The sequence below is a fragment of the Halorientalis pallida genome (genome assembly GCF_004118325.1).
Taxonomy (GTDB): Archaea; Halobacteriota; Halobacteria; order Halobacteriales; family Haloarculaceae; genus Halorientalis; species Halorientalis pallida.
This window is the reverse complement of the sequence record NZ_RDFA01000004.1, coordinates 277,380-392,722: the sequence shown is the minus strand read 5'-3', so window position 1 is coordinate 392,722 and position 115,343 is coordinate 277,380. Positions and strand designations below refer to the sequence as shown.

Genomic DNA, 115,343 nt, shown 5'->3' with positions numbered 1-115,343 from the left:
TCCAGTTCGGGTGCGAACGCGAACGCCGCTATGTCGCCCTCGATGGCCCGTGTGTGCTGGTCGAGCAGAGAGGCGAGCCGGGCCTGGGCGTCCTCGTCCTCGATGGCCGCCCGGACCGACCAGAAGCCGGTCCCGCCGCTGCGGTCGGGCCGTCCGGTGACGTCGAAGTAGTCGGCGATACCGAGCGCGTCGACGACGGCCGTGACGCTGGCGACCGCCGCGTCGACCGCCGTCTGGTCCAGCGACTCCAGCGCTGGCTCGTCGCCCTCGCTCACGAGTTTCGCCACCGCGTCGATCGTCGACTGGGGCGGGGTTCCGTCTTCGCCGCCGCCGGTCTTCCCGTTCAGATCCCGGAGCGTCGTCAGTTCGGCGCGGATCGCGCCCCAGTCGGTCTCGTCGGCGACTGCGGCGTCGAGGTCGGCCGTTGCACCGTCACCGAAGGGGTCGAACGCGTCGGCCCGGGCGTCGATCCACAGCAGGGCCGAGAGCAAGTTGCTGTCTTCGACGACCCCCGCCGGGTCGGCCCGGACCGAGGCCAGTCCCTCGTAGACCGTCGTCCCGCCGTCGGTCGCCTCGACCGCGAACAGGGTCCAGGGCGCGTGCCCGCTGGCGTCGACGGTGACCGAGAACCGGCCGACTGCGTCGGTATCGACCTGCGTGGTCGCCAGCGGTGACGACGCGCCGACTTCGGTGACGCTCACGTCGAGCGTAGTCGCCCCGTTCACGTCGGCCTCGCCGGGGACGATCATCCCGGGCGCAGCGTCGACCTCCGTCGCGTCTTCGGGGACAAGGACCGCGCCCTCCACGACGCGCTCGACGCTCGTCCCGTCGTCGAGGACGGCGACGAATCCGGTGCCGGGCCTGACGCCCGAGAAGTCCAGCGTCGTGGTGAACTCGCCGTCCCCGTCGGTCCCCACCTGCGTCGACCGCGTGAACCACTCGGCGTTCGAGGTACTCCAGACCGACAGCGAGAGCGTGGTGTTCGGTGGCAGTCCCTCGCCAGCGACCTCCTGGCCTGGGGCGGGTGCGACGTCCAGGTCGGGATCACGGGCCTCGCGGTCGGTCGATCCGGCCGGGAGGTGACTTCTGAGGTCTTCCAGCGCCGTCACCAGCGCGCCGGAATCGGACTCGAGCGACTCTGTAATAGCGTTCGACGCCGACACGAGCCCGTCGAAGGGAACCTCGCGGGTGAACGTCCGGACGCTGTCGTGCAGGGCGTCGACCTGTTCGGTGATCGAGCGTGCGCCCGCCACGGCGGGGTCGAGCAGGCCGATTCGATCGTCGAGGACGCGCCGGACGGCCGCCAGCCGCGCCTGTGCCGTGTCGGCCCGGCCCCGCAACTCCGTGATCGAGTAGTCGGTGTAGCCCGCGTCGTCGGTCTCACTGGGGTGGCCCAGATCCTCGCCGGTCATCGGTCGCCCCTCCTGGATCACCTCGCGGAGGCCAGCGACGACTTCGAGGAAGGCACCCACAGAGAGCGGGTCGTCGCCGCTCGCCTCGGGGGCCGTCGCGTCGAACTCCAGGGTCACAGTGGCCGTGTCGGGCACCGGCGGGTTGTGACTCGGTGGATTCCGGGCGAGATGGTAGCCCATCCGGGTCTCCAGCTGTGACGCGCCCGCTTTCTGGTTCTGCTGGGTGAGGTAGGTCGCGTCTAGCGGCGACAGGTTCAGCTCCGAGAGGGTGACGCCGGTCTCGGCGACGTGAGTCACCGACGCGGGCTCCTCCGGCCAGGCCCGCCAGGCGATCACCTGGTCCCCGTCGGTCACCGTCGGGAACGTCATCGTGAAGCCCGTCTCGGAGAGTCCCGTCACGCGAACTGTGTCGGCGTCGGCGACGGTTCCATCGGCCGCGAGATCCGGGAACTCGATGACGTCACCACCCGTTTCGGCACCGACGCCGACCGGCCCGTCGCCGTCGGCCCGGACCACGTGGCCGACCACCTGCTGGTCGCCAACGCCTGTGGCGACGCCCGTCGCGAGGCCACCGACCGTCACCGGGCCGTCACTGTTGACGCTGGCGGCGTCGGGGAGCGCGACGAGTTCGATCTGCCCGGGCCGGAATCCGGTCCGGATCGTCGCCGTGTCGCCCGCCGTTCGGGTCCCGTCGAGGGTCCCGACTGCCGGCGTCGGCGCGTCGTCGCTCCCGAGTGCCACGTAGGTCACGACGCGGCTGGCGTCGCTCGCCGCGCCCGCGTGTGTCGAGGTATAGTTCAGGTCCAGCGACTCGCCCAGCCCCGTCACCGCGACGCTGGTCGTCCCGGCGACCGAGCCGCCGGCCGCGAACGGGAGGTGGAGCGTCCGGTCGTCGCGGGCGCCCGCGACGTGACCGCCGCTCGACGGGTCGACACTGGTGCCGACCGCGTGCTGGGTCACGCCGTCCCGGGCGACGGCCATCCCCTCCGAGAAGCCGGCCGCGCCGGTCGTGGTGACCGTTCCGCCCGTCTTGGTCGCCAGCGTGGTCCCGAACAGGCGCACCTGGTCGGCGTCCACTTCCAGCGAGATCGAGTCGCTCCCGGTCCCGGCGTCGGTCGTGAACGTACCGACCTCGACGTTGTCGGCGTTCTCCAGCGCGAACGCGCGGTAGGTGACGACCAGCCCCTCCGCGGCGGGCCCACGCGTCGCCACGTCGTCGAAGGCCACGTCGAACCCGTCGTCGGTGAAGCGGACGGAACCGCGGAGCAGCCCGTGATCGCCGTCGTCTTCGTGGAGGTGGGCGTGGAGCGCGTGGTCCTCGTCGACGACCCCGCCCGCGTCCGAGCCCGTCAGATCGGTCGCCACGCTGGTCGAACACTGGTCGGCCCCCGTCTCCGTCCGCACGGCGACGCCGCTGGTGACGCCGTAGTGGCTCGCCGGCCCCGCCGCGCCGCCCTTCGGGACGCCGTGGGCGAGTCCCAGGACGACGAGGTCCGGCTGGAAGTCCAGATCCCCGATGGAGACGACCCCTTCGCTGGTCGGCGTCACGACGGTCCCGCTGGCGGCCGCCCTGGTCTCGTCCCACTCCAGAGCCGCCCGGCAGGAGACCCGGTCGGGCGCGGGCAACAGGTCGTCGAGCCAGTCGTTCAGGTTCGGCTCCGCCTCGGGACGGGTCTGCAACGTCAGCGACACGTCAGGGCCCGTGGCTTCGTCGCCCGCTCCCGGCAGTCCGTTGGGATCGAGGACGCCCGAGTCGGCCGTCCACGTCGTCGCCACGCCCACGTTCGCCGGATCGCCGAAGGCGACGCCCAGTCGATGGGTGACGCCCACGTCGTCCCGTGGCGTCTGGGCCACTTCCGGATCGGCTACCGGCTTCCCCTTCACGAGGTCGTCGATGCCCCCGCCGGCCCGCGCGAAGTTCCCCTTCCCCAGCTGGTGGACGTTCTCCGCGATCAGCAGGTCCGCGGTGGCGTCGACGATGGCTGCGATCTCTTCGAGGATCCCCTCTAGCGCCGACTGTTCGGCGCTCGTCGTCGCCGCCGCGAGCGTCGATGCATTCTCGCCTTCGTAGGGAATATTCTGGAAGAACCGGTCTTTCTCGCCGTCGTCGTACTCCTGCCACTTCGTGAACAGCCGGTAGCCGTCGAGCACGTCGCTGGCGGCGGCCGCGGTCCCGACCTCGATCTGCTCGTCGCCGTCCTCACCATCCCCGTGGTCGAGTTGGCCCTCGACGCCGGGGAACGCCCGCCGGAGCGTGAACTTGTACCGCGGGAGCGCGATGGTCCCGGCGTTGTCCTCGTTGTACGACTTGCTGCGCTCCAGCAGGCGGCGCTCGAACCGGTAGCCCAGCAGGTCGCCGAGCATCTGTCCCTGCCGGATGCCGTCGAGCACCTGCCGGGCCGCCCGGACGCGCCCCGGCGAGAGGTCGATGTCGAGCAGTTCGGCCAACTCGCCGTCCCCGGACTCGTCGGTGTGGTTCGTCCGGCCGCTCCGCAGGACCGCCGCCGTCGTCGCGTGCTGTGGCGACGGGGCGTGAATGTACTCCGAGTGCTCCGGTTCGAGCCCGTCCGCCAGCGCGTCCGACCGCAGGTCCTCGACGTAGCCGTACGCACCGACGTAGGTGACCGGCGAGTCCGTCGCCGGCTCGTTCCTCTCTCCGCCGGCCCGCTCGAACGTCTCCCCGCCGTCGGTCTCCGCGTCGTCACCGTCCTCGCCACTCGTGCCGGACTCGCCCGTGGTGCCCCCGAACGAGAACGACCCAAACTGCTTCGAGACCGACTGCATGTTCTCGACGGCCCCGAACCGGGTCTTGCCGCCGACGCCGAACCGCGTCCCGGTGCTGGATTGCGCTCCGTCTCCGGTGTCGGATTCGGACTCTGGTTCCGGTTCGGGCAGCGCCTCGGTGTCCTCGCCGCGCTCGAACTGATCGCCGACGAACGCGAACTCCGCGCCGTCGCAGAAGTCTGTCTCCCGTGTCTCGCGGTGCTCGAACAGGCGACGCGTCGCCAGCGAGGTCCACCACGCGTCGAGGCGGTGACTCGCCAGGTCCAGCGTCTCGGTGAACAGCCGTCCCAGATCATCGGTGTCGCGGCTTTCGAGGTACGCCGCGGCGTCCAGAATCTCCTGCAGTCGGGGATCGAGTGACGGGTCGTCGTACCGGGGCGAACAGCTCTGGAAGAGCTCGTTCGCGTACGAACCGCCGTAGTCGTCGTCGTATCGGTCGAGCCGTTCGGCCGGCACCGACTCCTCCAGGAACTCCCAGACGGTCTTCGTGTCACCGTCGACCACCGACGGGTCCGGCACCGGTTGCTGGGTGTAGTCGGGGGCGACGACGTTCTCCTCCCCGGTCTCTGCTTCGATCTCTTCGATCTCGTCGGCCGACCGGGCGTTCGGGTTGCGGTCGGGCGAGAGGAAGGCGTTGTCGCTGGGCAGGTCCAGGTCGCCCCACTTCAGCCCGAGACGGATCCGGCCGCCGACGTAGCCCTGCAGGACCGAAAAGCGGGTGAGCTGCTTGAACAGCGTGTTCTGCAGGCTCGCACCCCCCGTCCGGTAGAGGTTGTACCGCTTGTCGCGGTAGACGTTGGCTTCCTCGCTGGACGCCTCGTATGTGATCGGTGTATCGCCCGCGTAGGCGGCGATCGCGCTGAACTTCCCGTGTTCCGGGTTCGTCAGCCAGACGTGCATGAACAGCTGGCGGTCGCTCAGCGAGTCGATCTCGTCGCCCCAGCCCGTGATCTCCTTGACCCGCTCTCGGTCGAGCGAGATGGCGTCCAGCCCGACCGGGAGTCCCATGTTCCGGAGGAAGCCGAATGGCTCGTGGTAGAGGTAGCGCAGGTAGTCCGACTCGCGACCGTCGGTCACGTCCGACACCGGCCGGTCGCCGGACAACTGTAACTGCTCGCCGCGGGTGTCCTCGCCGAACAGCGACCGGACCGGCGGATGCATCCACGCGATCCGCGGATCGAGCGACTGCACGTCGTTGTCGATCAGCATCTGCCGGACCCGCTCCCTGGTCTCCTCGGTCAGGCTCTCGGCTCTCGCCTCGTCGATGTCCGGGTCCGTCAGGAGCGCGTCGTACCCCTCCAGCACCTCCCGCACGAAGTCGTCGGCGTTGGCCTCCCGGCCGAGGATGCGCTCGACCACGTCCGATCCGGTCGAGGGACCGCCGACCCGCTCGACGTTCTCCGCGCCGTCGTCCCAGGCGTCGGTCAGCCTGCCGAGCCAGCTCGCCAGCCGCCCCGGGAACTCCTCGTCGGTCCTGAAGGCTCGCTGGCGCGTCCGCGTCGCGACGCCCGACCCGCCGTCGGGGAGCCTGAAGCCAGTCGAGACCGACTGCATCGTCTTCGCCCGTCTCGGCGTCGCCGGGTCGAAACTCGACCCGTAGAGGTCCTGGTCGATCTGCGTCGTACTCTCGGGCACCGTCACCGAGTAGCCCGACGCACTCACCTCGCCGACCGACGGGCCCGTGGTCGCTCCCGTCTCGCCGGTGTCGGTCGTCGCTTCTTCGGCGGCCGTCTCGGTCGTGTCGGTGGTCGTGCTGGTCTCGTCGGCGGCCGTCTCCACCGATTCCTCGGGGGCCGGCGCGCCCGTATCGACCGACTCCCCGGTGCCGGTGGGGTCGACGGCCCCGCCCCCCTTCGCTGGTCCGGACGACTCGCCCGTCACCGACGCCGAGAGCTGGACCTTGCTCGTATCGAGTCGGAACTGCCCCTCGGGCGTCCGGACCTGATCGTCGACTGGCTCGAACTGTTCGCGCCGGCCGATCTTGTCGGCCAACTTCCCGTTCCTCGCCGGGGACCCCCCGCCCGGTTCGTCGGGCAGCGTCCGCGCCGGGAGGATCCCATATGGAACGGTCCCAACACGGAGCGGCGGGAAGGGGCCGCCCGCGCGGACGTACCTGACGAAGTGTCGCCGCCAGGCGTCGACCTCTTTGAGCGTCTCCCCGAGTTCCGTCGCCGGGTTCCGGTGGGGGAACGACTTCGCTGTCCCCTGCTCCGGGCCGGACCGACCCTCCCAGATGCTGTCGCGGTTGGTCCACCGGTTGTCGACGAGCAGGTTCCGCAGCGAGTAGCCGATGGTACCCGACCACAGCAGCGAGTTCATGTGGCGAGCGTCGGCCTGCGAGCGCCCGTCCGCGCCCTCGACGTGGGCGAAGACGTGATCCATCCCCTCGCCGGAGGCGGCGATGCCGAGCGCGCGGGCGAGCAGGTCGCCGTCACTGAAGTCACCGAACTCCGAGAGCAGGGGGCCACACTCTTCGGCGACGGACTCCGACGGCTCGTCTTTCGGCGTGTAGCCGGCGTCGCCCGCCTCGCTGTTGTTCGAGGGCGTCCCCCGCTCCAGCAGTTCCAGCCCGTCGGTGTAGTGGTGGGCCTCGAACAGCGATTCGAGCGCGTCGGTGGCGGCGTCACCGGACTGGGACGCCCGGACGCCGACGACGATCAGTTCCTCGAAGACCGCTTCGCCGGGGTTGGTCCCGTTCAGGTCCTCGCTGGTGATGGTCAGCCCCATGCCGGCCCCCTTCGCGGCCGGCCAGTCGGCCATCCACTCCATCCCCGGCGGCGCGTCGCCGGGCGTCTCTTCGAGAGCCTCGCTGCCGACCCGTTCGGGACTGGGCCCGACCGGGAGCGGGTGCTGGATGGCGTCGCCGGTCACCCTGACAGTCCGGGTGTCACCGTCCCCCTCGTCCACACCGCGCCAGCGTCCGACTGCGATCCAGCGGTCGGGGAGCAGACTCGCAACGGGCGGCTGTGACCACGAACCGGGGCGGAGGTCGACCCCGGGGAATTCGAGTGCCGGGACTCTGTCGTCCGAACCGGTGTCGTCGGTCCCGATGCCGTCGTCTATCCCGGTGGTCGGCGGGCCCGACACCGTGCCCGCGATGTCGAAGGGGTTCCCGCCCTCGGCGTAGCCGGTCAGCATCGCCTGCGCGTGGGACTTCGGTGCCGTGGCGTGGACGACGTACGCGCCGCGCTCGCGGCCGAACCGCTCGACCACCTGGTTCCAGGCGCGCTCCTTGATGTCGCGGTAGAAGGCGTCGTACTCGGTAGAAAACCGCCCCTGCCAGTTCTCGCTCAGATCGTCGAGCATCGGCCGCAGGTCCGCGGGGATCTTCTCACGAGCGTAGTCGTGGACCGCGGCCTGCGTGGGCTGGCCGTCGACGCTGTGGACGGTCGTGGTCGGGGGCTGGCAGGCGAACCACACCTGCGCCCAGAAGTTCCGTCCCCACTGTTCCTCCTGGACCGTGAGTCCGTCCTCGTGGGTGTCCACGTGGATCTGGTCGGGATAGACCCGCACTCGTAACTCCTGTTCGGCCGGGGCCGTCCGGTTGTGATCGAGCAGGGTCGCCGCCGTCCCCGCCAACTGGTCCGCACGGGGCGAGTCGTCGTTGGGGTAGACGAAGCGCGTCTCCAGTCGTACCGGGAGCAAGGCGACGGGCTCGTCCGCGAACGGCGCGAGGTCGTCGTCCAGCCCGTCCAGCAGGGCCTGAAGTTTCCCGGGCCCGCCGGACTGCCCGTCGGCGTCGGGTCCGTTCAGTCTCGTCTGTCGGTCGTCGCGGTAGCCACGCGCCGCGGCGATGACGTGTTCGAAGAGCGCGACGAGCGCTTCGCAGTCGTCGGCCGTGCCGTCGGTCACCACTCCCTCGAAGTCGTCGATCAACGTCCCGGGGTCGACGGCCCCACCCTCGACGTAGGTCCACAGGTCGCGGACGAACCCGTCGACCGCGCTGGTCGTCGGCGAGCGGGGAGCCTTCAGCGCCGAACTGTGTCCGCCCTCCGTCTCGACGTAGCTACCGGTCAGGTACGCGAGCGTATCGGGCCGGTCCTCGCCGCGCAGGTAGCGACCGAACGCGGTCGTGACCCGTTCGGCGTCTCCGGCGTCGCTCCCGCGGCGAACCCCGTCCGCACGAGTCTCCAGCAGAGTGAGGACCGCCGCCGCGCGCGTGATCTCGGCCTGCGCCCGCCCGAGTTCCGTCCGGAGTCGTTCGACCGTCTCGCGGGGTCCCTCACTCATCGAGCGTCACCTCCGGCAGGTCGGCGGCGATCCTGTAGCGACCGCTGCCCCCTGACATTTCGGGGAGGATGTCGTCCCCGTGGATGCAGATCCGAACCGGTAGTTGCCAGGCGATGCGTGCCATGTGCGCCGAGTTTTTCCCCCACTCGGCCGCGTCGTCGTGGTGCCATTCGTCGTCGTTCACCTCGTTCCACTCCGTGCCCTCGGTGACCGCCCAGGCCGGGTCGCTCCCACCCGCCGGCGCGTCTTCGGTCACGCGCACGTACTTCTTGCCTTCGAGGGCTTCTTCGCTCTCGACGAGGTGGCCCCAGGAGAGCCCGTTCCAGCCCTTCTCGGCGCCCTCGCCGTGTGCGTCCTCGCCCATCGTGTTCGTCGAGCGGTTGCCCTCGGGGCCGTAATCGATGCCGTACGGTTTCGACCCGTAGTCACCGCGACTCGCCACGTCGTAGCCGAAGCGGGTCTCCCCGACCCGCTCTTCGAGGACGAAGAACCACCCCAGGTCCTCGTCGTCTGTGCCTTCCGCGATGGTGCCGCCCTCGGCTTCCGTCGTCGTCAGGTCGAACCCGAAGAAGGTGATATCGGGGTCGAGTTTGCCGCTGAACACCGGTTCCTTGGGGTCCCAGGCCGACTGGTTCAGTTCCGTCTTCGAGTACTCCCCCAGGATGCGTTCGTCCTCGGAGACGTCGTCGTCCTCGATCTCCGCGACCGCCTGTGCCCGAAGCGAAGGGAGCAGGGGTACCCGGTCCCACTCGGTGTCGTCGCCCTCGTCTTTGTCTTCTTTGACGGCCTTCACGGCGTAGATGCGGGTGTTCGGGTATGCCCGCAGGAGGTCGCCGCGGATCAGCAGGACCACCCGGTCGTCCTCGACCCCCGCCGCGCGGTTCTCCCCGAGCGCCGAGTCGCCCCAGGTGTGGAGCTTCGTGACGTCTTTCTGATCGCTCCCGAGGTACTTCCAGAACTGGCGGAAGTAGGTGCCCCGCCGGTCGGTCGGGTACCGTCGCCACTGGAGTTCGCGGGCCATCTCGTGGTTCAGCCCGCACATGAACGACTCGACGAACGCCGAGTTGGTCTGGAGCGCCCCGACGGTGTCTTTCGGAATCTTCCCGACGCCCGGCAGGAGGTACTGCTGGTCGAGCGCCTTCAGCCACCTGTACATCGGTTGCTCGAACTCCGGCGCGGCCAGGATCGGCCCGAGTTCCACCTCCCGGTCCGTCATCGACGGGTGGACGTCCCACGCCGCGCGCTGTTTCGCCCAGGACCCGGCGTCCAGCAGCCCCGGATACTGGCTGGTCCCCGAGAGCAGGGTCTCTTTCTGGACCGTCGTGAACTCCTCCAGTACCCCCTGCTGGTCGACTGCCGCACTCGTCTCCGCCAGTGGTATCGGCTGGCTCGCCACCTGCTCGGTCGTGGCCGCCGCGTCCGCCACCGCCGACGTGTCGGCTGCCGTCGTCGCCGTCCGCGTCGCGCCCGCCGGAATTCCGCTGTCGACCGCTCCCGCGAGGGCGTCCAGCCCGTCCTCGATGTCGGCGATGGCCGCCAGCGCCGCGTCGATCTTTCCGCGAACGGTCGCCAGTTCGTCCGACTGCGACGTGATGGCGTCGGTGACGTGCTCCGCGGCGGCGGCGAGTCGGCCGTGGGCCTCGCGGATGCCCTCCAGCTCGGTCGTCTTCGACTCCGTCGTGAACTCCGGCGAGAGCGCCGCCGGGTCGGCCGCCAGCAGTTTCCGGAACTGCCGGTCCAGCGTGTCGAACGTGTTGCGCTTGATCGCGTCACAGTGGTCCTCGACGGTCGGCCGCTCGGTCACCGCTGCGACCGCGTCCGTCGTGAACTCCCCTTCGTTCTCCGCCAGCGCCGAGTCGAGGTCGTCGAGTCGCTGGCGGGCCGTGGTGCAGTGTTCCCGCGCGCTCTCGACGGCTAGCAGTGCCTTGGGAACCGTCGCGGCCTTCCCGTCGAGTTCGTCGACGGCTTCCGACAGCGACAGCACCTGCCCCTGCGATCCGAGCCGCCAGTCGGTCGACTCGCCGTCCGTCGACGCCGGTTTCGCGTTCTCGGTATCGGCCGACTCGGCCGCCTCCGTCGCTGTCTGGGCACTCGACTCGCTCGATGCCTCCCGCTCGGGGAGTTCGTCGCTCACCCGCGCGAACCGACCCCCGAGTTTCCGCTCCGTGTCGAAACTGAACGACTCGCCCATCCGCTCGGTGAAGGTCGCCTTCTTCGCGTCCGTCGATACACCCCTGTCGAGTTTCCCCTTCGACCGAGTGAGCCGCCGGAAGGTCGGCGAGGCGAGTTTCGCGGCCCGGTTCAACGCTCTGGGATCCGCGAGTGTGCCCCCGGCCGCACCGAGTGCGCCCGCGCCGTCGCCACGCATCGGCCCGCCGCTCGCGCCCAATCGCAGTTCGTTCAGTTTTCGCTTGCCCTGTGTCGACGTGATCGACTTCGTCTCCTCGCTCACGGCGAGTTTCCCCTGGCGCGTGAGTGTGTCCGCGAACTGTCGCTCGCCGAGTTTCGCCCGGACGTCGTCGCCCTGTTCGACCACCTCTCCGACGGCCGGGTCCGGGTCGTGACCGCCCAGCGCGCCCTCGTCGCGGAGGCGGCCGGCGGCGACGATCTCGCGGTGGAGTTGTTCGATGTCCCGGACTCGACTGCTGACCCCGACGAGGTGATCGCCTGCCCGCTCGAACCGGTCGCGGACGTTCGAGCCGGCGAGGTCGCCGAGCTGACTCCGCCCGGTCCGTTCGTTGGCCAGTTCCAGGTCGCCGAACTTCTCCCAGGCGGCCTCCATCAGTCGCTCCTGGTTCTCCTGAATCACCTCCGTCCCGTAGCCGGCGGGGATTCGCCAGCGCGGATCGACGTTGAGTTCGCGGAGCCAGGCGTCGACGTAGGGGCCGCTCGTCGGCACGTCCGGCGGCGTCGGCCGCCCGTCGTCCACCCCCCAGCCCGCGTCACCGGGAAGGTACCACTGGCCGTAGATCGACGGGCCAATCACGGGGAGGTCGGCCTGTGGGTCGCTCTCTGCCTCCGACTGTCCGTCGCTACTGGTCGCTTCCGACCGCCCGGTCCCGTCGGTGTCGGTGCTGTCGGGATCGTTCAGCAGTCGCCGCATCGCCTCGCGTTTCGTCGTCGCGAGGGGTTGCTGGTCGAGGCCCGGCGACATCAACGCGCCGCCGACCTCGAAGGTGCTGTCTCTGTCTTCGAGCTGTGGCGGGCCGGGATCGCTCAGGTCCACCTCGCGTTTGCCGACGCCGGCCTCCGAGAGCTGGCGCGGTTCCAGCTTCCGGGCCAGCGACTCGAAGTCGCCCTCGTTGGCGGTCGCGAACTCCCACTGGTGGTAGATCGGAAGTGTCGTCGTCGACTCCTTGCTCGCGTCCCAGGCGGGCTCGACCGTGGGTTGCTCGGCGTCGCTCTCGTAGGGCTGTTTGCCGAGACCGACGCGTCGACCCGGCTCGAAGGTGGGGACGACGGCGGCGACGTACCGCGTGTTCGGATCGAGGTTGCGCGGACAGAGCAGTCGCGCGACGGCCTGATCCGACGTGCCGGTGAACACTCGCTTCAGTTCCCCGTCGGTGAGCGTGCCCGTCACCTGGACGTGGGCCCACGCCCAGACCTCCGTGACGGGCGGGAGTTCGTTCTGGGGCACCGACAGCGCGGGGAGTGGCTTGCGGCCGTCGGCCTCGACGCTGACGGCCTCGTTCGTCTTCTCGACGACGACCAGGGCCAGCCACGGCCGGACCTTCGCGTCGTCGTCCGGGTTGGCCCGCTCGGGGCTGAACAGCCACGGCAGGTCCGCCCGGTCGAACTCGACGAGCGGGAAGTAGTTCGGCGGCATCGTCGACGTGTCCGGTTCGGGTTCGACCCGGACCACCTGTCGCTCGTCGATGCCGGCCACGTCCCCCGGGCCGTACAGCCGGATGTCAGTCGAGGGTTGGTCCTCGGCTTCCTCCCAGTCGCCGCCCTTCTGTTTGCCCTCCACAGTGAGGTCGACGCCGAAGGCCGGCCGCTGCAGTGGTTCCGTGCCGTACCGCTGGCTCGGTCGATACCCCGCCCGAACGCTCGGGAAGAATTCGTAGTGTGTACCCAGTCCTGACTGATCCTTGCCGCTCATCGAGATCCTCCGATGTTGATGACGCCGGCTCCCTGTTCACGCAACAGTTCACCCTGTTCGGCCACGGCGCTCTCGCCGAGGACGACCTGCTCGTCGATCGCTTTCCCGCCGACGGCATCGACACCCGACTCGCCGTCGAAGACCGTGCCGTCCCGTCCGCCACCCGCCACGGTGCCATCTCCACCGCTACCGCCGACCGTCTCCGCCGGCTGAACCTCCTCGACCGTCCCCGCTGGCAGGGTCCGGTCGGCCCGCTCGCCGATGACCTTGCCACCCGGGAGACCGTACACGTCGGCCTCGGGCGTAGTGAACTCCTGCCGGAGGTCGCTCCGGGCCAGCGCCGTCTCGTTCAGCAATTTCGTCACCTCGACCAGCGGAATCCCGAAGCGGGCCCGCTCGGGGCGCACGTCCGCGAACCGCCCCAGCGACGACAGCGGTGCCGCGTGTTTCTCCTCTCGTTCGTCGACGACCGACGTTTCGTACTCCAGTTTCGTCGTCCGCCGGAGTTCCGCCGCCCGACCGCTCGTCGCCTCGTCGGCCCCGGCGAAGTAACACGCGTCGCTGCCGGCGGCGCGCCCGGCCTCGCGCTCGACGAACGAGGGGCTGTTCAGCTTCTCGCTGTCTTTCATTTTCTTGTACTTCGCGGGCGCGAACCGCTCGCGTTTCGCGTCCGTCGCCAGCGACGTGCCGTCGACCTGCAGGTCCGCGATGCGGAACTGCTCGTAGTCCCGTGGCACCATGTTCCCGAACTTCTCGATGCGGGACTGCAACGGGACGACCGTCTGCCGCACGTCGATGCCGCCAAGCGGGTGGGCCAGCACCTCGGCGCTGTCGCCCCCGCTGTCACCCTCCCCCTGACTCTGTCCGCCACTCTCGCTCTCGGAGTCAGCTTTCAGTCCGTCACGGATCGTGACCAGCGAGTCGGCGCTGTCGGGGACCTGTGCCGCCCAGTTCGCGGACTTGCCGAGTTCGGTCGTCAGCTTCGGCATCACTTTGGCCCGCGGCAGTTCCTCCGTCTCGCCGCCCGACCCCAGTTTCACGTCCACCTTCGTGGTGACCGAGATGAACAGAATCTCGATCTCGACGGTCCCTTTGATCCGCATCGGGCCGGGCCCCATCATCGTCCCGTCGACCTCGATGTTGAGGCCGTGGCCCTTGATCTGGATCTTCAGCTTCGCCAGGAAGTCGATGACGAACCCGAACGGATCGAACTCGAACAGCGCGTCGAACGCCAGCGCGCCGTCGACCGTCGCCGGGCCAGCCTCCGCGTGGAGGTAGACCCCAGCGCCGACCTGGAAGGTGTTGGGCGTCGTCGCGAGGTAGCCCTTGAACTCGATTCGTGGATTGCCGCTCGGCGCGCCCAGACTCGCCTTCACCCGATCGAGTTCCGGGAAGCCCTTCGGCGGTTCGTACCGGGGGTGGAAGCCCCCGACCGACAGCATGAACTTCGCGTCGTCGCCCCACCGGAGCCGCATCGCCATGTCGCCGGAGACGGTCCACATGACGATCCGGGAGTCGTAGAGACTCGCCGTGACGGCCAGCCGCTGGTCCGGCGGGTCCAGCACCCCCAGCACCGCGAGATTGATCGTGATCAGCGGCGCGTCCTCGTCGGGCAGGTTCAGGTGGAAGGCACCGACGATGGCGATCTCGAACGTCGGGAGTTCGAGGATCACGCCGACCTCCATCGTCAGCAGGGTGGGCGACCCCCACCCCATCTTGACCATCGGGCCAACGACGTGGACGTCCTTCTTCGGCGGGAAGATCGCCCGCAGGTCCGAGATGATCTGCTGGGCGTTCTCGATCACGTTCTCGGGGAACAGGATGGAATCGACGTTGCCGGTTCGGACCTTCTTGCCCAGCACGTCGGTCTTCATCCCGCGGTGGAGGCCGAACAGGCCGCCGACGCCGTTGAGCGTGAAACCGAAGCCCAGCTGAACCGGCGGGAACTCCGCGGTGATCAACAGGAGGAACGAGTAGCCGTCGCCACCGCCCGGCAGTTTCGTCTTCAGCAGGCCGATGGCCGTCAGCGAGAGCGGGCCGACCGAGAGCTGGAGCGCCCCGGAGTACCGGTGTTGCTCCGGGAAGAATCGGAGCATCCCGCCGCCGCTGACCGGGCCGGCGTCGACCGACAGGGCCAGGCCTTGGGGCGGTTTGAATCCGAGATCCAGATCGGCCGGGCCCAGATTCCCGTCCGTCCCGCCCGGGAACGACAGGTCGGCCTTGATCCCGGTCCGCATGACCTCCGCGGTCAGGAAGCCGATGTCGAGTTTCGGCGTGGAACTGAATACGGTCGGGATGGCTGGCGCGCCCGCGCCACTACCGCCGCCGAGTTCGCCCAGATCTAGCCCGAGGAACGTCTCCTTGATCTGGAGCGGGCCCAGCGGGAGGTTGTCGGCCAGTGAGATCATCAGCGTCCCACCGTTCTGGAGGTAGAAGCCCTGTTTCGTGGACCAGCCCAGCGTCACCTCGAAGTCGTACGCGATGGGTTTCGGGATGACCTTGTCGAGGAAGCCCCCTTTCGGGTCGACGGAGATGATCCCGATCGTCGTGAACTCCGCCACGAACTGGAACTGGTCGTTGGCGTACTCGAACCGCGAGGACACGGCCAGCCCGTCCATGCTAATCTTCCCGACCACCGTCCCCACGATGGGCTTCCGCATCCGGTTGCCCGACCCGCTGGCCGAGGCCTGGGCGCTCTCGCTGCCCCCGACGTATTCGAGGTCGGCGGTGAACACCAGCTGATCCTCGGACTCGCCGCCGGGTGTCCCCGCGCTGCTCCCCTCGGTGTTGACGAAGCTGAAGTTCAGCCCGCTGTCGACGCCGGGGTTGATCGCGACCCCGCGGTTGGCGAGGTGGCCGTCCCCCTCGATGGACGCCGTCCAGTCGTCGCCCAGTGTTCCGGACATCCCCGAATCGAGTTGGCCGTACGTCACCACGGCCACGCCGGGGAGGAACTGGCCGTCCTTCGGTGGGAGGGGAACGAGTTTCAGGCCGGTTTCGAACTGGCCGCCGTCGTAGGACGCGCCGAACAGCGGGAGCAGGAGTTTCTGACCCCAGCCGTCCATCGCGTCGGTGTCCTGCATATCGCCCGGCTGGAGGTTCGCGAGCTCGCTTTTGGACTTCCCCGTCGCACCGGCCAGCGTGTCCTCGCCGGCCTTCGAGAGCTTCGCCGGGACGTGCGTGCCCCAGAACGTCTGGAGCAAGCGCTGGAGCAACAGCGTCGCCAGGAACGGCTCGTTGGATTTCGCCCAGTTGAACAGCTCCTTGGGGATTTCGTTGGGGTCCTCGACCGCCTCGACGACCGCCCCGAGGTCGATGTTCTCCGGTTTCCCGTGATCGCCCGTCCGAGAGGTGATGACGCCGAAAGTCTTCAGGAAGCCGTACAGCTCCCCGTAGTGGGTCTCCAGGTAGTTGACGAGCAGGTAGTCGAACACCTGATCGCCCAGCGTCGCCATCTCGGGGTCCTGGATGTCGATCTCCTGGAGCATCTCGATAGTCCCGTAGATGGCCTTGACGGAACTGACGATGCTCTTGAGACTCTTCAGCAGGTCCTGGGGATCGAGTTCTTCGTAGACTTTCCCCCAGTCCACGTCGTTCAGGTCCTCGATGCCGTCGATGTCCGGGATCGACTGGAGCTGCCCGACGATGCTCGTGATGGCCGTCTCGATCTTGGCCCCGTTGGTCGTCACGTCGCTCTCGACGGTCTCGTAGAGCTTCGCGGCGTCCTGCCCGATCAGCTCCTCGCTGACACCCATGTTGTCGAGCAGCATGGCCATCCCCATCGGCCCGCGCTTGGTCGCGCTGACGACCGGTTCGACGACTTTCAGTACCTCGACGATGGCCTGGGCCTCGGAGTTTTTCTCCGCGCCGTCACCCTCGGAGCCGTTACTCACCGCCTCGTCCCCCTCGAATCTGCCGCTGGTACTGTCGATCAGTTCTCATAGTCCCGTCAACCCCTCGATGAGCGAGTGGATGAAGCCGGGCCCCGTGTCGGGTCGCCGGTAGTGATCCAGTTCCGGGATGTCGTTGCCCGACTGTTGCATCGCCTTCCGGACGGCGGGGTTCCCGAAGTCGATGATATTCTCGCAAGCGGAGGTAATCGTGATCCCGCCGCTGAGTTCGATCTTGGCACCTGTCTCGAGTCCGGCCCCGATGCCGGCGCCGTGCCAGCCCCGGTCCGGGACGTCCCAGGTCAATAGCCCGAACTCGGGTTTCTCGAAGTTCGTCGCGCTGGTGAAGTAGGCCGTCACGTCGAACTGGGCACCCGCACCGAGTGCTGCGGTTCCCTCGACGTCGACGGAGACGACCCCGCCGCCCCAGCTCTTCCGCGAGATGTGTTCCGCGCCGCCCCAGTGGTCGGCGAAGACGACCTGGGCGTCGACGCCCACGCTCCCACCGAGGGTTCCGCCGACGTCCACGCCGACGCTGGTGAACAGGTACCAGTGTGGCGCGTCGTCGATGGGGTGTTTCTCGTCCGGATCCGGTTCGTACTCGGACCAGAGCGGGAAGAGGACCGAGACGCCGGTGGCCGCTTCGCCGCCGATCATCGCGCCGCCCCCGCCCGACACCGAGAATTCGATGGCGATGGCGTCCAGTCCCGACAGCGAGAGGGCGTACCGCATCGTACTCCCGAGCCAACTCTCGTATCCGGTGACCTTGTCTTCCAGGTCGTCCCAGTCCAGTTGCGATCCCTCGACGTATGTTTTGGCCTCGGATTTACTGACGGGATGGATCCCGCCCTGGTTCGTGTCCTCCTGCTCGTCTTCCTCGTCCGCGAACTGACCGAACAGTTCGGGGTCAGCCATCGACGTGCCCCCTCCGCGACCGCTCCCGTCGCGGCGGCGTCACCGTGCCACCTCGCCGACGTGACAGGCCGGCGGCGGCCGCGCCGCGCCACACCTTCTCCTGGCAACTCGTGTCATAGCGTCCCCATCTCGGGACGTGTATAAATATCCCGACTCTAGGTGATTTTACTCTCCCGCGCAGACGTCGTCGTTTCCCGTTTCTGTCCGGTGGTTTTCCGACTCGGCGTTGCCCGGCCCCGGAGACAGGTGTACTTAAAGAACCCCGTCGAGCGGCCGGTCGAAACCCGGCCGCCGCTGGGCCAGTTCTCGGACGTATGCAGTGAATATTTATCTGTCACGGCTGGGATCATTGACTCATCGACTGGTCCGGCCACGGACACGACGACCGCTGCCGGACCGTCCGCAGGAGCGCAGTGTGCTTCTGCCACCCTACACATGCACGGATCCCGATTCAGGACCGGCGACCGCTCGTCCCGCCGCCTCGCGCTGGTGGCGATACTGGCTGTGCTCGCGCTGGCGGGCGTCGGGACCGCCGGGGTGGCGAGCGGTGCCGCCGTCCAGCCGGTCGCGGACACGGGAGCGGTGAACGCGACACTCCAGTCCACTGCACAGCCGACCGCTAGCTGTACGCTCTCGGACACGGAAGCACCGCCGGGCTCCGAGATCACGCTCACCGCCTACGAGTCCGAAGATGCCGACACGTACCGCTGGGACAAGCAGGGCGACGGAACTCTCGATACCGACACGTTCGACCGGGCCTACTTTTCGTTCACCTACGACGAGGCCGGCACCTACGAACCGGCCGTCGAGGTCAGGAACGCCTCCTCGGGCGCGACGGACACGGCCTCCTGTGGGACGCTGACGATCGACCCCAACGAGGATCCGGACCCGCGGCTCTCCTACTTCCCGTCGAGTCCGGCCGTGGGCGAACAGCTGACCTTCGACCCTGGCGAGACGACCGATCCCGACGGCGACGACATCTTCGTCTGGCGGTACGACTTCGACGACGACGGCAGCTACGAGGCGGGCGGGGAGACCGACCGGCAGGTGACCCACACCTACACCAGCCGTGGCACGAAGACGGTCACCCTCTACGTCGAGGACGAACACGGCGGCTCGGCCACGACGACCGTCGACTTCTTCGTCGGCACCCGCGAGCCCTCCGCCGCCTGTACCGTCGAGCGCGAATCGGTCCGGGTCGGCGAGTCGCTCACCGTCGACGCGACCGCCTCGGAGAACGCTTCCGTCGCCGATTTCGACGTTGACGGTGACGGGAGCTACGAGTACACCGGTCGGGAGAATCTGGGACAGAGTCACGTCTACGAGGAAGCCGGCATCTACGAGGTGTCGGTTCGAGTCAGGAACGGCGACCGCACGGACACCGCCTTCTGTGGGACCGTGACGGTCACGAGCAACCAGTCGCCGGACGCCGTTCTCGACGTCCGGCCTTCGAACCCGCGGGCCGGGGAGTCGGTCACGTTCGACGCCTCTGGGTCGTCGGACCCCGACGGGATCATCGAGACCTACGAGTGGGACTTCGACGGGGACAACGTCGACGACCGCACCACGACCTCGCCACAGGTCGAGTACAGCTACGATGCGGCCGGCAACTACGTCCCATCGGTGACGGTCGTCGACGACGACGGGGCCCGGGACGTGACCTCGCGCGACGCGTCCGTCGGCGACAGCCTGCCACCGCCGAGTACGTTCTGCACCGTCGAGGACACCACGATTACGATCGGCGAATCGACGACCGTCGACGCGTCGGGATCAGACGGCCCGACGACCGTCGAATTCGACGTGGACGGCGACGAGCGCTACGAACGAACCGACGAGGACGACTTCGTGATTTCCGTCGCCTACGATTCGGCTGGCGAGTACACCGTCCTCGCGCGCGGCACCAACGAGGGTGGCTCCGAGGTCACCGAGTGCGGGACGATCACGGTCCGGGAGCCAGGCACTGAGACGCCCATCACGGAGCGATTCCCCCGGACCACCGAGCCCGGCGAGTTCGACGAGACGCCCGGCGCGGAGGAGACGCCAGGTGGAGAGGAGACGCCCACGGTGACCACCGACGAGGAAGACCCCGGCGGTTTCGTCCCCGAGATCCCGGACGAGGCGGTCCCCATCGTCGGCGGCCTGCTCGCGCTGGCGGGGCTAGGCGGACTGGGCTACTACCTCTACCCGTCCGGTGGCGGGGGTGGGAGCGGTGGCAAGAGTGCGCCGCCGAAGCCGCCGACCGTGCCGCCGTCCTCGACGGCCGCGCGGTTCGAGACCGGGACCTTCCTCACGCCACCCGAATCGGGGCCGGTGACGGTGTCGGGCCTCGGGTTCGAGCCCGATCTGCTCACCTTCGCCGCGACGACGAACGTGCGCTCGCCCGACGACGGTGAGACGGACCGCTCGGACGGCTGGAGCCACGGCCGCGCGGTGCGGGGCGCGGACGGGTCGATCCCTCAGACCGTCGTCTCGCTGACCGACGACGCGGGGAACCTCGACGCGGCGATGGGCGCGTCCTCGGACGGCCACGCCCTGGAACTCGACGTCCACAACGACGCGCCACCGGAGCGCGTGGCGGGCCAGGTGACGGGAATCACCGACGACGGGTTCGAGATGACCGTCGACGTGGAGGGTCTGCGCGGCGACCGAGCGGGCGACCAGTACGTCGTCCACTACCAGGCCTTCGCCTTCGGCGAGGGGAGCGAGGTCGAGATCGGCCACTTCCGAACACCGGAGTTTCCCGGCTCCCAGTCGATCCCGCTCTCCGTCGACGCCGACCACGTCACGCTCACGGCGACGAACACGCTCGGCACGGTCGACAACCGGCGGATGACCGACCTCCCCATCGGGTTCTCCCACGGCGAGGTCGTCGGCCGGGCGAACCCGGGGCAGCTGGTTCGCAACGTCACCGTCGAACCCTCGGGGCCAGGTGGCACGGCACAGGCCGCCTTCGACGACCGCGCACTCCACCTCCTGTACGCCTACGAAGGCGAGATCCGCGGGCGGACGACCGCGGAAGTGACGAGTCTCGGCGACAGCATCGACCTCGAATACGAGACGGTCTACAGCGGCCCGGCGAAAGTCGGCTCCGTCGAGTCCAAACTGGTCACCTACGTCGCCGTCGACACCGGGGGCCGCCAGCCCACCATCGGATACTTCCAGTTGCCCGAGTCCGGCAGCAACGATCTGCTGTCGGTCGATCTCGGCTTCGAGCCGCGCCTGATCGAGTTCACGACGCTGGGGATCGGTTCCCTGAACACCGACGAACTGTCGCCGGCCTCGCCGCTGGGCTTCGGCTGGTCCCACGGCACCGCCATCGGCGGCCGCGAGGGGAGTTACGGCATCCGCCAGTACGTCCTGAACGACGCCACCGATCCCGAGCGCTCGACGTACGAACCCCACACCGGCCCGCGCCACGACGGCGTGGCCGCCGCGGTCCGCTCGCTGGCCGATGGCGGTCGAATCGTCGGCCGCGACGAACTCACGATCACCGGCTTCACCGACAGCGGCTTCCAGGTGGCCGTGACCGACGTGGGGACCGACACGACCGAAGCCGCCGGTACCCGGCCGTACGTCTTCTACAAGGCCTGGCCCAGTCCCGACGCCGACCGTACGAGCGGCGGCCAGCGCTGACTCAGTTCCGCAGGATGAGAGACACTTGATCCACGACCTTCGCCAGTACCAGCGCGTACACCGTCTGCGCGCCGACGCCGACCGACCCCTGGAAGACGCCACGGCGGACGCCGACCACGACGACGACCGCCGAGGCGGCCAGCAGTGTACCGAGCTTCAGGTAGGTCGTCGGCGCGATCAGGTCGTCGGTCCGCTGCCACAGCGCGAGCGCGCCGACCTTCACGCCCAGCCCGACGCCGACGGTGGCGACCAGTACCTGCAGCGGCGGGGCGAGCGCGCCGAGACCGACGGTGCGGACGAAGTCGTCGACGACCATCTCAGAGGAACTGGGTCACCAGCGCGGGGTCGAAAACCAGTGCGGCAACGATGCCGCCGGCGGCGAAGGCCATGAGCGCGTACCACGGCTCCATTCGGATGGTCTTGAACGCCTTCGACTTGTAGCGCTTGTAACCCAGCGATCCGCCGACGAACACCAGGGCCAGTCCGAAGCCGGCGTCGCGCCGGCCGATGTGGATCAACCAGACCGCGACGAAGCCGACGATCGCCCCCAGCTCCAGCGCGTGGACCTCGTTGGTCGTCACTTCCCTGATGCCCTTCGAGACGGGCAGGAACCCGGGGAGCGTGAACGCCACCGACTGGCCGAACCCGGACTTCCCGTGGCCGTTCGCGCCGCCGCCGGATTCCGACCCGACGGTCGTCGCGCCGGTGTTGACCTGGCTCGCCTCCTGGTTCACCGTCGGTGCCGGGCCCTTGCCCGAGCGCATCCGGCCGACGAGTTTCTTCGCGCCGGCGACGCCGAAGACGCCCCAGGCGGCGTAGAAGAGGACGCCGGCCGGCGTCGTCGGGTTCGGGAGTGCCCCGACGAGTTCGGCGACGTTGCCGGGGAGCTGTCCCGTGATCTGTGTCACTATCGACGACGCGAGTACCGCGACGACCAGCCCGGCGGTCATGCCACCGCCCTCGCCGTGCTCGCCGGTTCGTGTCGCCCGTCCGCTCCGTTTCGTGTGCTTCGAATCATGGTTTCGAGACTCGCGTCGTGTGGCCGCCGCCCGCCGGTAATCGACCGTTCCGTCCGTGGCGAGAACTCTGGTAGTCAGTACTATGAAACTAGCCTCTAGATACGTTGTGTCCCGTCGGAACGGGGGCGTCCGCGGCCGGAACCGTCCGAACCCGGCCCGTCAGTACCGTCGCGCGAACCCGCCGACGATCGGGAACTCGAACCACTCGCCGCTGTAGGCCTGGTACATCGCGAACAGCCACACCCCGAAGCCGGCCAGCCCGATCAGCAGGGAGACGATGGCGAACAGCGCCACGAACAGGCCGCCGATCAGGGGCACGAACGCGAACACGGTCGTGACGACGCCGAGGACGACGTACGCCCCGACGGCTACCACGGTCAGCGCGATGCTCTGGACGGCGTGGAAGCGCACGAACTCGTCGTCTTCGAGCACGAGCACGAGTACGGCCGTGAGCGCGCCCAGCAGGTACGCGATCGCCGCCCCCTGGTTCGGGTCGAGGCCGGTCCCGGTCGCCGCCCTCACCTCGTCCGTCCGGGTCTGTCCGGCGGTGCCGTCGTCCGGCCCGCCGGCCAACTGCCCGCCGGTCGGCTCGTCCGGTTCCCTCGTCGCCATCTCACTCACCCTCCGCGGGCCACCCTGTGCGCCGCTGTGCGGTTGGAGTCTGTCGGTGACTCATAGCTCCCTCTCGCGTCCAGAGGATATGAATACTGCTGCCATCTGTCGGATAGAAAGGCAGTTCGACGGGAGGTTACCGCTCGCGGCGTCGGCGGGCCGCCAGCAACGCGGCGGCGACCAGCGCGAGCGCGGCGGCGAGGGGACCGAATCCGGGACCGGCCCCGGACGACGTGGTGGCGGTCTCGGTCGCGGTGGCCGGCAGCGGGGTAGCCGTCGCCGTGGCGGCCGCTGTGACGACCGAAACTTCGCCCACGTCGGCGTCGGCCACGCGGAGTGCGTAGTCGCCGACCGACTCGAAGGTGGCGTCCAACCGGACCGTCTCGTTCGCGCCCGCGGCGACGGTCACGTTCCGACTGGCAAGCGCTGTCTCTCCTGCGGTGAGTTCGAGGGTCGTCGTCCCCTCGATGGACCCGTCGTTCTCGACGGACACCGTGACCGACGCGGTCTCGCCGACGACGAGTTCGGTGGCGTCGGTGGTCGCTGTGACCACCGACAGGACGGCCCGGTGTTTCGCGCCGATAGCGAACGTCGAGAGCCCCGGCGAGTCGGCCTCGAACTGGTGTGCGCCATCGGTCCGGTCGACCGGCGTCGTCTCCAGCCCGCCCCAGGAGCCGTCGTGGTAGCGGTACAGCACCACGTCCTCGGGGGCGAGGTCGCGCTCGCTCAGCGTGGATGCAGAGACCTCGAACTCGAAGGTCACGCCGTCGATGCCCGCGTCGGACACCGAGTGGTCGACCTGGACGTAGCCCATCGGTTCGGTTCCCACGTCACGGTCGGTCGCCTCGGCGGCGGCGTCATCGGGCTCCCGGTCGTAGGCCGACACGTCGAGGGTGTAGTCGTCGCTGGTCGTCGTGGTGACGGTCAGCCGGTCGACGGTGACGCGCCCGCTCTCGCTGGACCCGCCGACGTCGGCAGTGACGGGCTCGTCGCCCGGATTGGTGACGGTGACCGAGGTCCCGCTCGCCGTTCGCTCGACGGTCGTCTCCGTCGTGGTGGCGGTCGTCGCCGAACCGCTGCTTCCGGAACTGCCGCCGCCACTGCCGCCACCGCCACCACCACCGCCGCCACTGCTGGTGGCGGCTTCGACCGTGATGGTCACGGTATCGGTCGCGGTGTTGTCCGAGCCGTCACTGACCCGGAGGGTCACCGTCTCCGTGCCGGTCGTCGAGTAGGTGTGGGAGACGCTGGCGCCGGTCTTCTCGTAGGTTCCGTCGTCGTTCACGTCCCACTCGTAGCTCGTGATGCCGTTGTTGTCGGTGGATCCGCTCCCGTCCAGCGTCACTGACGCGCCTTCCTCGACGGTCTGGTCGGAGCCGGCGTCGGCGACCGGCTTGTCGGGATTACCCGACAGCGTGACCGTCCCCGAAGAGTAGTGGATGTCCGCAGTGACCTTGATGTTCCCGTCGTCGAGTTCCTCGACGTCGAGGGGTACGTCGGCTCCCTGGTAGTTGCCGGTCAGCTGTTTGGCGTTGATGCTCCAGTCCGAGACGATACCTGACGGAATGATGGCGTTGTAAAACCCCCTGTTGACCGTCGCGCCGTCGTTCTGGAAGTGCGGTGACGCCACGCTGATTTCCAGTTTCCCGGGGTCGCCGTTCGACGGTGCGGTGTACCGCGGCGGGGCGAACGCCTGTGCGTCGGTCGCGACCATCCCGCCCCGGAGCTTCTCGCGGAACTCGTCTTTCACCGACCCTTCGAGCGACACCTGGGTCATATCGACGATGGCGTCGTAGTGGGTGTTGGCGGAGGCGTTCGCCAGCGGCCACTCGTTGGGGTCGGGGTTGCGGATCTGGTCGTGCCAGTACGCATCGGCCGGGGTCACGTAGTAAGTGATCCGGGTGGTGGTGTCGTCTACCGCCGTGGTCGACCAGTTTTTCGCCTCGCCGTTGCCCAGCAGGAACAGGGGATCGAACTTGTCGACTGTCAGGTTCACTGCCAGCATCGTGGAGCTGTCGATGCCGTCGACGCCGTCGATCTCTCTGGTGTCGGGCTGACCGCTGGGGTGGAGGTGCCAGTCGACGCCGTTCATGAACCAGTTCCACTCGGTGGCCACGTCGACGCCGGTGATCTCCTCTCCGGTCGCGGCGTTCTTGACGGAGGTCGAGACGACACTGGGACACGGCGAGCTGGCCTTCCCGATGCAGGTCCGTGCGATCGAGGACTGAACCTGCCGGCTGCGTGAGGTGTCTTTGACGTGAGCGATGACGGTCAGGTTCCGGTTGATCTCGGAGGCCTCCTTGTCGATCGTGATCGTCCCGCTCTGTGCGTTCGGAGTCACGTACTCGGTCCCCCAGCCGGAGTCGATGGTCGTCTCCGCGACCACGATCTTGGCGTTGGCCTTGTCGATGTTGCCGAGGTCGTAGGTCACGTCGAGGCCGGAGTCTGCCTCTTCGGTGAGCGTGGTCCGGCTCACAGAGAGACTGACACCCTCGTAGACGACGATCGTCTTCGAGCTACTGGACAGGGCCGTCGGGCTCTCTCCGCTCGTGTCGACGAGTTCGATCTTCCCGGTGAAGTCGCTGGACCCGACCTTGTCTTTCGGTATTTGCACGGTCGTCAGCCCCTTGGTCGCCTCGACGGTCGTCCGCTTGGCGATGGGCGTCCCCGGGGCGTTGGTGTCGTCGTAGAACCACAATTCGATGTCGTCTTTGCTGGCGACTTCGCCGGTCGCGTTGAACGTGACGAAAAGTGTCGTGAGCGTGTTCGTGTCGATCTCGGTGGTGTGGAAGTCGACCGACGGGGCTGGCGGGTAGTTGATGCCGCCGTCACCGTCACCGCCGCCGTCACCGTCACCGCCGCCGTCGCCGCCGGAACTGTATTCGTAGCCGGCGGTGAGGCCGCTGCCAGCACCGTTCATCCCGCCGTTGTTGCCGGCGGCGTCTCTGACGTCGTCGACGCTCAGCCCGTAGATGCCGTCACCGTCGTCGAACGCCTGCCTGGCCGACAGCGAGTACGTGAACGGACCGGTCCCGCTCTCGACGAACTGCGTGCGGTCGAAGGCGTAGCTCTTGCCGTTGGGACCGGTCACCGTCACGCCGACGTCGCCGCTGTTCGTGCCGAGTTGCTCGTCGGAGTCGAACTGTGCCATCATGTCGCCGCTGGATTCGCCGAACTGGACGTTCGAGATCGACGGCGGCGTCGTGTCCGAGCCGTAGGAGTGGGTGCCGAACAGGTCACTCCCGACCCCGTTCTCCCCGCCGTTCAGCCCGTTCGTGTCCACGGCGTCGTCGACCGTGACCGCGTACGTCCCCTCCCCATCGTCGTAGGACTGGGTCGTCGCCAGCGAGTAAGTGTACAGACCGTCCTGACTCCCCTCGACGAAGTCGCTCCGGGAGAACGTGTACACGTCGGCACCGCTCGTGGGGCCGTCGACGGTCACGGTCACGTCGCCCGCGTTCGTGCTGAGCCGCTCGTCCGACGTGAACGAGAGCGCGAGGTTGTCGCTCCCGTCGTTACCCAGCGTCACCTCGGTGACGACCGGCGGCGTATCGACCGCGAACACCGCGGTGTCCGAGGTGATCATGGCGTCGGTTCCGCCGTTCTTGAGTCGGACCCGAACGGGAATGGAGCCGCTGGCCGGGACGCCCGCGGCACTGCTGTCCGGCACCGTCATCGCGACCACGCCCTCCTTGGACTCGAACCCGGAGGTCTTGGCCGCCAGGAGGTCCCTGCTGGAGTCGTTGTACAGCCGCAGTTCGATGTTGCTCGGGTCCATCGTCGTACTGTACCCGACTTCGACCGTCGAGGACGTGCTGGTCTCGATGGTCGCGTCGTTGACGACCACGTCCGGTGCGTTCCCGACCCCGGTGACCGAGACGTTCCCGCCGCCGAGCGTCTCCGCGCTCACGGCGACCGGACCCACAAGCACGGAGAACACCAGTACCGCCGACAGCACCACCGCCCGGACCTTCCGGCCCGCCGTCATGCGCGGCCTCCTGCGTGTGGCTTCGCCCGTCGCCACCCGACGGACGGTCGGCACTCCAACAAACTCAAAGAAACGTTGGGACTATTTGCCATGTTTTCCCCTCTCGAAACACCGATAAATACGTATCTGCCCGAGAATCATCCCGGATAATTTCGATCTACGTCGGGTATCGAGTCCGATGTCAGGAAGTTACGGTTCTAGAACTGATTAATTGTACAGTCCGGGTCGGATACCGAATCTGATCCCCGTCTCACTCCACCCAGACCTCGCCGAAGGTATCGAAGAAGTCCGCGCCGGTGTCGACGGCGACGTGGCGCGCGCCCAGGCGGTCCCCCACCGCTTCGATCTCGTCGAGGTGGGACTGGAGCCGGTCGTAGTAGCGGCGTTCGACGTTCGCGCCGAAGTACGTCCGCAGTTTCGTGTCGGCTTCCGGGTCGCGGAAGATCGTGTCGCCCCGCGCCGGCGGGTCCCGCTCGTCGGGCGCGAGGACCTGTGCGAGCGTCAGGTCGTTACGCTGGAGGGCAGCCAGCCCCGCCTCGATCTCGGCGGGGTCGTCGAGGAAGTCACTCGCCACGAGGACCAGCGCCTTCGAGTCGACGGTCGCGGCGTAGTCTTCACAGGCCGTCCGGAAGTCCGTCTCCCCGTCGGGGTCGGTCTCGTTCAGCCGTTCGATCAACCGCATGACTTCGCCCTGAGTCGAGCGGTTGCGGTCGATCCGCTCGAAGGTCTCGCCGAGCAGTGAGAACCGGAAATCGTTCCCCTCGGCCGCCGCGAGTGCCGCGAAGCCAAGCCCCAGTTTGGCGGCGTACTCGAACTTGTGTGGGGTCGCCGGCTTCGCCCGATCGCCGCCGAAGTCCATCGACGTGCTGGCGTCGAGCAGGACGTGGACGGTGAGGTTGCGCTCTGCCTCGTACTGTTTGACGTACAGTTCCTCGGTGCGGGCGTACACGCGCCAGTCGACCAGCCGGGTGTCGTCGCCGGGGGTGTACTTGCGGTGGTCGCTGAAGGTCAGCCCCTCCCCGACCTCCGTCGAGCGCTGTTCGCCCTGCTGGACGGCGTCGACCCGTCGCTGGACGGAGGGGTCGAACCGGGCCAGTTCGTCGAGGAAGGTGGGTTCGATCACAGCAGGTCTCCGATCACGATGTCGGCGGTCACGCCGTCCCGCTGGGCCCGGAAGTCCACGACGACGCGGTGTCGCAACACCGGGCGCGCCATCGCCTCTACGTCCTCGCCGGTGACGTGGGCGCGGCCGGCCATGAACGCGCGGGCCTTCGACAGCACGACCAGTCCCATGCTCGCCCGCGGACTCGCGCCGTACTCCAGTCGATCGGCCGTGCGGGTCGCCCGCACCAGTTCGACCACCCGATCCCGGATGTCGTCGGCGATCGGGACCTGGCGGACGAGTTCCTGGGCGCGCAGGAGGTCGGCGGTCGCCAACTGCTGTTCGACCGGAATGGTGTCGTCTAATCGGCCGGTGTACCGGTCGACGATCTCCCGCTCGGACGCCTCGTCGGGGTAGTCGACGAGCACCTTCGCCAGGAAGCGGTCCTTCTGAGCCTCCGGAAGCGGGTAGGTTCCGTCCTGTTCCACCGGATTCTGTGTCGCCAGCACGAAGAACGGATCGGGCAGGTGCCGGGTCTCGCCGCCGGCGGTGACCTGCCGTTCCTGCATCGCCTCCAGCAACGCGGCCTGGGTCTTGGGGGTCGCACGGTTGATCTCGTCTGCCAGCACCACGTTGGCGAAGATGGGGCCGGGCTCGAAGGTGAACTCCCGGCCGTCGTGGGTCTCCCGGATGATCTCGGTGCCAGTGATGTCGCTCGGCATCAGGTCCGGCGTGTTCTGGACCCGCGAGAACGAGCAGTCGGTGACCTCGGCGATGGTCCGGACCAGCATCGTCTTGCCCAGTCCGGGGACGCTCTCTAGCAGTGCGTTCCCGTCGGCGAGCAGGCAAGCGAGTACCTGATCCAGCACCGCTTCCTGGCCGACGAGGCGCTTTCGCACCTCCTCGCGGACTGCCGCGAGTCGTTCCTGAATCCGGTCCACCTCGTCGTCGTCGAGTGTGTCGTCAGTCATCGGTATCACGCTGGACGCGCAGATTGTAGTCCCGCACCAGATCCGCGTCTTCGAGGTTCCGATCGGCGGCGAAGCCGGCCTGGCGGGCCGCCACGGCGTCGCCACCGGCCGACAGCCCGCTGTCTTCGTAGCTGTCGACCTGCTCGCCGGCCCCGCCGCCGCGACTCTGTGAGAAGTTCACGTCGATCTCCTCCCGTCCCTCGGCGGTCTCCTTGCGCTCGCCGAGCACGTCGTCGGGATTCTGGAGTTCGGAGACGCCGTTGTCCGACCCGCCGAACGATCCCGGTCCGCGCCTCTCGTCGGTCGTGTTCGTCGTCGGCGCGAACGTGACGCCCGCCACGGCCGCCTGGACCGTCAGCGCGCTCGCCAGGACGACCACGACGGCGCTGACCGACAGCCAGCGGGTGTGGAGGAAGCCGCCGGCACTGGTCTCGGCAAGCCGCTCCGTGACCTCCCGATAGAGCCGGCGGGCCATCTGCGTCTCGGCTCCGTCGGTCGCGGCGTCCCGGGCGGTCCGGAGCGCGTCCGCGACGACCGGATTGGCCGCCTCGAACCGCTCGACCGTGTAGTAGCGGACCCGGAGGCCGAACTCGACGCCGCCGGCCAGCAGGGCGACGCCGACGGCCGCGACCGTCCCGCCACGGGCCGGGCCGACCGCCGGCAACGGCACCGCGACGACCCGCGTCAGCAGGTTCACGACGAGGAAGACGGCCACGGCGTCGACCACCGCGTGGAGGGCGGCCGCCTTGTACCCCTCGCGCCTGATCGCCCGGACCGCGCGCTCGATCCCGGTGCGTTCCTCGCTGGGTTCGGATTCCAGTTCGTCGCTCATCTCAGTTACACTCCGAATACTGCGCGCTGTTGTTCAGTTGCCCACAGACGACGTCGAGATCGTCCTGCAGCGCTTCGTTGTCCTGCTTCAGGCCGTCGATCCGATCCTCCTGATCGTCGATGGTGCCGTTCAATTCGTCGGTCAGGTCCTGGAGGTTCGTGTTGCGGGCCCGGAGGTCGGTATTCTCCTGGAGCAGTTCGTCGCGCCGCTCTTCGAGTTCGGTCACCCGCCCCCTGAGGTCCGCCCGTTCGTTCAGGAGGTCGTCGACCTCGCGCTGGAGTTCCTGCCGTTCGTTTTCCAGCCGGTCGATCCGGTCGCGGGCGGTAGAGAGGTTGCGCTCCGTGGCCTCCAGTTGGTCGGTGAGGTCCTGCACGTCCGTCTGCCTGGTTTCGAGGCTCTCGTTGATGCTGGCGAGTCGGTCGCGGGTTTCGTTGAGTTCGCCCCGAACGGTCGCGAGTTCCTCTTGGGCGGTCGCTTTCTGTTGGGCGAGTCGTTCTGCGCGGTCGGTCACGTCGCCGACGCTGTACTCGTAGTAGACAGTGACGCCCGCGACGCCGAGGACTGTCAGTCCGACCACGGCGAGCAAGACGACGTTGAGTCTGGTTCCGATCATAGGTGTCTGATGCGAACGAGTCGGCGCGTGCCGACCTCGACGAGGTACAGGAGCAGGGCGGCGACGAGGACGAGCCACGTCCACTCCCTGGTGATCGTCTCCACAGTCCGGGCCTCCTGGCGGACCTGCTCGGCGACGGCCGCGGCCCGGTCCGGCTCGAAGACGCGCCCACCGGTGCGATCCGCGGCGGTCCGGACGGCCCGCGACTGCCCGAAGGCAGCGAACTCCTGGGGGTAGTTCACGGCGTATTCGGCGGCCAGCAACGACTGGTAGCCGGGCGACGCCGGCACGAACGTCGTCTCGTACTGGCCGGTGTCGACCTGGGTGAACCGGTAGCCGTCGGCCGACGGCCGGCTGGCGCCTTCGTAGGTTGCCGTCACGGGACTCCCCACGCGGCCGTCCGAGATGGACGTGAGGCCGGTCGCCAGCCGTTCGGGGTCGCCGATGGCCCAGTTGACGGACTTGGTGATGCCCAGGGAGTCGGGGGCCGAGAGTAGGCCGTCGAGGCCCCCGTTCTCGCCGTAGGCGGTGATCGCGACGGTGCGTCCCAGCCCGTACCGCCAGGCCGTGATCGCCGGCGCACCGTCCGATCCGGCGACCAGCAGGTCCGCCCCTCTGACCGCGGCGACCGAGTGGGTCCGTCCCGGTCGGGCGGCGAACTCGACGCCGCTCGTGATGAAGTGTGTGCGGTCAAGCACCGTGAGGCCGCGCCCCTGGAACTCGCGGGTCTCGCCGCCGAACTCGATCCGGAGCTTGTTGGACTCGTCGGCCCGGAGGAAGACGCCGCCGCCCGCGTCGGCCACTTCCTGGAGGTAGTCGACGGCCACTTCCGAACCGACGCCGACGGGGATCACCTCGATGCCGCGCTCGCTGGCACGGGCCGCCGCGGCCGGGGCGTTCCCGCCCTGTGCGCGCCCGTCGGTGAGCAGGACGATCGTCCCGCTAGAGCCGAGCATCTGGGTCGCCCCCTCGATGCCGGCGCTCACGTCCGTGCTTCCATCGCTCTCCAGCCGACGGATGCGGTCTTCGAGGAAGGTGCGGGAATTCCCCAGCCCGGTGAGGCCGGCGATCCGGTAGACCTGGTTGTTGAACGCGACGACGCCCACGCGGTTCTCGTCGCCCAACTGGTCGAGCACGTCCAGCGCCAGCGCCTGCTGGGCCGACATCGACCCGCTCGTACTGCCGGAGATGTCGACCGCGACGACCACACGCGAGGTCTCGCCGCCCTCCCCGATGGTGACCGGCAGGAGGTCGGTCAGCAGCGACTCGCGGTAGTTCCCCCGCTCGAATGCGTTGGGGCCGCCGACGGTGACAAGCCCCGTCCCGTCGATGACGGCCCGCTGGAGCGCGCTCACGTTGCCCAGATCGCCCGCCGCGACGTTCTGTACCACGACGGCGTAGTACCCCGAGAGGTTCGCCGGGATCGACTCGGCGGTGTCCACGTCGTAAACCTCCCGGAGGAAGCCCTCGAAGGCGTAGTCACCGCGGGAGACGTAGAGGACCTTCGGCGGTTCGACCACTCGTACCGTTTTGCGGAACACGTCGTTGCGGTCGTACACGTCCTCGCCGTCGATCCGGGCGGTCACGCGGTGACTCCCTGTCTCGGAGAAGTTGTACGTGAACGTCAGCCCCCCGTCGCCCTCGACGGTCTCCTCGCGGATCCGCTGGCCGTCGACGCTGACCGACAGCGTCGTGGTGGTGTCCCCGAGCGCGACGCCGGCGACGGTCACGCGGAACTGGTTGGCCACGCCCGTGCTGGTCTTTGCCGGCCCGGTGACGGCGACGGCCCGTTCGGTCCGGTTCGAGTCGAGCGAGACGGCGTGGATGGAGGCGTCGACCTGCTGGGCGACGCCCGCGGCCGCGTCCAGCGAGCGGCCGCCGGTCACGCGGCCGTCCGAGACCAGCAGGACGCTCCCGTTCGGGCCGAGCGCGCCCGTCACCGCGTCGCCGACCGACGAGTCCGTCTCGCTGCCGACGGTCCGGGTCCTGACCGCGACGCCCTCGTTCTCGATGGCGGTCGCGAGTTCGCCGGCCGCGGCGTCGGTCGTCGCCATGCTGGCCGACCGGTCCACGAGCATCGTCACCGTCGGCTGGCCCGCCGAGTCCGTCGTCGCCAGCGTGTAGGGCCCGGCGGCCGCGACGACCAGCAGGGTCACGAGCAGGAGTCGCGACGCCAGGAACAGCGCCCGCGACCGCCCCGTGAACACCGCCCGCTCGCGCCGGCGGAAGGCGACGCCGAGCACTGCGATCGCCACTGGCAACGCGACCAGCACGAGCGGACGCTGGAGGCCGATCCGGAGCCCCGCCAGCGTCGTTTCGACGGGCATCAGATGTCACCTCGTCGGCGGAGATACCCCAACTCGGCCCCGAGCAGGACGAGCAGGCCGAGCAGAACCAGCGGCGTGAGGTCCTGTTGTACCTGCTGGCCCGTCGTGGGGCCGCCATCGCCCGCTCCGTCGCCGCCCGCGTCGACCGGGGCGGCGCTCACGTTGGACTCGGCGGGGGAGAGTAGGCCGGCGCTGGTCCGCTGGTCCGCCGTCCGGTAAGTGCCCACACGGTCCAGCTGGACCGCCGCCGTCGTCCGCTGTCCCGTCGGCGTCTCGACGATCGTCTCGTTGGCCAACTGGAGCGTCGTCCCGGTCCGCCTGTTCAGGTCCGACTGCGACGGGCGGCCGGCCAGCCAGTGGATCGCCCGCTTCCAGAACACGGGGTAGCGGTAGTCGAAGCGGAACGCGGTCTGGTTGGGCAGGTAGCCGTAGTACATCGTTCGGCCGCCCGCCCGTCCGCCGGTGGCCAGCAGCGGCGACCCGTCCGAGAGCGTCACCAGTGCGGTCCCGGTCGCCGTGGCCCCGAGGTGGTAGTCGGGAGCCGGGAAGTCGAAGCCGGTGGTGACGGGGTGGCTGGTGACGTTGTCGATGCCGCCGGACTGTTCGATCTCGCCCGGTGTGACCGGGAGGAGGTCGCCGTACCCGACGTCGCCGACGTTGCGCTGGGCCTGGATCAGGACGCCGCCGCCGTCCTCGACCGTCGACCGGGCAGTCTCGACGGTCGACCCCAGCACGCGCTGGGCGGTCACGTCCGCGAACACCACGGTGTCGTAGTCGCCGGTCGTCGAGACCGGGGGACGCTTCACGGTGACGTTCACCGTCGGGATCACTTCGAGCGCGGTCCGGAGGTTCCGGTTGTCCCCGTTCGTCAACAGCAGTGTGTCCTCTGCCTGCTCGTCGGGGACGGCGACGGGCACGCTGTCGTCGACCGGGAACGCGTCACTGCCGTCGAGTCGGGCGGTCGTCGACGCCGCCGGGAGCGGGAAGACGACAGAGCGCCGGTCGCCCGGCTGGAGCGACACCGTCCGTGACTTGCCGGCGAAGGTCAGGGTGCGCTCGGTCGCCGTCGCGCCCGTGTTGGCAACGCGCAGGACGACCCGCTGGTTCTCGAACGACCGGCCGACGATGCCGACGTTCTCGGTCGTCCCGCCGCCGAACTGTCGGAGCGTGAGTGCCGCGCCACTGGCTCGCACCGCGTCGGCGGCCCGCTTCCAGCCTGCCTCCCCCTCCCCCGATCCGCCCGCGAAGTCGCTGAACACGAGGACGCGGCTCTCGGAGCCGGCGAGTTCGCGGGCGCGCTCGACGGCACCGCGGAGGTCGCCCGGCGCGTGCGTGACACGGAGGCCGTCCAGTGCCGACCGCGCGTCTTCGGGGTCGCCCGCCGTGACGGGCGTCCGGACGGAGCCGCCGGCGACGACGACGGTCGTCGGCGTTCCCACGGCCTCCTTGGCGGCCGCGACGGCCTCGGTGAAGCGGGTTCCGTCGCCGGTTTCGGTGGCCATGCTGGCGGAGGCGTCCACGACCAGCACGGTGGGCTGGGCGCTGACTTCGCGGGTCGTCGTCACGTAGGGGGCGGCCAGCCCGACCGCGAGCAGGAGGATGGCGAGGACCTGCAACAGGAGCAGGAGGTTGCGGCGCAGTCGCTCCAGGACCGGGTTCGAACCGCCCTCGTCCGGGTCGGACTGGAGAAACGCGACCGTGGGCAGGGGGAGTTCCCGCGGATCGGGCTGGATGAGGTACAGCACGAACAGCGGGACGAGGGCGGCGAGCGCGGCCAGGCCGAGCGGGGCGGCGAAGACGTCACCGAGGGCCATGTGTTGGAGGGAACTGCAGTCACGCTCCCCTTGTGCGACGGGTACTATAAGCCTCGTGGAAACTTCAGCCGAAATTTGTGTCTCGGTGCGGACGCCCGGCGAGTCCGTCAGCCGTCTGTCGACACCTCGCGGTCGGCGGCCGGTTCGTAGTGTTCACCCTCGACGCCGACGACGGGGAATCGGACGGTCGCGGTCGTCCCAGTCTCGGTCACGTCGAACGTGACGTCGCCGCCGGCCGCGTCGACGCTCCAGGTGATCAGCCACAGGCCGAGGCCGCTCCCGTGTTCGAGGTCGGTCTCGTCGCCGTCCTCGATGACGGCCAGTTCGTGATCGGGGACGCCCGGCCCGCGGTCGCTGACGGTCACGGTCACCGCGTCGTCGTCGGTCGTCACCGAGACGGTCACGTCCGGGTCCGGTGCGGTGTCCTCACCGCCATCACTCGCCGCGGCGTCCTCGCCGATCCGTCCGTGTTCCAGCGCGTTCTCGACGAGGTTGCGGACGACCACCCGGAGCAGGGCGGGGTTGATCCGGAGCAGGGCGGCGTCGGTGCCCGCGATCTCGACGGTCGCGTCGGAGAACTCCTCGCGGAGTTCCGTCACGACCTCACCGACCACGTCCTGGACGGCGACCAGCGACTCGGTGTCGTCCTCGACGACGCGCTCGAAACTGCGGGCCTTCTCGCTGAGCGAGACCAGCCCCTGGGTCTTCTCGCGGGCAGGGTCGAGCAGTTCGGCCACGTCCGCGTCGGCGCGGTCGGCGGCGGCGTCCAGGTTCATGTCGACGACGGTCAGGTCGTTGCGGAGGTTGTGCCGGAGGACGCGATTCAGGACGGCCAGTCGCTGCTCGCGCCGACGTTCGGCGGTGATGTCCTGGAAGACGAGCGTGTAGCCAAGGTGGGCCCCGGTCCCGTCGTCCAGATCTGTGGAGGTGACTTTGAACGTCCGCCGGCCCGCGTCCGTCCGGATCGTGGCGTCCTGTTCGCGCTCGCTGGGGTCGATCTCGTCGCCCTCGTAGCAGGCGGTGAACGGTTCGGTCAGGACGCCGCGGCCGGTCAGATCGAACGTCGATTCGGCGGCGGGGTTGTAGTTGACGACGCGACGCTGTTCGTCGACGACCACGACCGGATTGCCGAGGTCGGCGATGGCCGCCCGGTTGCCCGCTCGCCGGGTCGCGGGGTGGAAGTCGAACATCCCGCTGCCGACGAACGCGTAGGCGTCGAAGGCGACGTGGGCGAGAAAGAGGACGGGCGCGACGTTGATCCCCGGTGCGGGGACGATGCCGAAGGTCCAGGCGATCAGGCCGATACCCGGCGGGAGCGGGGAGAGCGCGACCGCCAGCGCCTCGCCCCGGTAGACGTCGCCGTAGCTGATGATCGTGTCCACGAGCAGGAGCGTGCCGACGGCGGTGCCGATGCTGGTGACGCCCAGGATCAGGAACGCGCCGCCGTGGCGGGTGAACGACGCCGTCGTCAGTCCCCACGTCGACCGAACCGCGAAGTCCGCCCAGACGAGTTCGTGCAGCGGGTTGGTCACGACCAGCAAGCTCAGCAGGACCGTGAGCCCGGCCAGCAGTCTGAACCACGGTGAGCGGATGACGTGACCCCGACCGGTGTAGGCCAGCGCGAAGGCGATAAACAGCGCGCCGAGACAGATGTAGGCCACCCAGAACAGCACTTCGACGGCCCAGCGGAGCCAGTAGTCGGAGACGAGGTACCCGACCCCGTAGCCGGCCGTCAGGGCGAACTGGACGCCCAGCACCACGAGGAGCCAGGTCGCGCCGGGGCGGTCCCGGACCGACCGGAGGTAGTAGCCCAGCGCGAGCGTGCCGGCGGCCGCGGCGAACGAACCGACCACGGGGTAGATCGTGGTCGGAAACACGTGCGGAGCCACGGCCCCCCGAATCACGTACCTTTCGGTCGGCTCACGTGGCCGACAGCGGGACGTGGGCCCGAGAGTTGAAATACGAACACCGGGCCACAGCGGAGTATGACTGGTCAGGAGTTCGTCGTCGGGCGCGGGCAGGACCTCGATGCGGGGCCGTCGGGCCGGCTGGGTGCCTACCGGGCGCTGGACGGGAGCGAGGGGGCACCGCTGTATCTGGATCTGGACGGCCCACACGCCGTGCTGATCGTCGGCAAGCGCGGGTACGGGAAGTCCTACACGCTGGGGGTCGTCGCGGAGTCGCTGGCGCGGGCCCGCGGCGTCGCGCCCGTCATCGTCGACCCGATGGACGTGTTCACGACGCTCGATCAGCCCACGCGGGGCGACGCGGACCCGGTGCCGGCCGACGTGATCGAGGACCCGGCGGTCACCCCATCGGCGCTGGACTCGCGGTCGTGGTGTGCGTTGCTGGGGCTCCCGCCGGAGAGCGGAGCCGGTGGACTCGTCTGGCAGGCCGCAGGCGAGGCCGACACGCTCGACGGGATGCGTACGGTGATCGACGCCGTGGACGCGTCGAACACGGACAAGCGGGCGGCGATCAACCACGTCGACATGGCCGAGGCGTGGGGCGTGTTCGACGCCGACGGGCTGACGGCCCAGGACCTGGCGGGGCCGGAGATCACGGTCGTCAACGTCGCGGGGATGGACACCGACCCGATGAACGCGGTGGTACGGGGCATCGGTGAGGCACTGTACCAGGCCCGCGAGACCGAGACCGTCGACCGGCTCCCCTGGCTGTTGCTCGACGAGGCGCACACGTTCTTCCAGGGCGTCGCCGGGTCGGCGCTGTCGACGATCCTCACGCGGGGGCGTGCGCCCGGCGTGAGTCTCGTCGTGGCGACCCAGCGCCCGAGCGCGGTGCCGGAGGTGGGCATCTCCCAGTCGGACGTACTGCTCTCCCACCGGCTGACCTCCGAGGCTGACCTCGACGCCCTGCAGGCGGCCCAGCCGACGTACGTGAACTCGTCGCTGGCCGACGAGGACCGGATGCCCACGGACACGGGCGAAGTCGTCATCGTCGACGACTCGACGGAGAGCGTCCACGCCGCCCAGGTCCGACGGCGGGACACGCCCCACGGCGGGGACAGTCCCAGCGCCAGCGACGTGGTGGCCGAGGATTGAGAGGGCGACGGAACGCTGCCCGGCGACACCGGAGTGGGTGATCCCAGGCCCGGGCACGCGATCCGTCTCTCGAATACCGGGCGCCGTTCGCCGGTGCCCGTAGATCCAAGCCGCGCTGGTCGTTCTGTGTGACCGATGTCCGAACCGACCGCGACCAGACGGACGGCACTTGCCACCGGAGTTGCGGCGCTCGCCGCGCTCGCGGGGTGTTCGGGAACCGACGAGGGGACGCCGACGGGAACCGGCACGACGACCAGCACCGGGACGACGGCCGACCGCTCGACCACGACCGACGAGGCGACACCCGACGACGCGACGTCGGAACTGGAGACGGTCGTCTCGATCCCGAGCGAGTCCGTCCCGGAGAACCTGGCCTTTACTGCCGACGGCGACCTGCTGTTCGGCATCACCGCCGGTGAGGTCAGGCGACTCGCGGCCGACCGCGTCACCGAGTCCGGGCTGACCCTCTCGGACACGGAGCAGGTCGCGACGCTCCCGCAGGCCATCGGCGTCGAGACCGCACCCGACGGGACCGTCTACGTCGCCGTCCCGGCCGACGGCGAGCAGTCGGGCGTCTGGGAAGTCCCGCCCGAGGGCGAGGCTCGGCAACTCGTCGGGATCTCGGGCTTTCCCAACGACCTGCTGTTCGACGCCGACCGCGACCGACTGCTGGTCACCGAGTCCTACGGTGGGGCGGTCTACGCCGTCACCGCCGACGGGACACGCTCGACGTGGCTTGACGACGACCGCCTCGACACGGAGAATTTCGGCGCGAACGGACTGGCCCGGGGTGCCGACGGCACCGTCCACGTCGCCGTGAGCAGCACCGCCGACGGGGCCGGACGACTGCTTGAAGTCCCCGTCGCGTCCGACGGCACGGCCGGGACGGCGACGACCTTTCACGAGGGCGAGGACATCGTAGGTGCCGACGGGATCACCGTCCGGGACGACACGGTCTACGTCGCCGCCAACAGTCAGAACCGGATCGTCAGCGTGACGGCCGACGGGTCGGTCGCGACGGTCAGCGACGACGACCGGCTATCTTTCCCCTCGGACGTGTGCTTCGGGACGACCGACGCCACGCGGGACTCGCTGTTCGTCTGTAACTTCGCGAACAGTGCGCCCTCGCAGGCGGCCATCTACCGGACGACGGTCTGACCGCGCCACCGGAAACCGTCCGGCACCGGTTTCCACCGGAAGTCGTACCCGCCCGGTGGGCTTCCCGCAAGGACGCCTATGTTTGCGGCCGGTGTGCTACCAGTCGGCCCCGATGTTCCGGTCATTCCCTCGCACGGACGCAGACGCGAGTCTCCGTACAGGTTCGGTCTCGGGTCGCGTTCGGCGGTCACCCGCTGTCGCCGGCGTGGCCCCGGTGCTGACGGTCGCGTCCGCTCGCCCCGCACTGCTGGTCGGGAGTCTGCTCGTGGTCGTCCTCCTGGGTGGCGTGCTGGCGCTCGCGACGATCCGGGCGCGAACGACCACGGACCCCGCCGAGACCGACGACGAGGACGCGCCGGCACATCCCGACGCCTGGCGCATCCGCCGCCTGCTGGACGAACACGGCGGGCGGCTGCCCCAGTCCGAGATCGTCGAGCGGACCGGCTGGTCGAAATCGAAAGTGAGCCGCGTCCTCTCGGCGATGGCCGAGGACGAACAGGTCCGCAAGATCCGGATCGGGCGGGAGAACCTCGTCACGCGGCCCGGCGACGTGCCGGAACACGCCAGCAGTCCGTTCGACGACGAGACCCCGAAGGGTTAGGTGAGTGGGGTGTCATCGGACGGGTATGTTCGGGCTGGGGAACGATTCCTACGAAGACGTCGAGGATGTGGTGGTCGAGGACGCCGACGATCTGGTCCTCTCGAACCCACAGGACGTGTTCGTCGAGCGCCGCGCCGTCGCCGGCGAGTGCCGCATCGAGTCCGTCGGGGACGTGTACCTGACCGACTCGAACGACGACCTCGCGGACCCGTACCGCGACTGTGTCGTCTCCGGCGGTGACGACACCCGGATCGAGACCTGCGAGGACGTGCTGATCACACGCGGTGCGGTCGACGGCGACCTCGTGATCGAAAAGACCCGCGGCGACGTGTTCACCGCAGTGACCGACGCCGTGACACTGGACGCCGTCGACGACGTCTACCTCCAGGGCGGCATCAGCCACGGGGACTCGGTGCGGGTCGAACGCGCCGAGGACGTTCGTATCGAGTCCGACGCCCGCGTCCCGGCGGTGACCGCCGACGACACGGAGGACGTCCTCGTCGCCGGTCCCTCGGCCGTCGCCGACGGCGTCGACGAACGGGCCTACCACGAGCGCGCGCCCGTCCACCTCGGCGACGTGGAAGACGTGCTCGTCGAGGCCCGCGCCGTCGAGGGGCGACTCGTCGCGGCCGATCCGGGCGACGTCGACGAGGATGCGGTGCTCTGAGCGGACGGGCGACCGGTGTGCCAACGCTTCTGGAAATTCCGGAAGCGACACGCCACCAGTTAAGCCGCTGGCACCACAGGGGGCTGACATGATCGAGGACGCCCGAGTGTTGCGTGCGGAGTTCGTCCCGCACGAACTCGAACACCGGGACGGCGAGGTGACACACCTGTCACAGGTCCTCGAACCGGTGACGCGGGGCGAGCCCGCGGGCCCGGCCATCATCACTGGCCCGTCGGGAGTGGGCAAGACCTGCGTGGCCCGCTACACCGTCGAGCAGTTGCGCGAACAGCACCTCGACGTTGCCTCCCAGTACGTCAACTGCTGGCAGAACTACTCGCGATTTCGCGCGCTCTATCGCGTCCTCGAAGGGCTGGGCAAGACCGTCGACATCCACCGGCAGTCGACGCCCCACGACGAACTCCTCGAACGGCTCCGGCGGTACGACGGGCCGCCCTGTGTCGTCGTGCTGGACGAGGCCGACCAGCTGGAGTCGGCGGACGTGCTCTACGACCTGCACGCGCTGTCTTCCTTCTCGCTCGTGTTGATCGCCAACCGTGAGGCGGACCTGTTCGCCGGGACCGACGACCGACTGCGCAGCCGCCTCCAGGGGAGCGAGCGGATCGGCTTCGACCGGTACGGGATCGACCAGCTCACGTCCATCCTGCAGGCGCGTGCCCGCTGGGGGCTGACGGAGGGGGCCGTGACGACCGACCAGTTGCGCGACATCGCCGACGCCGCCGCGGGTGACGCCCGCGTGGCCATCAGTATCCTCCGGAGCGCCGCCCGGCGCGCCCAGCGGACGACGGCCGCGACGATCACCGACGAAATCGTCGCGGAGGCGGTCCCGGCGGGTCGCTCGGCGGTCCACCGGCGCACCCTCGACACCCTCACGCCCCACCAGCGGGCCGTCTACGACATCGTGGCGGACGCCGGCCGGATCGACCCGTCGACGCTGTACCGGCGCTATCGGGAGGCCGTCGACGACCCCAAGACCGACCGGACGGTCAGAAACTACCTCGGGAAGATGGTCCAGTACGACCTGCTCGCCGCCGAGGGGACCAGCCGGGACCGCCGGTATCGGATCGTCGAACCGACAGCCGAGGAGAGCTGACGACAACGCCACGGACCGGGGTTCCGCCACGAACAGGTTTATTTCGCTCTCGGCCAACTAGAACGTGCTCCGATGAGCGACTCCGAATACGCGTTGCTGGCACGACTCGAAGCGAAAGACGGCAAGGAATCCGAGGTCCAGGAGTTCCTGGAGTCGGCGCTTCCGATGGCCGAGGACGAACCCGACACGACGACCTGGTTCGCCCTCCGGATGGGCGAGTCGACCTTCGGCATCTTCGATACGTTCCCCGACGAGGACGGCAGACAGGCCCATCTCGACGGCGAGATCGCGGCTGCGCTGATGGAACGGGCCGACGACCTGCTCGCCGAAGAACCCCAGATCGAGGAGGTCGACGTTCTCGCAGCCAAACACGCCTGAGCCACCGGCGGCCGTCTCGACTGCGACGGCGACTCGCCACCCTGACAACCATTCTGGAAACCCGCGGAATCCGCCGTTCGGGACCGCGACCGCCTCGCTGGTGCCCGGACTGCGCTTTCCGGAAATTCCGGAAACGACGCGCCAGGGCCCTTTTGCGTGGACTCGTTCGGTTCGGGTATGGATCGCACTCGACTGCCCGAACTCCCGACGCTCGACCCCGGCGTCCAGTTGCTCGCGACCGACGGCCAGCGGGCTGGCGAACCGCTCCGTGCGCTCGTCCTCGACCACGCGCTCGGCGGCGGGCAGGTCCGCTGGGTCGACAGTCGTGGATACGCACGCACCGACCGACTGGCTCGACTGGCCCCGGACCCGCGGGCGCTCGACCGCATTCGGATCGCCCGTGGGTTCACCGCCCACCAGCACGTCGCGCTGGTTCGCCGACTGCCCGACGTGGTGACCGACGACACTGCGCTGGTCGTCCTGCCGGCCATGGACGCCCCCTACCGCGCCGACGACGTGTCCCGGGGTCGTGACTTCCTGCTCCGGAGTCTCGCCACCGTCGCCCGGGTCGCACGCGACCACGCGGTCCCGGTGCTGGTGACCCGGACGGGCCCCGACGGTCTGGGGGACCCGCTCGCGGCGGCCGCCGACCACACGGTAGAGTGCCGGCAGACGGCACAGGGGCCGCGGTTCGTCACCGACGACTTCGAGACGCTGGTCTACCCGCAGGGGGACGGTACCGCCCAGACGACGCTCGCGTTCTGTCGGCGCGTGCTGGCTGCCCGAGCGCCGGCCGCCGGCGACGACCCCGCTCGACACGAAGGCTCCAGTCCCACGGAGGTGACCGTCGATGGGGCGTACTAACCCGACCTTCCGGGACCGGCTGGAGCGACTGCGCGCCGACTGGAGCGACTACCGGCGGGCGCTCCGGCGACGCGACGAGCCACACTTCGACCGACTCTTCGAGCACGCCCGCGCCCACGCCGACGCCTGTGGCTACCTGAACCACGACTCGCCCATCGTCCCCGTCTTGCTGTCGGTGGCGCTGGAACAGCAGGCGGCCATCGCCGCTCTCGAGGAGCGGGTGGCCGCGCTGGAAGCCGCCGAAGACGACAGCGTGCGCGCGGTCGACGCCTGTCAGACCGTGATCGAACGCCCCTGGCCGGGCGCGGCCGACGAATGACCCTGACCGTCGACTTCGACGACAGCGCGGCGCGAACCGCCGCCGGCAGCCGGACGCAGTCCGGCGACGGCGCCCCCGTCGTCTGGGAGTGCACCGACGACGGCGCGACGGCGACCCGGGACACCGACTACGCGCCGGCGGTCTGGGTCACCCGCGAGGACGGTCCCGTCGCGGCCGCCCGCGAGACCGTCGCAGAGATGGTCGACGTGACGGACGCGACCGTCGAGCGCCGCCGTCGCGGGTGGCGCGCCGACCCCGAACCCGCCCTCCGGGTCACCGTCGACCGCGTGGATCGCGTCCGATCCGTGGCGACCAAACTCACCGACCTCGGCCGACCCGGCGAGTACCGCTGTTACGACGTCGACTTCTCACCTGGCTTCCGGTACTGCCTGGACCGGGACCTGTCCCCGGTACCCGACCGCGAGTTGCGAACGCTCGAACTCGGCACGACCGAGGCGGCCCGCAACGGCGAGCCGCTCGATTCGGTGACCGTCGACGGCGATACCTTCGAGGGAAGTTCTGGTGATCTCGTGGCTCGGGTCGCCGACGCCGTGGCAGAGGTCGACCCCGACGTGCTGGTCCTCGACGCGGGTGCGACGATCCAGACGTTGTACGAGGCGGCGGCGACGGCTGGCCGGACCCTGCAACTGGGCCGCCGTCCAGGCTGGGAGCGCCTGGCCGGGGACTCGACTTACGAGAGTTACGGGGAGGTCCACCACTCGCCCGCGCGGTACACGGTGCCCGGGCGGGCGGTCGTCGACCGCTCGAACACCTTCTTCTACCGGCAGGCCGGGCTGGACGGCTGTCTCGATCTGGTCGAGCGATCCCGGAAACCCCTGCAGGAACTCGCCTGGGCCTCCATCGGGAACGTACTGACGGCGATCCAGATCCGCGAGGCCCGCGACCGGGACGTGCTGGTGCCCTGGCGCTCGTACCGCCACGAGCGGTTCAAGTCCGCCCGGACCCTCGCCGACGCGGACCGTGGTGGCCACACCCTCGAACCCGCGGTGGGCGTCCACGAGGACGTGCACGAACTCGACTTCGGGAGCCTCTACCCGTCGATCATGATCGAGTACAACCTGAGTCCGGAGACGGTCCGCTGTGACTGTCACGACCGCGCGGACGTGCCCGGCCTGGGCTACAGCGTCTGTGACGACCGGGGGTACCTCCCGGAGGTCCTCGACCCGCTCGTGACGGATCGGCGGGCGATGAAACGCGAGCGAGCGGCCACCGACGACGCCCAGTGCCGACGGGCACTCGACCGGCGTATCGAGGCGATCAAGTGGATCCTCGTCTCCTGTTTCGGTTATCAGGGGTTCTCGAACGCCAAGTTCGGTCGGATCGAGTGCCACGAGGCGATCAACGCCTACGCTCGCGAGATCCTGCTGGACGCGAAAGCCGAACTCGAAGCCGGTGGCTGGCGCGTGCTGCACGGTATCGTCGACAGCCTCTGGGTGACCGCCGCACCGGACGTACCCGACCGCGAGCGGACGCCGCTCGACGAACTGGCCGAGCGAGTCACTGCGGACGCCAGGGTGCCTCTGGAGTACGAGGCGGCCTACGACTGGATCGCGTTCGTGCCCCGGGCCGACAGCGACGCCGGCGCGCTGACGAAGTACTTCGGGAGCATCGCCGACGCCGATCCGTCAGACGACGGCTACACTTACCGCGGGATCGAGTGTCGGCAGGACAGCACGCCGCCGTTCGTCGCGGACTGCCAGCGCGAGTTGATCCGGACGTTCGACGCGCACCGCGACCCCGAAGCGGTCTGTGATCGGCTGGCTCGCCACCTCCGGGCGCTCCGGGCGGGTGCGGTCGACCCCGCGGATCTGGTCGTCGAGAGACGCGTCTCGAAGGAACGCGAGGCCTACAGCCAGCGGACGCGTTCGGTCGCGGCGCTGGATCGCCTCGCCGACGCGGGGATCGACCGCCACGCCGGCCAGCGCGTGCGCTACGTCGTCACCGACGACGCCCGCGAATCCCGCGAGCGGGTGCGCCTGGTACGCGAGTCCCCCACGGAGTACGACGCCGAGTTCTACGCCGACCGGCTCGTCCGGGCCGCGGAGAGCGTCTGTGCCCCGCTGGGCTGGCGTCGCGGGGACGTCGAGGACTACCTCGCGGATCGGACGGACGCGTCGCTGTCGGCGTTCGGTCGATGACGGAGAACGCGGCGGTCGATCAGTTCTTCGCGATCCCGGGCTGCCAGTCGCGGAGCCAGGTGACGCCAGCGCCGACGAGGCCGGCGGGAATCGCCATGACGATGGAGCCGACGATGTAGTCGCCCAGGCCGCCACCGCCGCCGGCACCGCCACCGCTGCCGCCGAGGATGGAGATGAAGAGGGCCACGATGATGCCCATCACGATGAAGCCCGCGGCGTTACTGGCGAACGCGAGCACGTACGTCTGGTTGTCGACCTCGCCGATCTGGAGGAAGTCCTGGAGCCCGATAACTGCTGCGAGGATGCTCCCGCCGAAGATCGCGACGCCGAACGCCATCAGCGTGATGCCGAAGCTGATGAAACTCGCGGCGCCGGTACCCCCGCCACCGAGGAGGGAGTCGGCGAGCACGCCCGTGAGGCCGATCCCGACGCCTACCACGGCGAAGATGCCGACGACGTACTTGATGACCGACTGGCCGTCCGGCCGGCTCAGTACGTCGGTCGCGCTCGGCCCTGTTTGGACCTGCTGGGGACGTCCCCGCCCGGGCTGGGCCTGCCCTGGCTGCCCACCAGTCTGACCGCCGGCCTGCCCGGGTTGCCCACCAGTCTGACCGCCGGCCTGCCCGGGTTGCCCACCAGTCTGCCCACCCTGACCTGACCGTCCGCCCTGGTTCTGCTCCGTCGGATCGTCTTCCGAACTCATGAGCGTTACATACGACAGACAGATAATAAAGATGAACCTTAGTGCAACCGCGGCGGACGGTCAAAGCAGGAGTTGTCGCGACCGGCACCGTTTAACCGTCGTTGGCCCGACCGGCGGGTATGGCCGGGGACGAACCCGTCGTTCGGCTGGGCGTCGACGTCGGCGGGACTTTCACCGACGTGGTGGTGCTGGTCGGCGGGGAACGGACGACGGCGAAAGTACCGACGACCGACGACCAGAGCCGGGGCGTCCTCGACGGAATCGAGACCGCCTGTGAGGCGGCCGGGGTCGACCCCGACGACGTCGGGCAGTTCCGCCACGCTACGACGGTCGCGGTCAACGCCCTGCTGGAAGGCGCTGGCGCGCCGACGGCGCTGGTGACCACCGCCGGGTTCCGGGACGTGCTGGCCATCGGCCGGCAGGACCGCCCCGCGCTGTACGACCTCGACGCCGAACCGCCGACCCCGCTGGTGCCCCGCGAGCACCGCTTCGAGATCGAGGAACGTGCCACCCTCGAGGGGATCGAGCGACCGGTCGACGACGACCGGGTCCGCGAACTCGCGACCGAGATCGAGGTCAGCGACGCCGAGAGCGTCGCCGTGTCGCTGCTGCACGCCTACGCGTCCCCCGAGAACGAGCGGACGGTCGCGGACATCTTGGAGGCCGAACTCGACTGCCCGGTGTCGGCCTCACACGAGGTTTTGGGGACCTTCCGGGAGTACGAACGCACCGCGACCACGGCCGCAGAGGCGGTCGTCACGCCCACCGTCGACACCTACCTCGGACGGCTCACCGAACGCGTACGCGACCGCGGGCTCCCGGAACCGCGCGTGATGCAGGGCAACGGCGGCATCGCGGACGCCGGGGCCGTCCGCGACCACGCCGCGACGACCATCCTCTCGGGACCGGCCGCGGGCGTCGTCGGCGCGGCCGAATTCGGCGACCGCACCGACACCGCCGGCCTCGTCACTTTCGACATGGGCGGGACATCCAGTGACGTGAGCCTCGTCCGGGACGGCGACGCCGAGCGAACCACCGACGCCGACGTGGGCGGGCACCCCGTCAGGGTCCCGATGGTCGATGTGAACACGGTCGGCGCGGGCGGGGGCTCGGTCGCCTGGGTCGACGCCGGCGGTGCGCTCCGGGTCGGCCCCCGCTCGACCGGTGCCGAACCCGGCCCCGCCTGCTACGGGAAGGGCGGCACCGAACCGACCGTGACCGACGCGAATCTCGTGCTGGGCTACCTGGGCCCCGACACGGAACTCGGCGAGGGGCTCGCACTCGACGCGGCGGCGGCCGAGTCGACCCTCGCCGACCTGGCCGACGAGGCCGGTCTGGAGAGCGCGCAGGCGGCGGCCCGCGGCGTCTATCGCGTCGCGAACGCGACGATGAGCCGAGCGGTCCGGGGCGTGACCGTCGAGCGAGGCCACGACCCCCGCGGGTTCGCGCTGGCGGCGTTCGGCGGTGCCGGACCGATGCACGCGGCCGCACTCGCGGATCGCCTCGGTATCGCCGCGGTCGTCGTCCCACCGGCCGAGGGCGTCCTCTCGGCACTCGGTCTGCTGGCGGCCGACGAGAAGCACGACGCCGCCCGGACCCACCGGACACCCCTCTGCGACGCCGATCCGGGGACCATCGACGCAATCTACGACGATCTGTCCGAGTCGGTCCTCGACGACACCGCCGACTCCGACCGGGCGACCGTCGACCGTGAGGCAGACTGCCGATACGCCGGTCAGAGCTTCGAACTCGGGGTCGACGTGCCCGCGCCGTTCGATCCGGGGACCGTCGCCGAGCGGTTCCACGCGGCCCACGAGCGGGCCCGGGGGTACCGGATGGACGACGAACCCGTCACGCTCGTCACCTGCCGGGCGACCGCGACGGTGCCGGGCGATCCGCCGACCCTGACCCACGACCCCGCGGGCGGACCCCGGACCGGCGAACGCGAGGCGATCTTCCCCGACGGCGAGGACGCACTCGTCCGCGAGACGCCGGTCTACGACCGCGACCGCCTCCCTACCGACGGGACGTACGACGGCCCCGCCATCTTCGAGGGCGGGGAGAGTACCGTCGTCCTGCCGCCGGACTGGACGGCCAGCGTCGCCGGCGACGGATCGCTCCTGCTGGAGGTGGACCGATGAGTCGATCACCGGACCGACTTCCAGCTCGATCACCGGCCCACCCACCGACCGCTCCGGATGGCGCGCGCGCTCACCGCGCCGCGAGACCGCTCGCGGCCCGGGACGACCATCTGCGCGAGGGACGAGCCCGCGAGCGAGGCGCGCAGTCGGCTGGGGAGGGTGTGGCCGACACCCCGTCACTCGCCGCCCTCGGGGTGGACACACAGCGGTCGGGGGCTGTGGGCGTGTCGTCGTCACAGAACGCGACTTCGGGAGAGCGATCGGGGGCTGTGAACGAGCCGTCACAGCGCGAGATTCCGGAGGTGTGAATCCATGAAACACGACCAGATCGACGCCGTCGAACTGGAAATTCTCCGCACCCAGTTAGAGAGCGTCGCCGAGGAGATGGGGCAGGTACTGATTCGCGGGGCCTACTCGCCGAACATCACCGAGCGCAAGGACTGTTCGACGGCGCTGTTCGACCGCGACGGACGGCTGATCGCCCAGGCCGAGCACATCCCGGTCCACCTCGGCGCGATGCCGGCGGCCGTCGCCGCCGTCCGCGAGCAGGACCCGCGACCGGGCGACGTGTTCGCTCTGAACGACCCGTTCACCGGGGGGACGCACCTGCCGGACGTGACCCTCGTGGCACCCATCGCACCGCCCGAGGCCGCCGACGTGACGGACCACGAGATCGTCGGCTACGCCGTCTCGCGCGCCCACCACGCCGACGTGGGTGGGATGGCGCCCGGGAGTATGCCCGCCGGTGCGACCGACATCTACCAGGAGGGCGTCCGGATCCCACCGGTCAGGCTCGTCGCCGGCGGCGAGCGAAACACAGAGGTCGAATCGCTCCTGCTGGCGAACGTCCGCAACCCCGACGAGCGCCGGGCCGACCTCCGGGCACAGATCGCCAGTACCGACCGCGCCGAAGAGCGGATCGGCGACCTCCTTCGGGCACACGGCGAGCGTCTCCCCACCGCCTTCGACGCCGTGATCGACTACTCCCGCGAGCGCGTCCGGTCCGAACTCGAATCGCTCCCCGACGGCACCTACAGCGCCAGCGACGTGCTGGAGGGCGACGGCCAGTCCGACCGCGACGTCCCCATCGACGTCACGGTCACCGTCGACGGCGGCGTGGTCACCGTGGACTTCTCGGGCACGGCCGACCAGGTCCCCGGGAACGTCAACGCCCCCCTCTCGGTCGCGACCAGCGCCGTATACTACGTCATACGATGTATCACAGACCCGGACATCCCGCCGAACCACGGCTGTTACGAGCCGGTGACGGTGACGGCACCCGAAGGGTCGTTGCTGAACCCGACGCCGCCGGCGGCAGTCGTCGGGGGGAACGTCGAGACGAGCCAGCGGGTGACGGACGTGGTGTTCGCCGCGCTGGCAGAGGCCGCACCCGACCGCGTGCCCGCCGGCGGACAGGGGACGATGAACAACCTGCTGGTCGGTGACTCGGCGTTCCAGTACTACGAGACCATCGGCGGCGGGGCCGGCGCACGCCCGGACGGCGACGGGCTCTCGGGCGTGCAGGTCGGGATGACCAACACGCTCAACACGCCCGTCGAGGCGCTGGAGGCGGCATACCCGCTCCGGGTCGAGACGTACGCGCTCCACGAGGGCAGCGGCGGGGCAGGGGCGCATCGGGGCGGCGACGGCCTGATCCGCGAGCTCACAGTGCTGACCGACGCGACCGTTTCCCTGCTCACGGAACGCCGCCGGCACGCACCGCGCGGCCTGGCCGGCGGCGCGGACGGTCAGCCGGGGCGAAACCTGATCGACGGTGAAGCCGTGTCCGCGAAGGTCACCCGGGCGGTCGAGGCCGGCACCACAGTTCGAATCGAGACGCCTGGCGGCGGCGGGCACGGCGAGTCCGAGGACGACGCGTAGAGTCGCGCCGCTTTTGGACGTCGGTCGGCAATGGCGTGTATGGAGAGCCTCGAAGCCGAACTCGACCGGGCGCGCGACCTCGACGTGCCCGACCTCGCCGACGCCATCGTCGAGATCGGGTTCGAGTGCACGCGCTGTGGTGCCTGTTGCAAGGCCGAAACCTGTGAGAACGGAGACAGCGACGACGTCGATCCCGAACCCCACACGGCCACGGTCTTCCCCGACGAGATCCGGCGGGTGCAGGACGCCGGGGACGAGGAGTACGACTTCCGGGACGTGGCCCGCCCGATGCCCTACGGTCTCGAAGACGGGCCCGAGGGACCGGAGGGCGAGACGTTCGAGTGGGCGCTCCAGACCGACGACTGCGGCGACTGCACCTTCTACGAGGAGCGAGAGGCGTCGGAGACGCCTCACGGAGACGGCGAAGCCGTCGAAGACGCCGGGACGGGAGCCTGTACGGTCCACGAGGACCGACCGCTGATCTGTCGGACCTACCCGTTCTCCGTCGCACTCGGCGGGACCAGTCAGCCGATGGGCGAGGCCGTCGACGAACACGGAATGGTCCGGGCCCACGAGTGTGAGGGGCTGGGTCGGGATATCTCGCGGGCCGAGGCCACGGACCTGGCCGCGGCGCTGAAAGAACGAGCGGTCAGGGAGATCGAGGAGGCCATCGCGGTCCGGGACGCGTACGAGCCGGTCGAGACGGGGCCGGGTGAGATAGTCGTCCACGATTCGGAGGGTCAGAAGCGGCCGGACGGGACGGGGCTGGACTGAGCCCGGGAAAAGCGCCCGTCAGGGGCCGAGCCACGGGCAAGTTCTTTACTGTAGGCCTACCACATGCCCATGGAGGTCTAACCTTGGAGATATCTGATAAACTCCTGTGTTTGTTCAGCGCCGAAGTCGAGCGGAGTGAGGACGGGTACGTGATCGAGGTACCACAGCGCGAACTCGATACCGGCTCGGTCGAGGCCGGCGACACCTACCGGGTGGCGCTCATCGAGAGCGAGCGCGAGGAGGTGTCCGAGGGCGAACCCGAGACGCCCTCGTCGGAGCCCCAGCCACCGGTCGAGGCCGGCGAGATTCGCTACGTCGAGATCGAGGACATCGGCAAGCAGGGCGACGGGATCGCTCGCGTCGAACGCGGCTACGTCATCATCGTCCCCGGTGCCGAGATCGGGGAACGCGTGAAAGTCGAGATTACCGAGGTCAAGTCCAACTTCGCGGTCGGCGAGATCATCGAAGAGGACATCTGACTGTTACCCGCCTGTACCAACCGACCCGTCTCGTCTTCGATCCCGGACCGTTCTCTCCCCGTCGCGTCGGGAAAACCGCCCGACTGCGGCCGGTTAACCGTCTGTACCAAACCCGCTAAAGGGAACCTTACCATACAGGTTGGTATGAGCGCGACCGCGACCGCGACGACCCAGACTGGAACCAGCCTCTCCGAAAAGCAGTCCCGCATCCTCGAGTACCTCCGGGAGAACGCCGACACGCAGACCTACTTCAAGTCACGCCTCATCGGCGACGCGCTGGACATGTCCGCCAAGGAAGTCGGTACCAACATGCCCGCCATCCAGAACGGCGACTTCGAGGTCGACGTCGAGAAGTGGGGCTACTCCTCCTCGACGACCTGGAAAGTCACGGCGTAAACTACCCCACCCTACTTCGCTCGGTCTGACGACCTCGCTTCGTTGAGGGTAGAGCTTTCGCGTGGACTCCCGCTCTGACCGGGACCTCCGGCAGGAGGATAATATTCTCCGTTCGCGTTCAACGTCCCGCGATTCAAGCGCACGCCTACCGATGCGCCTCCGTCACCCCCGGTTTGGCTGCGACGGAGATACGGTAATCCGATGTTCTTTGCCGTCGCAAACGCGAAGCGTTTGCTGCCCATCAGACGCAGTCTGATGACCGCGTTGTAGTCCGCGTGGTTCTCGTAGCCGCATTTCAAACAGTCGAAAGCTTCACCGTCACGGTTGTTCTGGTGGGTGAACCCACAGTGTGAGCAACGCCGTGACGTGTTTTCCGGGTCAACCTGTTGTACGTCGACACCGTGAAGTTTGGCTTTGTATTCGACGTACTCGTACAACCGCTCGAAGGCCCACTTGTGTCCCCACGACGCTTCGGGCAGCCGGTTGCGAATCCCGGTCAACTCCTCGAAGGCGATGACTGCACAGCCGTTCTCGGCAGCTTCTTTAATGATGCCGTTGGCGATCCGGTGGAGCATCATCTCGAACCGACCCGACTCTTTCCGTCCGACCGATTTTAGATTCTCGTGGGCGTGGCGCGTACCACACTGCTGGAGCGAGCCACGACGCTTCTCGTACTCGCGCCGCCAGTGATCGAACTCGTGACCGCTCCAGAACGTCCCTGTTGAAGTAACCGCAAGTTGGTTCACACCGAGGTCAACGCCGAGGACCGTCGGGTGCCCGGTCGTCGCCTGTTCCGGCGTGTCGGACTCCATTTCCGCTTTTGTACGGAGATGAAGGAACCACTCGCCATCTCTGTGGTGCAGTTCTGCGCTCGTCACCTCGTAAGCATCGTTATCGAGATACCGGGAGTGAGGTGTGTCGCGGTCGTCGGCAGGTAGAACGTACTCGATTTCGATTCCCAGCCACGGTTGCCAGCGACACGTACTCGTCGTGGAACGTCGCACACCGCTTGTCATACACCATGGTCGGAGTTGAAAAGTGCGGTTTGCCAGCGTACTGGCCCTGCTTCCAGCGGGCGACGACGCCCTGCATGGCGTCGGCGGCCTTGTTGCGAGCGTTCTGGACGAGGTTGGCGTGCAATCGCGTCTGCTCGCGCACATCGTCGTAGGTTTCTTGCTGCAACTGCGCCTTACTCGTGGTCTTGTATTCTCCCTGCCATGCGTGGTCTACGACGTAGTTAGCGGCCCACAGAAACTCGCCGGTTGTCTCCCAGAGAAGTGTGGTGTCATCGCTGTCCGCGTCGAGTTTGACCGGGACACTGCGCCGCACTTCCATACGTCAGACGTGTGGCGGATGGTTTATGACGCTGGGGGAGAACGGGTGGCAACACTCCGTGGTCTGTGGTAGTGTTGTCGGCCTCTGTTCACGGGCCGCGCGAGGCGGTTTCACCGCCTCGGATTCACGGCGCAGAGCGCCGTGCAAGGCCCGTTCGCGCGTCCCGAGGGATCCACGATTCCCCGTTGTCCTCTCGTGCCTACTCGTTTGCTTCGCTTACTCTATTGCTACGGGTGCGAAGTCGTTACAAATGCGCGGAGCGCCTTTCGTAATCACGAGAGGGTACGCTCTCTCGGACGACGCCCGTTCGAACGGTCAGCGTGACCTCCGGTCCCACACGACTTGAGCCGAAGGCTCCGTCTCGAAACTGCTGACCGACCGACACGCGCTTTCTATCCGTCGTACGTGAGTAGCGTGTCGGCCTCGGCCGCGAGCGCCGCGGCGTCGGCGCCGAACGAGTCGGCGTACCGGACGAGCAAGAGCATGATCGTCTCCGGTCGCTCGACGGCGTAGCCGTCCGTCCGCGACAGCAGACCCGCCGTGTCGAGTTCGCTCGCGTACTTGCTGACCGTCGGCGCCGAGACGCCCAGCCGGTCGGCCAGGCCACCAGCGGTCAGCTCCGGGTCGCGCAGTAGCGCGACGAGCATCCCCCGCGGCGTCTCCCGGCGCAGGTAGCCCAGCGCTACCTGTTCGAACCCCGAGAACCGGTCGGCCGGGAAGTACCGGCGGTAGTCGCCGTCCTTCCGGCTCTCGACGACGCCCTCACGGACGAGCCGGCGGAGGTGGTGCTGGGTCTCGCCGGTGCCCAGTTGCAGGTCGTCCCGGAGCTTCGAGAAGTGTGCGCCGGGGGTCGCGGCGACGTAGCCCGCGATGGCGTCGGGCGCGTCGCTGTCGCTGTTCCCGTCGGACTGGAAGCGAGCGAGGGGGCTGGCCGCGCCGATCGCTGCGAACCGGCGCAGCGTCGACCGCTTCGACTCGTCCACCCCCTCCTCAGGCATACGTGTCGATTGGTAAGACGAGGATAAAACGCCTTCGACTACTCTCCCGACCGATTACTTGCTGTCCGATTGCGAGTCGCCGTCGCCGGTGGCTCCGCCACCACCGTCGCCGCCGGCGAACTCGTCGTCCATCTCGTCGATGACCTCGTCGGGATCTTTGATCTCGGCGGGATTGTCGCCGTGTTTGACGGCCTGGGCCTGCTCTTCCATGGCCTCCACGTCGACCTCTGCCTCCTCGTCGATCTGTCCGAGGATCTCCTCGATGTCGTCGAGGCCGAGCATCTCGCGGGTCTCGGCGTCGAAGTCGAGGCTGTCGAGGGTCCCCTCGCCGTTGGTCTGGACGTCGCTGCCGGTGAGGTGCTTGCCGTACCGGCCGACCAGCGAGGACAGCTCCTGGGGCAGGACGAACGTCGTCGACTCGCCCTGGCCGATGTTCTCCAGGGTTTCCATCCCCTTCTCGATGACGGCGCGTTCGCCCATCGATTCGGCGGATTTTGCCCGGAGGACGGTCGAAATCGCGTCACCCTGCGCTTCGAGGATCTGACTCTGCTTTTCACCCTGTGCGCGGATGATGTTGGACTGCTTGTCACCTTCCGCCGTCTCGACGGCGGAGCGGCGTTCACCCTGGGCTTCGAGGATCATCGCGCGGCGGCGGCGCTCGGCGGAGGTCTGCTGTTCCATGGCCTGCTGGACGTCCTGGGAGGGGTTGACCTCGCGGACCTCGACGGACTCGACGCGGATCCCCCACTCGTCGGTGGGTTCGTCGAGTTCCCGGCGGATCTTCGCGTTGATCTCCTGGCGTTTGTTCAGGGTGTCGTCCAGTTCCATGTCGCCCAGCACGGCACGGAGGGTCGTCTGGGCGAGGTTCGAGACGGCGCGTTTGTAGTCGTCGACTTCGAGGAAGGCCTTCTTGGCGTCCATCACCTTGATGTAGACCACGGCGTCGGCGGTCACCGGCGAGTTGTCGCGGGTGATCGCCTCCTGCCGGGGCACGTCCAGCGTCTGGGTCCGCATGTCGAAGGCGTACGTGCGGGAGACGAACGGGGGCACGAAGTTGATCCCCGGTTCGAGGAGTTTCCGGTACTCGCCGAAGACCGTCAGCGCGCGCTTCTCGTAGGCGTTGACGATCTCCACCATCTGGTACACCGTGACCACAGCCAGCAACAACACCAGAATCAGGACGATGCTGATGGTGCCACCACCGAGTTGCAGTACTATCGCGGGGAGCATTGGTTCTACCTTCGGACGAACAACAGAAAAGGGTTCGGTCCCGTGGGGTCCGGTGGTCTCGTCAGTGTTCTGGAACGCGTACGACACCGGACGGGAACGCAAAAGGGTTCGGTACGGTCGAGAAAGTGGTTCCGTAATGGTTGGGTTGGGGGGAGCGAAACCGGAGAGTAGCGAGCCGACGTGGGGGGCTCGCCACGCTCGTGGACAACGGAACCACTGACACCAGTGGTGACCAGCCACGTAGTCGCTGACAGCGCACTGTGTGATGTGACTAGCTTCCCGACCACCTCCCGGTGCCGGTCACGCCGGCAGCCCCTCTCGCCGCACGGGAACTGCCCGAGCGTGCGGCGTATCTCCCGTTCCTGTACGCCCGTCGTCGCCTGAACATTACATCTACACGTATGTCCGGGGAGGGTAATAAAGATTGGGTATAAGGACGATAATACGGGGATACACTACCTAACCGAGTATGTCTGTGCCCAAAATGGTTTAGAAAATCCAATTCTATTGCTGTGTGGTGACGGACGTGGCATCGCGTCGCCGCGAACGAAGCGGAAATCCGTTGCGTGTCAGCTTCGGCCGCTGGTCTCGAACGGTCCATCACCGGCTGTGGGGGTGGACCGGCCGTCGGTTCGGTCACGGAGTGGTCGGGACTGGAACGGTTGCGGCTGCAGTTACTGACGCCGAAACGTGGATAAGTGGTTGCTTCGGTCGGTGAACGACCGGTTCTGTTTATTCCCCTGTCCGACGTAGGTCGGACTCGCTCCCGGAAGGGGGCACCGCGAACCGGAGTGAAACCCAATGTCACAACAGCTACAGCCACAGCAGTCGGCGTCGACCGGATCGTCCCAGCAGTACGGGTCGTCGATTCCGGTCCCACAGAGCGGATCACAGGCCTACGGACAACAGCAGACGTCCCAGCAGGGACAGCAGGGACAGCAGGGCCGTCTCCAGCAGGGCGGCCAGCAGTACCCGTCACAGCAGCAGGGCGGTCAACAGCCATCGACCCAGCAGGGTGGCCAGCAACAGCCCGCGCCGCAACTGCCGGCCCCCAACCAGCAGGGCTTCGGCTGGATGAGTCTCGTCAGCCTGATTCCGACCGTGGTCGATACGGTCGGCAAGATCGCCAACGCCGTCAGAGGCTTCTCCGGCATGGAACCCCACCAGCTCGAGCAGACGGGCGCACAGGGCTGGGGCCTCGACATCGGCCGCACGCTCTCGAACCTCGCACCGAAACTCATCAACCTGGTCGACGGGATCCTCCGGTCGGCCCAACAGGGGTTCGCACCGCAGGGAATGGGCCAGCAGGGAATGAGCCAGCAGGGAACGAACCAGCAGGGGTTCGCCCAGCCGGCCCAGCCGCAGTACTGAGACGCGCCGGACGAACGGTCCCGCCGTGACGGGTCGACGCGGTGACCGTCCGCGGGACCCCGTCCCGCACACGTCGTCGGGGCACTGCTTCTCGAACGCACCGTCGTAACCAATGGTATGAGCCTCTGGGACGTTATCAGAATCCCGTTCGCCGACCTCCGGACGAGCTACTTCCAGCTGCGGAAACACCTGTTTCAGGCGCCGCGACCGAGCGGTCCGTACTACGTCGTCGACGTACCACTCGAGGAGGTCGAATCGGCGCTGGGTCGGGCGTACTTCGCCCCGAACTGGGAGTTTTCCTACTACAAGCGCGGTGAGGTGCTGAACCTGGCCCGCGTCGAGTACGACCGGGAGATCGTCGGCGATCGTCTGTTCGTCTGGTGGCAGACCCACGTCCGGGGCTGGCAGGCCCCCGACGGGTCCGTCGAACTCCAGGCCCACCGGGAACTCGAACCGACAGAAAACGGCAACGAACACATCGACGGCGTCGGCTACTCGCTCGAACGCGGGATGGATACGCTCGGCACCGTCCTGACCGACGCCGGCCTCGACTACCGCGAGACCGACCGTCCGACCGAGATCGTCGTGCCGACGGGCTGAGCCGTCTCAGGCCGTCGGCGTCTCCTCGAGGAGTCGCCGCTCCCGGTCGGTGATGTCCGTGCCCGTGAAGTCGATCGTGTCCGTCCTGACCGGCCGGGCGGGGTACCGCTGTGCGTTCCCGAACCGGTAGGCGTAGCCGTCGGCACAGCACAGCCAGTACCCGTTCCCGTTGGGCGTCACGGCCACGTCGACGACCGGCGTGTACGGCGGGTCCTGTGGTTGCCCCAGATTGACCGCGCCGCCGAACGTGACCACGGTCCCGTCCTCGTACGCGAGAAAGAGCCCGCGCCCGCTGGGGAGCGCCGCCATCGCCGAGAGCGGTGCCGACGGTGCGCCGGTCACGGTGTCGACCGCCGGAGCGGTCCCCGCCGACAGGACCGTCCCGCTCGCGTCCGCCAGCCAGTAGCCGCCACCGTCCGGCGTCGGTTCCATGTCGACGATCGATCCGTCCGCGACTCGGTCCCGGACGGACGGCGGCGACACCGCCTGCCCGTACGCGTGCACGTCACCGTTCTCCGTCGCCAGCCAGTAGCCGCTGTCGTCCGGCGTCGCACCGAACGCGACGACAGCCCCGTCGAACTGGCGGTTCGACTGTGGCGCGAACGCGGTCGCATCACCGAACGGGTAGACGGAGCCGTCGGCACCGGCGAGCCAGTAGCCGTCGTCGGTGTTCGTCCCGGCGATGTCGACGACCGGTGCTGGAAGCTCGTACCCGCCAGCCCAGCCGTGGAAGGCCGCGTCGCCGTGGCGGTAGACGCCACCTGCGTCGTCGACGTACCAGTACCCCGTCCCACTCTCGAGCGGTGCCATCGCCGTGATACCGCTCTCGGTCTCGTAGTGATCGGCCGCGACACCCGACAGCTGTGCCCCGTTCGAGGTGGCCAGCGGCCCCATCCCGAACTTCGCGAAGGCGGCCCACAGCCCGCGCCGGACGGCGTAGGCCACCACCGGCGAGAGTTCGCCCGACGCCGCCAGGTCGTCCAGTGCCGTGACGAACGCGTCCCGCAGGTCCAGCATGCTGGGGTTCTCGGGTGCGATCTTGCAGGCGTCGACGAACAGTTGCATGGCGAGTTCGTGCCCGACGTTCCGGTTGACCTCCAGCAGCGCCGCACACCAGATCTCGCCGATGTTGTGCTCACTCCCCGTCGTGTACCGCCCGGTTCCCAGGTCACCGAAGTCGTCGGGGAACGACTCGTCGTACCGGTACTCGCGCATCCCGTCGGGGTCGTCGAGGACCCAGGATCCGGCGACGACCTCGTCCATGAACGTGCAGGCGACGTAGTCGCTACAGCCCTCGGCGAGACCGCGGCTCTGCGGTGCGTCGAGCGCCCCGATCAGCCGCCGGGTCAGGCCGTGTGCCCACTCGTGGCCCACGACGCTCAGGTCGAGCGCAGTGTGGCGACCGGTCCGGGTCACTTCGCCCAGTTGCATGATCGGCCCGTGTCCGTCGGCCACTTCCGTTCGCATGTTCGCCGTCCCCCAGACACGGCCCGGGAAGATTCGGGTCCGGACGTGATCCCCTGGGACGCCGCGTCCCTCCCGGTTTCGCTGCTGGAAGTTGCCGTCTTCCTCCCGGAACCCGAGCAGGTAAAAGTAGTCGTGCAGGAGATTACACCAGTAGAAGGCGTTCACGGCGAACTGGTCGCTCCCGTCGGCGTCGTCGGGATCGAACGTCAAAACGCCGTCGCGATCGGTCCCGGCGGCGTACTCCCAGCCGCCGTCCACCGTGACCTGTACGTCGACGTTGTTGCCCGCCGTCACGTCGCCGTCGACCCAGTCGACGGGGAATTCGCTTGGGAGGTCGTCCGGTAACACGTCGGTCGGGATGCGCCCGAACTCCTCCGGGAACGGCCGGAGTTCGCGATCCTGGCCGCCGTCTTCCGGGTAGACGTGCCCGCGTGCCCCGACTTCCCAGTGGAGCGGCTTGCAGTACAGTACTCGCTCGTCGGTCGCGTCCACGATGGCCCGATACTGCTCGACCCCGTTGGGCATCGTCACACGGACCTCCCAGGCCAGTCTGAGCTCCCCGTCGAGGTCGAACCACAGCGTCTTGCACTTGAACGGCTCACCGAACGGACCCGCGGCGACGAGTGTGGGACGCGACCGAATCTCGTCGAACGCCCCCAGCACCGACGGTTCGAACGCGTCGAGGTCGATATCCGGCAGGTCCATCGTCTCCCCGAACTCGTCGACCGTCTCGCCCTGCCGCTGGCGGGCCCCGACGACGTGTTGCACCGTCGCCCGGACCGCCGTCTCGACGCTCACCGATGGCGTCTCCGGGATCTCCCCGACCGGCGTCGTCACGAAGCGGCCGGACATGGCCGCGAGCCGTCCCGTCCCGTCGAAGTGGACGGTCTTCGCCGAGTCGAACACCTCCCGATCCTTGTACTCCTGGCGTACCGTCACCAGCGTCCGGTCACCGCTGGTGCGTGTCGGCTGTAACTCGGGCGCGAGTTCGGGCTCCTGGGCCGGGTCTGCCGTCATACCGAGAACGCCGAACTGATCGAGTTCACGGAGGGCATCGACGGCCCGGGCCACGTAGCTCTCCCGCTCCGGCTGGTCGGTCGGTCCGAACCCTGCGCCCGAGACGCCGCCCTCGAAGGTGAGCCGGCTCGGGTTGCCCGTGAGGTTGTCCACGGCGTCGATCAGGACCCGCTGGCCGGAGGGGAGCTGTCTCGACACGTCGGCGGCCCGGTCGGCCAGGAAGTGCATCCGGTCGGTCGGGATCGGTCTGTCGTGGGTTCGGCGGTCGACCTCGAGCGCGAACTCGCTACTCATGATGGCCACCCCACTTCGGGACAGTCAGAACACGGTCGTGGTGTCGGACGGTGGCTACGCTGTCCACCGGTGTGCTGGAATACATGCTTCGACCACGACCCCACTAGCCACGATTCGGGCTGTTAGTATTCTTGCGGAGCGGTCTTCGAATGGCCCGTCGCTGTCCAGTGATTCCGACGTAGTTGCCGACCAGCTGTTCCCCCTCTCGCACCACTCCGTGGCACGGTCCTCACCACCGCCGGCCCGCGCCGATCAGGCCGCGTCCGCGTCCGCGTCGGGTTCCCCGGTCTCGGCGTCGCGTTTGCGGGCCTCCTCCGCGAGTTCGCGGTCGATGTCGTCGGAGATGTCGTCGATTGCCTCGACGGTGACGACGTTCCCACCGCCGGGGTCGATGACGATGACTTCGGTACCCTCGGCGATCTCGCCGTCGACCGACCGGGCCCGGTAGAGCGGGTTGAACCCGCCGTCGTCGAGTTTCACTTCGCCGCCCGTCTCGGTGACGCGCTCGGTGACGCGGCCGGTCTGACCGCGGAGGTCGTCCGAGGAACTCGTCTGCCCCGTGCCTTTCCCGCCGTAGAAGTCGAACTGCCGGTAGCCATAGAGGGTGATTCCGCCGACGACGAGCACCAGCGCCGCTAGGACCAGCGGCGCGAAGATGCCGATACTCGTCGGGAGCAGGAGGCCGGCGATGCCGGCGACCAGGAGGGCGACGCCCAGGACGATGAAGTGGGCACCGGGGGCCAGCGCCTCGGCAATCACCAGCCCTGCCCCCGCGATCACGAGGAGCAAGGCGAGGTCCTGCCCGAGGACCGAGGCCTGTGCGAGCAACCAGGATACCATACCCGCGGGTAGGGCTGCCCAGGGGTTAAGCTTCGGGGTCGGCGGTCAGATCACGCCCAGTACCGCCATGAAGAACAGGACGGTACACAGCGCACCGAGCAGGACGAACACCGTATTCTCCATCGACGGCGACCCCGGTTCGAGCGGCTGGTCGAGGACCATCGACCCGGCGACGTTCCCCTCCTCTGCGTCGCCGTCCTCGCCGTCCTCCTCGTCGAGCCCTGCGGCCTCCTCGCCACCCTCCTCGGGCAGGTCCTCGAGCTCGAACTTCCAGCCGCCCTCGTCGTCCGCTCCGGACATACCACACCGTACTGGCCTCACGACCAAAAGCACACGGTCCGCGTCCGCGGCCGATCCCTCGACCGCCTACTGCACTTTCGAACCCAGCGGCGCGTCGTCGTGAGTCGTCAGCAGGTCGGCCTCGTCGCCGGCCGCCAGGATCATCCCGTCGGACTCGACGCCGAACAGTTCTGCCTGCTCCATGTTCGCCAGCAGGATACACCGCTCGCCGGGCAACTCGTCGAGGTCGTGGAGTTGCTTGATGCCGGCGACGACCTGTCTGGTCTCGACGCCGATGTCGACCTCCAGGCGGGCGAGGTCGTCCGCGCCCTCGATGGGTTCTGCCACCTCGATCCGCCCGACCCGCATGTCGAGGTCACCGAAGTCCTCGAACCCGATCCGATCCTCTGCCAGCGCCTCGGGCTCGAAGTCGGCGGTGTCGCCGTCGGCCTCGTCGTCCTCCGTCGCTTCCTCGACGCGCTCCTGGAGCTTCTCGTTCAACTCGTCGATGCGCTCGTCCTCGATCTTGCCGAACAGTTCGTCGGGCTCGCCGAATTCGGCCGGCGGGGTCGCCAGCGCGTCCTCGAGCGCCGCCTCGTGGACGGAGCCGTCCTCGCCCAGTTGGGTCCAGAGGTCGGCGGCCTTCCCGGGCATGACCGGCTGCATCAACACCGCACAGGCCTTCGTGAGCTGGACGCAGTCCCGGATGACCTGGGCGGCCTGCTCGGGGTCGTCGTCGGTGAGCTTCCAGGGCTCGTTGCGCTGGATGTACTCGTTGCCGAAGTCCGCGAGTTCGACCGCGGCCGCGCCCACGTCACGGATGCGGTAGTCGTTGAGCGCTGCCTCGAACTCGTCGACGGCGGTCTCGATCCGCTCGCGCACGTCGTCGCTCACGTCCACGTCGGGTGTGCCGTCGTAGTTGCGGTGGGCGAAGAGCAGCGACCGGTACGCGAAGTTCCCCAGGTTGCCGACCAGTTCGCCGTTGACCCGCTCGGCGAAGCGGTCCCACGAGAAGTCCACGTCCGTCTCCATCCCGCTCCCGTCGATCATGTAGTAGCGGAACAGGTCGGGATGGAACCCCTCGTCGAGGTACTCGTCGGCCCACACCGCACGGTTGCGCGACGTGGAGAGGGCTTTCCCGTCGATGCCGACGAAGCCAGTCGCCAGGATCGCGCGGGGTTCGTTGTAGCCTGCGCCACGCAGCATGGCGGGCCAGAAGACGGCGTGGTGCTGGATGATGTCTCGGCCGATCACGTGGACGATCTCGCCGCTGTCCGCGCCCGTCAATTCCGCCTCGTCCTCGACCGTCCACACTTCCTCCCAGTCGTATTCGTCCTCGCCGACCCGCTCGGTGTACTGCTTGGTCGAGGAGACGTACTCGATTGGGGCGTCGACCCAGACGTACAGCACGAGGTCCTCGGCCTCCTCCTCGTCACCGGGGTAGTCGATCCCCCAGTCCATGTCGCGGGTGATACAGAGGTCCTGCAGGTCGCCCTCGATCCACTCGCGGGGCTGGTTCTTCGCGTTGTCGGTGCCCTCGACGCGGTCGATGAACGCCTGCAGGTAGTCCTGAAAGTCCGAGAGGCGCAGGAACTTGTGTTCGCGCTCGCGGTACTCGGCGGGGTTGCCCGTCAGCGTCGAGACGGGGTCTTCGACCTCGCCGGGTTCGAGGTGGCGCTGACACCCTTCGTCGCACTCGTCGCCGCGGGCGTGTTCGCCACAGTAGGGACAGGTCCCCTCGACCAGGCGATCCGGGAGCCACTGATCGGCGTCGGGGTCGTAGGCGACCTGGATCTCCTTCTCGAAGACGTGGTCGCCGTCGATCCACGAGCGGACGAACTCCCGGGTCGTCTCGACGTTCGTCTCGTCGTGGGTGTGGCCGTAGTTGTCGAACTCGACGTTGAACTTCGGGAAGGTCTCGGCGTACTCCTCGTGGTACTCCATCGCGAACTCCTCGGGGGAGACGCCCTCCTCGGCAGCGTTGACGGCGATGGGTGTGCCGTGCATGTCCGACCCGCAGACGAAGGCCGTCTGCTGGCCGACGCGGCGGAGTGCGCGGGCGACCGTGTCACCGGTGACGTAGCCCCGGAGGTGGCCGACGTGCAGGTCGCCGTTGGCGTAGGGCAACCCGACGGTCACCACCGCGGGATTGTCGGTGGGAAACTCCTCGTGGCTCATATCCCTACGGTTCCGACAAACGGCCTAAAACCCGCCGGTTCGCGGGCGGGTCGACGCTACCGCTCGGCGACGGCCTACTGCTGGACGGTCCAGCCCCCCTCGTCCTCGCGGCGGACGACAGCGTCGAACAGCGTCGCGATGGTCGCCACAGTTTGATCGTCCTGGGTCACGGGGTCGAGGTGGGCGTGGACGGCGGCGTCGACCGCCAGACACCGGCTGGTGATCGTGTGGAGAAAGCGAAACACCCGGTCGCGGTCGGCGTACTGCAACAGGGACGTCAGCGAGTTCAGACAGACCGTGATGGGCTCGCCGTCCCCGTCCCAGCGGTCCAGATACCGCGAGACGGCGATGCTCGCGCCCGTGAGATCGCTCGTCGGGACGTGAGTGGTGTGGACGCCGGCCGGCGGCTCCCCGTCGACGTGTGACTCCGGGCAGACGATGGCCATCGACGCCGGCAGGGCGTCGTGGGCCGCCTCCCAGTGGTCGACGATCCGCATCGGGCGGCGCGCGTAGGAAAGCGACAGCACGCGCTGGCGCTCGGGGCCGTCACTCGAAAGCAGGTCGACACAGAGGTCGTTCGCCGCTACGTCCGTGCTCGACGCCAATACGAGCGTCCGCTGGCGATTCCCGACCGACTGGGCTGTGGTCCGTGATTCCATCCCCCGATCTAGCTGTCACTTCTACGGGGGCCGTCGAATAGCTTTCGGTCGTTTCGGCGCGAACCAAACTAGACGATCGCGAACGCGGCCGCCCCGAACGAGATGGTCACGAGGAGCCGACCGACACTGCCCGCGAACGTCGCCAGCGCGAACTTGAGGTAGTCCTCCTCGAGCACGGTGAACGCGTAGATCGAGAGCGTGTCGGGGAATCCGGGAACACAGAGGGCCAGCGCGAGCCCCACGTACCCCCACTTCTGGGCGAGCTGGACGGTCTTGCTCTCGGACCACTCGACCACGTCGAACCGCGACCGGCGCAGGAACCGGACCACCGGGCCGGACTGTTTGGCCTCCTGGCCGAGGTGGAAGGCGAAGACGCTCCCGGCCGCCTTCCCGAGGCCGCTGACGAGGACGATGAGCCCGATTTCGGCCGAGTAGGGGAGACCGAGATCCAGCGGCGTCGCGAGGACGACCTCGCTGGGCAGCGGCAGGATGAAGGCGATCAGAAACGAGTAGACAGCGATGATCCCCAGTCCCGCCGGACCCGTCGCTGTCCGGATCGCCTGTTCGACGATCTCGAACTGGAGGAACCACTCGAGGACCGCGAGCGTGGCGGCGGGCACTGGGCGGCACTTCCTGTGCCGTTGGCGTAAGCTTTCATATTTGGACTCCGGAGCACTCGGGAAATTTCGGGACTTCGCACTCGCTTTTCAGAACCAGTCGAGTTCGGCCACGAACGAGCGCAACATCGACCGGGTGACGTGGGGCATACAGACCACCCGCATCTCGCCTGCCCCGGTCTTGGTGACCCGCCAGCCCCGTCGGCGGAGGTCCTCCGTGACCGGCATCGACATGTCGGCGGCCACGATGGGGAGTTCGGGTTCGACCACGTCGTGACCCCGCGCGGCCAGTCGGTCGGCCAGCCACTCGGCGTTGGCCATGGACTCGTGGTACTGCTCGCGGTAGCCGACGGGCCACAGCGCGTCCATCGCGGCGACGGCGCTGGCGACGCCCGCCCCGCTCCGGGTCCCGGTCAGCGTCGCCTGGGATTTCGACTCCAGGTACGGCGTCTCGACGGCGAGTTCGTCGAGTAGCGACTTCGAGTGGGTGACCAGCCCGCCCGAGGGGATGGCGGCCTGCCCCATCTTGTGCGGGTCGATGGTCATCGTGTCGACGTCCGCGTGGCCGAAGTGCCACCGGTGGTCGGTAAAGGGCAGGACGAACCCGCCCCAGGCGGCGTCGACGTGACAGAGCGCGTCGACCTCGTTGGCCAGGTCGGCCAGTTCCGGGATGGGGTCGACGCGGCCGTACTCGGTCGAGCCGGCGACGCCGACCACGACGGCGGTGTCCTCGTCGACGGCCCGGGCGACCGCCTCCGGGTCGGCGCGGTGGTCCTCGTCGGTCGGGGTCGTCCGCAACTCGACGTTGAGGATGTCCGCGGCCTTGTTAAAGGAGAAGTGGGCGCTCTCGGGCGCGACCATGTTCGGCCGGTCGGTGTCGGCCCGGTTGCGGGCGATGCGAACCGCCTGGATGTTGGCTTCCGTTCCGCCGGAGGTGACGTACCCCGCGGGATTCGGGAGGCCGGTGACCGTCCCGAGCATGTCGACGGCCTCCTGCTCCAGTTCCGAGACCGTCTCGTAGGTGCCCGGGTCGCCCGGATTCGTCGTCAGAAACTCCTCGGCGGCCTCGCGAGCCGCTGGATGTGGCTCGGTACACATCGAGGAGAGAACGCGGTTGAAGTCCTGCGGTTCGACCCGCTGCATATTCCACCCAAGTGATGGCACTGGCTTAGGGGTTGCGCTCTGTTCACCACCCGCCACCGCAGTATATACGCTGTTTACCGCGACGGTACGAACGGTTAACAACTGCCCCGCCGTAGCCGGGAGCGATGCTACGGAGTTCACTCGACGGCGACACCGCGGTCGTCACCGGGGCGAGCGCGGGCATCGGCCGCGCGACCGCCCACGCGTTCGCCCGCGAGGGTGCGAACGTCGTCCTCGCCGCCCGGAGCGAGGACCGACTCGACGACCTCGCCGCGACCGTCCGCGAGGAGTACGACACCGCGGCCCTGGTCGTCCCGACCGACGTGACCGACGAGGCCGCGGTCGAGGCCCTGATCGACGCCACGATCGAGGAGTTCGGCGGACTGGACGTGCTGGTCAACAACGCCGGCCTGGCCCGGGGCGGCTCCATCGAGGACATGAGCACGGAACAGTACCGGACGATGATGGACACGAACGTCGACGGGATGTTCTTCGCCGCCCGCGCCGCCATCCCGCACCTCCGGGAGTCGGGCGGGACGCTGGTCTTCCTCGGGAGCTTCGCCGGCGAGTACCCGCGCCCCTCGAACCCCGTCTACGCCGCCAGCAAGTGGTGGACCCGCGGGTTCGCCAAGAGCCTCTCGGCGCAGGTCGGCGACGACTTCGCCGTGACCGTCGTCAACCCCGCGGAGGTCCGCACGGAGTTCGGGTACGAGGAAGGCACGCCGTTCGAAGAGCGGTTCGACGAGGGCGAGGCCAGCGAGCCGGCCGAGATCGCCGAGGCCATCGTCTTCGCGGCGAAACAGTCGCCCTCGATGGCCGCGGAGATCGATCTCTACCGGCGGGACAAGTTCGAGATCTTCTGAAAACCGGGCAAGAAGCGAGTTCGCGGCTGGCTGTCTACCGCACCGAGTCGAGCAGGAGTTTCTGCTCGACGCGTTTGACTTCGTGCTGGACGTCGCGAACGGCGTCGATGTTGGCCGAGATGGACGTGGCACCTTCGTTGACGAGGTGCTGGACCATCCGGGGCTTGGAGCCGGCCTGGCCACAGATCGACGTGCTCACGTCGTGTTCGCGGCAGGTCTCGATGGTCTGACTGATGAGATCGAGGACGGCGGGGTGGAGTTCGTCGAACCGGTCGGCGACGTTGCCGTTGTTGCGGTCGACGGCGAGTGTGTACTGGGTCAGGTCGTTGGTACCGAACGAGGCGAAGTCGATGCCGGCTTCGGCCATCTCCTCGACGCACAGCGCGGCGGCGGGGGTCTCGATCATGACGCCCCAGGAGCGTTTCTCGGGGTCGATCCCGGCCTCCGCCATCAGGTTCCTGGCCCGCAGCACGTCCTCGGCGTCGTTGACGAGGGGGAACATGATCTCGACGTTGTCGTAGCCCATCTCGAACAGTTGCCGGAAGGCTTCGAGTTCGTGTTTGAATACCTCCGGCGTGTCGAGGCTCCGACGGATGCCCCGGTAGCCCAACATCGGGTTGTGTTCCTCGGGCTCGTTCTCGCCGCCCTCCAGCTGGCGGAACTCGTCGGTCGGGGCGTCCAGCGTTCGGACCCGGACCGGACGCGGGTAGAACTCGTCTGCGACCCCGCGGACGCCGTCGACGATCTCTTGGATGTAGGCCCGTTCGCCGTGGTCCTCGATGTAGCGCTCGGGGGTCTTGTTCGTCGAGAGGATCATGTGCTCGATCCGGAGCAGGCCGACGCCGTCGGCACCGGTCGCCGCGGCGCGCTCTGCAGCTTCCGGGATCGAGACGTTGACCTTGACCTCCGTCGCCGTCATGGGCTTGACGGGGGCCTGCGGGCGGACTTCCTCGACGGGCTCGGTCTCGTCCTCGGTCTCGACGCCCTCGCGGATGGTCCCCTTGTCACCGTCCAGGGTGACCAGCTGATCGTCTTCGAGCGTGTCGGTCGCCCCGCCGGTCCCGACGACGGCGGGCGCGCCGAGTTCGCGCGCGACGATGGCGGCGTGGGAGGTCATCCCACCCTCGCTGGTGACGATGCCGGCGGCGCGTTTCATCGCGGGCACCATGTCCGGCGTCGTCATCTCGGTGACGATGATGTCGCCCTCGCCGACCTTGTCGAGCTGGTCGAGCTTGTCGACGATCCGTACTGCGCCCGAGGCGATGCCCGGGCTCGCGCCGAGTCCCTGGAGCAGGACGTCCTCCTCGTCCTGTTGGGCCGCGGTCGCGCCGGAGCCGTCGGCGGTCGCGGCCGACTCCCCGTCCTCCGAGATCGTGGTGATCGGCCGGGACTGCAGCATGTACACTTCGCCCTCGAAGATGGCCCACTCCACGTCCTGTGGGGTGTCGTAGTGGTCCTCGACTTGCTCGCCGAGTTCGACGAGGCGCTCGATCTCGGCCTCGTCGATGACCCGCTCGTTGCGCTTCTCGTCGGGCACGGGTCGTTCGTTCGTCTCGCCGGTCTCGGGGTCCTTTGCGTACATCGTCTTCTTGTCGGCGACCTCCACGTCGGTCACCGCGCCGCTCTCCCGATCGATCACGTAGTTGTCGGGGGTGACCGAGCCGGAGACGACGCCCTCGCCGAGTCCCCAGGCGGCCTCGATGATGACCTTGGGTTCGCCGGTCGAGGGGTGAGACGTGAACATCACACCCGACTTCTCGGCCTCGACCATCTGCTGGACGACGACCGCGATGTCGACCTTGTCGTGGGCGAACCCCTGCTCCTGTCGGTAGTAGGTTGCTCGCTGGGTAAAGAGCGAGGCCCAGCACCGCTTGACCCGGTCGAGCAGGTCCTGCCCGGTGACGTTCAGGAACGTCTCCTGCTGTCCGGCGAAGGACGCGTCGGGCAGGTCCTCGGCGGTCGCCGAGGAGCGCACCGCGACGAACGCCTCGTCGTCACCGATGTCCTCGTAGGACGCGAGGATCTCCTCGCGCAGGTCCTCGGGCATCGCCGTCTCCAGAATGAGTTCCTGTGCGCGGGCCTCGGCTTCGGCCAGCGCCTTCGAGTCCTCCGCGTCCACGTCGACCGCCTCGAACAGTTCTTCGTCGATGCCTGTCTCCTCGATGAATCGTCGGTAGGTCCCCGCTGTGACGACGAACCCCGGGGGAACCGGCAGGCCTGCGGCCGTCAGTTCCCCTAACGAGGCCGCCTTCCCGCCGACCGACTCGAGGTCGTCTGCCCCGATTTCGTCCAGCCAGAGTACAGCCATATCCTCACCTGAGAAGTACAGAACACCAATAAAGAAGGTTCCGAACCGCGGCTTGGGTGCAACGCTTGCCGCCCGCGGCGGATCGGAACCGAATCGAGACGGTCCGAGACGGCCGAATTCAGGCTTCGATGATGTCGTCGTCCTCGGTCTCGGGAACCACCAGATCGCCGTCCATCGCGGTCACCGCCCAGCCGCCGACCTCGATCTCCGCGCCGACCCGAACGTACACTGTCCCCGGCCGGTCGACGAAGTGTCCCTGCTCGAAGACCAGCTCGTCGGGGAGGTCGTCGAACGCGTCGAACTCGCGCAGGTACGCCCCGACCGCACCGCTTGCAGTCCCGGTCACGGGGTCTTCGGGGACGCCGGCTTCCGGCGCGAACATCCGCCCGTGCAGCGTCGACTCCTGTTCGAGCGTGTCGAAGGTGAAGGCGTACACGCCAGCGGTGTCGACCTCGCGGCTCAACCCCGCGATGGCCGCCACGTCCGGGGCGAGGTCGCTCAGGTGTTCGAGGAAGTTCACGGGGATCACGAGGAAGGGCAGGCCCGTCGTGCTGCGCGCCAGCGGGAGGTCCGCGCCCACGTCTTCCAGCGCCGCCACGTCGACGCCGAGCGCGTCGGCCACACGGTCGTAGTCGAGGTCGACCCGCCGGATCTCGGGCTGGTTCTGGGTCATCCAGACGCCGCCGTCCTCGGTGACCTCGACGTCCAGCACGCCGGCCTCGGTTTCGAGGGTGTGGTCGCCGGCGTCGATCTCGTCGCGTTCGTAGAGGTACGCGTGGCTCGCGATGGTCGCGTGTCCGCACATATCGACCTCCGTCTCGGGGGTGAAGTAGCGGACCGCTCGCTCCGCCTCGTCGGAGGACCGCAGGAAGGCGGTTTCGCTCGCGCCCAGCTCCGACGCGATGGCCTGCATCTGTTCGTCGTCGAGGCCGTCGCCGTCGGGCACGACGCCCGCGGGGTTGCCCGCGAGCGGTTCGTCGGTGAACGCGTCGACCAGAAGCGCCTGTCGCGTGTTCATGCCTCCGGGTTCGGAGAGGGGGCGGATTAAGCTACCGTCGGTGTGTGTCCCGTTCTCGCTACTCGCTCCCGGCGTCGCCGGCCACCCCGTCGATCCAGCCCGCCAGGTCCGAAACGACCGTCTCGGCCACGTTGTCCTGCTCGTAGTAGTCGGCCGGGCGCGACGGCCCCTCGCCCGGCATGAACAAGTGGTCCAGGCTCGGGTACTCATCGAACCGGACGGAGTCGCGCCCACCGAGGGCGTCCCGCCAGCGCCCGAAGTCCGCTTCGGGATCGACCTGGTAGTCCCGGCCGCCCTGGAGGAGGAAAGTCGGGAGCGACAGTCCCTCCGCCGTCTCGACCTGGTCGTACGTGGCGAGGCTGTTCCACCAGGAGCGACCCTGGCCGAGCACCGTCTCCTCGGGGCCCATGTCGCCCGACTGTGCGCGCTCCATCTGCTGGCGGAGGTCCTCGAGGTACGCCCGTTCGGCATCGGTTACGGTGCCGTCGAGGTCGGCCAGGTACTCGTTTTGCACGACGACCAGATCCGCCAGGGGACGAGCCGGGGCCGCGAGCATCGCGATACCGGCCAGGGTCCCGCCGCGGGCGGCGATCCGGGGCGCGACCATCCCGCCGAGGCTGTGGCCGACCACGACTACGTCGTCGTCGGCGACGCGGTCCGCGTTCCGAAGGACGTCGACGGCCGCGAGCGCGTCGTCGGTGACCACGCTGTCCAGCGTCGGTTCCGTCACCGAACAGCCGGCGGTCCGCTTGTCGTACCGGAGTACGGCGATTCCGCGACTGGCCAGCCCCCACGACAGATCGCGGAAGGGCTCGTTCGGGCCGATTGTCTCGTCGCGGTCGTGGGGCCCCGACCCGTGGACGAGGACCACGCCCGGAACCGACTCCTCGGCCTCGGGCATCGAGAGCGTCGCACCCAGCGAGCAACTGTCGGTCGCCTGGATCGAGACTTCCTGTTCTGTGAACGTCGACCGGTCGACGTACGCGGGGGCCTGGTACTCGCCCGCCGGCGGCGGCACCTGCAGGCCGGCGACCCGTCCCTCACCGTCGAAGGTGACGACGAACCGCTGTTGGCCCTCGGTGAACTGTCCCGTGAGAACGACTACGCCGTAGCCCTGACTGGTGGTGTACTCCGCGCGCGTGACCGAGACGAACGCGCCCTTGTCGGTCACCAGTTGCTCCCAGAGGTCCCGTAGCTCGTCGACGGTGACGGCCCCGCGCATCCGCTCGGTGAACGGCTCGCGCATCGCCTCGTACTCCCCGTTGGCCCACCGCGTCACCAGCGTCCGCGCCGCTGACTTCGACGCCTCGGGATCGACCTCCTCCGGGTCGACCGGCGTTTCGTCGTCCGTCGTCTCGCTCCCTGCCGACGTGTCCGTTCCGGGTGTCGCACCGGAATCGGTCGTCTCCGGGGCCGTCGTCTCACCGCCGTCGCCGGAACAGCCGGCCAGGGCGAGTGCGCCGGCGGCCGCGAGCAACTCCAGAAGCGTCCGTCTGTCGGGTGTGGAGGGCGGCATCTGCCGCTCCGAACGGATCGCTGAATGATAAAATCCGATGATCTGCCACGTCACATACCGACCAGCCGCTCGCCACCCCCTGCGCGACCGGCCCAGGGGATTACCGGTGTCCGTCGTCGCGGACGTACTGGAGCGCCTGGAGGAACTGCTCGGTGTCGACCCGGCCCTCGGTCTCGGCCAGTCGCTCCTGGAACTTGGTCGGCGTCATGGTCAACGTTACCATACAACACGAAGAATCATAGCTCTTTCGCCGGGCCGCCCGGCAGTGAAAAAAGGTCGCGATCACCGCGTCTCGGTCGCGCCGTACTCCTCCTCGGAGGCGGTCGGGTCGTTACCGTACCAGAGCAGGATCGCGCCCGCGGCCGCCAGGAGCGCGACTGCGCCGGTCACGGCGAGTGACACTGGCCACTCGGCGATACCCCACAGGTCGACGACGTACAACAGACTCAGGATGACGAAGCCCGCGGCCGAGAACCAACCGAACGGGCCGAAATCGTGTTCTGCCATCCCGGTCGGGACTACCACGCCGAGACGGTTAACCACCCGTTCTTGGCGGGCTGAGATGACGAGACCGACGAATAAGGGTCACTGAACGTCCGGCGTGACGACCGGTCGCCGACAGTCGGTCGTCGACTCGCCGTCCCGTCAGGACTGCCCTTGGCCGCGCGATCAGTCCGCGATAGCCTCTTCGGAGCCCTGTGCGGCGTTGGGGTCTTGCACCCACAGGTCGCCGAACAGATCGTCCTGCTGGAGGTAGACCTGCCCGCGGTGGGACAGGAAGAGCAGGCCGAGGAAGGTCTCCACCCGGGAGCCACCCGCGCTCTCGATCTCGGCGTAGAGGACTTCGTCGCGGCCGGCCTCCCACTGTTCGAGGCAGGCCCCGTACACGTCGTCGATGATCGCGTCGATGTCCTCGCCGTGGGCCGTCCCGGTCACGTCCGCAGCCGTCGGCTCGTCGTCCATCCGGAACTCGTCGCCGCTCCGGTAGTCGAGTTCCTGGGTCCCGCGCTGGTAGGTGCCCGGACTGTCGCTCGTGTCGTACTCTCTGGACTCCTTCCACCAGGTGTCCCGTTCGGCCTCCCGGAGATCGCGCACGAGTTCGTCCAGCGTCTGGGGCATCCCCCGCGCCCGTTTCCGGTCGAGTCGGCGGTCCATCTCCTTCTCCAGCGAGGCGAAGGGATCGGCCTCGGGATCGATGGGCGTATCCTCGCCCATCGCCGCCGCCTCCCAGGGTTCGGGTTCGGGTTCCTCGTCCTCGTCGTCGTTGAGCATCGCGTCACTCTTCATCCGCAGGAGGACGCTCGCGTAGAAGAGTGCCCGCCCCGACGTGCGGAGGTCGGCCTCGTCCAGCCGGTCGAGGAACTTGTCGGTCACCGTCACGATGTCGATGTCCCACGGTTCGATCTCGTCGTCCTTGGCGAGCTGGACCAGTACCTCGACGGGCTGGACGTCGTCCTCGTCTTCCTCACCCGGCGGCTTCGGTCTGTCGACGGCAGGGGCGTCGGTTTCCGCGTCGTCGCCGTCCGCGGCCTCGCTTCCATCGTCACCGCCGAGCATCGACGACGCGTCGTCGGGTCGCTCCCGATCTTCGTGCCCGGCGATGTTCAACGGGATGTCGTCGTCCCCGCTGTCTCGCGGGTCGCTCTGCTCCCCGCTCGACGGTCCGGAGGGCTCACTCCGTTCGCCCTCCCTATCAGTCATCCGCGGGCACCTCCTCGTCGCCGTCGCCACCGATCTCGCTCAGGTCGATCCCGGTCACGGCGGAGATGTTGTCCTCCTGCATCGTGACGCCGATGGCTCGTTCCGAGCGCTCCAGCAGTGCCGAGCGGTGGGAGACGACGACGAACTGTGCGTCGCCGGCGAGTTCGTCGACCATCTCGCCGACCATCTCGGCGTTGGCCGCATCGAGGAAGGCGTCCACCTCGTCCAAGGCGTAAAAGGGCGCGGGGTTGTACCGCTGGATGGCGAAGATGAACGCGAGCGCGGTCAGGGACTTCTCCCCGCCGGACATCGCCGCCAGCCGCTGGATCGGCTTGTCCTTGGGCTGGGCCTTCATCGTCAGCCCGCCGTCGAACGGGTCGTCCTCGTCTTCGAGGTGCAGCGTCCCGGTCCCGTTCGAGAGTCGCTGGAAGATGTCCTCGAACTGCTCGTTGATGCCTTCGTAGGCATCCATGAACGTCTCCTTCTTCCGGGCCTCGTAGGTCTCGATCCGGTCGCGGATGCCGTCGGCCTCCTCGACCAGCGTCTCCTTTTTTCCTTCGAGGTCGTCGAGGTCGTCGGCCACCTCGTCGTACTCGTCGATGGCGAGCATGTTGACCGGTTCGAGCTGCTCCATCTCGGTTTCGAGGCGGTCGATCTCGCGTTCGACCTCGTCGTGGTCGGGCACGTTCTCGGGGTCGTAGTCGCCGACTTGCCCTTCGAGTTCGTCGACCTCCCACTCCAGGCGGTCTTCCTCCTCGCGGCAGTCCGCGAGATCGTCCTCGACGCTGGTGACCTTCGACTGCTGTTCGTCACGGACCTGCTTCGCCTCCTTGAGGTCGGCCTTGAGGTCCTCGCGCTCGTCTTTCAGGTCCGCGAGTTCTTCTTCCAGGTCCGCGACCGCTGCCTCCTTCTCTTCGAGCAGTTCCGTCTGTTCGTCGATCTTCGCCTCCAGCTCCTCGATCTTCTCCTCCTGCTCGGCCTTGCGGTTCTGGGCCGCCTCGATGTCGTCGTGGAGTTCCTCGATGGCGTCCTCGGCGTACTGCTTTTCCAGTTGCAGTTCGTTCAGGTCCCCGTCGAGGTCGTCGCGCCGTGCTTCGAGATCGGCGATCTCCTCGCGCACCTCGTCGGCCTGACTCGTCAGCGTCGGCAGTTCCGAGTCTTCGATCTCGCTCTCTAGCTCGGCGATGTCGTCCTCGATGGCCTGGATCTCTGCCGTCCGCTCCTCGATCTCGCCTTCGAGTTCGTCCATCCGGTCGGAGACCTCCTCGCGGTCGTTCTCGATCTCGTCGAGTTCCGCTTCCAGCCGCTCGATCCTCTGCTCGGTCTCGTCGTGTTCGGTCTCGAGCGCCTCGATCTCGCTCTCGATCTCCCGGACCTGCTCCGCCGCGTCGCTCTTTCGGTCGCGGGCGTCGTCCAACCGGTTCTCCACGTCCCGGAGGTCCGACCGGATCGACTTACGCTCGTCTTCGAGGTCGTTGATGCGGGCGGCGACCCGTTCGAGCTGGCCCTGCCCGCCCGAGAAGGAGTACCGGGTCCCCTTCGAGGACCCGCCGGTCATCGCACCGGACTTCTCGACCAAATCACCCTCGAGGGTGACCATCCGGAACTTCCCCATCAGGTCCCGGGCGGTGTCCATGTCCTCGACGATCACAGTGTCGCCCAGCACGTACGAGAAGATGCCCGCGTACTCCTGGTCGAAGTCGACCAGGTTGTAGGCGAAGTCGACCACGCCGTCGTGGTTGGGCAGGCTCGACAGCGACCGCTGTTGCATCTTCGTGATCGGCAGGAACGTCGCCCGCCCGGCGTTGCGCGATTTCAGGTACTCGATGCAGTGTTGCCCGATGCCGTCGTCGTCGACGACGACGTGAGCCAGTCGCCCCCCGGCCGCCGTCTCACACGCAGTCGCGTACTCGGGATCGACGCCACCCAGCTGGCCGACCGTCCCGTGGACGCCGTCGATCCCGCCGTTGAGGATCGTCGTCACCGCCCGGCCGTACGAGGAGTCACCGTCCTGTCCGGCCTTGGCTTCGAGTTCGGCGTACTCCTGCTGTTTGGCCGAGATCTCGTCCTCGACGTCGTCGAGGTCGGACTGCAGTTCGCGTTTCTCCTGTTTGAGGTCCTCGACGACGCCCGAGATGGTCGCGCGGTTCTCCGCCGCCTTCTCCAGCTCGTCCTCCAGATCGGAGATCTCGGCGTCGATATCGGGGAGGCGAGCCTCCGCCTCCTCGATGGCCTCCTCTTTCTCGCGCTGCTGGTTCGAGCGCCGGCGCGCCTCGTCCAGCAGACGGTCCTGCTCGCGCTGGAGGTCGTTTTTCTCGCTTTTCTCCTCTTCGAGCGCGGCCCGTCTCTCGTCGAGTTCGTCTTTGACCTCCTCGAACTCCGCGCCGACCTCTTCGATGCGTTCTTCCAGTCCGGCGAGTTCGTCCTCTTTCTCCTGGATGTCGGCTTTGACGCCGGACTTGGCGACCTTTGTCTCGCGGATGTCGCCTTCGAGGTCGTCGATCTCCTCTTGCTTCCGGTCGATCTGGACGAACGCCTGTCGGCGCTCGTTCTCGGCGTCCTCGATCTTCGCCTCGGCGCTGTCGACGGCGTCTTCCAGCCGGGAGATCTCCCCTTTGACTTCCTCGATCTCGCGTTTGATCCGTAACTGCTCGTCCTCGCCTTTGCGCTCGATCTCGGCGTTCAGGTCCTCCAGATCCTCTTCGAGGCGAACGACCTTCCCCTGGCGCTCGTCGAGTTCGCGCTGGAGGGTCTCCAGTTCGTCTTCGAGGTCGGCGATCTCATCGCGGACCGCGTCGAGTTCCGCACGTTTGTCCTCCAGTTCGGCGGCCTTCCGATAGGACTCGTACTCCTCTTTCTCCTCCCGGAGGTCCTGGTATTCGAGGGCGGTTTCGCGTTCGTCTTCGAGCTGGTCGAGGCGGTCCCGCTTCTCCTCGATCCGGAGCTGGGCCTCCTCGATGCGTTCCTCGACGACTTCCAGTTCCTCGAAGGCGTCTTCCTTCTTGGCGTCGAACTGGGCGACCCCGGCGATCTCGTCGATGATCTCCCTGCGCGCGTGCGGGGTCATGTTGATAATCTCGGTCACGTCGCCCTGCATGACGACGTTGTACCCCTCGGGCGTGACGCCGGCCTGGGCCAGCAGGTCCTGGATGTCCGAGAGGTTGACCGAACGGCCGTTGATGTAGTAATAGGAGTAGTAGTTGTCCTCGGTCTCCTTGACGCGGCGCTTGATGGAAATCTCCGAACAGTCGCCCACGTCTTCCGTGCCGGCGGCGTTGACGACGGTCCCCCGTTCGAGGGTGCCGTCGCCGTTGTCGAGGATGACTTCGACGCTCGCTTCGCGTTCCTCGTCGCCCTCACGCTCGCCGTCCTGGTGACCGGGGTTGTAAATGAGGTCGGTCAGCTTCTCCGCGCGGATGCCCGACGTGCGAGCCAGGCCCAGCGCGAACAGAATCGAGTCGATGATGTTGGATTTGCCCGAGCCGTTCGGGCCGCTCACGGTGGTGAAATCCTCGTAAAACGGGATTCGGGTCTTCCGGCCGAAACTCTTGAAATTGTCGAGGACGAGCTCTTTGATGTGCATGGGGGTGCTCGTGGCCGGAGCCCGTCAGGCGACGATGATGTCGCTTCCCTCGGACTCCGTCTCGTCTTCCGCCTCGGCGGCCTCGGATTTAGGCGCTTCGGCCGGCTCCGCGTCAGCGGTCGGTTCCGGCTCCGGTTCGGGCGTCGCGCCGTCGGCGTCGCGTTCCGCCGGGGGCGTCGACGACCCGACGCCGCTCCCGTCGATGGTGTCCAGTCCGACTTCGGCGTCGACGACGTTCTCCAGCTCGCGAATGCGGACCTTGCACTCGACGAGTTCGTCGGTCAGGCCGTCGACCGTCGCCTCAAGCTCGTTTACGCGCGATTCGAGTTCCTCGACGCGATTGCCGCTCGCCATAGGGATACAGCCCGTCCCTGTCGGCATAAAGTTACGTCAGACATTCACATAGCTTCTGATAGGAACGCGGCTGGTGAAAACGGGGTCGGCGGGGCGGGCAGCGGGTCCCTTACGCGTCGTCGGTCTCGACCGTGATCGGTTCGTCCGGTTCGTCGATCGTCTCGGCTTCGTCACCCTCGCTGGCCCGGTCTTCCAGCAGGAGGCCGACGCCGCCGGCCGCGAGCATCCCGACCCCTGCAGCGCGGACCGAGCGGACGTACCACGGTTTCGGCTCCAGTTCGTCGGCGTTCTCGAAGGCCATTCCCCACAGCTTGGCGTTGAGCTTGATGTTTCGTTTCGGGCTGGCGGCGGCCAGTAGTCCCTGAACGAGTAACCAGCCGTAACTCAGGCGGCGCAGTTTGTCACAGACCATACTGGAACTTGGGCGAGCACGGACAAGAAAGGTGCGTCTGCGGTCGCCCGCGGCGTGGCGACGGCCAGCACTCGCCCGGGTCGTTAGCCTTTAGCCGGCGGCACACGTTTCGCGAGATAATGACTGCACAGGCTGCCGAAACGGGGGATCTCGTCGCCGTCATCGGGCTGGAGGTCCACGTCCAGCTGGAGACGGCAACGAAGATCTTCTGTGGCTGTTCGACCGACGTCGGCGACGACGAGCCGAACACCCACACCTGCCCCGTCTGTCTCGGTCTCCCCGGTGCCCTGCCGGTCCCCAACGAGGGGGCCGTCGAGGCCGCGGTCAAGGTGGGGAAGGCCATCGACGCCGAGATTCCCGAGGAGACGACGTTCCACCGGAAGAACTACTACTACCCCGACCTGCCCAAGAACTTCCAGATCACGCAGTACGACGCGCCGATCTGCCAGGACGGCGAACTGGAGTTCAACGTCGACGGGACCCGCCGGAGCGTCGACATCCGCCGGGCCCACCTCGAAGAGGACCCCGGGAGCATCAAACACGTCCGCGAGGGCACCGAGGGGCTGGAGAGCCGCACCGTCTCCATCGAGCGTGCCGACTACACGCTGATCGACTACAACCGCGCCGGCACGCCGCTGATGGAGATCGTCACGGAACCGGACTTCCGTGAACCGGGCGAGGTTCGGAAGTTCCTCGAAAAACTCGAAGAGGTGCTGGAATATCTCGGCGTGTTCGACCCCGGCCGTGACGGGTCGCTCCGGATCGACGCCAACCTCTCGATGGTGCCCGCCGAGGACGTCGACGACGACGGCGCGATTCCCGAGTCCGTACTGGAAGACGCCAACCGGACGGAGGTCAAGAACATCTCCAGTCACAAGGGTGCGGAGAAGGCCCTGGCCTTCGAGAAGTCCCGGCAGAAGAAACTCGTCGAGTCCGGCCGGGCGGTCGAGCAGGAGACACGTCACTTCAACGAGACCCACGGCAACACGGTCTCGATGCGTTCGAAAGAAGCGGAGAAAGACTACCGCTACTTCCGCGAGGCCGACCTGCCGCCGCTGCAGGTAGCCGACTGGAAAGAGCGGATCGCCATCCCGGAACTGCCCGACGCCCGCCGCGAGCGCTTCGAGGCCGAGTACGGCCTCAGCGACGAGGCCGCCTCGAAACTCACCAGTACGAAGCAGGTCGCGGACTTCTTCGAGGACGTGGCCGAGGAGTTCGACCCCGACCTCGCGGCGACGTGGGTCGCGGACAACCTCCTCGGTGAACTGAACTACCGCGACATGCAGATCACGGACATCGACGACCGGTTCGACGAAGTGATGCGCCTGGTCGAACTCGTCGCCGAGGACGAGATCACGGCCAAGAACGCCCGTGAAACCGTGCTCCGGGCGATGCTCGACGAGGGGAAAACTCCCGACGCCGTCGTCGAGGAAGCGGACCTGGGCAAGACCAGCGGCGACGAGGTGGCCGCCGCGGTCACCGAGGCCGTCGACGAGAACCCCGGTGCCGTCGAGGACTACCACGACGGCGACGACAACGCGATCAACTTCCTCGTCGGGCAGGTGATGCAGAAGACCGGCGGCAGTGCCGATCCGGGCGACGTGAACCAGTTGCTGCGTGAAGAGCTAGAGGGATAGCACCGCGAGCGCTTTTTGACTGGGACTCTCACTCGGCACCGTCGGTCAGCGCCTCGGCCGCAGCGTCCCGCACTCGTTCGTCGGCGTGGCTCTCGCGGGCGTCCCGGAGCGCTGTGCGCGCCGTCTCGTCGTCGACCTGGCCGAGCAGGGCGGCGGCCTGTCCGCTGACCGAGATCGTGTCGTCGAGCGCGGTCACGAGAATGTCCGTCCGATCCGCGTCGAGGGCGGACAGATCTCGCGCCGCCACACCCCGGGCGATCGCCGAGAGCAGGTACTCCCGGGCTAGCGCGTCGTCCTCGGCCCCCGCGTCGCCCGCGTTCGTGGCAGCGAAGGCGTCGAACAGCGCCTCGACCTGTGCCGGCGCGAACTCGTAGGTGACCCGTGAGAGCGCGTGATACAGGCCGACTGCGCCGGCGGCGCGGACGCCGGGGTCGTCGGCGAGTGCGTACGGCAGTACGTCGTCGACGACCGTCGCGTCGGTGGTGACTGTCAGCGCCTCGGCCGCCGCGAGTCGGACCGACCGCTCGGGGTCGTCCAGGCGCTCGACCAGCGGATCGGCGGCGACCAGTTCGTGGTAGACTTCGACCGAGCCCAGCACCTCCGCGGCGGTGGTCCGAACGAGTGGGGACTCGTCGGACAGTCCCGCGAGGACGTCCTGGGTCGCGTCGTGGCCGTGGGCCAGCGGATCGCGCCCGATCTCGCGAATGCGTGCGGCCCGGTCCGCGGGCTCGGCTGGGCGGTCGTCGGCCGATCCGAGCCACGACAGCAGGCGGCGGAGCATCGGTCTACTGTGGCGGCCGCGAACTGATAAGCCTTGAACCTGCGCGCTCGCCGGTGCGTGGACGTATGTCCCCGCGCAGTCCTGCGATTCCTCGGTTCACTGGGACGAAAGCTTCAAAACCTGTCTGCGCTTAGGCCCTGGCGAATGACCACCCACGCACCGGGAGGTGGGCCGCCGTGGAGTTGATCATCACGGAGAAGGACAACGCCGCGCGGCGCATCGCCGAGATCCTCAGCGAGGACAGCGCTCAGGCCGAACGTCAGAACGGCGTCAACGTCTATCGCTGGGGCGACAAGCGCGTCGTCGGCCTGTCGGGCCACGTCGTCGGCGTCGACTTCCCGCCGGAGTACGGCGACTGGCGCGACGTCGAACCCGTCGAGCTGATCGACGCCGAGATCACCAAGTCCGCGACCAAGGAGAACATCGTCCGCACGCTCCGCCAGCTCGCGGGCCGGGCCGACGAGGCCGTCATCGCGACCGACTACGACCGCGAGGGCGAGTTGATCGGCAAGGAGGCCTACGAGATCATCCGCGACGAGACCGAGGTGCCGATCAAGCGGGTCCGATTCTCTTCGATCACCGAACGCGAGGTGAAAGACGCCTTCGGGGACCCCGACGACCTGGACTTCGACCTCGCGGCGGCGGGCGAGGCCCGTCAGATCATCGACCTGATCTGGGGGGCGGCGCTCACCCGATTCCTGTCGCTGTCGGCCCGGCAACTGGGTGACGACTTCATCTCCGTCGGGCGGGTGCAGTCGCCGACGCTGAAGCTCATCGTCGACCGCGAACGGGAGATCGAGGCCTTCGAGCCCGACGACTACTGGGAGCTGTTCGCCGACCTGACCGACGACGGCGACGCCTTCGAGGCCCAGTACTTCTACGACGACGACGGCAAGGAGGCCGAACGCGTCTGGGACGAGGACGCCGCCGACGAGGCCCACGAGCGGTTGCTGGACGCCTCCAGCGCGACCGTCACCGAGGTCCGGCGGCGCACCCGGACCGACGACCCGCCCGCGCCGTTCAACACCACGCAGTTCATCAGCGCCGCGGGCTCTTTGGGTTACTCCGCCCAGCGGGCGATGAGCATCGCCGAGGAACTGTACACCGCCGGCTACGTGACGTACCCGCGCACGGACAACACGGTGTACCCCGAGGACCTCGACCCAGAGGAACTGCTCGCGGCATTCACCGACACGAACACCTTCGGCGCTGACGCCGCCGGCCTGCTCAACCTCGACGAGATCGAACCCACGCGTGGCGACGAGGAGACGACCGACCACCCGCCGATCCACCCGACGGGCGAACTCCCGAACCGGAGCGAACTCGACGACGACGAGTGGGAGGTCTACGAACTGATCGTCCGCCGCTTTTTCGCGACCGTCGCGGAACCCGCGACCTGGGAACACCTGCGCGTCGTCGCGGACGCCAACGGCTGTCAGCTGAAGGCAAACGGCAAGCGTCTGGTGGAACCGGGGTATCACGCGGTCTACCCCTACTCCAGCGCGAGCGAGAACTTCGTCCCCGACGTGGCGGAGGGCGCGGAACTCGCAGTGTCGGACGTGGAACTGGAGGCCAAGCAGACCCAGCCGCCCCGTCGCTACGGCCAGTCGCGGCTGATCGAGCGCATGGAGGACATGGGTATCGGGACGAAGGCGACCCGGCACAACGTGATCGAGAAGCTGTACGACCGCGGGTACATCGAGAACGACCCGCCCCGGCCGACGACGCTGGCCAAGGCCGTCGTCGAGGCCGCCGAGGAGTTCGCCGACCACGTCGTCAGCGAGGAGATGACTGCCGAACTCGAGGCCGACATGGCGGCTATCGCCAGCGGCGAGGCGACGCTCGACGACGTGACCGAGGAGTCACGGGAGATGCTCGAACGCGTGTTCGAGGAACTCCACGACTCCCGCGAGGAGGTCGGCGATCACCTCCAGCAGTCGCTGAAGGCCGACCGCACGCTGGGCCCCTGTCCCGAGAGCGACCACGACCTGCTGATCCGGAAGAGCCGCCACGGCTCCCACTTCGTGGGCTGTGACGGCTTCCCGGACTGTCGGTACACCCTGCCCCTGCCGAGCACGGGCCAGCCCCAGGTGCTGGAGGAAGCGTGTGAGGAGCACGGCCTGCGGCACGTCAAGATGCTCGCGGGGCGGGACACGTTCGTCCACGGCTGTCCCCAGTGTGCGGCCGACGAGGCCGACGAGAGCGAGGACGAGGTGATCGGCGACTGCCCGGACTGTGGGGCCGAGGAGGGGGGTGACCTCGCGATCAAACAGCTCCGGAACGGGTCGCGGCTGGTCGGGTGTACGCGGTACCCAGACTGTGAGTACTCCCTGCCGCTGCCGCGCCGGGGCGAGATCGAGGTGACCGACGAGCGCTGTGACGAGCACGATCTGCCCGAGTTGATCGTCCACAACGGCGACGAGCCCTGGGAACTGGGTTGTCCGATCTGTAACTACCAGGAGTATCAGGCCCGGCAGGCGGTCGACGATCTGGTGGATCTGGACGGGCTGGGCGAGCGCACGGCCGAGAAACTGGCCGACGCGGACATCGAGACGCTGGCGGACCTGGAGACCGTCGACCCCGAGGCGGTCGCGACGACGGTCCAGGGGGTCAGTGCCGACCAGATCCGCGAGTGGCAACAGCAGGCGGGCGCGGAAGCCGCGGACTGAACGACCAGGCCCGGTCGGTGGTCCCGGACTACGCCTCGAGGGGCGGGGTGCCGTCCTGCCACTGGACCTCGAACAGGTGTTTCAACGTCACACAGAGGTGACTGCTCGCCGTCGAGATGCCGACGTAGCCGTCCTCGTTGGGCACGTGGTAGGCCAGAAGAATCTCCGTCGCGTCGTACATGTACAGCCGCCCCCGGATCTCTTCGACCCGACGGATGTCCATGATCGCGGTCGCGCGCTCCCGGACTGGGGCCTTGATCGACCGGTCGTCGGCGACCAGCGCCTGGATCGAGACGCCGCTGTCGGCCCTCCGTTCGAGGAGCGACCCGTGGTGGTTGAGTATTCGCTCGAAACTCTTCGGGGTCGTGATCATGTGGATCTCGGACTCCGCTTCGTCGGTGAGCAACTCGAGCCGTTCCAGGATGTAGTGTCGGTTCGGGTACGACCAGCCGATATCCGTCTCCGGGGCGGCGGCCCCGGGATCGCTCTCGTCGACCGTCTCCACGAACTCCTCGCCGAGCGTCCGAATCTCCTCCAGTTCGTTCGTCTGTTCGCGTTGCTTGAACGTGCAGAACTGCTCGACGGCCGTGCTCGGCTCGACCGACCCGAACTGTTTGGGACGGCCGGGTTGAACCTTCACGAACCCCTTCGACTCCAGTGAATCGAGTACGTCGTACACTCGCGACTGCGGGATGTCCGCGGACGCAGCGACGTCCTTGGCCGGCGACGTCCCCTGTTGCAGCAGGCTCACGTACGCGTTCGCTTCGTACTCCGAGAGGCCCATCTCCCGGAGGTACATACCGTCGGACGTCACGTGCCATCACTGAACTTCGACATCAATGTAGGTTTTCCTAATATAATGCCACATTGTATGGTGAATATTGTCTCTAAACTCGGATAAATGACTAAATGTTGTGGATATGGGTAGATTTAAAAAATTTATGTGTTTATTCCCGTCGCCCCGTCCGCCGTGCCGGTGATTCGTCGAACGTCCGCCCTGGGCGTCCAGACGCCCGGTCAGACGTTTACCACTCCGCGGTGGTGAACCATTCATATCAACTCCCGGTTCGTCTGGTTCTGATGCATAATGCTGTGTAAGCGTGGTGCGTTTGGGAGAATAGTGGCTGGGAATTCAGAAAATTCGTAAATTAGTAAAAATATGACGACGACTCACAGCCAAACCGAGGCGGCGGAAGAGGCACCGGATCACCCGCTCGATCCACTGACGAGCGGCGAGGTCGAGGCCGCGGTCAACGTGCTCGAAACCGAGTGGGACGTTGGAGACGACGCCGTGTATCACACGGTAGTCCTCGACGAACCGTCGAAAGCGGTAGTAGAGGCGTACGAACCTGGTGATGCGTTCGAGCGGGACGCGTTCATCATCGTTCGGCAGGACGAGGAGACGTACGAGGCAACGGTCTCGATCACCGACGGCGAACTCCGGTCCGTCGACCACGTGGAGGGTGTCCAACCGGCGATCTCCCCCGACGAAGTCGACCTCGCAGCGGAGATCGTCAAGAACGATCCGGAGTGGCAGGAGGCGGCGGCCAAACGCGGTGTCGAGAACTTCGACCTCGCGATCGTCGACCCCTGGCCGGCCAGCGGTTTCGAACCCCCGGAGTACGAGGATCGGCGGCTCCTCCGGGCTATCTCCTGGATTCGAACCGAACCCGAAGACAACGGGTACGCCCGTCCCATCGAGGGCCTGTTCGCGTTCGTCGACATGGACGCGGAGGAGGTCGTGAAGATCGAAGACAACGGCGTCGTCGACGAGGAGAATCCGCTCCCACCTGAAGACGCCGACTTCCGTGCCGATCGCGTCGACACCCGCGACGACTTCGAACACCTCGACGTCGTCCAGCCCGACGGCCCCAGTTTCGAGGTCGACGGCCACGAGGTCGAGTGGCTCGACTGGTCGTTCCGCGTCGGCTGGACGCCCCGGGAGGGCCTGGTCTTCCACGACGTGTCCTTCGACGACGGCGAGGAAGAACGGAAGGTGCTCCACCGGGCGTCGGCCTCCGAGATGGCCGTTCCGTACGGCGACAGCGACGAGAACCACTCCTGGAAGGAGGCGTTCGACATCGGGGAGTTCCACGTCGGTCGGATGGCGAACACGCTGACGGAGGGGTGTGACTGCCTCGGCGTGATGCACTACTTCGACGCCGTGATGAACGACACCGACGGCGAGGCGGACGTCCTCGAGAACGCCGTCTGCATGCACGAAGAGGACGACGGCGTCCTCTGGAAACACACCGAGTGGCGGAAGGGTCACACCGAGATTCGTCGGCGTCGCCGGCTGGTCATCTCGTTCATCGCGACGGTGTACAACTACGACTACGGGTTCTACTGGTACTTCTACCCCGACGGATCCATCGAGGGCGAAGTCAGGCTGACGGGGATCGACTCGAACGGGGTCGTGCCCGCGGGCGTGGACGCGACCGACACGAACGGCGAGTACGCCATCGTCGCCCCACAGCTCAAGACGCCGATCCACCAGCACCACTTCAACTTCCGGCTGGACTTCGACATCGACGGCACGCCAAACCGCGTCAAGGAAGTCCACAACGAACCGGTCGGTGACGAGCGCAGGAAGGCGTTCAAGGCCGAGGAGACGCTCGTCGAGACGGAAGGCCAGTCGCCCGACGACATCGATCCGCTGAACGGCAAGTACTGGCGTGTCGAGAGCACGGAGACGACGAACTCCTACGGTCGTCCCTGCGGATACAAACTCGAACCACACGACAACGTCGTCTCACCGGCCCGGCCCAACTCCAGCACCAGCAAGCGCGCGGGCTTCATCGACCACAACTTCTGGGCGACCCAGTACGACGAGGACGAGATGTACGCCGCCGGCGACTACCCCAACCAGAACGACGAGACGGGCGGCCTCGCCGAGTGGGTCGAACAGGACCGGGACCTCGACGGCGAGGACGTCGTCGTCTGGTACACGCAGGGGGTCAATCACGTGACCCGCGCGGAGGACTGGCCGGTGTTGCCGGTCGAGATCGCCAGCTTCTCGCTCAAACCGGAAGGGTTCCTCGACGAGAATCCGTCGATCACGCTCCCACCGGAACCGTGTCACACCGACCACGACCTGACCTCGACGGGGGACGACTGAGATGACGGGCCTGCTACAGGTCGACCCGGGCGTCGTCGCCGAGGGGGTCAACCTCGTCTGGGTGTTCGTCGCGACCACTCTCGTGTTCTTCATGCACGCCGGCTTCGGGATGCTCGAGTCCGGCCAGGTGCGCTCGAAGAACGTCGCCAACCAGCTGACGAAGAACGTCCTCACGTGGGGCGTCGGCGTCATCGCGTACTTCGTGGTCGGCGTCGCGGTGTCCGCGGTCGTCGCCAGCCTCACCTCCGGCAGCGCGATCACTGCGCCGTTCGGCCACCTCTCGGCCGGGTCGACCGCGTGGGCCTCGATCCTGTTCGGTGCGGCGTTCTCGATGGTCGCGGCGTCCATCGTCTCCGGGGCCGTCGCCGAACGGGCGCAACTCGGCGGCTACCTCGTGTTCACGGTCCTCGTCGGGGCGCTCATCTATCCGGTGGCGACCGGACTGACCTGGGGCGGTGGCTTCCTCGGACAACTCGGCTACATCGACTTCGCCGGCGCGACGGTCGTCCACATGGTCGGTGGAGTCTGTGGACTCGTCGCCGCCTACGTCGTGGGACCACGGGTGGACAAGTTCGACGACGACGGCACGGCGAACGTGATTCCGGGCCACTCGCTCCCCTACGCCGTCCTCGGGACACTCATCCTCGCGTTCGGCTGGTACGGCTTCAACATCGGGACCGCGATCAACGTGTTCCAGGTCACCGACGCCGGTGCGCTGGCACTCGCCGACTACGCGTACGCCGGCCGCGTCGCGATCAACACGGCGCTCGTGATGGGGGCCGGCAGCATCGGTGCGGCGCTGGTCGGACTGGTCCGGCAGGGGAAAGTCGACACGCTCATGACCGCGAACGGCCTGCTCGCCGGCCTGGTCAGCGTCTGTAGCATCGCGGCGGTCGCCAGCTGGGCGGCGACGCTCGTCGTCGGATTCATCGCCGGCGTCCAGGTCGTGCTGGTCTTCGACGTGCTCGAACGCGTCGGGATCGACGACGTCTGTGCCGTCTTCCCGGTTCACGGGTCCGCAGGGGCACTCAGCGCGCTGGCGGTCCCGTTCGTCAACACGAACGCGGCGTTCTCGTTCGGCCAACTCGGTATCCAGATCGTCGGGATCGTCGTCCTCGCGGCCTGGGCCGCGGTGATCACGCTGGTCGCGTACGGCCTGCTCGAAGCCCTCGGCTGGGCACGGGTCGACCGCGAGGAGGAACTCGAAGGGCTGGACGCCTCGGAACACGGCATCGAGACCTATCCCGAGTTCGGCGACCGCGGCATCGCTGGGACCGGTGGCTCGCGCCAGCCGTCCGACGGCCCGGCCGTCACCGACGGGGGTGACGACTGAGGATGGCCGCCGACATCCAGATGATCGTGGCGTTCATCCGACCGGGGAAGCTCAGCGAGGTAAAAAAGGGCCTGGCGGAGGTCGGCGCACCGTCGCTGACGGTGACGAACGTCCGCGGCCGCGGGAGCCAGCCGGTCAAGAAAGGTCAGTGGCGCGGTGAGGAGTACGTCGTCGACCTCCACGAGAAGGTCAAACTGGAGACGGTCGTCGCCGACGTCCCCGCCGACGACGTCGTCGACGCCATCTCCGAGGCCGCCCACACGGGCGACCCTGGCGACGGGAAGATATTCGTCGTCGACGTCGACGACGCCGTCCAGATCCGCACCGGCAAGCGTGGTCCAGACGCGGTCTGATGGCGCCCATTCCGTCTCGGAGACGGTGGGGTCGGGTGGTGGCGGCGGCGCTCCCGGCGCTGGCTGGGGCGTGTCTCGGCGTCGCACCCGTCGCCGCGCACGGAGCCGACCCGACCCGCGATGCCGCCGGGATCGATCCGTGGCCTGCGGTTGCGGCCGTGACGGCTGTCGGGTTGCTCGCCGGCGTGGTCGCCGCGGGGCGACGAAACCGGGCACCGGACGGCACCCGGCGGCTCGACGTCGCGATCGGCGCACTGCTCGTCGCGGTCGGCGTGACGGCGGTCCTGTCGGTCGGCCTCCGACAGCCGTCGGTCGGCGCCGTCGGTATCGTGGTGGGCGGAGCCGCAGGCGTCCTGGTCGCGACCTGGGGCGGGTGTGGGCTCTGTGCGGACGTGACCGCGGGGGCCGTCGCGCTCCACCGGTTCGTCGAGGGCGCGGCGCTCGCGGCCGTCCTGGCCGCCGGAACGTCGGTCACGCTGGTCGGGGTGGTCGTCGTCTCGGGGCACGCGGTCGCGGAGTGCCTCGCCGTCGGCGGCCGCGCCGGCGTCGGTCGGGTGCGGGCCGCCGGTGCCGTCGTGTTCGTCCAGGCCGTCTTCGTGCTCGGCGTGCTCGTCGCGACCGTCGGTCTCGTGCCCGTGGCCGACTTGCCACGCGCCTGGCTGGTCGCGATCGTCGGCGGGGTCCTGTCGGCGCTCGGTATCGCCGAGACCGACGCGGTGGAACGCTGGGGCGCTCGCACTCGCCGCCCCGTATGAGTGGCAGCTGAGGGCGACTGACCCATCGATTCGCCGACTCCCAGAGCGGCGTGGCGCGTCCGACTGCCTTTCCGAAGTAGTTTTCACGGTTCGTCGGAATTGCCGGGTATGAGCGGGCCATGGACGGAGTGGGATCACATCCTGAAGATCGACCCGGACAAGTCGCTGGTCGACGGTGAGACGTTCGAGGACGTGGCGGCGACCGGGACCGACGCCATCGAGGTCGGCGGCACCACCGGGATGACCGAAGAGAAGATGGAGCGGGTCGTCGAGGCCTGCGGCAAGTACGACATCCCGATGTACATCGAACCGTCCAACCCGTCCTCGGTCGTCCACAGCGACGTCCACGACGGCTACCTCGTCCCCATCGTGATGAACGCCGGCGACGTGACGTGGACGACCGGCGCACACAAGGAGTGGGTCCGGCTGGACGACGACATCGACTGGTCGCGCACCTGGACGGAGGCGTACATCGTCCTCAACCCGGAGGCGTCCGTGGCTACCTACACTGGGGCCAACTGCGAGCAGGACGCCGACGACGTGGCCGCCTACGCCGAGGTCGCCGAACAGATGTTCGGCCAGGAGATCGTCTACGTCGAGTACTCGGGCACGCTGGGTGACCCATCGAAGGTCCGGGCGGCAAGCGAGGCCCTGGAGGAAGCCACGCTGTTCTACGGCGGCGGCATCCACGACTACGACTCGGCCCACCAGATGGCCCAGGAGGCCGACGTGGTGATCGTCGGCGATCTCGTCCACGACGAGGGCGTCGAGGCCGTCCGCGAGACCGTCGAAGGCGCGCGAGACGCGAACTGACTACTCTTCGGCTCCGTCCGATTCGCCCGTTTCGTTCCCGCCGTCTCCATCGCCGAGCGCCCGCAGCGGCGTGACCTGCGGGCCGTGGTCGGTCCTCGTGACCGCGGCGTCGATGCCGAACACGTCGGCCAGCAGGCCCTCCGTGACGACCGACTCGGGCGAACCGCGGGCGCAGATCGCGCCGTCTTCGAGCGCGACGACGTGATCGGCGTACTGGGCCGCCTGCTCGATGTCGTGGAGCACGAGCACCACGGTCGTCTCGCTCTCGTCGCGGAGGCGTTCGACGATCTCCATCACCTGGAGCTGGTGGCGCAGGTCGAGGAACGTCGTCGGTTCGTCGAGCAGGAGTACGTCGGTCTCCTGAGCCAGCGCCATGGCGATCCAGGCCAGTTGCTGTTGGCCGCCGCTGAGGCTCCCGACCTCGCGGTCCCGGAGGTGGTCGACGCCGGCCATCGAGATGGCGCGGTCGATGGCGTCTCGATCGGCGTCTGACAGCGACTCGAACGCGCCGCGGTGGGGATACCGGCCGTGTGCGACCAGTTTCTCGACGGTGATGCTGTTGGGCGCGGCGTTGTCCTGCGAGAGCAGGCCGAGTTTCCGGGCGAGTCGCTTCGCCCCGAGTTCGTGGACCTCGGTGCCGTCGACCCGGACGGTGCCCCGGTCCAGGGACAACTGGTCGGCAAGCCCCTTCAGCAGGGTGCTCTTGCCGCTCCCGTTGGGGCCGACGAGGGCGGTCACCTCGCCCGGCGGGACGCGGATCGACTCGCCGTCGACCACCGGCTCGTCGGCGTTTGGATAGCCGACCACGATGTCCTCGCCGCCGAACTCGCTCGCGCCGCCCCCGTCGCTGTCGGTCGCGGGGCTGTCGTCGGTCCCATCTCCGTCGTCGTCCCCACCCAGTGTCGAGCCGACGCCGCCGTCCGTGGCGAATCCGCGTTCCCCCATCAGATCTCACCCAGGTTCTCCTGCCTGCGCATCAGATAGAGGAAGTACGGCCCACCCACGAGGCCGGTGACGATGCCGACGGGGATCTGCGTGGGGCGCAGCGCGAGTCGCGCGCCCACGTCGGCGGCGACCATCAGCGCCGGGCCGGCGAACAGACAGCCGATCAGCAGCTTCCGGTAGTCGCTGCCGACGACGTTGCGGACGACGTGAGGGACGATCAGGCCGACGAAGCTGACGATGCCGGCGACGGCGATGCTCGCCGCGGCCAGCAGGACCGCGACGGCCGACAGACCAAACCGCGCGCGCTCGACGCGCATCCCCAGGGACTTCGCGGTACTCTCGCCCAGCAGGAGGACGTTCAGCTGTCTGTCGCTCAGGATCGCGAGTGCGAGCCCGAAGACGGTCCAGGGGATCGCGATCCGGACCTGTTCCCAGTCGACGCCGGTCAGCGAGCCCGTCGTCCACTGGATCGCCGACTGGACGACACCGATGTTATCGGCGAAGAAGAACATCGCGGTCTGGAGCGAGCCGAAGACGGTGCTGACGATGACGCCGGCGAGCACCAGCCGTACCGGCGAGGTCCCGTTCTTCCAGGCGATGGCGTAGACCAGCAGGAAGGCGGCGATCCCGCCGATCGCGGCGATCACGGGCAAGAGGGCCGAGAGTCCGAGCGTGATCTCGGTGACGACCAGCGGCACGACGAGCGTGACGCCGGCGAAGGCCACGAGCGTCAGCAGGATCGCCAGCCCGGCACCCGAGGACACGCCGAGGATGAACGGGCTCGCGAGTTCGTTCCGGGTCACGGCCTGGAAGATCGCGCCCGAGACCGCGAGGTTCATGCCGACGAGAACCGCGACGAGCACCCGTGGCAGTCGGATGTTCCAGACGATCAGGCTCTCGGTACGCATCTCCGGGACGGCCTCGCCGAGCAGGAACGCGTCCCACGCCTGTGGGTCGAACAGGACGTTGGGGTTGAACACCGCCGCCCAGGCCTGGCCGATGGTCATCTCGTAAGAGCCCATGCTGACCTGCACGAGTCCCCCGACGACGACGACGGCCGTACTCCCGAGGATCAGGGCGAACAACGGGGCGTCGAGCCACGCGAACCGGCGGACCAGACGGCCCGTCAGTCCGCCGCCAGCGCCAGTCTCGCGTGCCCGCCACGGCGTCGTCCGATCCGCGAGACTTCGGTCCCCGTCTTCGCTCGCCCGTTCCTCTTCGGTCATCGAGAGCGGTCACCCCCCAGACTGTAGTCCGTCGATCCCGGTGGCATCTCAGAGCGCCCCAGCGACGATGTCGGCGACGCGGTCGCGGTCGAACAGTTCGCCGGAGAACCGGTCCGGGTACCGATCCTTCGCCCCGCGCTCGACGAGAAAGAGGTTGTAGATCGGTCCCTGGTAGGTCGGACCGCCTCTGAAGACGCGGCCGTTCTGGACGGCCGTCAGTTCACTCGCCACGTCGTGGTTGCGCATGTACTCGACGACGGTGTTCTCGAACTCGGTGGCCGTCTTGCTCCCGTGGCCCTCGAGCAAGAGGACGTCCGGGTCGATTTCGAGCAACTGCTCGTAGTCGATGCGTTTGCGGTTCGTCGAGCTGAACCCCTGCACGTCGGTCCCGACGAGCGCGTCTCTCACGCCGAGGTCACGCCAGTGTTTGACGCTGGTCCCGCCGGTGTCGAAGCGGTACGGGGAGAACACCTCCGGCTCGGTGCCGTTGGCGTGGGCGAACAGACCGGTGGGACGTTCGGACTCGGGTGGCAGGGCGTCTGCGACCCGGCCCCGGACGTACTCGTCGTGGAGGGACTCGAATGCCTCGTACCGATCCGTCGCCTGGAACACCTCGGCGACCTTCTCGAAGGCCTCGTACATCGAGTAGTAACGGTAGTCCCCGTGACAGACGCCCGTCTGTCGGAAGATGAGGTTGTCGACGAAGGGCCCGACTGTGTCGCGGATTTCGTCGACGTCAGTTCGTTCCCAGCCGTCGAAGTTGTTGATCAGCCAGTTCGGGTCGATCACGTGGACGTCCGCGTCCATCTCGAAGAAGATCTCCTGGTCGATCCCGCTCTGGTACAGTTCGTACAGCGAGTCCTTGTCGACGCTGACTCCGTCGAGTTCGTCGTACCAGCGGGTGTAGAAGCGGGGCTTGTAGCCGGCGCTCTGCAGGCCGTCCGCCTGCCCGAGCGCGACGCCCATGTCCGCGTACCCGGGACAGTAGACCGCCCACGTCTCGGGTACGCTGTCGAAGCTGCCCTCGCCCGTCGGTGCCATCTCGACCGTGTAGGACCCGCCCGAATCCGTCCGGTTTCCATCGCCGCTATCCCCCTCTCCCTGGCCCACGATGTCCGAACAGCCCACGAGCAGGCCGCCGGCCGCCAGCGCACTCCCGCCTGTGATGTACTGTCGGCGTGTCGGCGCGGTGTGTGTCGTCTCCACTTTGTTTTAGGCATACCTAAACACGCGTTTAGTGCTTTCGGTTCGCCTAAAAATGTCTCCTGGATGTCCGCGGTGAGACTCGCCGGCGTGGCGTCGGCGCTCGGCCGGGGAGCGGTCGTTTCGACCGGGACTCAGAAGACGAGTCGCTCGACCACCCGCCGGAGGAACCCGGGTCCGTCGGAGCCGGCCGGTTCGATCTGGACGGCAGTACAGTCGACGCTGTCGACGATCCAGTCGGCGGGCCGGCCGAACAGGTTGCTCCGGAGGCGACCGCCGTCGGTCCCGATGATCAACACGTCGGCCGGGTCGGTGGCCGAGACGAAGTCGTGTGCTGGCTCGTCGCTCTCGACGATCGAGCGGTAGACGGGCACCGAACAGAGCTCCTCCAGTTCGGACAGATACTCCTCGATGGTCTCGCGCTGGGGTTCGGTCGCGCTCCCGGTGACGGGGTAGCGGAGGTCGATTCGCGACCCCGTCTCGCTCGCCAGCGCGTTCGCGATGGCGATTTTCTGCGGATCGAACGGGCCGTCGTCGGTCACGACCGTGATGGAGTGGATGTCCGTGAGGTCCCGCTCTTCGATCAACAACACGTCACAGGGGGCCTTCCGCGTGATCCACTCCCCGCTCGTGCCGAAGATCGACGCGTACGGCGAAGCGTCCTCACGTTCGAGCAACAGGAAGTCGGCGTCCTCGTCCTCGGCGAAGTTGACGACCGCTCGCTTGACATCGTGGCTGACGAGCTCGCCGTACTGGATCGGGACGTCGAACTCCTCCGTTAATTCGGCCGTGCGTCGCTCGAAGTCCTCGTCGGACGCCGACATGGTCTCGGAGGCGTGGCCGAGCGGTGCCTGATCCGGCACCTCGTCGAACTGGACGACGGTAACGCTCCCGTCGTTCTTTCGGGCGATGTCGGCGGCGATCCGGACCAGCGACCGCTCGCGGTCCGCGCTCGTGGCTTCCGTGATCGCGACCACCACCTCGTACCCCTCGATCTCCTCGAACGTCGACTTCGTGCGTTCGATGGCCTCCTGCCCGATCGCTCGCCGGAGTACGTCGGTCGCCGCCCCCTCGCGCTCGACTTTCCCGCGGGCGTAGTAGAGGTACCACAGGACCGACCCGACAGTGATGACGAGCGCCCCGACAAGCGGGATCGTGCCCATGAAGCCGATGAGCGCGAGTCCGCCGACGATCCCGGCGATCTGGGTCCAGGGGTACAGCGGCGACTCGAAACTCGGGTCGTACTCGCCTACGTCACCCTCGCGGAAGGCAACGACTGCACCGTTGACGAGGGCGAAGACGACGATCTGAAAGGCGCTCGCAAGTTTCGCGATCTCCTCGATGGGCACGAACGCGATGAGCAACACCATCACGACGCCGGTGAGCGTGATCGCTCTCGACGGGGTCCCCCACGACTCGTGGATCTCCGTCAGCGACGGGGGAGCGAGCTTGTCGCGAGCCATCGCGAACGGGTACCGTGACGAGGAGAGGATACCGGCGTTGGCGGTGCTGATCAGCGCGAGGACGGCTGCGACGATGATGGCGACTACGCCGGGGAAGGCGAGTGTCGCCTCGGCGGCGTTGATCATCGGGACCGCCGAGTCGCTCAGCACGGCCGGCGGCGTCACGCCGACCATCACGACGACGATGAGGACGTACAGCACCGTCGTGAACCCGAGCGAGGCGAGGATCCCGAGGGGGATGTTCCGGTCGGGATCTTCGATCTCCTCGGCGATGCTGGCGACTTTGGTCACGCCGGCGTAGGAGACGAAAACCAGTCCAGTCGCGGCGAGCAGCCCACCGGCGCCCTTCTCGAAGAACCCGCCGTAGTAGCTCCCGGTCGTGTTCGGGAGGCCGGAGACGACGAACCACACCATCGCCAGCAACATCACGACGACGATCCCGATCTGGAGTCGGCCGGTCTGTTTCGCGCCGACGAGGTTGACGACGATCAGGAGGGCCGCTAGCGCGAGCGCGACGGGTTTGACCGGGAGCTCGAACAGGTACAGCAGGTACGGGACGCCGCCGATGAGCGCGAACGCGCCCTTGAACGCGAGCGAGAACCACGTCCCCACGCCGGCGATCGTGCCGAGTAACGGACCCATCCCCCGCTCGATGTAGATGTACGTCCCGCCGGCTTCGGGCATCGCCGTCGCCATCTCCGCCTTGCTCAGGGCGGCGGGCAAGACGAGGATTCCGGCGACCAGATACGCCAGGATGACCGCTGGGCCGGCTGTCTTCAGCGCCAGTCCAGGCAGGATGAAGATACCGCTCCCGACCATCGCACCGACGCTGATCGCGATCACTGCGGGCAGTCCGAGATCACGTTCGAGTTCTTTCGGCATTGTGTGGGGTGGAAATGACAGTAGAAGTGGGTTTTCTCAGGAACCCGGCTCCGGGGACGAGAGCTGATCACGGACGGCACCGGCCAGCAACGACGATGCGTCGAGGAAGTGAACGTCCGCGTTCTCGAACGCGTCACGGTACGCTCGCTCGGCGATACACGCGATCACGGTCTCGACGCCGCAACTCACGCGGAGCAACTGCGCCGTCAACAGCGCCGTGCGGTCCGGGTCGAAAGTAACGACTGCCGTGTCGATCCCCGCCGTTACCCCACGGAGACTCCCTGCGTCGGTCACATCGACGTGACTGGCGTCCAGTCCGGCGGCGGTCGCCTGCCGAACGAGTCCCGCATCGGCGCTGGCGAACCGAACCGTTGCGGATTCGGCAAGTCGCGTAGCGACCCCCCTGGCATCGTCACTGCCGACGATCAGGATCGGTCCGTCGTCAGCGAGTAAATCGCCGGGAATCGGCCGGTTTTGAGTCGTCATCGTTGGATGCTCGATCGACAGACGCTAGGCCCTCCGGGCGATGTGCCGCCCGAATCCAGTGGTTCGTCCGCCGTCTGATCGCTAGTCGTTGCTGGAACGGGATAAATAGACCGATTATTTTGCGCAATGCGGAAAATATGGGCGCGCAAAGAGTCGAAACGTTACGCTACTTCGAGAGGCCTCGATCCGGGGCGAACCCCTCGTAGGGGTGGACGTACTCGTTCCGGATGAGGTCCTCGTCGAGGACCTCGAGGCCGAGCGCGTCGAGTTCACGACCGATGCGGCTGAGGTCGTCGCCGTCGCTCCCGACGACTTCCACGTGGACGTTCTCGTTTCCGGTCATCACTTCCTGGACGGCGACGACGCCCTCGATCTCGAGGGCCTGGCTGGCCAGCTCCTCACGCTCCGGTATATCGGCGTTACAGATGATGAGCGTGTGGAGCTGGAACCCGGTCCGCTCGTAGTCGACGTCGAGGTAGTAGCCCTTGATGACGCCACGGTCCTCGAGTCGATTGATCCGGTTGCGGACGGTGCTCGCCGCCACCTCCATCTCTTCGGCGATCGTGCTCGCGGACGTGTTGCGCGCGTCGTGCTGGAGCCGATAGATGATGTGGCGATCGAGCGCGTCGAGCTCGACGATATCGTCTCTGTCGCTCATAGCGAGTGGACTGGGCACCCGACAAAAAGTGTACCGTCGCCGGGCGTCCGACTCATTCCGTGCCCGTCCCCGCCTGACGGGAAACGCGGGGGCTTAAGTCCCGGCCGCCGATACCGGACAGCATGGACGACCGCACTTACACTGCAGACGCCGAGCCGGGCGACACGGTCACCGTCGCCGGCTGGGTCCACGAGATCCGCGACCTGGGTGGTATCGCCTTCATCATCATCCGCGACACGACCGGGAAGATCCAGGTCAAGTTCGAGAAAGACGAGATGGACGACGATCTCGTGGAGACGGGGCTGGACGTCCACCGCGAGAGCGTCGTCGCCGTGACCGGTGACGTGGAGGAAGAAGAGCGCGCGCCGACCGGCGTCGAGATCGTCCCGGACTCCGTCGACGTGGTCGCCGAGGCCGACCCCGAACTGCCGCTGGACCCCTCCGGCAAGGTCGACGCCGAACTCCCGACCCGGCTGGACAACCGGACGCTGGACCTCCGGAAAGACGAGGTCAAGGCTATCTTCGAGATCCGCGCCGCGGCACTGGCGGCAGTCCGCGACGCCTTCCGTGACCTGGGCTGTACGGAGATCAACACGCCCAAGATCGTCGCCACGGGAACCGAGGGCGGGACCGAGCTGTTCCCGATCACGTACTTCGGCCGCGAGGCGTTCATGAACCAGAGCCCCCAGTTGTTCAAGCAACTGATGGTCGGCTCCGGCCTCGAACGCGTCTTCGAGATCGGCCCGATCTTCCGCGCCGAGGAACACAACACGCCCCGGCACCTCAACGAGGCGACCTCCATCGACTTCGAGTCGGCCTTCTACGACCACACCGAGGCGATGGACGCCTGCGAGACCATCGTGAAAGCGGCCTACGAGGGCGTCGCCGAGAACTGCCAGGACGAACTCGACGCGCTGGATCTGCAGGACGAATTCGAGGTCCCCGAAGGCGATTTCCCGCGGATCACCTACGAGGAGGCCCTCGAACGGATCAACGCGACGGGCGAACTCGACGAAGTGCTCGTGTGGGGCGACGACCTCTCGACGGAGGCAGAACACGTCCTCGGACAGGAGGTGGGCGAACACTATTTCATCACGGACTGGCCCAGCGAGATCAAGCCCTTCTACATCAAGGATCACGACGACGACGCGGACGTCTCGACGGGCTTCGACATGATGCACCCGTCGATGGAACTGGTCTCGGGCGGGCAGCGTGAACACCGCTACGACCACCTCGTCGAGGGCTTCGAACAGCAGGGACTCGACCCCGAGGCCTTCGAGTACTACACCAAGATGTTCAAGTACGGCATGCCGCCCCACGCCGGCTGGGGCCTCGGCGGCGAGCGCCTCATCATGACGATGCTCGGGCTGGGCAACATCCGGGAAGCCGTTCTCTTCCCGCGAGACCGGCAGCGACTCAGTCCGTAGGACTGATCGCTGGCAGTCGAGCGGGAGCAGGGAACAGCTCTGCTGAATGTGTTCCCGCGAGACCGGCAGTGTCTGCGTCCCTGCGGTGGCAGGGCGGCGATCAACCAACCGCTGTCCCTTTCCAGCTATGATTCCGCGGAGCCGACGGCCTGTTCGCGCAACTCGCCGGTCAGGTGCAGACCGTGGCTGTCGATCCGGCGAACGACCCGTTTGGCCTGTGACTGCGAGAAGTACTTGTCCGAGACCGCCGCCCGGACGACGACGCCGAAAGTACCGGACACGGTCGCGCCGAACCCCTCCGCGACGGTTCGGAGTCGCCGGTCGTCGGAGAGCAGGCCGACCGTCGGACCCGTGTCGTCGTCCCCCACATCCGATCCATCGGTCGCGTCGAGGACACCCTCGATCACGCGCACGTCGCTGGTCGGGGCCGTCGCGTCCAGTACGCGCATGGCGTCCTCGGTCCAGTCGGTCTCGACGGAACCGGTCACGACGTCGTGGTCGTCGACGAACCGGTCGAGGTTCGTCCGGGCCGGTTCGGTCGTCACTTCGTCCCGAACGCCGTCGGGGACGACGACAGTGCCGTCGAAGGCACCGAGCAGGTCGAGTTCCCCGACCTGCCCGAGGGCCACCAGGACCGTGGCGTCGACGTAGATGCGGCTCACAGCTCTCTCGCGTCGTCGGCGTCCCGCCGGAGGTCGGCCGCGCGCAACTGCGTGGTGAGGTTGCGCTCGCGGCCGACCGCGAGCCACTCCGCGACCGAGAGGCCCGCGATCCGGGACGCCTCGGTGACCGCAACGTCACCCTGCTGGTAGCGCCCGACGGCCTCGCGAACACGTAACTCCGCCAGCCCCTCTTCGAGGGCCTTCCTGATCGTCGTACTGCGGTCGTCGTCCAGTAGCTCCGCGACTCGCTCCAGCTCTGCCAGCTCGTCTTCCGACAGCCGCGCGCTGATCGTCGGCATGTACACGCAGTGATACCGCGCATACAAAGAGCTATCGCCCCCGATCACCCGGTTTCGGGGCTGACGGATGCTATCATTCGCCTGCGGATACAGTTATGCCGGATTCCGTCGTACTAGCGTCGTTATGTCCACAGCAGACGCGCAGGAACCCGACGCGGCGCTCGACGACGAGTGGGTAGACATCCGCATGACCGATCCCGACGTGGGTGAGTGGGAACTCGACGCCATCGTGGCCGACGGCCAACTCGAGTACGTCGACCTCCGGGTCCGAGAGGACCTCGTGGCCCCGTTCGTCGAGTGTCTGACCGGCGACCTCTCGGCCGGACAGCGCGCGGCGCTGGTCGACCGGCTCGCCGCCGACGACGGTGAGGACACCGGCGAGGACGAAACGCCGGAGAACTGAGTCAGGAGCGCAACCCACGGTCCAGCGTCGCTAGCGTTCGTTCCCAGGCCAGTTCGTCGGCGCGGGCGTACCCGGCGGGGGTGCCGCCCATGTCCAGCGCCAGTGACCGCCCGGGAACCGGGAACGACCGTGTCGCTCGCTCCGTCGTCGGGTGATAGGGGACCTTGATGTCGTGTCCGGCACCGGGAACCTGGAGGTGCTCGCAGGGGTGTGAGCCCGCTCGCGCGTCGAGCCGTGCCACCGCCCGCGTGGCGAGCGTGTCGGCCGGACAGACGCGGTCGTCGTCACCGGTCACGAGCAACACGGGACCACCGACAGCTTCGAGGGGGATCGTGGCCGCTCGGACCCGCTCGTCGCCCGCTCGCGCCAGTCCCTGCTCGAACAGCGGCCGGACCGGGAGCGGCCGACCGCGGAGCCACCGGGCGACGGCGCGAGTCCGGAACCCGAGCGGCCGTGCGAGCGGGACGTACGGCAGCCCCTCGCCGTCGGCCGTCCAGGCCGATCCGGGATCCGAGAACAATGTATTACCTTGGAAGGTAATGGTGCTGGGCGCGTACCCGACGGCGGTCCGGAGGCGCTCACAGCGGGTGGCCGTGAGCAAGGCGAGTTCGCCGCCACGGGACCAGCCGACGACACCCAGCGGGTCGGGTCGAACCCGGTCACGGGCGGCGAGCCAGTCGACTGCCGATTCGACGTACTCCAGCGGTACCTCGACGAGACGACTCGGGAGGCCCTCGCGGCCGAAGTACGCCAGTCCCAGCACGGCGTAGCCACGCGAAGCGAGCAACGAGGCGACACGCCGGGAGGGGAAGCCACCGCTCGATCCGCCGAGGAGGACGACGCCGGGATGGGTACCGTCGTCGCCGGCGGACTCGACGGGTGGGTCGTACAGGCGCGCGACCAGATCGGGGTGGTCGACCGACGTGACGGTGACGCCGTCGCGCTGGAAGCGCCGCTGGACGGTCGTGCTGGCGACGCGCCGTCCGCCGACGATCGCGACGAGCGAGACGTCGCCGTCGGTCCGCGTCCGTTCGCGGGGTGCGGGGCGGTCGCCGATCCGTTCGGCGGCCCAGAGCAACCCCATCGCGTCGGCGGCGCCGTACGTGCCGGCGAGCGGTCGCTGGGTGTCGAGGTCTGCGGTGCCGCCGGCGTCGGTCCGGACCGTCGCTCTGGACTCCCAGAGCCGACCGTCGAGCGGTATCCGGGCGCGGACGGTCACCCGTCGCCGCGACGGGAATCCGACGAGACGGATCGAGAACCGCTCGTCCACCAGCGGGCGAACGGGATCGACGACGATCCGCGGACTGTCGGCCATTGCCCTCGACCTGCGGGGCCGCGGTGAAATCGGTGTCGACTGCGGGCCCGAAACGGCAGACCAGGACACCGGTCCTCGTAATCGTGGTGATTCGATGATACTATTTCTGCCAATTGAGGTGAATTCGGCGTGCACCCGGTCATTTAAAAATAAAAATATTCTAATATAAGACTGCAGGGAAAAACGGCGTATATCTTTTCCTGCAATGACAGATAAATGGCAAAAGAAGAATACAGATCCGGAGAGATCGAACAGACATCGAAACAGCACGGTCGGGTGATCGCGACCGTGTGGCGGGCGCTGTGTCGTGCGTGGCGGGTGTTCCAGTACAGTTCCGTGTACGTCGCCGTTCTCGCGACGACGGAGGTCGGCGTCGCGATGCTGGTGTTGGAGGTCCCGCCGAACCCGGCGCCGCCCGTCGTCGGTCTGGTCACCTTCGCCGTGTACGCGAACGACCGCATCACCGACGTGGAGACGGACGCCCTCACGGACCGCCGGAAGGCGGCGTTCGTCCGTCGGTTCGAGCGCTTTCTCTATCCGCTGGCCGCGGGGGCGTACGGACTGGCCGTCACGATCGCGGCGCTCGGCGGTCCACTCTCGCTGGCGCTGACGCTACTTCCCGGGCTCTTCTGGGTGTTCTACGCTGCCAACTGGTTCGACGGCGTCACCGAGGCCTTCTACCGGCTGAAAGAGCAGTTCCTACTCAACACGGCGATGATCGCAGTGGCGTGGGCGGTCACCATCACTTTCCTCCCGATCGCGTTCGCCGGCGGTGGCGTCACGCTCACCACGATGACCGTGTTCACCTACTTCTTCCTGCGGGTGTTCGTCCTCGCGGAAGTCGGGAACATCCCGGATCGAGAGGGCGACGAAGTGATCGGCGTCGACACGATCCCCGTCCTGTACGGACTCGACGGGACCCGGCGGGCGCTCTACCTGGTGAACCTGCTGACGATCGGCCTTCTGTCGGTCGCCGTCGCCGGTGACCACCTGCGGATCGTCCACACCGCCCCCCTCCTCGTCGGGGCCGGGTACTCCTTCGTCGTGATCGGACTGATCGGTCGCTGGCAAAACCTATCCGGACTCTCACAGCTCGTCGAATCTGAACACTTTGTAACATACGTTCTGCTCTGGGTCGTCTTACTGCTGGCGTGAAAGTTTAACTCCATCTTTAACTCTATCATATTCATAAAACAATAGATACATTTATACTGATTTCTCCCATTCTCTTTCCAAAGTGTGGGATATCGACACACTTTCCGTCGTCTACGCGGTCACCCTCGGCGTCGGTGTCAGCGCGGCGCTCATCGCGTGGCGTGAGCGGGACGAACCCGGTGCAATCCCGCTGCTGGGGATGTTCGTCGGACAGTGTATCTGGGTCGCGTTTTCACTGTTCGATCTCCAGTTGGCCACGTTCGAGGGGAAGATTCTCTGGAGCGAACTGCTCTGGATCGGCGTCGTCAGCATCCCCGTCTCCTGGCTCCTCTTCTCGCTCGAATACACCGGCCGTGATCAGTACGTCCGACCGCGATACGTCCTCGTCCTCTCGGTGATTCCCGCCGTTACTATCGCCCTCGCACTGACGAGCCGAGCCCACGATCTACTGTACACGACCTCGGAACTCGTCGTGTATCAGGGACAGACGTTTCTGAACCGGTCTATCGGGCCCTGGGTCTGGGTCGTCATGGGATACACGTACCTGCTGGGCGTCCTCGGGACGATTCCACTGCTGGATTTCATCAGGTGTGAGTCGACGATGTTCCGGGGACAGAGCGGGGCAATTCTGCTGGGGACGCTGGCCCCGTGGGTGAGCAACGCGCTCTTTCTCGGCGGCGTCATCTCGATCCCGGCGTTCGATCCGACGCCCATCGCGTTCTCCGTCTCCGGCGTCGCGTACCTCGGTGCCGTCACGCAGTTCCAGCTGTTCAGTACGACACCGTCGGCCGGGCAACACGCCCGGCGACTCTTCATCGACCAGCTGCAGGAAGGCGTCGTCGTCGTCGACGATCACGGGTTCGTGGTCGACATGAACGACAGCGCGCGGGTGGTCTTCGGCGTCGAAGAGGAACGGGTCCTCGGCGAGCAAGCCCGAACCGTCTTTCGGCGGTGTGACTCGGCCCAACGGCACGAAAGCCAGGGTGGCAGAGAGACGGTCTACAGTCCCCACACCGACACGCTGTACGACATCACCCGGACGGAGATCACGGACAGCCACGACCGAACCGTCGGGACGATCTTCTCCTTCCACGACATCGGCGACCACGTCCGGAACCAACAGCGCCACGAGGTGTTGAACCGGCTGTTCCGACACAACATCCGGACGGACACGAACCTGATCGTCAGTCACGCCGAACTGCTCGAAGCCGACGACGAAACCGGTGACCCCGGCAAGATCAAACGGGGTGCCTACCACATCGAGGAGACGGCCGCGAAAGCCCGTGCCATCCTCGACGTGTTCGAGCAGAGTCGCGAGCAAACGGCGGCTTCGGAGCTCTCGACGCTCCTCGCGGGGTGTGTCGACCTGATCGCCGAGCGGTATCCGTCCGCGACCGTCGAGTCCGAACCCGTCCCGGCGGGCGTGTACGTCGACGGTATCCTCGAGACGGTGTTCACGAACGTGCTCGACAACGCGATCGTCCACAACGACGGGCCGAACCCCTGCGTCGAGGTGACCGTCGAAGAATACGCCGAGACCGTCACCGTCGAGTTCGCCGACGACGGCCCGGGCATCGACGAGTACGAGCAGTCGGTCATCGAGCGTGGGACCGAGACCGCACTCCAGCACAGCAGCGGCCTCGGACTCTGGCTGATCAAATGGGGCGCAGAGATCGCGGACGGCGACGTGACGTTTCAGGCCAACGAGCCGTCCGGAACGATACTCGCGATCACCGTCCCGAAGATCGACCCGGGCGCCGACGCCGAGGGGGACCTCGACCAACTGCTCGAACCGTGACTCGCCGGGACACACTCGCCACCGACGCCGGTAACGACCACCTTTTATTCGCCCGGGGCCCCGACCGGGAGGCATGACTGAAGCCGACGCGTTCGTCCCGGGCCACGTGACCGGCTTTTTCACCATCCACCGGGACGACGATCCGACCAAAGCGGGATCACAGGGCGCGGGGCTGACCCTCTCCGACGGCGTCACGGTGACCGTGCGCCCGGCCGAGGAGACGAGCGTACGCTGTAACGACGTGCCCGTCGAGATGGAGGCGGTGGAGACGGTCCTCGATACCCTGCAGGCGACCGCTCGCGTCGACGGGCAGACGCCCCTGCCCATCGGATCGGGCTTCGGCGTCTCCGGCGCGATGGCGCTCGGCACCGCCCTTGCGGTCAACGACGCGTTCGACCGCCGGCTCTCCGAGAACGAACTCGTCACCATCGCCCACGGCGCGGAGGTGCAGGCGGGGACGGGGCTTGGCGACGTGGTGGCCCAGGCCCGCGGCGGCGTCCCGATCCGGCTGGAACCCGGCGGACCCCAGGACAACCTGCTGGACGCCATCCCCGCTCGCGGCCCCGTCGAGTACCACACACTGGGCGAACTCTCGACGGAGGACGTCATCTCCGGCGACACCGAACTCCTGGATCGTGCCGGCAAGCGGAGCCTCTCCCGGGTCGTCGAAGAGCCCACGCTGTCGTCGTTCATGCGCGCGTCCCGCCAGTTCGCCCGCGAGGCCGAACTCCTCACGCCCGAGGTACGGGAGGTCATCCTCGACGTGAACGAGGCCGGCGGCGACGCGTCGATGGCGATGCTCGGAAAGACCGTGTTCTCCACCGACGGTGGGCTCTCGGCGGCCGGCTACGACCCGTCGACCTGCCGGATCGACCCGACAGGCGCGCGGTTGCTCGAATAGCGGCGTTCTCAGTCGCTGAGGGACGTGTGAACTAACCACACGTTTAAGGTAGCGAGTGGTCCAACGTCGAACTGTACCAATGGCAACGGGATCGCAGCCGGACAGCGTCTTCTACGGATTCTACGACGAGTACATGGGGGAGGCACGGACGAAACTCGAGGTGTACGGCTACTGGGTGCTGGTGGTCGGACTGATCGCAATGCTCGCCGCCGCCGTGGTGTTCGCCGCCGGCCGGACGGGACTACTCGGGCTCGCTCCAGTGGCGGTCTCGGAACTCACGCTGGTGCTCGCGGCGGCCGGATTCCCCGTCTTCCTGCTGGGAACCGTCCTCCAGTTGCCCCTTCGCCGACGCGCGGTGCTGGTGGCGGTACTCGGCGCGCTCGTCGCCGTCGCCGCGGTCGGGTACTTTCTGCGGATCTTCCCGGGTCGGTGGGGGGTCGGAACGACGAACGGGCAGCTCTTCCTCACTGGCTACGGCGGCGGACTGGCCATTCTGACGCTGGTCGCCGCGCTGGTGCCCGTGGTGACCGGGCGGCGGAGTTACTTCCTGGCCGACGAGGACGCGGCCGCGATGGGGTGGGTCGTCGAGGACGACGCGGAGGCCCGCGTCTCGGACGTACTGGTCGGGGAGGCCGACCGCGACGGCGTGTTCGCGGTCTTCCCGGGTGAGTCCGGCTGGCACTGGTGGTTCGTCGAGCAGGCGGCCGTCGCCGACGGGACCCGGGCCTACGAGAGCCAGGCCGACGCCGAGACTGCCCTCGAAGACATCAAGGCGAAGGTGGCCGGCGCCAGCCTGCTGGAGATCAACCACGCCGCCTTCCGCCTGTACCGCGAGGAGGGGGAAGACCGCGGGTCGACTGCCCGCTGGACGCTGGTCGACGAGGACGGCGTCGTGCTGGCCGACAGCGACGGCCGCTACGCCGACCGCGAGAAGGCAGAGAGTGCGGTGAACCTGCTGAAAGAACACGGGCCCGGCGCCTCCCTGCTGGACGTGGACGAGGGTGCGTTCGAAGTCTACGGCGACGGTTCGGACTGGCGCTGGCGGCTGGTCGACGAGAACCGGGGCGTCCTCGGCGAGGGGCCACGGGCCTACGAGGACCGCGACGACGCCGAGGCGTCGGTCCGGTCGATCCGGGAGGCCGCCCGGGAGTCGCCGGTGATGGACGTCGAAGGGGTCGGCTTCGAGCTGATCGAGGCCGACGACACGTGGCGCTGGGAACTGGTCGACGCCGACGACGAGACCATCGCCGAGGCCAGCGACGAGTTCGAGAGCCGGGACGCAGTCGAGAGCTCAGTGCGGCGGATCATGGCGGGGGCCATCGACATGCCGTTCCTCGAATCGGGCTCGCCAGCCTACGAGATCGTCGAGGGCGACGAGGGGGGCTGGCGCTGGCGACTGGTCGACGGCGACGACGAAGTGGTCGCCCGCAGTGAGGGCGCGGTCCCCTCCGAGGAGAGCGGGCGCTCGGTCGTCGGGCGCGTCAAGGGGGTCGTCGCGGACGCGCCAGTCGTCGAACTCGACGACGCCGAGTACGAAATATACCCCGAGGGGGACCAGTGGGCCTGGCGGCTGGTCACCGAGGACCGCGAGACAGTCGCGCGCAGTCCGGCCAGCGCGACGTTCGAGGGCCCGGACGACGCCCGGGCGGCCGTCGAGCAACTGCGTGAAGAGATCGAGACCGCCGACCGCATCGAGTTCGACAGCGCCGCGTTCCACCTCTACGAGGCCGACGACGGCGGGTGGAACTGGCGGCTGGTCGACGCCGACGGGAGCGTCGTCTCCGACAGCGGGCAGGAACACGCGTCCCGCGAGGACGCCGCCGCGGCGATGAGCACCATGAAACAGCACGCGCCCGAGGCCGATCTGGTCGAGATCGGCAGCGCCGCGCTGGAGCTGTACGAGGCCGAATCGGAGTGGCACTGGCGACTGGTCGACGCCAGCGGCGAGACGCTGGCGACCAGCCCCGGCCGCTACGACAGCGACGAGACCGCCCGCGAGGCGATGGACGCGCTCTCCCTGCTGGCTCCCGAGGCCGAGACGCGGCGGATGGACGCCGCCCTCTTCCAGGTGTACGTCGGCGAGGGCGAACGCCGCCAGTGGTGCTGGCGGCTGATCCATCCCGACGGGAGCACCATCGCCCGGAGTCTCGGCGGCTTCACCGACCGGGAGAGCGCCACCGCGGCCGCCGAATCCGTCGCGGACTTCGCCGCCGACGCGGCCGTCCACACCGTGGAGGACATCGCGATCCGCTTTTCGGTCACCGAGGGCGAGGAGGGCGAGGCCTGGGAGTGGGAGATCGTCGACCGCGAGCGCGAGCCGCTGGCGGTCGGCACCGAACAGTTCCCGTCCCGTGACGCCGTGGCGACGACCGCCCGGCTCGTCCGGGACAACACCGGCGGCGCGAGCGTCTTCGCGGTCGACCCCGCCGCGTTTCGACTCGAAACGGTCACCGACGAGGACAGCGGGACCGACGCGTGGCGGTGGCGGCTGGTCGATCCCGACCGGGCGACGCTGGCGGTCGGGGCCCGGACCCACGAGAGCCGCGAGAGCGCGCGAGTCGACCTCTCGCGGGCCCGCGAACTCGCCGGCGGCGCGGGCCTGCTCGACTTCGACCTGGCGGCGTTCGAGGTCACCGAGCGTCAGGACGGCTGGATCTGGCGGTTCGTCGACACCGCGGGCAACACCGTCGGCGTCAGCGGCCCGACCTTCGACACCCGAAGCGCGGCCGAGCGCGCGCTCGCGTCGGTCCGGGACGTGTTGACGACGGCGAGTCTGCTGGAGATCGAGTCGCCCGCATTCGAACTCCACGAAGGTGACGAGGACGGCTGGCGCTGGCGGCTGGTCGACACCGACGGCAGCACCGTCGCCGAGAGCAAGCGGACCTACCCGACGCGCCGTGAGGCCCGAGCGGCGCTTGGCGGCCTCCGGGAGTTCGGCCCCGACGCCGCGACCGAGAGCCAGGCCTGAGTCCGGGCGGGCGGCGAGGAACGGTTCGTTTCGCCGGCGCACCGGGCGATTTTTTACACCAGCGACAACGTGATCGAGTATGGACGAGATCGACGTGCCGGAGAGCCACCCCCGCTACGAGTCGCTGCTGACTCGACACCGGATCGAACACGGGGTCGATCTGGGGATCACCTCTCGACAGGGGCTGATCGCACAGGGACGAGGGGAGGCCTACGACTACCTGCTCGGCGAGCGCACCACCGAGAGCGCCGACCGGGCCGAACGCGCCGCGGCCGCCCACCTTCTGCGCGCGGACCACCCGGTCCTCTCGGTCAACGGCAACGCCGCCGCCCTCGTGCCCGGTGAACTGGTCGAGTTGGGGGACGCGACCGGCGCGGACCTTGAAGTCAACCTGTTCAACCGCACCGAAGAACGCATGGAACGCATCGCCGATCACCTCCGTGACCACGGCGCGGACGACGTGAAAGGCCTCGACGCCGACGGCCGGATTCCCGGCCTCGACCACGAGCGTGCGAAGGTCGACGCCGACGGCATCGGCGACGCCGACGTGGTGCTGGTCCCACTCGAAGACGGCGACCGCGCCGAAGCCCTCGCGGAGATGGGCAAGACCGAACTCGTGATCGACCTGAACCCGCTCTCCCGGTCGGCACAGACCGCGACGGTCCCCATCGTCGACAACATCATCCGTGCGGTGCCGGGCATCACCGACCACGCCCGTGACCTGCAGGAGGCCTCCCGCGACGAACTCGACCGGATCGTCGACGACTTCGACCGCGAGGCGGCGCTGTCGGCGGCCGAAGACGCCATCCGAAGCGGTGGTCTCTGATGTCGCTGCCGCCGTACATCTACGTGGATCACCGCCTCCCCGACGCCGAGAACGTGCGGGACGTACTGGAAGACCGGACGCTCACGCCCTTCGACGAGGCCGAACGCCTCGAACGCCTCCACCGCGTGTTCTATCCCGTGTTCCGGGTCACCGTCCGCTACGAGTCGGGCGAGGGCCGGTGGTTCGGGAGCGAGGAACGCGAGGACACCGTCTTCCTCGACGGACTCTGGGCGGACAACGACGAACACGTCTCCCGCTACGCCGAGGAGGCCGGCCGGTTGCTGAACGTCGCGACGGGGGACTACGACTTCGGCGACGGCCCGGGCCTCGGCCCGTCCGTCCTCCTCCAGTTCCAGGTCGACAACGACACCGCCGGCGATCTCATCCCCGAGCGAGTCGCGGACTGGGCGCGCCAGCGCGACGCCGGCCGGGGCGACCAGGCCGACGTGTTCCTCCGGAAACTCCGCGAGAAATACGGTCTCCCCGGCGAGTTCGATCCCGGCGGGTTCGACGAGGTGACGGAGGTCACGCGGGTCTATCTCCCCTTCTGGCTCGCGGAGTACCGCGGCGAGACGGCCGATCACGCGATCATGCTCGCGTTCCGCGAGCCCGACGCCAGCGAACGGGAGTTCGAGCGCCACGGCTGGCTCTCGGAGTTCATCGCGGACGATCCGACCCGGCTGGCCGAGTACGGCTACGACCTGTCGCTAGATCGGGTCCAGAAACAGCTCTCTGAGGACCGGTCGAACGACGGCCAGGACCGAACTCCGGACCGTTCGCCCGACCGGTCGTTCGGTGGCGACGGCGCGGACGGCGAGGACGGGATCGTCCAGCCCGACGGCGTCGAGATGGACGCCGAGTCGCTGGTCACCCGACAGGTCGAACGGGGCTTCGGCGACGTGGGCGGGATGGACGACCTCAAGGAGCGGCTCCGGCACAAGGTAGTTCGCCCGCTCGAAGACCCCGCGGCCTTCGAGGAGTACGGTATCGGCGTCGTCAACGGCGTCCTCCTGCACGGGCCGCCGGGCTGTGGGAAGACCTACATCGCGGAGGCGCTCGCGGGCGAAGTGGGCCACGACTTCGTCGAGATCAGCCCGGCCGACCTGACGAGCAAGTACATGGGCGAACCCGCCCAGAAGGTGCAGGAACTGTTCGAGATCGCTCGTGCCAACCAGCCCTGCCTGCTATTCATCGACGAGATCGACGCCATCGCGGGCACCCGCGACGGCGACGCGAACATGAACTCCAGCGAACAGCAGATGGTCAACCAGTTGCTGACGGAACTGGAGGACGCCAGCGACGACGACGTGGTCGTGATGGGCGCGACCAACCTCGTGGACGACGTGGACGGGGCGATCCGGCGGTCGGGCCGGTTCGACGAGCGGGTCGAGGTCCCGCCGCCGGACACCGACGCCCGCCGCGAGATCGTCGAAGTCCACCTCGCCGGCCGCCCCACGGCCGAGGCCATCGACCTGGAGAGCGTCGTCGAGAAGACGGCGGGCTACGCGGCCAGCGACCTCGAACTGATCGCGGAGAACGCCGCCCGGAAGGCGCTGCGTGCCGGCGAGGACATCGACGAGTCACACCTGCTCGCGGCGGCCGAGGAACTCGACTCCTCGATCCCCGACTGGAGCGGGCCGGAAGACGCCGAGGATCACGTCGAACAGCCCGACAGCGCGGACCTGAACGCCCGCTCGCTGGTCGACCCGGATCCCGGCATCGACTTCGACGACGTGGGTGGGATGGCCGACCTGAAGGCCCGCCTCGAGGAGACGGTGATCGAACCCCTCGACGACCCCGACCGGTTCGAGGACTACGGGCTGGACGTACTGAACGGCCTCCTGCTCCACGGCCCGCCGGGCTGTGGGAAGACCTACATGGCGACCGCGCTGGCCGGCGAACTCGGCCACAGTTTCCTCGACGTGACGCCCGCCGACCTCACGAGCAAGTGGATGGGCAAGCCGGCACAGAACGTCGCGGACCTGTTCGCCATCGCCGAGGCCAACGCGCCCTGTGTCCTCTTCGTCGACGAGATCGACGCCATCGCCGGCAACCGGACCGGTGGGATGAACACCAGCGAGCAGCAGATGGTCAACCAGTTGCTCGCGGAACTCGAAGACGTTGGCGAGGACGTGGTGGTCGTCGGCGCGACCAACCTGCTCGAAGACATCGACGGCGCGATCCGGCGGTCGGGTCGGTTCGACGAGCGCATCGAGGTGCCCCCCCCGGACGACGACGCCCGCCGCGAGATTCTCGGCGTCCACCTCCGGGACCGGCCGCTGGCCGACGACCTCGACTGGGCGACCGTGGTCGAGCGGACCGAGGGGTACGCGGCCAGCGACCTGGAACTCGTCGCGGAGAACGCCGCCCGGACGGCGATGCGGGCCGACGCACATATCGACACCGACCACCTGATACGGGCCGTCGAACGCACGACGTCGAGTCTCGACGGCTGGACTAACTGAAGTCGAATCCCACGTCGGTCTCGCCGATGGCCAGGCCCTGCGCGGTGGTGACGCCGGTCACCTCGAAGCGCGCGCCGCCGTACTCGCCCTCTTCGTGGGTGCTGGCGAGTTCGCCGTCGACGGCCCGAATCTCCCAGCCGTGGGCCTCGACGATCTCCTTGACGATGGCCAGCCCGAAGCCGGTCCCGTCTTCCTCTGTCGTGTGCCCGTAGTCGAAGACGTTGTCCCGCTCTTCGGCCGGGATGCCGGGGCCGTCGTCCTCGACGGCGAAACCCGCGCGGGTCCGATCCGAGCCTTCGTCGTCGTCCCCGTTGGTGTCGGCCGAGCCCGAGGCCACGCCGTACTCGGCGTCGTACTCGAGCGGTTCGACGATCAGCGACACGTCCGTGCCGACGTGGTCGACGGCGTTGCGAAAGAGGTTCTCGAAGGCCTGCTGGAGACGGTCCCGATCCGCCTCGACGAACATGTCGCTCTCGATCTGGAGGTCTGCCTCGGGGGCGTTCACCAGCGACCAGGCGTCGTGGGCCACCTGCTGGAGCGACACGCGTTCGGTCTCGTCGACGGTCTGACCCTGCCGGGCGAGCTGGAGCAGGTCGTCGATCAGCCGGTCCATCCGGTCGGCCGCCCGGTCCAGTGCGTCGAAGTGTTCCGGCTCGCCTGTCTCGCGGGCCAGCTGTGAGCGCGCGCTGATAACGTTCAGCGGGTTCCGGAGGTCGTGGGAGACGACGCTCGCGAACTCCTCTAGCTGTTCGTTCTGCTGGCGGAGCCGGCGTTCCCGGCGGACGCGCTCGGTGATGTCCTGCAGGACGACCAGCTGGCCCATCACGACGCCGTCGCCGTCGGTCAGCGGCGTCCCGGTCCGCTGGTACGAGCGGCCGCTCTCGGGGTCGGTCACGACTTCGCGGTCGCTCTCGGGGTCGCCCGACCGGGGCGCGGGCGGCACCGCGAACGGGCGGAGGAGTTCGCCGACGGAGCCGCCGATAGCCTCGTCGGGGTCGACGGTCAGGAACGGTTCGGCCTGCTCGTTCACGTTGACGACGAGCCCGCGAATGTCGATGACGACGACCGCGTCGTCCATCTGCTCGACGGCCGCCTGGCTGGCGATGGGGATCAGCGTGAACAGCCCGTGGCGGGCGACCGCCCAGCAGAACGCGCCGGCCGTGATCGCCAGCGAGATCGTCATGACTTCGAGTCCGGGCAGTGGGTTCCAGCCCGAAAAGTAGACGCCGGCGGCGACGACCGGCACCACCGTCCCGGCGACCAGCAATACCGCCTGCCGGCGGTATATCCCGGCCGACGTGTACGCCCGTCGCGTCAGGAGCGCGATACTGGTCACGGCCAGCAGGACGCTGACGGCTACGTACGCGACGATCGCCTCGCCGTATTCCGGGCGTAACGCCACGAACGCTCCGTTGTCGATGATCGTCGGGTTCGTCCAGACCAGTTGATGACTCCCGTTCGAGAACGTCAGTCCGATCATGGCCAGCGGGATCGCGAACGACAGCCCGAGGCTCCACCACGTGATCCACTCGTCCCGGCCCGTGTACTGCAGGGTAAAGAGCAACAGGAGAACGGGGACCGGCATGAACCCGATGTACCCGAGCTTGTACCAGAACAGCTTCTGTGTGAGTCCGACGCTCCCGATCTGGAGCCCGTAGGTGACGAGCACCCAGCAGATCGCGACCGCCAGCACCACCGCCGTGTACCCACCCGGAACCGGCTCGTACGCCCGCTGCTGGCGGACGACGTACAGCGCGGCGACGCCCACCAGCACGGCCGCGATGAGCGTGAGGGTGAGAAACGGGGTGTACTGCCAGGTCATTCCGGGGTTGCGATGTGTTGTCCGGCCGATGGCTTATGAGTTTTCGCTATTTCGACGCCAAACGCAGACCCGACGGTCGCCCCGGTCCCGACGATTTCCCGCTTGGCCGATCAGAATTCCTTTGTATCACCAGGTGGTAGTAGTAACTACTATGTCCGAGTTCGAGCAGTTCAGCGACGTGGGCGAGGCGGAAGTGACCCGTGCCATCGGCCAGGAGTGGACCGAGGAGTTCATGGATTTCTCCGACAGCGACGTCATCATCGTCGGGGGCGGTCCCTCCGGACTGATGGCCGCCAAGGAACTCTCCGAACGCGGCGTCCAGACCATGGTCGTCGAGAAGAACAACTATCTCGGCGGCGGCTTCTGGCTCGGCGGCTTCCTGATGAACAAGGTCACCGTGCGTGGGCCGGCCCACCACGTCCTCGACGAACTGGACGTGGACTACAAGCAGTCCCAGGACAGCGAGGGACTGTACGTCGCCAACGGCCCGGAGGCCTGTTCCGGCCTGATCAAGGCCGCCTGTGACGCCGGCGCGAAGATGCAGAACATGACGGAGTTCACCGACATCGTCATCCGCGAGGACCATCGCGTCGGCGGCATCGTGATGAACTGGACACCGGTCCACGCCCTGCCCCGCGAGATCACCTGCGTCGATCCCATCGCCGTCGAGGCCGACCTCGTCGTCGACGCCACCGGCCACGACGCCATGGCCGTCAAGAAACTCGACGAGCGCGGCGTCCTGAACGCGCCCGGCCTCGAAGAGGAGGCCAGCGGCATGGACCAGACCGGCGACGACTCCTACGGCGCGCCCGGCCACGACTCGCCAGGCCACGACTCCATGTGGGTCGGCGAGTCCGAGGACGCCGTCGTCGAACACACCGGCCTCGCCCACGACGGCCTCGTCGTCACCGGCATGGCCACCGCGACCACCTACGGCCTCCCGCGCATGGGCCCGACTTTCGGCGCGATGCTCCTCTCGGGCAAGCGCGCCGCCCAGGCCGCCATCGACGAACTCGGCGTCGACGCCGAGGACGTGGACATGACCACGCGGGCGAGTCCCGCCGACGACTAACGGCACCCACTTTTTACAAACGGGGGTGCGCGGCACGCACCCCCGTTTGCAAAAACGTGGGGAAAAACTGCCGCGAGCGCCACGGGCGCTCGCGGCTGCTGTGCTCGTGCCCGACCGCTCCCACACCCGCACAGCGACCGCACAGCGCCGCCCCCGCTACACCGACACCACCAGCATCTCCGTCACGCCCGGCAGGAACTCGTAGGAGATGTCCCGGAACTCCACTTCGTGACCCTGCTCGCGGAGGTCCTCGACGACGGGTGCGACGAACGCCGAGTGTGTCATATCCAGCGACGCCAGCGGGAACACCCGCACCTCCTCGCTGGCGACTCTGCACAGGTCGGCCATCGCCGCCCGATGAAAGTCGAGATCGAGCCGGTCGTCGAACAGGAAGCAGAGGTGTGCGGAGAGGACGCGCTCGAACGCGCCGTCCTCGAAGGGAAGGTCGGGCAACGCGGCCGCGATGTACCGGTCGGGGTGCTGTGTGTAGTCGGCCACGAAGCGCTGTCCGGCCGCCCGGAGGTGCCGACACCGGGTCTCCACGCTCCCGCAGTAGTCCCAGACGAACTGGTCGCGTTTCGCCCGAAGCTGGTCCTCGGTGTCGTCGACGGCCCGCTCACAGTCCGCTGCCATGGCCGACACTGGTCGCCCGTACTGCGGATCGACGGCGTAGGCTTTCACCCCAATCGACCGCGCTACGGCGGTGAACGACGACGGTCCCCCCGGACAGTCCAGTATCGACCCCGACAGTGACGACGGGTCGAAGTCGAACAGTCGCCGGTACTCCTCGAACGTCCGCCCCTGGAATCGGAACGACTCCTCGACCTCGAACGTACCCGCTCCCATTGTGATGAACAATTCAGTACAATGGTGTATATTTCTGCCGCCTACACCGCCGTTCGTGTGGGTGTCCCGCGCTGGTCGTTACACCTGTTCCCGTTCCAGCCGTTGCAACCGTTCGATCCGCTCGGCCGTCGGCGGGTGGGTGCGGAACCAGCCTCCGCTGGACTCGCCGCCAGTGTCGTCACCGTCGACGACGCCACTCGAGCGCCGGAGTGGCAGGATCGACAGTTCGGAGATACCCGCTACCTGGCGGAGGTCCTGGTCGGGCGTGGCGTCGATCCGTGCGTCGAGTTTCCGGAGGGCGCCGGCCAATGCTGCGGGGGAACCGGTGACTTCGGCCGCCGCTCTGTCGGCGGTGGTCTCGCGGGTGCGCGAGAGGACGGCCGCCGTCGCGCGGCCGATGCCACGGACGAGCAGAGCGATGGGGATGAAATACGCAAAATAGTGACCGGTCCGTCGGTCGCCCTGTTCGGGGTCTTCGTGGCCGAGGGCAGACAGCGGACTGCGAGCGAGGATGCCGTTGGCGACGACGATGGGGATCGCGACGACCGTCATCACCATCGCGTCCCGGTTCGCGACGTGGGCGAGTTCGTGCGCGATCACGGCGTCCAGTTCGTCGCCGTCGAGGGTTTCGAGCAGGCCCGTCGAGAGGACGAGATGCGTCTCGGTCGGTCGGAACCCAACGACCAGTGCCTCTGTCGTCGATCGGTCCGCCAGCGCGACGGTCGGTGCCGGAACGTCCATCTGTGCAGCCATGCGGTTTACCCGCGCGTACAGCTCCGGTTGATCGGCAGTCGTCACGACGCTCGCACCCCCGTGCTCCGTGACGGTGCGTAGCCGGTCGTACTCCGCATTCGCGATCAGCGTCAGGACTACCACTCCAGCGGCGAACCCCAGCTGGTTGGCTCCCCGTCCTGGACCGAAGTACGCCCAGACGGCCACCCAGACGGCGACGAACAGACAGATCGTGCAGAGACCGAGGACGAGAACCGCGACGTACAGCCGTCCGGTGAGGCTCCAGGTTCCGTACCCCGACATCCCACGGATCGCGAGGAGGAACCCCGTCAGACAGCCACTCGACAGTACCAGGACCACCGTCGCGTCGACCACGCCGGAAGACCCACCGGTGAGCGGCGAGACGGCGACGACGAGGGAGACGACCAGCACGAACAGCGACGCGACCGGACCGACCACGAGTAGGCACCGAGCGATCCCGAGGCGACCCGTGGCGCTCCCGCGACCGTACCAGACGCCTGCGAGGCCCGAGCCGAGCGTGACGACTGTTCCGACCGCGACGCCGACGTTCCGGCCGGCAACGACCGTCATCGTGACAGTGAACGCGCCCCAGATAACGCCCAGCAGGCAGAGGCCCACCGTGAAGAGACCAACGGTTCCCAGGGCCCCCTTCTTCCCCTCGCTCGTCTCCATACGTACCACTGATAGGTGTCTTCTGTATCAGTTTTTCCGAACGGCCGGAGCGGACCGGTCCCCCTGCGTGTCGCCGCTGTCGGGTTCGACCATCGCGGGAATCGGACCACGGTGCCGCCCACGAAACTGCCACCGGAACTAAGTCCGCGCTGTCCGACCTCGATACTGATGGGACGACGACGACGTGTGCTGGTGTTCTGTCTGCTGTCGGTGATCGCACTCGGCGTCGGCGTGACCGGGCTGGCGACTGCCGAGACCGCGGACGTGCCCGTCACGAACGTGACGACGAGTACCGCCCAGGACGGCGAGACGTTGCAACTCACGAAACGTCTGCACCTGACGCCCGACCAGCCGGGCGAGATCACGGTCACGGCCCACTTTTCCGAGCCCGACAATCTGGTGGAACTGGAGACGAAACTGCCCGCCCGAGCGACGGTGATCGAGACCGACGGGCTCTCGGCGTCGAACGGGCAGTTCACCTGGGACGGGCAGACTGACGCGCCGAGCCTGACCTACCGGCTGCCGGTCAACGAGACGCGCGTAGCGGAAGGCCCGCTGGCCGGGCGAGGTGACTACACCTTCGTCGACGCCGGGCCCTGGGCGCTGATCCGGACGCCACAGGTCGGCGTCTCCTGGAGCTGGCGCGGCGCGAACGTCACGCTCGACCGGCGGACGCGGATCGACGGCGAGGGCGTCGCCAGCGAGGCCGTGGCCTTTCTCGGCTCACACGCCGAGTACACCCGGCGCGCACACGGCCAGCAGTTCCGGCTGATCGTCCCGGCGGCGGCGACGCTGGCCGAATCCCGGGGAGAGATCTTCGACTCGGTGACGACCGCCGCGGGTGCGATGCGGGTGGGCGACCGTGACGCGAGCGTCCTCATGATCGCCGCGCCCACGACGACCGTCGAGTGGTCCGT

82 protein-coding genes and 1 pseudogene (2 of these 83 cut by a window edge) are annotated in these 115,343 nt (G+C 68.0%); 35 read left to right on the top strand and 48 right to left on the bottom strand.

Annotated elements, in window-relative coordinates:
• The 4 genes in view from EAF64_RS13345 to EAF64_RS13330 are tightly spaced (at most 45 nt apart) and all read right to left on the bottom strand, a layout consistent with a single transcriptional unit that may run on beyond the window.
• Positions 1–8,426, bottom strand: the 5' portion of a protein-coding gene (locus EAF64_RS13345; protein WP_129069491.1) for a hypothetical protein. The gene continues 1,786 nt to the left of window position 1, outside the view; the window shows 8,426 of its 10,212 coding nt (coding positions 1–8,426); the start codon lies at positions 8,424–8,426; the stop codon falls past the left edge of the window.
• Complete coding sequence (locus EAF64_RS13340; protein ID WP_129069490.1) at positions 8,419–12,528, bottom strand: hypothetical protein; 4,110 nt, start codon at positions 12,526–12,528, stop codon at positions 8,419–8,421. Before EAF64_RS13340 ends, EAF64_RS13345 begins: the two co-directional genes overlap by 8 nt.
• Positions 12,525–16,421 carry a DUF6603 domain-containing protein gene (locus EAF64_RS13335; protein WP_129069489.1) on the bottom strand — a complete coding sequence of 1,299 codons (3,897 nt, stop codon included), beginning with the start codon at positions 16,419–16,421 and terminating at the stop codon, positions 12,525–12,527. Before EAF64_RS13335 ends, EAF64_RS13340 begins: the two co-directional genes overlap by 4 nt.
• A gap of 45 nt (positions 16,422–16,466) precedes the next feature.
• The gene (locus tag EAF64_RS13330) at positions 16,467–17,333 is read right to left on the bottom strand and encodes a hypothetical protein (protein WP_129069488.1); all 867 of its coding nucleotides are present in this window, start codon (positions 17,331–17,333) and stop codon (positions 16,467–16,469) included.
• 435 nt (positions 17,334–17,768) lie between these two features.
• On the opposite strand from EAF64_RS13330, the gene EAF64_RS13325 reads away from it, so the two are divergent.
• A complete protein-coding gene (locus tag EAF64_RS13325) occupies positions 17,769–20,966 on the top strand; it encodes a PKD domain-containing protein (protein WP_129069487.1) in 3,198 nt (1,065 codons plus the stop codon).
• Position 20,967: 1 nt separating this feature from the next.
• Here EAF64_RS13325 and EAF64_RS13320 read toward each other — a convergent pair whose 3' ends face one another.
• The 11 genes from EAF64_RS13320 to EAF64_RS13270 form a co-directional block, all read right to left on the bottom strand.
• Positions 20,968–21,282, bottom strand: a complete 315-nt coding sequence (locus tag EAF64_RS13320; RefSeq protein WP_129069486.1) for a hypothetical protein — start codon at positions 21,280–21,282, stop codon at positions 20,968–20,970.
• Position 21,283: 1 nt separating this feature from the next.
• Positions 21,284–21,916: a hypothetical protein gene (locus EAF64_RS13315; RefSeq protein WP_129069485.1), complete on the bottom strand. Its 633-nt coding sequence runs from the start codon at positions 21,914–21,916 to the stop codon at positions 21,284–21,286.
• A 228-nt stretch (positions 21,917–22,144) separates the two neighbouring features.
• Positions 22,145–22,597: a DUF4870 domain-containing protein gene (locus EAF64_RS13310; RefSeq protein ID WP_129069484.1), complete on the bottom strand. Its 453-nt coding sequence runs from the start codon at positions 22,595–22,597 to the stop codon at positions 22,145–22,147.
• 136 nt (positions 22,598–22,733) lie between these two features.
• Entirely contained in the window at positions 22,734–26,585 is a 3,852-nt protein-coding gene (locus tag EAF64_RS13305; protein WP_129069483.1) for a PKD domain-containing protein, read from the bottom strand.
• 250 nt (positions 26,586–26,835) lie between these two features.
• Positions 26,836–27,708 carry a DUF58 domain-containing protein gene (locus EAF64_RS13300; RefSeq protein ID WP_129069482.1) on the bottom strand — a complete coding sequence of 291 codons (873 nt, stop codon included), beginning with the start codon at positions 27,706–27,708 and terminating at the stop codon, positions 26,836–26,838.
• Complete coding sequence (locus tag EAF64_RS13295) at positions 27,705–28,658, bottom strand: AAA family ATPase (protein WP_129069481.1); 954 nt, start codon at positions 28,656–28,658, stop codon at positions 27,705–27,707. The genes EAF64_RS13300 and EAF64_RS13295 overlap by 4 nt, the downstream gene beginning before the upstream one ends.
• Positions 28,651–29,490 (bottom strand): DUF7502 family protein, encoded by an 840-nt coding sequence (locus EAF64_RS13290; protein WP_129069480.1) that lies wholly within the window; start codon positions 29,488–29,490, stop codon positions 28,651–28,653. The genes EAF64_RS13295 and EAF64_RS13290 overlap by 8 nt, the downstream gene beginning before the upstream one ends.
• A gap of 1 nt (position 29,491) precedes the next feature.
• Complete coding sequence (locus EAF64_RS13285) at positions 29,492–30,103, bottom strand: hypothetical protein (RefSeq protein WP_129069479.1); 612 nt, start codon at positions 30,101–30,103, stop codon at positions 29,492–29,494.
• Positions 30,100–32,430 (bottom strand): vWA domain-containing protein, encoded by a 2,331-nt coding sequence (locus EAF64_RS13280; protein ID WP_129069478.1) that lies wholly within the window; start codon positions 32,428–32,430, stop codon positions 30,100–30,102. The genes EAF64_RS13285 and EAF64_RS13280 overlap by 4 nt, the downstream gene beginning before the upstream one ends.
• Positions 32,430–34,244, bottom strand: a complete 1,815-nt coding sequence (locus EAF64_RS13275) for a DUF7408 domain-containing protein (RefSeq protein WP_129069477.1) — start codon at positions 34,242–34,244, stop codon at positions 32,430–32,432. The genes EAF64_RS13280 and EAF64_RS13275 overlap by 1 nt, the downstream gene beginning before the upstream one ends.
• 107 nt (positions 34,245–34,351) lie before the next feature.
• Positions 34,352–36,121 (bottom strand): histidine kinase N-terminal 7TM domain-containing protein, encoded by a 1,770-nt coding sequence (locus EAF64_RS13270; RefSeq protein ID WP_193767676.1) that lies wholly within the window; start codon positions 36,119–36,121, stop codon positions 34,352–34,354.
• 108 nt (positions 36,122–36,229) lie between these two features.
• Here EAF64_RS13270 and EAF64_RS13265 point away from each other — a divergent pair, with 108 nt between their 5' ends.
• The 9 genes from EAF64_RS13265 to EAF64_RS13225 all read left to right on the top strand — a co-directional run bounded on the left by EAF64_RS13265 (position 36,230) and on the right by EAF64_RS13225 (position 44,563).
• Positions 36,230–37,306 (top strand): ATP-binding protein, encoded by a 1,077-nt coding sequence (locus EAF64_RS13265; protein ID WP_129069475.1) that lies wholly within the window; start codon positions 36,230–36,232, stop codon positions 37,304–37,306.
• A 135-nt stretch (positions 37,307–37,441) separates the two neighbouring features.
• On the top strand, positions 37,442–38,464 hold the full coding sequence (locus tag EAF64_RS13260) for an SMP-30/gluconolactonase/LRE family protein (protein ID WP_129069474.1): 1,023 nt from the start codon (positions 37,442–37,444) through the stop codon (positions 38,462–38,464).
• A gap of 205 nt (positions 38,465–38,669) precedes the next feature.
• Complete coding sequence (locus EAF64_RS13255; protein WP_227738967.1) at positions 38,670–39,065, top strand: helix-turn-helix transcriptional regulator; 396 nt, start codon at positions 38,670–38,672, stop codon at positions 39,063–39,065.
• A gap of 25 nt (positions 39,066–39,090) precedes the next feature.
• Positions 39,091–39,732 carry a hypothetical protein gene (locus tag EAF64_RS13250; protein WP_129069472.1) on the top strand — a complete coding sequence of 214 codons (642 nt, stop codon included), beginning with the start codon at positions 39,091–39,093 and terminating at the stop codon, positions 39,730–39,732.
• Positions 39,733–39,820: 88 nt separating this feature from the next.
• Positions 39,821–40,843, top strand: a complete 1,023-nt coding sequence (locus EAF64_RS13245) for a Cdc6/Cdc18 family protein (protein ID WP_129069471.1) — start codon at positions 39,821–39,823, stop codon at positions 40,841–40,843.
• Positions 40,844–40,915: 72 nt separating this feature from the next.
• A complete protein-coding gene (locus EAF64_RS13240; RefSeq protein ID WP_129069470.1) occupies positions 40,916–41,221 on the top strand; it encodes a putative quinol monooxygenase in 306 nt (101 codons plus the stop codon).
• 177 nt (positions 41,222–41,398) lie between these two features.
• A complete protein-coding gene (locus EAF64_RS13235; RefSeq protein WP_129069469.1) occupies positions 41,399–42,085 on the top strand; it encodes a hypothetical protein in 687 nt (228 codons plus the stop codon).
• Positions 42,072–42,404, top strand: coding sequence for a hypothetical protein (locus tag EAF64_RS13230; protein WP_129069468.1), 333 nt, complete (start codon positions 42,072–42,074; stop codon positions 42,402–42,404). Before EAF64_RS13235 ends, EAF64_RS13230 begins: the two co-directional genes overlap by 14 nt.
• Positions 42,401–44,563, top strand: a complete 2,163-nt coding sequence (locus tag EAF64_RS13225) for a type B DNA-directed DNA polymerase (protein ID WP_129069467.1) — start codon at positions 42,401–42,403, stop codon at positions 44,561–44,563. The genes EAF64_RS13230 and EAF64_RS13225 overlap by 4 nt, the downstream gene beginning before the upstream one ends.
• A gap of 19 nt (positions 44,564–44,582) precedes the next feature.
• On the opposite strand, the gene EAF64_RS13220 is transcribed toward EAF64_RS13225, so the two are convergent.
• Positions 44,583–45,266 carry a hypothetical protein gene (locus EAF64_RS13220; RefSeq protein WP_129069466.1) on the bottom strand — a complete coding sequence of 228 codons (684 nt, stop codon included), beginning with the start codon at positions 45,264–45,266 and terminating at the stop codon, positions 44,583–44,585.
• Between the two features lie 119 nt (positions 45,267–45,385).
• On the opposite strand from EAF64_RS13220, the gene EAF64_RS13215 reads away from it, so the two are divergent.
• The 5 genes from EAF64_RS13215 to EAF64_RS13195 all read left to right on the top strand — a co-directional run bounded on the left by EAF64_RS13215 (position 45,386) and on the right by EAF64_RS13195 (position 50,937).
• Positions 45,386–47,407 (top strand): hydantoinase/oxoprolinase family protein, encoded by a 2,022-nt coding sequence (locus tag EAF64_RS13215; RefSeq protein ID WP_129069465.1) that lies wholly within the window; start codon positions 45,386–45,388, stop codon positions 47,405–47,407.
• A 312-nt stretch (positions 47,408–47,719) separates the two neighbouring features.
• On the top strand, positions 47,720–49,288 hold the full coding sequence (locus tag EAF64_RS13210; RefSeq protein WP_129069464.1) for a hydantoinase B/oxoprolinase family protein: 1,569 nt from the start codon (positions 47,720–47,722) through the stop codon (positions 49,286–49,288).
• A gap of 39 nt (positions 49,289–49,327) precedes the next feature.
• Entirely contained in the window at positions 49,328–50,062 is a 735-nt protein-coding gene (locus EAF64_RS13205) for a YkgJ family cysteine cluster protein (RefSeq protein ID WP_129069463.1), read from the top strand.
• An 83-nt stretch (positions 50,063–50,145) separates the two neighbouring features.
• Positions 50,146–50,541, top strand: a complete 396-nt coding sequence (locus tag EAF64_RS13200) for a TRAM domain-containing protein (RefSeq protein ID WP_129069462.1) — start codon at positions 50,146–50,148, stop codon at positions 50,539–50,541.
• Positions 50,542–50,685: 144 nt separating this feature from the next.
• Entirely contained in the window at positions 50,686–50,937 is a 252-nt protein-coding gene (locus EAF64_RS13195; protein ID WP_129069461.1) for a DUF7123 family protein, read from the top strand.
• A gap of 11 nt (positions 50,938–50,948) precedes the next feature.
• Here the strand turns inward: EAF64_RS13195 and EAF64_RS13190 are convergent.
• The 3 genes and pseudogenes from EAF64_RS13190 to EAF64_RS13180 all read right to left on the bottom strand — a co-directional run bounded on the left by EAF64_RS13190 (position 50,949) and on the right by EAF64_RS13180 (position 54,500).
• A pseudogene (locus EAF64_RS13190) lies at positions 50,949–52,272 on the bottom strand (RNA-guided endonuclease InsQ/TnpB family protein).
• Positions 52,273–52,664: 392 nt separating this feature from the next.
• Positions 52,665–53,270, bottom strand: a complete 606-nt coding sequence (locus tag EAF64_RS13185; RefSeq protein WP_129069460.1) for a winged helix-turn-helix transcriptional regulator — start codon at positions 53,268–53,270, stop codon at positions 52,665–52,667.
• 54 nt (positions 53,271–53,324) lie between these two features.
• Positions 53,325–54,500 (bottom strand): SPFH domain-containing protein, encoded by a 1,176-nt coding sequence (locus EAF64_RS13180; RefSeq protein WP_129069459.1) that lies wholly within the window; start codon positions 54,498–54,500, stop codon positions 53,325–53,327.
• 801 nt (positions 54,501–55,301) lie between these two features.
• Between EAF64_RS13180 and EAF64_RS21045 the strand changes: the two genes are divergently transcribed.
• Together EAF64_RS21045 and EAF64_RS13170 are read left to right on the top strand one after the other, a co-directional pair.
• On the top strand, positions 55,302–55,871 hold the full coding sequence (locus EAF64_RS21045; RefSeq protein ID WP_193767675.1) for a hypothetical protein: 570 nt from the start codon (positions 55,302–55,304) through the stop codon (positions 55,869–55,871).
• 117 nt (positions 55,872–55,988) lie between these two features.
• The gene (locus EAF64_RS13170; protein WP_129069458.1) at positions 55,989–56,471 is read left to right on the top strand and encodes a hypothetical protein; all 483 of its coding nucleotides are present in this window, start codon (positions 55,989–55,991) and stop codon (positions 56,469–56,471) included.
• A 6-nt stretch (positions 56,472–56,477) separates the two neighbouring features.
• On the opposite strand, the gene EAF64_RS13165 is transcribed toward EAF64_RS13170, so the two are convergent.
• The 7 genes from EAF64_RS13165 to mfnA form a co-directional block, all read right to left on the bottom strand.
• The gene (locus EAF64_RS13165; protein ID WP_129069457.1) at positions 56,478–59,249 is read right to left on the bottom strand and encodes a M36 family metallopeptidase; all 2,772 of its coding nucleotides are present in this window, start codon (positions 59,247–59,249) and stop codon (positions 56,478–56,480) included.
• Positions 59,250–59,501: 252 nt separating this feature from the next.
• Entirely contained in the window at positions 59,502–60,089 is a 588-nt protein-coding gene (locus EAF64_RS13160; protein ID WP_129069456.1) for an NfeD family protein, read from the bottom strand.
• A 45-nt stretch (positions 60,090–60,134) separates the two neighbouring features.
• The gene (locus EAF64_RS13155) at positions 60,135–60,389 is read right to left on the bottom strand and encodes a DUF7312 domain-containing protein (protein ID WP_129069455.1); all 255 of its coding nucleotides are present in this window, start codon (positions 60,387–60,389) and stop codon (positions 60,135–60,137) included.
• Between the two features lie 66 nt (positions 60,390–60,455).
• Positions 60,456–62,546, bottom strand: a complete 2,091-nt coding sequence (gene metG, locus EAF64_RS13150) for a methionine--tRNA ligase (protein ID WP_129069454.1) — start codon at positions 62,544–62,546, stop codon at positions 60,456–60,458.
• 74 nt (positions 62,547–62,620) lie between these two features.
• Positions 62,621–63,205 carry a DUF7504 family protein gene (locus tag EAF64_RS13145; protein WP_129069453.1) on the bottom strand — a complete coding sequence of 195 codons (585 nt, stop codon included), beginning with the start codon at positions 63,203–63,205 and terminating at the stop codon, positions 62,621–62,623.
• Positions 63,206–63,273: 68 nt separating this feature from the next.
• Positions 63,274–63,825, bottom strand: a complete 552-nt coding sequence (locus EAF64_RS13140; RefSeq protein ID WP_129069452.1) for a YqaA family protein — start codon at positions 63,823–63,825, stop codon at positions 63,274–63,276.
• Positions 63,826–63,912: 87 nt separating this feature from the next.
• Positions 63,913–64,965, bottom strand: coding sequence for a tyrosine decarboxylase MfnA (mfnA, locus tag EAF64_RS13135; protein ID WP_129069451.1), 1,053 nt, complete (start codon positions 64,963–64,965; stop codon positions 63,913–63,915).
• 125 nt (positions 64,966–65,090) lie between these two features.
• On the opposite strand from mfnA, the gene EAF64_RS13130 reads away from it, so the two are divergent.
• On the top strand, positions 65,091–65,828 hold the full coding sequence (locus EAF64_RS13130) for an SDR family oxidoreductase (protein WP_129069450.1): 738 nt from the start codon (positions 65,091–65,093) through the stop codon (positions 65,826–65,828).
• Between the two features lie 34 nt (positions 65,829–65,862).
• On the opposite strand, the gene ppsA is transcribed toward EAF64_RS13130, so the two are convergent.
• The 8 genes from ppsA to EAF64_RS13090 all read right to left on the bottom strand — a co-directional run bounded on the left by ppsA (position 65,863) and on the right by EAF64_RS13090 (position 76,720).
• Positions 65,863–68,136 carry a pyruvate, water dikinase gene (gene ppsA / locus EAF64_RS13125; RefSeq protein WP_129069449.1) on the bottom strand — a complete coding sequence of 758 codons (2,274 nt, stop codon included), beginning with the start codon at positions 68,134–68,136 and terminating at the stop codon, positions 65,863–65,865.
• Between the two features lie 118 nt (positions 68,137–68,254).
• Positions 68,255–69,154 (bottom strand): PhzF family phenazine biosynthesis protein, encoded by a 900-nt coding sequence (locus EAF64_RS13120; RefSeq protein WP_129069448.1) that lies wholly within the window; start codon positions 69,152–69,154, stop codon positions 68,255–68,257.
• A gap of 58 nt (positions 69,155–69,212) precedes the next feature.
• Complete coding sequence (locus EAF64_RS13115) at positions 69,213–70,670, bottom strand: alpha/beta hydrolase (protein WP_129069447.1); 1,458 nt, start codon at positions 70,668–70,670, stop codon at positions 69,213–69,215.
• A gap of 282 nt (positions 70,671–70,952) precedes the next feature.
• Entirely contained in the window at positions 70,953–71,177 is a 225-nt protein-coding gene (locus tag EAF64_RS13110) for a hypothetical protein (RefSeq protein ID WP_129069446.1), read from the bottom strand.
• A 162-nt stretch (positions 71,178–71,339) separates the two neighbouring features.
• Positions 71,340–72,371: a segregation/condensation protein A gene (locus tag EAF64_RS13105; protein ID WP_129069445.1), complete on the bottom strand. Its 1,032-nt coding sequence runs from the start codon at positions 72,369–72,371 to the stop codon at positions 71,340–71,342.
• Complete coding sequence (gene smc / locus EAF64_RS13100) at positions 72,364–75,954, bottom strand: chromosome segregation protein SMC (RefSeq protein ID WP_129069444.1); 3,591 nt, start codon at positions 75,952–75,954, stop codon at positions 72,364–72,366. The genes EAF64_RS13105 and smc overlap by 8 nt, the downstream gene beginning before the upstream one ends.
• Positions 75,955–75,978: 24 nt before the next feature.
• Positions 75,979–76,308 (bottom strand): DUF7518 family protein, encoded by a 330-nt coding sequence (locus tag EAF64_RS13095; RefSeq protein WP_129069443.1) that lies wholly within the window; start codon positions 76,306–76,308, stop codon positions 75,979–75,981.
• A 109-nt stretch (positions 76,309–76,417) separates the two neighbouring features.
• Positions 76,418–76,720 (bottom strand): hypothetical protein, encoded by a 303-nt coding sequence (locus tag EAF64_RS13090; RefSeq protein ID WP_129069442.1) that lies wholly within the window; start codon positions 76,718–76,720, stop codon positions 76,418–76,420.
• A gap of 119 nt (positions 76,721–76,839) precedes the next feature.
• Here EAF64_RS13090 and gatB point away from each other — a divergent pair, with 119 nt between their 5' ends.
• The gene (gene gatB, locus EAF64_RS13085; protein WP_129069441.1) at positions 76,840–78,357 is read left to right on the top strand and encodes an Asp-tRNA(Asn)/Glu-tRNA(Gln) amidotransferase subunit GatB; all 1,518 of its coding nucleotides are present in this window, start codon (positions 76,840–76,842) and stop codon (positions 78,355–78,357) included.
• A gap of 28 nt (positions 78,358–78,385) precedes the next feature.
• Here gatB and EAF64_RS13080 read toward each other — a convergent pair whose 3' ends face one another.
• Entirely contained in the window at positions 78,386–79,138 is a 753-nt protein-coding gene (locus tag EAF64_RS13080) for a HEAT repeat domain-containing protein (RefSeq protein ID WP_129069440.1), read from the bottom strand.
• A 176-nt stretch (positions 79,139–79,314) separates the two neighbouring features.
• On the opposite strand from EAF64_RS13080, the gene EAF64_RS13075 reads away from it, so the two are divergent.
• Entirely contained in the window at positions 79,315–81,807 is a 2,493-nt protein-coding gene (locus EAF64_RS13075) for a DNA topoisomerase I (RefSeq protein ID WP_129069439.1), read from the top strand.
• A gap of 28 nt (positions 81,808–81,835) precedes the next feature.
• Here EAF64_RS13075 and EAF64_RS13070 read toward each other — a convergent pair whose 3' ends face one another.
• Positions 81,836–82,621: a TrmB family transcriptional regulator gene (locus EAF64_RS13070; protein ID WP_129069438.1), complete on the bottom strand. Its 786-nt coding sequence runs from the start codon at positions 82,619–82,621 to the stop codon at positions 81,836–81,838.
• A gap of 345 nt (positions 82,622–82,966) precedes the next feature.
• On the opposite strand from EAF64_RS13070, the gene EAF64_RS13065 reads away from it, so the two are divergent.
• The 5 genes from EAF64_RS13065 (at position 82,967) to EAF64_RS13050 (ending at position 88,179) form a co-directional block, all read left to right on the top strand.
• Entirely contained in the window at positions 82,967–84,925 is a 1,959-nt protein-coding gene (locus EAF64_RS13065; protein ID WP_129069437.1) for a primary-amine oxidase, read from the top strand.
• A 1-nt stretch (position 84,926) separates the two neighbouring features.
• Complete coding sequence (locus tag EAF64_RS13060; protein ID WP_193767674.1) at positions 84,927–86,258, top strand: ammonium transporter; 1,332 nt, start codon at positions 84,927–84,929, stop codon at positions 86,256–86,258.
• Positions 86,259–86,260: 2 nt separating this feature from the next.
• Positions 86,261–86,611 (top strand): P-II family nitrogen regulator, encoded by a 351-nt coding sequence (locus EAF64_RS21040; protein WP_193767673.1) that lies wholly within the window; start codon positions 86,261–86,263, stop codon positions 86,609–86,611.
• A gap of 38 nt (positions 86,612–86,649) precedes the next feature.
• A complete protein-coding gene (locus EAF64_RS13055) occupies positions 86,650–87,366 on the top strand; it encodes a hypothetical protein (RefSeq protein ID WP_129069436.1) in 717 nt (238 codons plus the stop codon).
• A gap of 108 nt (positions 87,367–87,474) precedes the next feature.
• Positions 87,475–88,179: a phosphoglycerol geranylgeranyltransferase gene (locus tag EAF64_RS13050; protein WP_129069435.1), complete on the top strand. Its 705-nt coding sequence runs from the start codon at positions 87,475–87,477 to the stop codon at positions 88,177–88,179.
• Here EAF64_RS13050 and EAF64_RS13045 read toward each other — a convergent pair whose 3' ends face one another.
• The 6 genes from EAF64_RS13045 to EAF64_RS13020 form a co-directional block, all read right to left on the bottom strand.
• Positions 88,180–89,124, bottom strand: coding sequence for an ABC transporter ATP-binding protein (locus EAF64_RS13045; RefSeq protein WP_129069434.1), 945 nt, complete (start codon positions 89,122–89,124; stop codon positions 88,180–88,182).
• Positions 89,124–90,350 carry a FecCD family ABC transporter permease gene (locus EAF64_RS13040; RefSeq protein WP_129069433.1) on the bottom strand — a complete coding sequence of 409 codons (1,227 nt, stop codon included), beginning with the start codon at positions 90,348–90,350 and terminating at the stop codon, positions 89,124–89,126. The genes EAF64_RS13045 and EAF64_RS13040 overlap by 1 nt, the downstream gene beginning before the upstream one ends.
• Before the next feature lie 48 nt (positions 90,351–90,398).
• On the bottom strand, positions 90,399–91,556 hold the full coding sequence (locus EAF64_RS13035; protein WP_129069432.1) for an ABC transporter substrate-binding protein: 1,158 nt from the start codon (positions 91,554–91,556) through the stop codon (positions 90,399–90,401).
• A gap of 131 nt (positions 91,557–91,687) precedes the next feature.
• Complete coding sequence (locus tag EAF64_RS13030; protein WP_129069431.1) at positions 91,688–93,898, bottom strand: amino acid permease; 2,211 nt, start codon at positions 93,896–93,898, stop codon at positions 91,688–91,690.
• 36 nt (positions 93,899–93,934) lie between these two features.
• On the bottom strand, positions 93,935–94,384 hold the full coding sequence (locus EAF64_RS13025) for an NAD-binding protein (protein WP_129069430.1): 450 nt from the start codon (positions 94,382–94,384) through the stop codon (positions 93,935–93,937).
• A gap of 166 nt (positions 94,385–94,550) precedes the next feature.
• Complete coding sequence (locus EAF64_RS13020) at positions 94,551–95,042, bottom strand: Lrp/AsnC family transcriptional regulator (RefSeq protein WP_129069429.1); 492 nt, start codon at positions 95,040–95,042, stop codon at positions 94,551–94,553.
• A 122-nt stretch (positions 95,043–95,164) separates the two neighbouring features.
• Here EAF64_RS13020 and aspS point away from each other — a divergent pair, with 122 nt between their 5' ends.
• The gene (gene aspS, locus EAF64_RS13015) at positions 95,165–96,469 is read left to right on the top strand and encodes an aspartate--tRNA(Asn) ligase (RefSeq protein WP_129069428.1); all 1,305 of its coding nucleotides are present in this window, start codon (positions 95,165–95,167) and stop codon (positions 96,467–96,469) included.
• A gap of 125 nt (positions 96,470–96,594) precedes the next feature.
• Here the strand turns inward: aspS and EAF64_RS13010 are convergent, their stop codons facing one another.
• Together EAF64_RS13010 and EAF64_RS13005 are read right to left on the bottom strand one after the other, a co-directional pair.
• The gene (locus EAF64_RS13010) at positions 96,595–97,131 is read right to left on the bottom strand and encodes a hypothetical protein (protein WP_129069427.1); all 537 of its coding nucleotides are present in this window, start codon (positions 97,129–97,131) and stop codon (positions 96,595–96,597) included.
• Positions 97,128–97,430, bottom strand: coding sequence for a hypothetical protein (locus tag EAF64_RS13005; protein ID WP_129069426.1), 303 nt, complete (start codon positions 97,428–97,430; stop codon positions 97,128–97,130). Before EAF64_RS13005 ends, EAF64_RS13010 begins: the two co-directional genes overlap by 4 nt.
• A 124-nt stretch (positions 97,431–97,554) precedes the next feature.
• Between EAF64_RS13005 and EAF64_RS13000 the strand changes: the two genes are divergently transcribed.
• Positions 97,555–97,833 carry a hypothetical protein gene (locus EAF64_RS13000; protein WP_129069425.1) on the top strand — a complete coding sequence of 93 codons (279 nt, stop codon included), beginning with the start codon at positions 97,555–97,557 and terminating at the stop codon, positions 97,831–97,833.
• A gap of 1 nt (position 97,834) precedes the next feature.
• Here EAF64_RS13000 and EAF64_RS12995 read toward each other — a convergent pair whose 3' ends face one another.
• Positions 97,835–99,148, bottom strand: a complete 1,314-nt coding sequence (locus tag EAF64_RS12995) for an acyl-CoA thioesterase/bile acid-CoA:amino acid N-acyltransferase family protein (protein ID WP_129069424.1) — start codon at positions 99,146–99,148, stop codon at positions 97,835–97,837.
• Between the two features lie 216 nt (positions 99,149–99,364).
• On the opposite strand from EAF64_RS12995, the gene EAF64_RS12990 reads away from it, so the two are divergent.
• From EAF64_RS12990 to EAF64_RS12965, 6 genes are all read left to right on the top strand, one after another.
• Positions 99,365–100,303, top strand: coding sequence for a UbiA family prenyltransferase (locus EAF64_RS12990; RefSeq protein WP_129069423.1), 939 nt, complete (start codon positions 99,365–99,367; stop codon positions 100,301–100,303).
• An 82-nt stretch (positions 100,304–100,385) separates the two neighbouring features.
• Positions 100,386–102,101, top strand: coding sequence for a histidine kinase N-terminal 7TM domain-containing protein (locus EAF64_RS12985; RefSeq protein ID WP_227738966.1), 1,716 nt, complete (start codon positions 100,386–100,388; stop codon positions 102,099–102,101).
• Positions 102,102–102,174: 73 nt separating this feature from the next.
• Positions 102,175–103,002 (top strand): pantoate kinase, encoded by an 828-nt coding sequence (locus EAF64_RS12980; protein WP_129069422.1) that lies wholly within the window; start codon positions 102,175–102,177, stop codon positions 103,000–103,002.
• 79 nt (positions 103,003–103,081) lie between these two features.
• Positions 103,082–105,970, top strand: a complete 2,889-nt coding sequence (locus tag EAF64_RS12975) for a DUF1508 domain-containing protein (RefSeq protein WP_129069421.1) — start codon at positions 103,082–103,084, stop codon at positions 105,968–105,970.
• A 79-nt stretch (positions 105,971–106,049) separates the two neighbouring features.
• Entirely contained in the window at positions 106,050–106,796 is a 747-nt protein-coding gene (locus tag EAF64_RS12970; RefSeq protein WP_129069420.1) for a 4-phosphopantoate--beta-alanine ligase, read from the top strand.
• Positions 106,796–109,261, top strand: a complete 2,466-nt coding sequence (locus tag EAF64_RS12965) for an AAA family ATPase (RefSeq protein ID WP_129069419.1) — start codon at positions 106,796–106,798, stop codon at positions 109,259–109,261. The genes EAF64_RS12970 and EAF64_RS12965 overlap by 1 nt, the downstream gene beginning before the upstream one ends.
• Here EAF64_RS12965 and EAF64_RS12960 read toward each other — a convergent pair.
• On the bottom strand, positions 109,254–111,083 hold the full coding sequence (locus EAF64_RS12960) for a histidine kinase N-terminal 7TM domain-containing protein (protein ID WP_129069418.1): 1,830 nt from the start codon (positions 111,081–111,083) through the stop codon (positions 109,254–109,256). The genes EAF64_RS12965 and EAF64_RS12960 overlap by 8 nt on opposite strands.
• Before the next feature lie 151 nt (positions 111,084–111,234).
• On the opposite strand from EAF64_RS12960, the gene EAF64_RS12955 reads away from it, so the two are divergent.
• Positions 111,235–112,155, top strand: a complete 921-nt coding sequence (locus tag EAF64_RS12955) for a sulfide-dependent adenosine diphosphate thiazole synthase (RefSeq protein WP_129069417.1) — start codon at positions 111,235–111,237, stop codon at positions 112,153–112,155.
• Positions 112,156–112,311: 156 nt separating this feature from the next.
• Here the strand turns inward: EAF64_RS12955 and EAF64_RS12950 are convergent, their stop codons facing one another.
• Positions 112,312–113,001, bottom strand: a complete 690-nt coding sequence (locus tag EAF64_RS12950; RefSeq protein WP_129069416.1) for a class I SAM-dependent methyltransferase — start codon at positions 112,999–113,001, stop codon at positions 112,312–112,314.
• A gap of 78 nt (positions 113,002–113,079) precedes the next feature.
• On the bottom strand, positions 113,080–114,426 hold the full coding sequence (locus tag EAF64_RS12945) for a M48 family metalloprotease (protein ID WP_227738965.1): 1,347 nt from the start codon (positions 114,424–114,426) through the stop codon (positions 113,080–113,082).
• A 168-nt stretch (positions 114,427–114,594) separates the two neighbouring features.
• Here EAF64_RS12945 and EAF64_RS12940 point away from each other — a divergent pair, with 168 nt between their 5' ends.
• Positions 114,595–115,343 carry the start of a CARDB domain-containing protein gene (locus tag EAF64_RS12940; RefSeq protein ID WP_129069415.1) on the top strand. 1,267 nt of this gene lie beyond the right edge of the window, so the window shows 749 of its 2,016 coding nt (coding positions 1–749); it begins with the start codon at positions 114,595–114,597; its stop codon lies off the right edge, out of view.

Bases quoted from the DNA above. Each gene is read 5' to 3' on its own strand.
- EAF64_RS13170 (WP_129069458.1), top strand. From the start codon at position 55,989: ATGAGCCTCTGGGACGTTATCAGAATCCCGTTCGCCGACCTCCGGACG.
- EAF64_RS13040 (WP_129069433.1), bottom strand. From the start codon at position 90,350: ATGACCGAAGAGGAACGGGCGAGCGAAGACGGGGACCGAAGTCTCGCG.
- EAF64_RS13180 (WP_129069459.1), bottom strand. From the start codon at position 54,500: ATGCTCCCCGCGATAGTACTGCAACTCGGTGGTGGCACCATCAGCATC.
- EAF64_RS13275 (WP_129069477.1), bottom strand. From the start codon at position 34,244: ATGGCCCTCGGTGACGTCTTCGCCGCCCCGCTCGGCCTGGCCGCGCTC.
- EAF64_RS13250 (WP_129069472.1), top strand. From the start codon at position 39,091: ATGTTCGGGCTGGGGAACGATTCCTACGAAGACGTCGAGGATGTGGTG.
- EAF64_RS13095 (WP_129069443.1), bottom strand. From the start codon at position 76,308: ATGGCGAGCGGCAATCGCGTCGAGGAACTCGAATCGCGCGTAAACGAG.
- EAF64_RS13050 (WP_129069435.1), top strand. From the start codon at position 87,475: ATGAGCGGGCCATGGACGGAGTGGGATCACATCCTGAAGATCGACCCG.
- EAF64_RS13130 (WP_129069450.1), top strand. From the start codon at position 65,091: ATGCTACGGAGTTCACTCGACGGCGACACCGCGGTCGTCACCGGGGCG.
- EAF64_RS13025 (WP_129069430.1), bottom strand. From the start codon at position 94,384: ATGACGACTCAAAACCGGCCGATTCCCGGCGATTTACTCGCTGACGAC.
- EAF64_RS13005 (WP_129069426.1), bottom strand. From the start codon at position 97,430: ATGCCGACGATCAGCGCGCGGCTGTCGGAAGACGAGCTGGCAGAGCTG.
- smc (WP_129069444.1), bottom strand. From the start codon at position 75,954: ATGCACATCAAAGAGCTCGTCCTCGACAATTTCAAGAGTTTCGGCCGG.
- metG (WP_129069454.1), bottom strand. From the start codon at position 62,546: ATGAGCCACGAGGAGTTTCCCACCGACAATCCCGCGGTGGTGACCGTC.
- EAF64_RS13185 (WP_129069460.1), bottom strand. From the start codon at position 53,270: ATGCCTGAGGAGGGGGTGGACGAGTCGAAGCGGTCGACGCTGCGCCGG.
- EAF64_RS12990 (WP_129069423.1), top strand. From the start codon at position 99,365: ATGGCAAAAGAAGAATACAGATCCGGAGAGATCGAACAGACATCGAAA.
- EAF64_RS13340 (WP_129069490.1), bottom strand. From the start codon at position 12,528: ATGAGCGGCAAGGATCAGTCAGGACTGGGTACACACTACGAATTCTTC.
- EAF64_RS13105 (WP_129069445.1), bottom strand. From the start codon at position 72,371: ATGACTGATAGGGAGGGCGAACGGAGTGAGCCCTCCGGACCGTCGAGC.
- EAF64_RS13030 (WP_129069431.1), bottom strand. From the start codon at position 93,898: ATGCCGAAAGAACTCGAACGTGATCTCGGACTGCCCGCAGTGATCGCG.
- EAF64_RS13045 (WP_129069434.1), bottom strand. From the start codon at position 89,124: ATGGGGGAACGCGGATTCGCCACGGACGGCGGCGTCGGCTCGACACTG.
- EAF64_RS12950 (WP_129069416.1), bottom strand. From the start codon at position 113,001: ATGGGAGCGGGTACGTTCGAGGTCGAGGAGTCGTTCCGATTCCAGGGG.
- EAF64_RS13295 (WP_129069481.1), bottom strand. From the start codon at position 28,658: ATGACTGACGACACACTCGACGACGACGAGGTGGACCGGATTCAGGAA.
- ppsA (WP_129069449.1), bottom strand. From the start codon at position 68,136: ATGGCTGTACTCTGGCTGGACGAAATCGGGGCAGACGACCTCGAGTCG.
- EAF64_RS12955 (WP_129069417.1), top strand. From the start codon at position 111,235: ATGTCCGAGTTCGAGCAGTTCAGCGACGTGGGCGAGGCGGAAGTGACC.
- EAF64_RS12970 (WP_129069420.1), top strand. From the start codon at position 106,050: ATGGACGAGATCGACGTGCCGGAGAGCCACCCCCGCTACGAGTCGCTG.
- EAF64_RS13325 (WP_129069487.1), top strand. From the start codon at position 17,769: ATGCACGGATCCCGATTCAGGACCGGCGACCGCTCGTCCCGCCGCCTC.
- EAF64_RS13290 (WP_129069480.1), bottom strand. From the start codon at position 29,490: ATGAGCGACGAACTGGAATCCGAACCCAGCGAGGAACGCACCGGGATC.
- EAF64_RS13165 (WP_129069457.1), bottom strand. From the start codon at position 59,249: ATGAGTAGCGAGTTCGCGCTCGAGGTCGACCGCCGAACCCACGACAGA.
- EAF64_RS13115 (WP_129069447.1), bottom strand. From the start codon at position 70,670: ATGCCGCCCTCCACACCCGACAGACGGACGCTTCTGGAGTTGCTCGCG.
- EAF64_RS13235 (WP_129069469.1), top strand. From the start codon at position 41,399: ATGGATCGCACTCGACTGCCCGAACTCCCGACGCTCGACCCCGGCGTC.
- mfnA (WP_129069451.1), bottom strand. From the start codon at position 64,965: ATGCAGCGGGTCGAACCGCAGGACTTCAACCGCGTTCTCTCCTCGATG.
- EAF64_RS13280 (WP_129069478.1), bottom strand. From the start codon at position 32,430: ATGCCCGTCGAAACGACGCTGGCGGGGCTCCGGATCGGCCTCCAGCGT.
- EAF64_RS13240 (WP_129069470.1), top strand. From the start codon at position 40,916: ATGAGCGACTCCGAATACGCGTTGCTGGCACGACTCGAAGCGAAAGAC.
- EAF64_RS13110 (WP_129069446.1), bottom strand. From the start codon at position 71,177: ATGGCAGAACACGATTTCGGCCCGTTCGGTTGGTTCTCGGCCGCGGGC.
- EAF64_RS12960 (WP_129069418.1), bottom strand. From the start codon at position 111,083: ATGACCTGGCAGTACACCCCGTTTCTCACCCTCACGCTCATCGCGGCC.
- EAF64_RS13320 (WP_129069486.1), bottom strand. From the start codon at position 21,282: ATGGTCGTCGACGACTTCGTCCGCACCGTCGGTCTCGGCGCGCTCGCC.
- EAF64_RS13160 (WP_129069456.1), bottom strand. From the start codon at position 60,089: ATGGTATCCTGGTTGCTCGCACAGGCCTCGGTCCTCGGGCAGGACCTC.
- EAF64_RS13245 (WP_129069471.1), top strand. From the start codon at position 39,821: ATGATCGAGGACGCCCGAGTGTTGCGTGCGGAGTTCGTCCCGCACGAA.
- EAF64_RS13195 (WP_129069461.1), top strand. From the start codon at position 50,686: ATGAGCGCGACCGCGACCGCGACGACCCAGACTGGAACCAGCCTCTCC.
- EAF64_RS13285 (WP_129069479.1), bottom strand. From the start codon at position 30,103: ATGATCGGAACCAGACTCAACGTCGTCTTGCTCGCCGTGGTCGGACTG.
- EAF64_RS13210 (WP_129069464.1), top strand. From the start codon at position 47,720: ATGAAACACGACCAGATCGACGCCGTCGAACTGGAAATTCTCCGCACC.
- EAF64_RS12995 (WP_129069424.1), bottom strand. From the start codon at position 99,148: ATGGCCGACAGTCCGCGGATCGTCGTCGATCCCGTTCGCCCGCTGGTG.
- EAF64_RS21045 (WP_193767675.1), top strand. From the start codon at position 55,302: ATGTCACAACAGCTACAGCCACAGCAGTCGGCGTCGACCGGATCGTCC.
- EAF64_RS13060 (WP_193767674.1), top strand. From the start codon at position 84,927: ATGACGGGCCTGCTACAGGTCGACCCGGGCGTCGTCGCCGAGGGGGTC.
- EAF64_RS13315 (WP_129069485.1), bottom strand. From the start codon at position 21,916: ATGACCGCCGGGCTGGTCGTCGCGGTACTCGCGTCGTCGATAGTGACA.
- EAF64_RS12945 (WP_227738965.1), bottom strand. From the start codon at position 114,426: ATGGAGACGAGCGAGGGGAAGAAGGGGGCCCTGGGAACCGTTGGTCTC.
- EAF64_RS13230 (WP_129069468.1), top strand. From the start codon at position 42,072: ATGGGGCGTACTAACCCGACCTTCCGGGACCGGCTGGAGCGACTGCGC.
- EAF64_RS13305 (WP_129069483.1), bottom strand. From the start codon at position 26,585: ATGACGGCGGGCCGGAAGGTCCGGGCGGTGGTGCTGTCGGCGGTACTG.
- EAF64_RS13145 (WP_129069453.1), bottom strand. From the start codon at position 63,205: ATGGAATCACGGACCACAGCCCAGTCGGTCGGGAATCGCCAGCGGACG.
- EAF64_RS13205 (WP_129069463.1), top strand. From the start codon at position 49,328: ATGGAGAGCCTCGAAGCCGAACTCGACCGGGCGCGCGACCTCGACGTG.
- EAF64_RS13000 (WP_129069425.1), top strand. From the start codon at position 97,555: ATGTCCACAGCAGACGCGCAGGAACCCGACGCGGCGCTCGACGACGAG.
- EAF64_RS12980 (WP_129069422.1), top strand. From the start codon at position 102,175: ATGACTGAAGCCGACGCGTTCGTCCCGGGCCACGTGACCGGCTTTTTC.
- EAF64_RS13265 (WP_129069475.1), top strand. From the start codon at position 36,230: ATGACTGGTCAGGAGTTCGTCGTCGGGCGCGGGCAGGACCTCGATGCG.
- EAF64_RS13090 (WP_129069442.1), bottom strand. From the start codon at position 76,720: ATGGTCTGTGACAAACTGCGCCGCCTGAGTTACGGCTGGTTACTCGTT.
- EAF64_RS13120 (WP_129069448.1), bottom strand. From the start codon at position 69,154: ATGAACACGCGACAGGCGCTTCTGGTCGACGCGTTCACCGACGAACCG.
- EAF64_RS13155 (WP_129069455.1), bottom strand. From the start codon at position 60,389: ATGTCCGGAGCGGACGACGAGGGCGGCTGGAAGTTCGAGCTCGAGGAC.
- EAF64_RS21040 (WP_193767673.1), top strand. From the start codon at position 86,261: ATGGCCGCCGACATCCAGATGATCGTGGCGTTCATCCGACCGGGGAAG.
- aspS (WP_129069428.1), top strand. From the start codon at position 95,165: ATGGACGACCGCACTTACACTGCAGACGCCGAGCCGGGCGACACGGTC.
- EAF64_RS13225 (WP_129069467.1), top strand. From the start codon at position 42,401: ATGACCCTGACCGTCGACTTCGACGACAGCGCGGCGCGAACCGCCGCC.
- gatB (WP_129069441.1), top strand. From the start codon at position 76,840: ATGACTGCACAGGCTGCCGAAACGGGGGATCTCGTCGCCGTCATCGGG.
- EAF64_RS13080 (WP_129069440.1), bottom strand. From the start codon at position 79,138: ATGCTCCGCCGCCTGCTGTCGTGGCTCGGATCGGCCGACGACCGCCCA.
- EAF64_RS13065 (WP_129069437.1), top strand. From the start codon at position 82,967: ATGACGACGACTCACAGCCAAACCGAGGCGGCGGAAGAGGCACCGGAT.
- EAF64_RS13220 (WP_129069466.1), bottom strand. From the start codon at position 45,266: ATGAGTTCGGAAGACGATCCGACGGAGCAGAACCAGGGCGGACGGTCA.
- EAF64_RS12965 (WP_129069419.1), top strand. From the start codon at position 106,796: ATGTCGCTGCCGCCGTACATCTACGTGGATCACCGCCTCCCCGACGCC.
- EAF64_RS12975 (WP_129069421.1), top strand. From the start codon at position 103,082: ATGGCAACGGGATCGCAGCCGGACAGCGTCTTCTACGGATTCTACGAC.
- EAF64_RS13215 (WP_129069465.1), top strand. From the start codon at position 45,386: ATGGCCGGGGACGAACCCGTCGTTCGGCTGGGCGTCGACGTCGGCGGG.
- EAF64_RS13310 (WP_129069484.1), bottom strand. From the start codon at position 22,597: ATGGCGACGAGGGAACCGGACGAGCCGACCGGCGGGCAGTTGGCCGGC.
- EAF64_RS13260 (WP_129069474.1), top strand. From the start codon at position 37,442: ATGTCCGAACCGACCGCGACCAGACGGACGGCACTTGCCACCGGAGTT.
- EAF64_RS13020 (WP_129069429.1), bottom strand. From the start codon at position 95,042: ATGAGCGACAGAGACGATATCGTCGAGCTCGACGCGCTCGATCGCCAC.
- EAF64_RS13330 (WP_129069488.1), bottom strand. From the start codon at position 17,333: ATGGCTGACCCCGAACTGTTCGGTCAGTTCGCGGACGAGGAAGACGAG.